Below are 115,343 nucleotides of genomic sequence, written 5' to 3' on the forward strand. Positions count from 1 at the left end.
ACCTGATGGAAGTCGAAGCCGGCGAAGGCCGCGCGGAAGTTTTCGCGTTTCCTGAGGATGGTCAGCCAGGAAAGGCCGGACTGGAAACCTTCGAGGCAGATCTTCTCGAACAGCCTGACATCGTCGGTGACGGGCTTTCCCCATTCCTCGTCGTGATAGAGGCGATAGTCTTCCAGCCCACCGTGCCAGAAGCAGCGATCCAGGCCGTCTTCTCCCCGGATCAGGCCTTCCGCGATCATGTCCATACGATTCTCTCCCGATGCGGACAGGCGTTTACCATTTGTTCACGATTTTTCCAAACCGGATGCTAACCCTGACAGAAGGTTTACGGCATCCATCGCATTTTCATGAACGGGTCTTTACCAATTGGCGGCGCTCGTTCTGGCACGATCCTGGTGAACCCGGCCGGCTTTTCGCCCGCCGCCGTCTTCGGTCCCATGTTGCGAGTTGTCCGATGTTGAAAAAATCAGTCCTGCTGGCCGTGATCGCCAGCCTGCCCCTTGCCTTTTCCGCCACGGCCAATGACCGTTACCAGAGCCGGCCGCCGGTCATGGTGAGCCCGGACCTCTCGGCCGCCTGGGTCCTGCAGCTCGGCGGTGTTCCGGCGCAGACACGGGGTTATGCGACACGGCCGGTCGCCAATGCCGGCCGCCAGATGGTGCCCGTCTATCGCCAGCAGGCCATGCAGCCACAGCCGGCCCGTCAGCGTCCGCTGGTTCAGCAGCAGCGCCGCGTTCTCTTCGGGCAGCAGCCGGCAGCGCAGCAGGTCGCCATGCGCCCCAACAAGCCGGTGCGCACGCAGATCGAGCCGCAGTTCCTGCCGCAGATGGTGGAGTACCAGACCAAGGAGAAGCCCGGCACGATCGTCATCGATACGCGCCAGCGCTTCCTGTATCTTGTCATGGCCGACGGAATGGCCAAACGTTACGGCGTTGGCGTCGGCAAGCCGGGCTTCGAATGGGCCGGCACGCACAAGGTCACCGCCAAGCGTGAATGGCCGTCGTGGAACCCGCCGCAGGAAATGATCGCCCGCGAAGCGGCAAAGGGTCACTATCTGCCAGCCAGCATGGAAGGTGGTCCGGAGAACCCGCTCGGGGCGCGCGCGATGTATCTCGGATCGACGCTTTACCGCATCCACGGCACCAATGCGCCCTGGTCGATCGGCAACGGTGTCTCCTCCGGCTGCATTCGCATGCGCAACGAGGATGTGACCGATCTTTATGAACGGGTCCCGGTCGGGACCAAGGTTATTGTGATCTAAGCCACACCATTCGTCACAATGGCGTTCTAGGCTCTTGCATTAGAAAAGGAAGCGGATAGGCTCCAACCCCAGTATTTCCAGGGGACAAACCATGCCTGATTCCATCACGACCCGCGTTGCCGCGACCTTGATCGCGGCGACTTTCCTTCTTCCCATGCCTGCAAGCGCGATCAGCCTCAACCGTGTCCAGACGACCAGTGACGTCACGTTGGTGGCCCAGCCGAAGCAGGTCGCCGAGAAGTTCAAGCGCAAGGTTGTCCGGCTGACGACCGACGAGAAGCCCGGCACGATCATCATCGATACCAACAACAAGTTCCTCTACTTCGTCGAAGGCAACAACCGCGCGACCCGTTATGGCGTCGGCGTCGGTCGCGACGGCTTCGGCTGGTCCGGCGTTGTGAAGATCGGCCGCAAGTCGGAATGGCCGGAATGGCGCCCGCCGGCGGAAATGCGCCGCCGCGAAGCCGCCAAGGGCCATATGCTGCCCGTCGTGCAGGAAGGCGGCCCGGACAATCCGCTCGGCGCGCGCGCGATGTATCTCTACAAGGGTGGCCGCGACACGATCTTCCGTATCCACGGCACCAACCAGCCCTGGACGATCGGCCTCAACATGTCGTCCGGCTGCATCCGCATGATGAACAAGGATGTCGAGCATCTCTACGAGCGTGCCGATATCGGCGCCAAGGTGATCGTGGTCGGCCCCGGCAACAAGCAGGGCGATGTTTCCTTCGACGACAAGGGCATCGACATCCTGCGCACGATCTTCGGCGGCTGAGATCAAGCCAAGGATCCGAGAAATGTTGCGACCGCGCCACAGGCGCGGTCGTTTTGCTGTCATCTTCCTGTCGCCTCGGCGATGCAGGCTTCGGTCCAGGGCGTGGCCGATCAACCTCGCCAGCCATCATTGCCGGGGACTTCTTGATGACATCGCGCATTTTCTCGCTGGCCTTCGCCGGCGCCCTTCTGACCGCCCTCACATCCACCGCCCATGCCGAGATGGCGATTTCGGTCTATAGCGGCTTCCAGACCGCTCCGCACAGCGACGTGCATGTGTCCGATGGTCCGGATATCCGCACCGGCTGGGAAGGGCGCTCCTTCGACACCCCACCCTATTACGGTGTCCGCGGCACCTGGTGGATGGACGGGATGGGCAAGCCCAATCTGGGTCTGGCGGTCGATTTCAGCCATGCCAAGGTCTATGCCGACGACGCGACGCTTGCCGCGTCCGGCTGGTCACATTTCGAATTTTCCGACGGGCTCAACCTTCTGACGCTGAACGCGCTTTATCGCATGCCGATCGAGGGCACCAAGTTCGTGCCTTATGTCGGCGCGGGTGCAGGCGTGAACATTCCGCATGTGGAAGTCACGCGCGGGTCGGGCAGGACCTTCGAATACCAGCTCGGCGGTGCGACCCTGCAGGCGCAGGCAGGCGTGGCCTACGAGTTCACCAAAAACTGGTCAGCCTTCCTGGAATACAAGGGCAACTATTCCTGGGTCGATGTCGACATCGATTCCGGTGCGACGCTGAAGACGAAGATCCTGACCAATGCGGTCAACCTGGGTGTAAGCTACAAGTTCTGAGCACCGACGCGGCTCAGCCCTTGATCGCGCAGAAGATCGGGGCTTCGTGGTCGAGGAGAATGTCGCCCTCGACCCGGCTTCCGGGGACGAGGTGTTGCACCGCCAGATGATAGGTGCCTTCGTAGCGCGGATACTTGTCCGTCTCGCGACTGGTCATGATCGACATCGTGACGCGGTAGACCGGCGATTTCGGCGGCGAGAAGGCCTGCATACTGAAGCGGAGATCATGTCCATCCGTCCAATGCTGGCGCAGCATGTCGGAATTCAATTCGAAACGGCGGAATTCCGGCGGCACGTCATTGTCCCTGACGCCCGCGATGCCACGGAAATGAATGAGTTGCTGCTCATCCTTCTTGCTGAACCCCGTTTCCAGCGAGGCGCTGACGACCGCATCGGAGGCGGCGCAATAGATGCGTTCGGCAGCCATGCCGGGCAGCGCCCACGAACAGAGCACAAGCAAGGCGATCGGCAGACGTTTGTTTCCCATGGCAGCCTCCCCGGACGAACCATCCTGGGACAGATATAACAGTTTTCGCTTAACAATTCACTCAGTCACCGGTGCTCTCGGCCCGCCACGCGGCTTTTCAGCGCCTTGGGGCACGGGCCACCATAGGCCCAATTGAGCAGTTCCACCGTGTGCACCACCGGAATACCGGTGGCCGAGCCGATCTGGGTCATGCAGCCGATATTGCCGGCGGCGATGACGTCCGGCTTGGTCTTCTCGATATTCTTGACCTTGCGGGCCTTCAGCCGCGCCGAAATCTCCGGCTGCATGATGTTGTAGGTTCCGGCCGAACCGCAGCAGAGATGGCCTTCCGGCGGATCTTTGACCGTGAAGCCCGCCGATTTCAGCAGCAGCTTCGGCGACATGGTGACCTTCTGGCCATGCTGCAAAGAGCAGGCCGAGTGATAGGCGACGGTGAGGCCCTTCGTCTCCGCAATCGGCAGGTCAAGCGTCGAGAGATATTCGGTGACATCCTTGGCGAGCGCCGAGACGCGCGCCGCCTTTTCCGCATAGGCCGGGTCCAGGCGCAGCATATGACCGTAGTCCTTGATCGTCGTGCCGCAGCCCGAGGTGGTGACGATGATGGCGTCGAGGCCACCATCTTCGATGGCGCGGGTCCAGACATCGACATTGCGGCGGGCGCTGTCCAGCGCCTGTTCTTCGCGGCCCATATGATGGACGAGCGCGCCGCAGCAGCCCTCCCCCTGGGGAACCACGACTTCGATGCCGAGTCGGGTCAGCAGCGAGATCGCGGCCTCGTTGATGCCGGGGTCGAGCACCGGCTGGGCGCAACCAGTGAGTATGGCGACACGGCCACGGCGGGTTGCCGCTGCGGCATGGGTTGCGGGCCTGGCGAAGTCGGACGGTGGCGCGACTGTCGAAGGCGCGAGGCGCAGCATGGCCGCCACCGGCTTTAGCGGCTTCACCTTGCCGAAGAGGCCGGCGAAGGGGCGCCCGAGGGCCGCGAGTTTGAGGGCCAGCCGGAAACGGCCGGGATAGGGCAGCACCATGGCCAGCATGTTGCGGGTCAGCCGGTTCATCAGCGGGCGGCGATAGGTCTTTTCGATATGGATGCGGGCATGGTCGACCAGATGCATGTAGTCGACGCCCGAAGGACAGGTCGTGGTGCAGGCCAGGCAGGAGAGACAGCGGTCGATATGGGTGACCACCTGCTCGTCGGCCGGACGGCCGTTTTCCAGCATGTCCTTGATCAGGTAGATGCGACCGCGCGGGCTGTCGAGCTCATTGCCGAGCGTCACATAGGTCGGACAGGTGGCCGTGCAGAAGCCGCAGTGCACACATTTACGCAGGATGCTTTCGGCCTCCGCGACATGGGGATCGGCGAGCTGATCGGCGGTGAAATTGGTCTGCACGCATGTCCTCCCGGGGGAGCGACGCAAACCGCCGCTCCGATCATGTCAGTTCAAATCCACCAGCTGGTGGGGCGGGCGATCGGTTCGCCGGCCGAGGCTTTCTGCAGGCCGATGACGCAGCGAACAACGATCCAGATGGCGACCGCAAAGACCAGGACGAAACCGATTGCCAGCAGCATCAGGATCGAGGCGATCAATGCGTAGAGAAGGCCGATCCAGAAGGTCCTGATGGCATAGGTGTAGTGTGTGTCGACCCAGGCCGGGCCCTTGCCGCGGTTCACATAGGCCATGATCAGCCCGACGATGCCGGTGAGGCCGACGACGAAGCTGACGAGATAGAGGACATAGACCAGCTGGGCATTCACGCGGCCGGGTGAAAACCAGCCTTCGCCACCCGACGTCGCCGGTGGCTGATAGTTCGGATCAGTCATGACAAAACTCCTTCACGTCATCAAACCAGGATTGAAGATCCCGTGCGGATCGAGTTTTGCCCTGATACGGGCGGAAAGCAACGCGACGGCCGGCACCTGAGGCTCGAAGGCTGCGACTTCGGCGCGGATCTGCGGTGCTGCCCTGACAAGGGTCGCATGGCCGCCGCCGAGTGTGCGGATACCATGGCGCAGCACTTCGGCCTCTGCGTCCGCTTCCATGCGCATCCAGACGAGCCCGCCCTGCCAATCGTAGTAGGCATCGATGCCGGCGCGGAGCCTGAGGCCGGCGACCAGCTTCCAGGCTTCGGACGGTGCCATGGAGACACGCCAGAGCGGGCGCGTCGTGCCATCGGCATAGGGCATGACGTCACGGATTTCGGCCCAGAGCGCTTGCGTGTCGTCCGCATCGAGGCGGCTGACCGGACCGATACCGTCCATCGCCGCCGTCAGCTTTTCGGCGCGCACCGCAACAGAGGCTTCAAGACCCTCGATGCGCATGACGGTTGCGGCACCGTCAGGGAGCTTGCCGCCGATGAAGCGAGCCCGCACGCTTTCCGGAAGGTGGGCGGCACCGGAGACCTCGACGGAGAGCGAGAGGGCGGCGGCGAGGGCCTTCATCGCCTGCTCGTCTTCCAGACCGGAGACAACGATGGTGGCGGCTGTCTTCGGCACGGAGAGCACCTTGAAGGTGACCTCGGTGAGGAAACCCAGCGTTCCATGCGAGCCGGCGAGCAGCTTGACGAGATCGAGACCGGTGACGTTCTTCATCACCTTGCCGCCGGCCTTCACGACATCGCCTGCCCCGTTGACGAAACGGAGGCCGAGCAGATGGTCGCGGGCAGCGCCCGCCGTGAACCGGCGCGGTCCCGAACTGTTGACGGCAAAGAGACCGCCGATGGTGGGCGTGCCGGACGTGCCCATGGCGCCGCGATGATCCATGGGTTCGAAGGCCATGCTCTGACCGTTTGCCGCAAGGGCCGCCTCAATCTCGGCGACCGGCGTTCCGGCGCGGGCCGTCATGACCATTTCGGCAGGGTTGTATTCGGTGATGCCTGTGAGCGCCGACGAGGACAGGATGGCGTCTGCGGCAACGGCGTTGCCGAACCCCACACGGGTGCCACCACCACGGATGTGGAGCGGGGTTTTGCTGGCAGCGTGCTCCCGGATGAGCGCGGCGGCTTCGGTTTCGGTTGCGGGGGTCAGCATGGGGTGGCTTTCGCGTTTACGGCGGCTTGCGGATGCATTGGCGCAAGCTCGCCCCCCTCTGCCCTGCCGGGCATCTCCCCCACGAGGGGGGAGAGTGGATCGGGCTGCCGCTCGGTCGTTCGGATACGATCCGACACAGGCTCACGAGAGGGCGCGAAACGGCGAGAGGCTTCAGCGGGCGAATGCTTGCCGAGCGCAGGGCGCTGGCGGGTTCCCACTCTCCCCCCTTGTGGGGGAGATGTCCGGCAGGACAGAGGGGGGTAACCCAAGGAGAAAAATGACATTGCCTTCATGCCCTCCCCTCCAGCGGAAAGACCTTGGAGGGATTGAGTAACCAGTCCGCATCAAAGGCCGAGCGCACGGCCATCTGCTGGTCGAGATCGACCTGGGTGAACTGGTGCAACATCAGGTCTCGCTTCTCGATGCCCACACCATGTTCGCCGGTGAGGCAACCGCCCGAATCCACGCAGAGTTTGAGGATTTCCATGCCGGCGGCTTCGGCGCGGGCGGCATCTTCGGTGTCGTTGATGTTGTAGAGGATCAGCGGATGCATATTGCCGTCGCCGGCGTGGAAGACATTGGCGACGCGCAACCCGTAGCGGTCGATGATCTCGGAGGTCTTGCGCAGGACGTAGGCCAGCTGGCTGAGCGGCACGGTGCCATCCATGCAGATGTAGTCGGCGATACGGCCGGTGGCGCCGAAGGCGGATTTGCGGCCTTTCCAGATGAGGGCCGCTTCCGTGGCCGACTGGCTTTCGCGCACGGTCTTGACACCATGACGTTTGGCGATCTCGACGATGGCAGCGAGCATGGCGTCCATCTCGGCCTCGGAGCCCTCGACCTCGACGATGAGCAGTGCCTCCACGTCGAGCGGATAACCGGCCTTGGCGAAGGCCTCGCAGATCTCGATCGCCGGCTTGTCCATGAACTCGATGGCAACCGGAATGATGCCGGCACCGATGACATCGGCCACACAGGAGCCGGCAGCCTCGGCACTGTCGAAACCAAAAAGCACGGGGCGGGCGCCCTCAGGCTTGGCGAGCAGACGGACGGTGGCTTCGGTGACGATGCCGAGCTGGCCCTCGGAGCCGCAAACGAGGCCAAGCAGGTCCAGCCCGTCTGCGTCCAGATGCTTGCCGCCGAGGTCGATGATCGTGCCATCGACCAACACAAGCTTCACGCCCAGCAGGTTGTTGGTGGTGACACCGTATTTCAGACAGTGGGCGCCGCCGGAGTTCATGGCGATGTTGCCGCCGATGGTGCAGGCAAGCTGCGAGCTCGGGTCGGGGGCGTAGAAATAGCCGTCGGCGCCGACGGCCTCCGAAATGGAAAGGTTGGTGACGCCGGCCTGGACGGTCGCGCAGCGATTGGCGTAATCGACTTCGAGGATGCGGGTCATGGCGGAGAGGCCGAGCACGACGGCATCTTCCTGCGGGATGGCGCCACCCGAAAGCGAGGTGCCGGCGCCGCGGGGGACGACGGGAATGCCGTAGCGGTGGCAGTATTTCATCACGGCCGCGACCTGCGCGGTCGTCTCGGGCAAGACGACGGCGAGCGGGCGGCGGCGATAGGCGATGAAGCCGTCGGTCTCAAAGGGAACGAGTGCGGTCTCTTCGGCAACGAGGCGGCCTGCCGGCACCAGTTCCTTCAGGTCGGCCAGGATCTCGGCACGACGCGACAGGACCCCGGGCCTTAGCGGCAAAAAGGCGATGGCCTCGCTCATGACTGTGTCCTCCCCCGTTTGCGGTGATCCTAGCCGTTTGGGACTCGCCACTCAACTGGTCCAATTTTCTTACCACTAGGACTTTTGCAGGGCAAATGCTATGCACTTATGTCTATTTTGGAAAAAGTGGCACGCCCCATGGCCAATCTCGGTGATCTCGAAGTCTTTGTGCGGGTGATCGCGGCCGGCAGCATGTCGACGGCGGCCCGCGATCTGGGGCTTTCGCCTGCGGTCGTTTCCAAGCGCATCAAGCGGTTGGAGGACAAGCTCGGCACGCGGCTCCTGCAACGCACGACGCGGCAGATCTCCCTGACGGAGGCGGGCCAGGGATTTCACGAGCGAGTGCTGACCGTGCTCGGCGGGCTGGAAGAGGCGGAAGCCTTCGCCTCTGGCCGCTCGTCGGAGGTCAACGGCACGCTGAAGATATCGGCCTCGACCTCCTTCGGGCGCATGCATGTGGCGCCGCATCTCAAACCCTTCATGGACAAGCACCCGGATCTCGCGATCCATCTGGTGCTCTCGGACGAATTCACCGACATCGTCGGCGGCGGCTTCGATCTGGCGATCCGCATTGCCGAACTCAACGATTCCTCGCTCGTGGCGCGCAAGCTCGCACCGGTGCGTCGCGTCCTGTGTGCGGCTCCGTCCTATCTCGCCGACCACGGGACGCCGGAAACGCTCGATGACCTCAGGAAGCACCGCTGCCTGCCGGCGCATAACCATGAATCCTGGCGCCTGGAGGGGCCGAACGGGCCTGTCGTTCTACGCCCCGAGGGCATGCTGATCACCAATTCCAGCGAAGTGATCCGCGAGGCCGTGATCGCCGGTCTCGGCATTGCCCTGCGCTCCACCTGGGATATCGGCGCGGAGCTGAAGAGCGGCAAGCTCGTGCAGGTGCTGCCGCAGTATGAAAGCTCGCGCAATGTGGCACTGTCCGCCGTCTATCCGAGCCGTCAGTTCCTGCCGGCCAAGGTGCGGCTGTTCATCGATTATCTGGCGGAGTTGTATGGGCCGGTGCCCTATTGGGAACGCTAGGTATGGCCCAAGAAATAAACTCCGCAACTTCTGAGGTTTCTCTGAACATATATGACGCGATAGGCACCTCAACCGTGAGGGGCTTTCGGCAGTCGTTAGCAAAACTGCTGTTTCACCTTGCTCTCTATCTCTCGTTCATAGGCGGGAGCATATGGCTGACATGGGAATTCTATGTCACTAACGATGCCAGATTTCTGGTCGTTCTTGCTTGCTTGGCTTTCTTTGCCGTCGCCCTCGGCGCGACCATACATAGAATTCTTGTGTTGAGCGGAGACGTGGTGATCCTCTCCCCAGAGGGCTTCCACGACCTGCGTTTGACGGCGAAGCTTGTACCTTGGAACCTCATCGAGGACGTCTCGGATTGGCGCTTGCGCGGCAAGTCTGCCTCTACAATCATTTTAAAGCTTCATGGCGATGCAGAAGACAGCCTCCCACTAACCCTCTATGGTCGATTGATGCGCCCCTATGAAAGGCTACTCGGGATCCGGGGCATCGCTGTGCATACCTGGACCCTCGACATCTCCCACGTCAGGCTCTTGCGGCTCGTCCACGCTTACGTGGCAGCGGCGAAAAAGTCAGATAGCGCGCTTAACAATCCCACACACTCAACCGCCTGAGAGCCCACCCGGCACCGAACTCCAGAAGCCATACTTCTTCGAATGATTGCGCCTGAGCTCAGCGAGAAAGGCGGCATGGGTCGATAGGCCGTGGCCTTCCGGCAGGTTCGGCATGAGGCGTGCGAGTTCGCCGACATAGCGGCCAGCATGGGGATAGGCCATGCCGATGCCGCGCCGCAGGATATCTTCGACGAGGACACGGTAGAGCACGACCGCAGCGAGCGGCTCTTTCGCGAACAGCGCTTCGGCGGCAGGGGCGAGGTCGTCGTAGTGGCGACCTTCCCAATCGTGGCTGTGGCGCAGCACATGGGCGGCGGCGAGATCGAGGCGCGGCCAGGCGAGGAAGAAGTCGAGCGCGAGATAGATATCCTCGTGCTCTTTCGCGAGCGCCAGCGCCCGGTCGAGTTCGTCGAATTCGGCGAAGTCGTCGAGTTTCGACAGGTAGAGCTTGAGGACGGCTGGATCGAGAGTTTCGCCGAATTCCCGCCAGCGCAGTTCCTGGGCATCCTCGCGGCGCTTCAGCCTTTCCAGGATCTCGGCTTCCAGCAGACGGCGTTCATGGGCGCCGTAATCGGGGCCGACGGAGGCGAGCACGCCGTTGACCGGAATGAGGCGCACACCGCGCGGGCGCTCCCGCACCCATTCCAGCGCATCCTCGAAGCGACCGGCCTGATGCAGCAAATCGGCGACGGCCAGCGTATCGCGGCGATTGTCTGGCTTCTGACGCTCCAGCGCCAGGAAGTCGTCAATGTCGCCCTGATGCAGAGCGAGCGATTGCAGGAGATCGAGGGCGCCGAGCTTGAGGGGTTCGGAAGGCAAGAGTTCGGCCAAGGCCTTGCGCCAGGCACTCGCCGCCGGTGACGAGATGATGCCGGTCAGGGCGCGCAGGAAACCGGTGTGTTCGCCGTAGCGATCGCGCAGCCGCAGTCGTTCCAGATGCGGCACCAACAGGGCCTGCTCCTCGGCGCCGACGGTCTTGATGAGCTCGATGGCCGCGAGTTCCGTATCCTCGAAGACTTTCCAGAGACGGGCATTGTCGGTTGCCATCCGGGCAGCGAGCGGGAAACGCAGGCCCAGGAAACGCAGGATGCGTTCGGCTGCGGCCTGGGGATCCACGGCGCCCAGTTCGGAAAGGATGTTGCGGGCCAGGGCGGCAAATTCCCCCGCCAGATCACGGGCGCGTGCCCGGTTGATGCGGGTCGTCGCCTGGTCGATCTGGTCGAGGCGCCTGTCGATCAGGCGGGCCATCTCGTCCGGGCCTGTCTCACCGGCGAGCGCCGTCTGCAACCGCGCCTTCAGCGCCTTGTTCGCAGCGGCCTCTTCCAGCAGGATGTCGACCAGTTTCTCGAGCCCGAGCCCGGACAGGCCCTTCTTGTCGAGCTTCGCCTTGGTCTGCTTTGCCATTCTGCCTGTTACCTGCCGCTGTCAGCGATCTTATATCGACCGGCACGGTGGGTCAGCAAGGGCAGATCAACCTTCCCGTACGTGGCTGCGGCGGATCCGCCGCACCACCCACCAGACGCCGAGAACGGCGAGCGGCACCGACAGGCCCGTGATGATCGCGGGATCGACCGGCAGAAGATCGTGCGGAATGGCCTTGGCGGCGTAACCGACGAGACCCACAACATAGTAGGAAATGGCGGCAACCGAGAGGCCTTCGACGGTCTGTTGCAGGCGAAGCTGCATTTCGGCGCGGCTGTTCATGGCGGCGAGCAGGTCTGAATTCTGGCGCTCCATCTCGACATCGATCCAGGAGCGGACGAGACCGGTCGCCCGCGACAACTTGCGCGACAGGTTGGCCTGACGTTCCTCGATGGACTGGCACGTGCGCATGGCGGGTGCCAGACGGCGTTCCAGGAAGGAGCCCAGCGTTTCATGGCCCGGGACCGGCGTCTCGTCGAGCGTCTTCACGCGTTCGCGCACGATGCCGTCATAGGCGCGACTGGCGCCGAAACGGTAGAGGCTCAGCGCCGCATTGGCTTCGAGTTCGGCGGCAAGGCGCGTGATCTCGGCCAGCATGGCATCGGCCTCTTCCCGGGCATGGGCTTTCATGCGCTGGGTGACCGCTGTCAGGCCATCCTCGATACGGCGGATCTCCGGCGACAGCGTCTGGGCGAGCGGCAGGCCGAGCATGGCCATGGTGCGATAGGTCTCGATATCGAGCAGGCGCTGGACGACGGCACCCCGGCCCGCCTCGGTCATGCCACGATCGATCACGAGGATCTGGGTGAGGCCATTGCCGTCCTGGCGGAAGTCGGTGAGCACGGCTGCCTGACCATTCTTCAACTCGCTGTAGCAGAGGCTCGCCGGATCGAAGGCGTTGCGGGCCTCCGCACTTTCCGGTCCGTCCGGGCGCAGCTCAAGGCGAATGCCCGAGATCAGGGGTCCGGGCGCAACAAAGCCATCGCCGAACGGATGGATCGGCACTTCGCCGCCAAAGGTATCCGGCAGCGGACCGTCCCAGAACCAGGTCGAAAATTCTGTGTGGCGCTCCCAGCGCAGCGTCCCCTGCCCCCATGGCAGCGCCTGGTAACGGGCCTGCTTGTCCGGCAGCGGCGCGCCGCGAGCCCGCGACATTTCGGCGATGGCCGCGTGATGAACCGCAGAACCGCCATCCATCATGAAGGCCAGCTGGAAGATGACACGGCTGGATTTCACCAGGGCATAGGGACGCGCGTGGATCTCACCGAGCGCCAATGCCCGCTCCGGCGCCATCGGAAATGCGAAATCACCCTTTGCCACGTTCACCTGTCTCCCTTGCCCTTCGTCAAACTAGCAGCGCGGTCGCATCGGAGCAAAGGCGCAATCGTCACAGGGCATAATCGCTCCGCAGTTTTTATCGTCAGACGGCGGCATCAGAACTGGCCAAATTATTTGACCAATCTGCGCGACGCTTGGTAAGTCTGGCGCCAAGGAGATCCATGTGAGCGACAGCGACGAGACACTCTTTTCCGGCGTTCCCCACAGCCGGACAGCGGACGAGGTGGTGCAGCAGATCGAACTGCTGATCCTCGACGGCGTGCTGCGCGACGGTGACCGTTTGCCGGGCGAACGGGATCTGGCGCAGTCGCTCGATGTGTCTCGGCCGATCCTGCGTGAAGCGCTGAAAGAGCTGGAAACGCGCGGGCTGCTGGTCAGCCATCACGGCGGCGGCACCTTCGTTGCCGACATCATCGGACAGGTTTTCTCCAAGCCGGTGACGGAACTGATCTCGCGGCATGCGCGGGCGACGCGAGACTATCTGGAGTATCGCCGCGAACTGGAGGGCCTGACCGCAGAACTTGCGGCCCAGCGCGCGACGGAGACTGACAAGGCGCTTCTGGCGCGGATCATCGACGACATGCGGCGCGCCCATGCCGACGCCGAGCCGGAGGCCGAACTTGCGGCCGATGTCGAGTTCCACAATGCGGTCGGCGAAGCGGCCCACAACATCATCCTGCTCCATACGATGCGGGCCTGTTATCGCCTGCTGTCGGAAGGCATCCTGTTCAATCGCAAGGCCGTGTTCTCGCTGCCGAGCGCCCGGGAGCGGCTGCTCGAGCAACATGTGGCCATCCAGGAGGCGATCCTTGAGGGTAATCCCACAGCCGCCAAGCAGGCGGCGCAGGCCCATATCGATTTCGTCATGCAGGCAGCAGCCGAAAGCGCGCGCTCCGACGAATGGGGCCGGATCTCGAAACTGAGGCTGATCCGCCGCGAGGGCACCCAGCCGGCGACACGGGCAACACGGTTGCCGCGGGACCCGGCTTCCGACTGAAGTCGTGGACGCGTCCGGTCGTCCGGAAGCGGCCGACATCCACGACCATCTGACCACCGTCGGGGATGGCATGACCATGCGACCGGTCTCGTCGATTTGCGACAAATCACGCCATTTCGGGAATTTTTATCCCTCAAGACGGAACAAAATTCGACTTTTCATGTTATCTTCCCGCTTCATACGAATGAATTTTCCAGAACGGGGGACCCATGGCACCGACATCGGACGCATTGGAGACACCGCGCATCGCGCTCATCTCCACACATGGATACGTTGCCGCACAGCCGCCGCTGGGGGCCGCCGACACCGGCGGACAGGTGGTCTATGTGCTGGAACTTGCAAAGAAACTCGCCCAGCTCGGCCACAAGGTGGACATCTATACTCGACGCTTCGAGGACCAGCCTGAGATCGACGAGGTGGACGAGACGGTGAGGGTGATCCGCATTCCCTGCGGCGGTCGCGACTTCATTCCGAAGGAATATCTGCACCGGCATCTCGGCGAATGGAATGAGAAGGCGCTGCGCTTCATCAAGCGCGAGGGATTGAAATACCTGTTCATCAACAGCCACTACTGGGATGCCGGAGTCGCCGGACAGCGGTTGTCGGAAGCGCTGGGCGTGCCGCATATCCACACACCGCATTCGCTCGGTCTGTGGAAGAAACGGCAGATGGAGACGGACTACCCCGAACGGGCGGACAGGTTCGAGCAGGAATTCAACTTCAAGGAACGCATCCAGCACGAACTGATCATCTATCGCAGCTGTCAGCTGGTGATCGCGACGACGCCGATCCAGCTCGACATGCTGACGGAGGATTACGGCCTGCCGCGCAACCGGGTCCATATGATCCCCCCGGGCTATGACGATAACCGCTTCTATCCCGTTTCGGAATCGTCGCGGCAGATGGTGCGGCAGCGGTTCGGTTTCGAGGGCAAGACGGTTCTGGCGCTTGGACGGCTTGCGACAAACAAGGGTTATGACCTGCTGATCGACGGTTTCGCCGTTCTGGCCGAGCGGGTGCCGGAAGCGCGGCTTCGTTTGGCGCTGGGCGGTGAAAATCTCGATGCGCAGGAGGAGCGCATTCTTGCGCAGTTGAAGCAGCAGGTGGTCGAGCTTTCGCTCACCGACAAGGTGGAATTCACCGGCTTTGTTGCCGACGAAGACCTGTCCGACATGTATCGGGCGGCCGACCTTTTCGTTCTTTCAAGTCGCTACGAACCCTTCGGCATGACCGCGATCGAGGCCATGGCGAGCGGCACGCCGACCATCGTCACCATCCATGGCGGGCTGTTCAGGGCCATCAGCTATGGGCGGCATGCACTCTTCGCCGATCCTTTCGACAGGCACGATCTCGGCATTACCATGATGAAACCGCTGAAACATCCCCGCCTTTACGGTCGCCTGTCGCGGATGGGTGCCCACAAGGCCCGCAGCCTGTTCACCTGGACCGGCATCGCACAACAGCTCGTGGCTCTTGTCGAAGGGCGTCCGGTGGCGCAAGCTCTGGAGGAAAGCGACTGGGCAGAACCATGGAACGACGGGGATTGAAACCGATCCGACTGTTTTCGTCTGATCTGGACGGGACACTTGCGGGAAACCGCGAGGGTACGGCTGAGTTTGCGCGGCTCTGGAAGGCCCTTCCCGACGCCGAGAGGCCATTGCTGGTCTACAACAGCGGGCGACTGATCGAGGATATGCTGGACTTCACCTTCGAGCAGGGCCTGCCTGCAGCCGACATCCTGATTGGTGGCGTCGGCACCATGGTCCATTCGCAAACCCATCCGCACCTGACTGCGGCCTATCGTGAGCAGATTGCCGAGGGGTTCGACGCCGATCTGATCGAGGCCGAACTTGTCATGCTCGAACGGCTGACGCGGCAACCGGCGCATTACCAGCACGACTACAAATCGAGCTGGTATATGCATGATGCGACGGCGGAGGAGATCGCGGAGCTGGAGCGCATGCTGGCAAGCTCCGGGCACCGGGCGCGGGTCGTCTATTCCAGCGCCCGTGATCTGGATGTGTTGCCGGAGATTGCCGACAAGGGTCAGGCGCTCGCCTGGCTTTGTCGCGAACTGGGCGTCAGCCTGGACGCGGTGGTGGTGGCGGGTGATACCGGAAACGACCGCGCCATGTTTGAGCTGGACGGTGTCCGTGGCATCCTGCCGGGCAATGCCCTGCCCGAACTCGCCAGCCTGGCGCAGGCGAAGAGCGGCATGATTGCAACCCAAGGCGAGGCAGCCTGGGGGGTCATCGAAGGGCTGAGGGCATTTGACGTGTTTGCGTCATCATGAGTCCCTAGAATGTCGGGGAAAGGCGAGGTCCGGGGACCGGATGTCGCATTGAAATGGAACCGACGTGCTAACACCTGATAGGCAGCCATAACCAAGCTGTGCAAAGCGACGCGGATTGTCGTGCTTCATTAGTATTTTGTCGTATTCTCATCTACGAATCGAGGTGAACGTTCATTGGGTATCATCGGCCGCATCACATCCAACCTCAAGCTCATGCTGCAGCGTCCGCCGCGGCAGCAATTTGCCGCGATCTGCCATCGCCGCAAGAAGAAGACGGGCGAACTGGAGGTTCTCGTGATCACCAGCCGGGATACGGGCCGGTGGGTCATCCCGAAGGGCTGGCATATGCCGGGCAAACAGCCGCATGCCATTGCCGAGCGCGAGGCCTATGAAGAGGCGGGCATCAAGGGCAAGGCGACCTCCGAGCCATTCGGCTATTACACCTACATGAAACGTATGCGTGGCGGCCACAAGGTGCTGACACGGGTGCAGGTGCATGCGCTTGATGTGAAGAGCCTTCTGAAGGAGTTTCCGGAAAAGGGGACGAGACGGCTCGAATGGGTGAGCTGCGAAGAGGCGGCGAAGCGGGTGGACGAGCCCGAACTGAAGACACTGTTCCTCGCTTTCGGCAAGCAGGCGGCCATTTCCCCGGATGCATCCGGCAAGATCACGGCAAACGTCGCCTGAACGCCCTTGCAACAATACTGTCATATTGAATGTCCGCCCCTTTGCCGCTAGGCGTTCGGGATCGAAGCGAAGCGGGAACCGATTTGGCCACCGCTTTCGTTTCACATCATTCTGACACCATGCCACCTACGAGGAACCGGAAGGGAACCTCTTCCGGAAAGCATCGCCATGGGTAAGACGACGCCAAAGCTCGTAAAGCCGACACTTGACAAGGATCTGGAGAAAATCGCCCAGGTCGAGGAAGCCTCGCAGCATGTTTCGCGCGGCCTGGCTCCCTATGGGCTCTCCCTGATATTCCTGATCCTGGCGGCCACCATGGCAGCGGGGGCCGCCATGGACCGCCCCGGCGTGACCATCATCATGGCGGCAGCGGCACTCGCCGCCTATATGGCCATGAACATCGGCGCCAATGATGTGACCAACAATGTCGGTCCAGCAGTCGGTGCCCGCGTGATCAGCATGGGCGCAGCACTTGCAATGGCGGTGGTCTTCGAGATCGCCGGAGCGATGATCGCGGGCAATCAGGTCGTCGCGACGATTTCACAAGGCATCATCTCGTCCTCGGCGGCCCCGACCGCCAGCATCTATGTCTGGGCGATGATGGCAGCCCTGCTCTCGGCCGGTCTCTGGGTCAATTTCGCCACCTGGATCAACGCCCCTGTTTCGACCACCCATTCCATCGTGGGGGGTGTGCTGGGCGCGGGCGTGGCGGCCGTCGGTCTCGGCTCGCTGAACTGGGGCATCGTTGCCGGGATCACCGCGAGCTGGGTGGTTTCACCGATTCTCGGTGGTGCAATTGCCGCGCTGGTGCTGGCCTTCATCAAGGAATTCATCATCTATCGCGACGACAAGATCGCCTCGGCACGACGCTGGGTTCCGGTGCTGGTCGCCGTCATGACCGCAACCTTCGTCACCTATCTCAGCCTGGAGGGCCTGAACCAGATCACGCCGATCTCGCTGCCGAACGCTCTTGCGATCGGTGCCGTCGTCGGGATTGTCGCGTGGTTCGTCGTCACGCCGCTGGTCCATCGGCAGGCCGAAGGGCTGGAGAACCGCAATCAGTCGCTGCGCAAGCTGTTCCGCCTGCCGCTGATCTTCGCTGCAGCACTCCTGTCCTTCGCGCATGGTGCCAACGACGTGGCAAATGCCATCGGCCCGCTGACCGGGATCGTCGAGGCGACCCGTGCGAACAACGGCAGTGTCGCCAGTGGCGACCCGCAGCTCTGGGTCGTTCTGATCGGCGCACTCGGGATCTCGCTCGGCATCCTGCTCTTCGGGCCAAGGCTGATCCGCATCGTCGGCCAGGAGATCACCAAGCTCAACCCGATGCGGGCCTATTGCGTGTCGCTGTCGACGGCAACGACGGTCATCCTCGCATCGGCGCTCGGCCTTCCCGTCAGTTCGACACATATCGCGGTCGGTGCCGTCTTCGGCGTCGGCTTCTTTCGCGAATGGTATACCCGCAACTCGAAACGCCGCGTGGAATATATGCGGGCCAAGGCCGAGCGGTGGGATGTGGAGCCGAAGCCGGAACGCAATCCGGAAGAGGTGCGTCGGCGCTATCTGGTCCGCCGCTCGCATTTCATGACGATCGTCGCGGCCTGGGTGATCACGGTTCCCGCCTCAGCCGGGCTTGCAGCCGCGCTCTATTGGGTTATGTCTCTCACCGTTCTTTGATCGCGGAGACAAGACTTCCATGCGTGCCAATTACCGGATGCAGCGGCTCTATGTGACCGCCGACCTCATCTTGAACCAGGGCTTTGAGGCGACGGCGGAGCAGTTCAACTATCTCGCCAATGTGCTTCGCTTCGAGGAGGGGGCAGAGCTGCTCGTCTTCAATGGGCGGCATGGCGAATGGAGAGCCAAGGTCCATTTCCCGTCGCGCAAGAAGATCCTGATCACGCCTGCCGAGGAAACCCGCCCCCAGCCTGAGGATTGCGACCTGCATTTCCTCTTTGCGCCCCTCAAGGTCGGGCGCATGGACTATCTCATCCAGAAGGCCGTGGAGATGGGCGCCGGCATCCTGCAGCCGGTGATGACCCAGCATGTGCAGGGCAAGATCGGCAGCATCGAACGGTTGCAGGCCAATGCTGTCGAAGCGTCGGAACAATGCGGCATCCTTGCCATTCCCAGGGTTGCCGAACCGGTGAAGCTGCGGGATCTTCTGGATGGGTGGCCGGCGAACCGGCGTATCATCTATTGCGACGAGGACAGCGCCACGCAAAATCCCCTTCCCGCCCTCTCCCGCATCGAAGAAACATCGCTCGCGCTGCTGGTCGGCCCCGAGGGTGGCTTCTCGGACGACGAGCGCACGCTTCTGCGCTCGCTGCCCTTCGTCACGGCCATTCCGCTCGGACCGCGCATCCTGAGGGCCGATACCGCAGCCGTTGCCGCGATGGCGGTCGTCCAGGCGGCCATTGGCGACTGGCGCTAGCCTTCCCTGCCCCCTTATCCTTGTTCCAGTTTTTTGAGTCGTGCTTGAGAGAATTTCACTTGCACGGCATATGAATCCGGTTCAATCAGCCTGTCGAACGGGCGCCCTTGCCCAGCGACGACGCCTCAAAAAGGTAGCTTTCATGGCCCGTGACACCACCGACCAGACGCCCCTCGGAACTCTCGACGACATGGCGGCCTACATGGACGCCGGTTCCAAGCCGAAGGAGCAGTTCCGGATCGGGACGGAGCACGAGAAATTTGCCTTCTTCAGAGCGGACAACAGTCCCGTCCCGTATTTCGGCGAGGCCAGCATTTCGGCCCTTTTGAAGGGCATGCAGGGAAAGCTCGGCTGGGAGCCGATCATGGACGGCGAGAACATCATCGGTCTCGGCGAACAGCATGGCATGGGCGCGATTTCGATCGAGCCGGGCGGGCAGTTCGAGCTGTCGGGGGCGCCGGTCGAGACGCTGCACCAGACGTGCAAGGAATCCAACCAGCATCTGGCCGTCCTGCGCGAGATTGCCGAACCCATGGGCATCCGCTTCCTCGGGCTCGGCGGCAGTCCGAAATGGACGCTGGCCGAGACGCCGCGCATGCCGAAATCCCGCTACGACATCATGACCCGCTACATGCCGAAGGTCGGCACCAAGGGCCTCGACATGATGTACCGGACCTGCACGATCCAGGTGAATCTCGACTTCTCATCCGAGGCTGACATGCGGCAGAAGATGCGGGTCTCGATGAAGCTGCAGTCGCTTGCGACCGCGCTGTTTGCCTCCTCGCCCTTCACGGAAGGCAAGCCGAACGGACTTCTCTCCTGGCGCGGCGATATCTGGCGCGACACCGACAACCAGCGCGCCGGCGTGCTGCCCTTCACCTTCTCCAAGGATTTCTCCTTCGGTGACTATGTGAACTGGGCCATCGATGCGCCGATGTATTTCGTCGTGCGCGACGGCCGTTACCACGACTGTACCCACGTTACCTTCCGCCAGTTCATGGATGGCGCGTTGAAGGGCGAGATCGCCGACTGGGAACCGCAGCTCGGCGACTGGACGAACCATCTGTCCACGCTCTTCCCGGATGTCAGGCTGAAACGCTTCCTCGAGATGCGGGGCGCCGATGGCGGCCCCTGGCGCCGGATCTGTGCGCTTCCTGCCTTCTGGGTCGGTCTTCTCTATGACGATGCCTCCCTCGCGGCCGCCGATGCAGCGACCGCCGACTGGACGGTCGAGGACGTGATCGCCATGCGCGACAGCGTGCCGGTCCAGGGCCTGAAAGCCAGCGTTGCCGGCCGCCCACTGCTGGACGTGGCGCGCGAGATGGTTGGAATCTCCCGTCAGGGCCTGAAAGCCCGCGCGCGGCTGAACGGCGACGGGCAGGACGAGAGCATTTTCCTCAACACACTGGACGAAGTGCTCGCCAAGGGCACGACCCTCGCGGACGACCTTCTCGGCCTCTATCACGGGCGCTGGAACGGCTCGGTGGAACCGGTCTTCGAAGAATACCAGTACTGATACGCGGCATCGCGATGCAGGCAAGCGACCCTGGGCAAAACCGTAGAAACCGGTTTGCGCAGGGTTTTTTCCGTCTATAGTGCACCGAACATCCGCACGCATTTCGGGAGAAGACGTCCATGCTGCCATTGTTCGACATGATGCTCCAGGCTCAGAACGGCAACGCGATGGACGCCATGGCGCGTCAGTTCGGGCTGGCGCAGGAACAGGCGGCAAAGGCGATCGCCGCCCTCACGCCCGCCTTTGCCTCGGGCTTCAAGCGCAACACGGCAAACCCTTACGACTTCTCCGCCCTGCTTTCGGCGATGAGTTCCGGCAACTATGCCAAATATTTCGAGGACATGAATTCGGCCTTCACACCCCAGGGCATTGCCGATGGCAACCAGGTGCTGCAGCAGTTGTTCGGCTCGAAGGAAGTGTCCCGAGCGATCGCTGCACAGGCAGCGCAGCTGACCGGCATCGGCCAGGACATCCTCAAGCAGATGATGCCTGTCATGGCCGATACGATGATGGGCGGGTTGTTTAAACAGGCGACCGGGCAATTTGCCGGTGCCAATGCGTTCGCCACGTCGCCAATGGCCACCATGATGCAGCAGTGGCTGGAAAGCACCGGCCTGCAGCCCAAGCCCCAGCCGCAGGCGGCCTCGATGTTCGACAATCCCTTCACCCGCGCGTTCCAGGACATGATGGGCGGGCAGAAGAAGCCGGAGCCGCAGGCCCCGGCCAATCCTTTCTTCGCAAACCCGTTCGCCAAGGCATTCCAGGACATGGCTGCGGCCTATACCGGCCAGAGCGCCGCCCAGCCGGAAGCGCCGAAGCCGGAGGCTGCCAAGGCGCCTGAGAAGGAGGCACAGGAAGGCTTTTCCGCCATGATCAACACCATGTTCGACAGCGGGCTCGAGGTGCAGAAGAGCTACCAGAAAAGCATGGAGCAGATCTTCGAGACCTATCTGACAGCATCAAAAGGCGAGACCGCGACCGCCGAGGAACCGCCGGAACCCAAAGACAAGGCCTGAGACAGGCTGCCCTGCCCCACACCAAACGAAAACGGCGCGGTTTCCCGCGCCGTTTTCGTTTGAAACAGTTGTCGCTCCTCAGAACTCTTCCCAATCGGAATTGGACTTGGTGTCCTTGGCCTGGTTGAGCTTGGCGCCAAGGCCGATCGAGATCTTGTCCATCAGCGACCGGGCCGGTGAGGCGACCGAACGGCTGCCGGCTTCAGCGGCGGCAACGCGCGGTTTGGCCGCGGGACGGACCGGTGCTGCGGGAGCTGGCGGTTGGCCAGCACTGCCGGTCGGCGTCTTGCGGCCGAAGCCGGTGTCGCGCTGATCGGCGAAGCGGTTCTGGATCGTTGCGGATCCCGCCTCGACGGTGAACTGGCCGACCAGATCCGACAGCATTTCGGCATCGCGCGTGAGACCGGCCATCTCGGCATTGGTCTGCTCGGCGGCGCGAGCATTGTGTTGCGTCACATCTTCCATGCGACCGACGGCGGCGTTGATTTCGTTGAGGCTTGCCGACTGCTGCTTGGACGTGGATGCGATCGAGTGGATGTGGTCACCGATCTGGACGACCTGTCCGGCGATCGAGGAAAGGACCGTGCCGGTCTGGCGCACGAGACCAACACCGTTCGAGACTTCCTCGCCGGACTTGGTGATGAGGGCCTTGATGTCCTTGGCCGCCGTTGCCGAGCGCTGGGCAAGTTCGCGGACTTCCTGGGCAACGACCGCAAATCCCTTGCCGGCTTCGCCCGCGCGGGCAGCCTCGACGCCGGCATTCAATGCCAGCAGGTTCGTCTGGAAGGCGATTTCGTCGATCACGTTGATGATCTTGGAGATTTCGCTGGATGCGTTTTCGATGCGTTGCATGGCATCGACCGCACCGCCGACGATCTCGCCGGAGCGATCCGAATTGGCGCGGGCCTCGAGCGCCAGGCGCGAGGCGTTCTCCGCCCGTTCCGACGAATGGCGGATGGCATCCATGATCTGGCGGATGGCGGCCGAGGTTTCGACCAGGGCTGCGGCCTGCTGTTCGGTGCGATGGCTGAGATCGGCCGTCGAGGAACTGACGGCACTGCTCTTGCGGTTGATCTCGGCGACATTGCCGTGAACGGCCGAGACGGTGCCGGACAGCCGTTCCAAGGAGGCATTGAAATCGAGGCGCAGACGGTCGAGGTTGCCCGTGAGTGGCTTGTGGATGGTGGCCGTGAGGTCGCCATTGGCCAGACGCTGCAGCGCAGTCCCCAGCACATCGATCGCCTCGGTCAGTTCCGCCTGAGCGGCCGCGCGCTCGGCTTCGCGGGCGTGACGTTCGTTTTCAGTTGCCGTCCGGCGGCTTTCGTTCTCGCTCTCAAGCTCGCGCTTGTCGATCTCGGCCTGGCGGAAGACGGCAACAGAGCGGACCATGTCGCCGATCTCGTCCGAGCGCTCGAGGCCCTTGAGTTCGATATTCGTGTCGCCATCGGCGAGACGGCCCATGGAGCCGACGAGTTCGGAAATGGGACGGGTGAGCGTCCGGGAGAACAGAAGGCCAATCAATGAACCAGCCAGAACCAGAATGGCGCCGAAACCAATCGACTTCATCCCGGCGGACACGAGCTCCGCCCAGACCTCTTCCTCACCGATCAGTGCAATCACCGACCAGCTGACATCGCCGAACTGGAGCGGGACGACCGCCGCATAGCTGTTGATGCCGCGATAACCCTCGATCGTGCCGGTGGCATCCTGGGCAGTTTGCGCCGCCGCCATAAGGGGCGAGGTGATGCTCACCTTCAGCGTGTCGTCTCCAGGGGTGCGGGTGCTATCGGAGACCAGCAGTCCGGCCTTGTCGACCATGAGCGTTTCGCCCGTCTTGCCGAGACCGCGTGTGTTCGAGAAGATCGCGTTGATCTGATCATTCGGCAGCTGGTACGCGAGAACGCCGAGCTTGCGGTCGTTCATGATGATGGGAACGGCGACGAAGGATGCGGGCGCGCCTGCCGACGGGGCGTAGGATTCGAAGTCCGAATTGGCAAAAACCTCGGGGTCATCGCTCTGAATGACCTTCTGGAACACCTTGGCAAGGCCGGTATCCTTGTAGGGACCCGTCAACAGGTTGGTGCCGAAATCGGTTTCCTTCATGACCGTATAGACGATGTTGCCTTCGGCATCGATCAGGAAGATGTCGTAGTAGCCCTGTGCCTGCTTGTGCTTGAGGAACGTGGTGTGACCCTGGCGGTGGGCACGGTCGTAATTGTCCTTCTTCGCGCTTTCGAGCTTGAATTTCTCCCCGACCGGATTGGGATTCTCGTCGATGTAACGCCGATGCAGCTCGGTTGCGGGATCGTCGCCGAGTTTGCTCCAGGCGCCGGTAATGCCGAAGAGAGCCTGCTGCGTCATCATGTTGGACGCCGTCTGCTGCGCATCGAGCCTGATTCCGTCGAGGAAGCGACGGGTTTCGTTCCGACGACCGTCCGCCGTTGCCTCAAGCTTCTGGAAAACCTGCTGGTCGAGAATGCGGCTCTGCTGGACCAGACCGATCGCAACGGATGCGCTCAGGATGACCAGGGCAAATAGGGTCGCAGCGACGGGCAATTTTGTCGAAATGCGCATGCAGGATCTCCACGAGAATTAACGCGCTCAAGCCAATTCATGGCTGACACATGGCCGTTAGCAAGTGGTTACTCCCGGCTCGTTTCCTTTCGCATTTCACAGCAGATTCGGTTATTTTAGCGTTTACAAAAAAGCCCGGTCCGGATTTTATCCGGGACCGGGCAAAGGGCAGGGCTATTGGCTGTCACCCTGCGGGGATTGGAATGGTCTCACTCGGCCTTTCGGCCGCGCAGCGCCTGTTCGGAACGGCGCTTGGCGAGCCGTGTCAACTGCTGCGAAGGATCGTCAGCCAGACCGGCCTCTTTCAGCACCTGGGCGACGTCGGAGCGGCTGAGGCCGACGTCGTTCAGCAGGCGATCATCGAGATCGGCGAGGTTGTTGGCAGCAAGACGATTGCGAAGCGACGTCCAGCGGGTCCGGATCCAGACGAGCGCATGGTCCAGATGCGCGGTCTGCGGCGGCTGGGAGATTGCGAGGTCGAGGTCGAGAATCCGTTCGGTCGTGCGCATGGCTTTCATCCTTTTGACAGGCACGAGGAGACCGGCCCCGGTCGCGGCGGCGACGAGGCGATGAAGGCTGGAGTGGAACGATTGGCCTTGGGCGGCCGGCGGGAATGCTTCGCCAGAATGTCGAAATGATATTGATCAGTCCAACGAATGTTTCTAATGATAAGTATCAACCTCTCTGATGGATGCTTTTCATGTCGGCTCCTCTCGATATCGACCAACTGCAGACCTTCATCGCCATCGTCGATACGGGCAGTTTCACCAAAGCTGCGGGTCGGGTGTTCAAGACGCAATCGGCCGTCTCGATGCAGATGCGACGGCTGGAAGAGCGCGTGGGCAAGCAGCTTTTCATCAAGGATGGACGCGGCAACCGGCTGACCGCCGATGGCGACAAGCTGCTGAACTATGCGCGGCGGATCATCCGGCTGAACTCAGAGGCGATTGCAGCCTTCGACGACAATCGGCTGGAGGGCACGCTCAGGATCGGCACGCCCGACGACTATGCCGACCGCTACATGCCCGAGATCATCGGCCGCTTTGCCAAGACGCATCCGAATGTCGAACTCTACATCGTCTGCGAGCCTTCCGTGGACCTGGCCGAGAAGATGGGACGGGGCGAGCTCGACATCGCGCTTGTGACCCACAATCCGCTCTTGCGGCAGTCGGACGTGGTGCGCACCGAGCCGCTCTGCTGGGTCGGTTCGGCAAACCATCCGCTGAAGGACGACGCACCCGTGCCGCTTGCTGTCGGGCGGCGTGACTGCCAGTGGCGGCAACTCGCCTGCTCGGCGCTCGACGCGGACGGACGCGACTATCAGGTCCTGTTCACGAGCTGGTCGTCGACCGTGGTTGCTGCGGCCGTGCTGGCCGGCATGGCCGTTTCGATCCTGCCGGAATCGGCGCTGAGGACGGGAATGAAGGTGCTGACGGCCAACGACGGCTTCCCGCCGCTGCCGCCGGTGCAGATCGGATTGATGAAGCGGCCGGGTTTCTCGGTCTCGCTGCTCAATGCGATTACCGATCATATCACCGCCTGCCTGGACAACATCACGCCGGCCCAGGTCGAAGATGACATGGATGGAGAGCCGAAGACCATTGCGCGGCACTACCCGCGGCTCAAGGCCGGCAACATGATCCCCGGCTGGTGATCCGTGACGTCAGTAGACGAAAAGCGACTTGCGGACGATCTGGTGCCAGCGGTCGAGATATAGTCTTGCGGCTTCCGGACCTTGGCTGGTGGCAAAACGGATCACATCGCCGCTCGTGATGATGAACAGCTTCAAGGTGACGCGAACCTTGCCCAGATCCTCGGCAGGGATCAGATGGGCGAGATCCTTGAGAAATATCCCCATCAGGTGTTCATGATAGTCGTTCGACAGGTGGTTGAGATCCTTATCCGACTGGATCGCGTGCCAGATCGACATGAAGATGGGCTGTTCGCGGAACAGGGTGTGGAGTTCGAACAAGGCATCTGCCCCGCGATCGGACGCCTCCTCCAGCGAATTCACTCCCGCAAAGATCTGGGTGACCCTGTCTTCGATCTGCATCGAGAGGCGGTCGTGCAGGGCCTTGAGCACGGCAGCCTTCTGCGGAAAGAACTGGTAGAGCGATCCGATAGGGATGCCAGCGCGCTGGGCGATCTCACTCATCGTGACGGTGGAGACATCCTTCTCCAGCACGAGGGCCATGGCCGAGTCCAAGATGGCTTCAAGCCTCTGGACGCTGCGCTCTTGCTGGGGCAACTTGCGCAATGCCAGGCGCACTACCGAAGTACGGTCTATCATCGACTTCCAACCGACATATCATGCGTCGGCTCCCTTGATCATCTGAAAGAGCAATAGGACGGCGCCGTCGCCAATTGGTTAACGGACTGTCAGTTATCCCCACCCGCACCCTTTAACACAAAAAAGGTCGGAAGAGACGGTCACGTGCCGACGTGCAGATGACGTTCGCGTGCCAGATCGAAGATCTGGATGCCATCCCGAGGCCGGCCGCGGCCGCGCCATTTCGGGTGCTTGAGCGTATAACTGGCGTCATCATATCCCGCCTTCCAGTGCTCCTCGATCGAGCGGCGGGAAAATTCGACATCCATCGCATGGGTCGTATAGGAGGCGCGGCGATGGATGAGGTGGACGATGGTGACGTCGTATTCCTGGCCGATCGAGCGCAAGATCTTGGCGTCTTCATCATCGCGAAACTCCGGCGGCAGCTTGTCCAGCAGGCGCTTGGCGGCGCGACGGACGATCTGGCGGCGGGCGAACTCGTCGGTATTCATGCGGGTACGGCTGGAGTAGCGAATTTCCTTCACCCGGCTTTCGACCTCGAACTGGTCTCGCGGCATGTCGCCCCGCGCATTGAACAGGTCGATCTGGAATATCTCCAGGTCGCGGGTCGCGTCACTGACGTTCAGGACATGCTGAAGCGGGGTATTGGAAACGAGACCGCCGTCCCAGTAGGAACGGCCATCGATCTCCACTGGCGCAAAGCCGGGCGGCAGGGCACCGGAGGCGGCGATGTGGCGAACATCCAGGCGGGTCTGGCGGTTGTCGAAATAGGCGAAGTTGCCCGAGCGGACCTCGACCGCGCCGAGGCTCAAGCGCGTCTGGCAATCGTTGAGCAGATCGAAATCGATCAGGCGTCCCAAGGTCTTCAGCAGAGGCTCGGTATCGTAATAGCTGACGCGGGTATCGGCATTTTCGAGCAGCTGCTGGGGCGTCAAGAGGCGCGGCGAGAAGAAACCGGGCACGCCGAACATCGTGGCGGCCATCGCGGCGGCATCGTTTTGCATCCGGCGCAAGCTATCGTTCGGCGCGGTCCAGCCGAAATCAAACCGGCTCGAGACCGTGTGCCAGAAGTCGCGCAGATGGGCGATGCGCTTTTCCCGCGGGCTGCCGGCAATGATCGCCGCATTCACCGCACCGATCGAGATGCCGGCGAGCCAGTCCGGTTCCAGTTCGTTTTCATGCAGGGCCTCATAGGCGCCCGCCTGATAGGCACCGAGTGCACCGCCACCCTGGAAAACGAAGATACGGTCGGTCTCGGAATTGGTGACGGCGTCTGACATGGCTTCATCCCGACAAATTGCTGCAACGCAATAGATAGATGGCGCGGGACCGCGAAACCAGTGCCTCCGCCGCAATGCTGTGTTCACTTTTCGAATTCCTTCCCGGGATGCCGTTCACCCCAAAAGTAATTCGACGGCCAGACGACTTCTGCCTTATGTTCGGGCGCGCCGATCTAACCAACAGAGGACCGACCACGCATGCCGCTGCCGACCTTTAGCCTTCGCCCTGCCCTGCTTGCGGTCCTTCTTCTGACGAGTTCCGTACCGAGCATCGGTATCGACGCGGCGCTCGCGAGCGAGGCCGAAACCGATCGCCAGATCGAGAACCTCCTCGGCGATCCCGCAGACTACAAGGAGCTCTTCTACGCGTTCCAGAGTGCCGTGGCCGAGGGCAAGGCCGAAATCGCCGTCAGCCTCGTGTCCTATCCGATCACCATCAGCATCGGCGGAGAAGACGCGACGTTCGAGACCGAGGAGCAATTGTTGGCGAGCTACAATGACGTTTTCACGGACAAGATCGTCACCATCATACGCAACCAGGACTACGGCCAAGCCTTCGTCAACAGCGAGGGCCTCATGTTCGGCGATGGTGAGGTTTGGATCAGTGGCGTTTGCGAAGACAACGCCTGCAGCAGCAGCCTGCCTCGCGTCATCACCATCCAGTCCGTCGACTGACCGCAGCCCAAACGCATGACGGCGCGGACAGGCCGCGCCGTTGATTGTGTTTTCAAGACTTGTGATCAGGCGGCAAGGTTGAGGACGATACGACCGTCGATCTTGCCTTCTTCCATGCGGTGGAAGATGGCGTTGATGTTTTCCAGCGTGTCCCAGCTGAAATGCGAGGCGACCTTGCCTTCGCCGGCAAATTGCAGGCTTTCCTCGAGATCCTGACGCGTGCCGACGATCGAACCGCGCACCGTGATACGCTTCAGCACGGTTTCGAAGACCGGAAGCGAGATGAAGCCGGGCGGCAGACCAACGAGCGACATCGTGCCCTTGGAGCGCAGGAAGCCATAGGCCTGCTCCATGGCCTTCGGCGAGACGGCCGTGACGAGCGCACCATGCGCTCCACCGGTTGCCTTCTGCACCTGCTCTATGGCGTCAGCTGACCTGCCGTTGACCACCACGTCGGCGCCGAGGTCCTTGGCGAGCTTCAGCTTGTCGTCGAAGATGTCGGCCGCGACCACATGCATGCCCATGGCCTTGGCATATTGCACGGCCATGTGGCCGAGGCCGCCGATGCCGGAGATGACCACCCATTCGCCGGGCTTCACTTCCGTTTCCTTCAAGCCCTTGTAGACGGTGACGCCGGCACACAGGATCGGGGCAGCCGGACCGAATTCAAGGTTGTCGGGCAGACGTCCAACAAAATCGGGGTCGGCGAGGCCGTACTGGGCGAAGGTGCCGTTGACCGAATAACCGGTGTTCTGCTGACTGCCGCAGAGCGTTTCCCAGCCGGTGCGGCAGGGCGAGCAGCAGCCGCATGCGGTGTGCAGCCATGGCACGCCGACGCGGTCGCCTTCCTTGATGCGGGTGACCCCGGCGCCGAGCTTTGCCACATATCCAACGCCCTCATGGCCGGGGATGAAGGGCGGCTTGGGCTTGACCGGCCAGTCCCCATTGGCGGCGTGCAGGTCGGTGTGGCAGACGCCTGTCGCTTCGTATTTGACCAGAATCTGGCCAGGACCCGGATCCGGGATCGTCCATTCCTCGATTACCAGCGGCTTGCCGAATTCGCGCACCACGGCGGCCTTCATCATCGATGCCATGTCAATCTCCCGTCGCTTTCTCGTGACCATTCCCCCAGCGTTCAACTGCGGGTATGGGCGAAGGTTATGCGCGGGAAGGCTGCGCCCAGTTGATCGGTGTCAAACGGACGCAGATTTCATCGGATTGTCATTTTTCAACTGTCACGGGAGCAGCGTGCATCCCAGACGGGTTGGCAAACACGGATGACAGCCGAACTCGGATGCGCTCAGCTGGTCGCCATCCAGAGCACCAGCCAGGACCAGAGGAGAAAAAGGATGGCAAAGCCCAGCATGAAGAACAGGCGGCGGAGCGGCAGATTTCCCGTGATGTGCATGGCGGCCTGTGCGTAACGCGCGGCGACGAACATCCAGGCGAGCACGACGGCGACGATGTTATCGGCTTCCGCGATGAAGAGCAGGACGGACACGGCATAGAAGAGGACCGGCAGCTCGAACTGGTTGGCGATTGCCCGATTGACCACCCTGCTCTCTTCCGGCTCCGCAAGATTCTCCCGGAATGCGATGCGTTCGACCTTACCTTCGCGCACCACGGCGGCACGACGGACAACCAACAGGGCATAGAGACAGAAGACGAGAAAAGCATGGGCCACGAGGGGCCAGAACATTTCAAAACCGGTCATGGGCAATCCATTCCTCAAAAGGCAATGCTGCTGAAAATCATTGTGCGCCTGTCGGCCTGGGGCCGATGCCGAGACGCAGGACGAGTATGCCCGAAATGACGAGCGCGGCAAATTTCAGACGCGTGAGCCAGACGATTGCGGTCGCCAAGAGGCTCGCCGTGGCATCTTCCGGCAGCGATGGTGGAAAGAGCAGGATGCTCGCGATGTTTTCGGCATAGTCGGCGGCGACGTACACGACGGGCATGGTGAGCAACGCGGGCAAAAGGCGCTCCGCCGGACGACCATAAAGCCTTGCACCCGGTGCGACCCTGCGCAGGAGGAGAGCAAGAACGAGGCCGAGAACGGCGGGGAGCAGCAGGTCGGGGCCGAGATGCATGTTGCGCAGCATGTCTGCGGCTTCCGGCCGGGCCTCGAGAAGTAACTTGAGATCGATCAGCGACTGCGCCGTGCTGTCGATGTCCAGATCAGGCATTGCCCTGCCGCCCGTCAGCTCGGCGAAGGCGCCGACAAAACCGAGGTTCATCCAGACAAGCAGCAAGGCTGACACGGCGCCGCTTGCCCAGAGCAGCGGCGCCTGTCGCGGGCCGGGCAAGCGCCCGAGGATCATGCGGCGCCCGGATAGTTGGGGCTTTCGCGGGTGATTGTCACGCCGTGTGGATGGCTTTCGCGCAGGCCCGCGCCGGAGATGCGGACGAAGGTGGCCTTTTCCTGGAATTCCGGAATGTCCTTGCCGCCGACATAACCCATGGCGGCCTTCAGGCCACCGGCGAGCTGATGCAGGACGGCGGACACCGGTCCCTTGTAGGGTACCTGGCCCTCGATGCCTTCGGGCACGAGCTTCAGCGTGTCGCGCACTTCCGCCTGGAAGTAGCGGTCTGCCGAGCCCCGCGCCATGGCGCCAACGGAACCCATGCCGCGATAGGCTTTGAAGGAGCGGCCCTGATACAGATAAACCTCGCCTGGGCTTTCGTCCGTGCCGGCGAGCAGCGAGCCAACCATGACGGCGGAGGCGCCGGCCGCAATTGCCTTGGCGACGTCACCGGAGAACTTGATGCCGCCATCGGCGATGACGGGAATGCCGTGCTTGTTGCCTTCCTCGACGGCTGCCATGACCGCTGCGAGCTGCGGCACACCGACGCCCGCGACGACACGCGTGGTGCAGATCGAACCCGGACCGATGCCGACCTTGATGCAGTCAGCGCCTGCATCGATCAGGGCGCGCGTGCCCTCACCGGTTGCCACGTTGCCGGCGATGATGCGAATGGCATTCGACATCTTCTTCACATGGGCAACGGCATCGAGAACCTTCTGGCTATGGCCGTGAGCCGTATCGACGACGATCACGTCGCAGCCTGCATCGATCAGGCGCTCGGCGCGCTCGACACCGTCGTCACCCGTAGAAATCGCGGCGGCGACGCGCAGACGCCCCTGGGCGTCCTTGGCGGCATTCGGGTTGAGCTGCGACTTCTCGATATCCTTGACCGTGATCAGGCCGACGCAGCGCCCTTCGTTGTCGATCACCAACAGCTTTTCGATGCGGTGCGCGTGCAGAAGGCGCTTGGCTTCCTGCTGATCGACCCCGTCCTTGACCGTGATCAGGTTCTCGCGGGTCATCAACTCATAGATCTTCTGGTTCGGATCGGAGGCGAAGCGCACGTCGCGGTTCGTCAGAATGCCGACGAGGCGGCCGGGGCGGCTGGCGCCTTCGACGACCGGGATGCCGGAAATGCCGTGGGCACCCATCAGGGCCTTGGCTTCCGCAAGCGTTGCGTCCGGGCCGATGGTGACCGGATTGACGACCATGCCGCTTTCGAACTTCTTCACCTGGCGAACCTCTTCGGCCTGCTCGACCGGGGTGAGATTGCGATGAATGACGCCGATGCCGCCGGACTGGGCCATGGCGATCGCGAGCCGGCTTTCGGTCACGGTGTCCATGGCGGAGGAGAGAATCGGCAGGGAAAGTTCGATATCCTTTGCGATCCGGGTCGCGATATTCGTCTGACCCGGCATGACGACCGAGTGTCCCGGCTGCAGGAGGACGTCGTCAAAGGTAAGCGCTTCTGCGCCGGTTGCCGACATTACGATGCGTGCCATTGCCAATTCCTTCGTTTGAATAGGCAGAATCCGCCCGGAAAACGGGAATCCCCGTTCGGTCGCTTCTGCATGAAATGCTTGGAAGTTGGCGAGGGCTGGTAACACGTTCATGACAGGAAGGGAATAGCAAAACCGGCACGCCCTGGTTCGTGATGGAACCTTTCACCCAAGGAACTGGTCGAAGCAATGAAAATTCAATCTTACTAATAAACGGATCATCAAAGCCGGCATGGTATGACACGCCCGCCCCTCGGAGGAGCGCGGGGCACATTCCGGAGGTACACCGATGTCGATCGGTCACAACATGAGCAGGGCGCGTGAGCATGCCGACGCGCATGAAGACGTCCTTTTCGGCAGAATATGCGCGCGACGCAACGCGCTTTTGGCGCAGTGGGCCACCACCGTGCTCGATCTTCAGGATATGCAGGCCTATGCCGAAGAACTGGCCCGGGCCGCAGCGTCCGGCGACGAGGAATTGCTGAACCGTATCCGCGAGGATTTCCGTGCAGCGGGCATCGAGGTCATGGACGCGGTGCTGCAGGACCGCATGGTGGCCTTGCTGCGCAGCGCCACTGCCGAGTTGCGCCGCGGCGAGCCTGGCCACGGGGCTCGCGAGAGACGGGACTGATCCGCCTTGCCTGCCATCGGCAAGAAGCCCGCGCGAGGCAGCTCACGCGGGCTTCGAGGTCACGTGGGTCGATATCAGATATCGAACTGATAGGCCTTGGGGACGAAGCGATAGCCCTCTTCGATCTTCTCCGCATATCCCACCGCCGGGAACGGCATGTGATAGCCCAGGAAGGCAAGCTTGTCGGTCGCGATCATGTCGAAGACCTTCTTGCGCGTGGCGGCCGCGGCAGCCTTGTCCATGTCGAAGCGGACTTCCCAGTCCGGGCGCTGCAGCGACAGCACGAAATGGTTTGCCGTGTCGGCGGTCAAGACGAGTTGTCGGCCGTCTGATTCCAGCCGGTAGATCATGTGGCCCGGGGAATGGCCGAAGGCCGCCATGCCGGTAATGCCGGAGACAACTTCACCACCATCCCCGATAAAGGTCATCTTCTCGGCCAGCGGCTTAACATTGGCGAGCACGCCCTTCTGGCCATTCTCGGCCGGTGTGCCGGCGCGGGCCGGATCGACCCAGAAATCATATTCGGCCTGACCGGTGACATAGCGCGCGTTCGGAAATGCCGGCTTGCCGCCTTCCATCAGGCCACCAATGTGGTCGCCATGCATGTGGGTGAGAACGACGATGGTCACATCCTCCCGGGTGTAGCCGGCTGCAGTCAGACCTTCGGCCAGGCGGCCAAGGCCATTTGCCCGGCCGGCTTCCCCCATGCCGGTATCAAACAGGATGACGTCGGACCCCGTGTTGACCAGCACCGGAGCGAAGCTGTTGACGAAGGCATCGGCCGGCAGGAAATTTGCCTCAAGCAGGGCACCCACCACTTCGGGCGACTGGTTGGTGCCAAACGTCTCCTGTGGCTTGCCGGAGGGACGCGCGCCATCCTTGACGACGAGCACTTCGAACTTGCCCACATTGAAGCGGTGCGTTTCTGGCGGCATGGCGTGATCGATGCTCATGGATGTATCGGCGTTCGTCTGTTGCGCTACGGCAGCGCGGGTCATGATCATCGGGGATGCGAGCGCGAAACCCGCTCCGCCCAGAACCATTCGTCTCTTCATCGAAATCATGGAAATCTCCTCAACGACATGTCCTTTCCCCCGAATGAGGGCTTGTACGCGAAATAGGCAGGGGGCGCCGTACGGGAAGTTTCCTCACACCATCGTGATGCAACGGCGCACCGTCGTGGTCGCCCCGTCCTCCCTATCTCTTCTGCTTCTCGAACGCGGCGGCCGGCAAAATGGTTTCGCCGACGCGTTGAATGGGTTATGAGGCCACACCTGCCGTTAGCCTTCGACGGTCCCCCCGGAATGCCGATGAACCGCATCACGCCCCTGATCCTCGCCTTTGCCCTGTTCATGGAGCAGATGGACTCAACGGTCATTGCCACCGCACTTCCGACCATCGCCGCCGACCTCGGCGTCGGGCCGATCACGCTGAAACTGGCGCTGACGGCCTATATGGTGGCGCTCGCCATCTTCATCCCCGTCAGCGGCTGGATGGCCGACCGGTTCGGCGCCAAGCGGATCTTCCGCGCGGCGATCATGGTGTTCATGATCGGCTCCCTGCTTTGCGCCATTGCCGATTCCCTGTTCTTCTTCGTCGCATCGCGTTTCCTGCAGGGCATGGGCGGGGCGATGATGACACCGGTCGGGCGTCTCGTGCTCCTGCGTACGACGAAGAAAAGCGAGCTGGTGTCTGCGATGGCCTTGCTCACCATTCCCGGCCTGCTTGGACCGATCACCGGGCCGCCGGTGGGTGGTTTCATCACCACCTTCTTCAGCTGGCACTGGATTTTTCTGATCAACATCCCGATCGGACTTCTGGGCCTTGTCATGTCCAGTCGTTATCTGCCGGAAATCGAACCGATCGAGACGGCAGCGATCGACTGGCGCGGTTTCGCGCTGAGTTCCGGGGCGGCGTCCGGCCTCGTCTTCGGCCTTTCCGTGATGAGCCTGCCGGCGCTGCCGATTTACGTCGGCGCGATTGCCACAATGGCGGGCATCGTCTGCCTCGGGCTCTATGTACAGCATGCACGGCGCCACCCTTCCCCGCTGCTCAACCTGTCGCTCTTTGCCAACAAGAGTTTTCGCGCGGCGATCATCGGTGGCACCGTGTTCCGAATTGCCGCGGGGGCCACGCCCTTCCTCCTGCCGCTGATGCTGCAGCTCGGCTTCGGCATGAGCGCCTTCCAGTCGGGCATGACCACCTTTATCGCCGCCGTGGGCGCGATCTCGACCAAGTTCATCGCAAGGCGTGCCTTTGCGGCGGCCGGATTTCGCAACCTCTTGATCGCGGCCGGGATCGGTGGTGCGATCACGACGGCGGCCAACAGCCTCTTCACGCCGGCAACGCCGATCGCGCTCATCATGACCGTGCTCTTGATCGGCGGCTTCTGCCGCTCGTTCTTCTTCACCGGCGTGAACACGCTCGGCTATGCCGAGATCGAAGACATCCAGGCGTCGCAAGCAACCTCGCTCACATCGGTCCTGCAACAAGTGAGCCTAGCGCTCGGCGTGGCAACCGCTGCCGCAATCCTCGAAGCCAGCACACGGATGACCGGCGAGACACTGTCGCTGGGCGATTTCCACCTGGCCTTTGCCATCGTTGCCGGACTGTCGATCTTTGCGGTCCTTCCCTTCTTCAGCCTGTCGCGCGATGTGGGGTCGGCCGTATCAGGTTATCGCCGGGGCGGGGAAGACGAGACGATCAGCGTGAAATAATCACTCGGGCCTTTCGCAGAGCGCAGACAGCTTGTTGCCGTCGGGATCGCGCACATAGCAGGCATAGAAGTTCGGATGGAAGGTACGGATGCCCGGTGCACCGTCATCGGTGCCGCCATGGGCGAGCGCTGCGGCATGGAAGGCATCGACCTCAGCACGCGAGGCGGCTTCGAAGGCCGGCATGGAGCCGTTACCGACCGTTGCCGGGCGCCGGTCGAAGGGATGCGTGATCCAGAACCGGCAGCGACTGTCGCCGGGCGCCGCATAGCCGGCCTCGCTTTCATCGATGGACCGCCGCTCGATGCCGAGCGTCGCCAGCACGGCATCGTAGAAGCCGATGGCACGGGGCAGATCGTTGATGCCGATGGTGATGTAGGTGAACATGACCGTGCCCGACCTCAATCCAGATCCAGATCCTCGGTCGCCGGGACATCCTCGCGCGGGTCACGGACGAAGCCCTCCTCGTCGAGTTCGACAACGGCCCCGCCCCGGCGGCCCTTGAAGCCCTTGGCAAGCAGGAACATCTCGACCGATTCCTGGCGCGACGAGGCGGGCTTGATATGCATGACCTGACGGAAGTTCTGCTTCAGCATGTTGAGCAGCTCCTTCTCCGTGCCGCCCTGGAAGGTCTTGGCGAGGAAATGCCCGCCTTCGGAGAGAACCTCCACGGCAAAATGAGCGGCAACCTCGCACAGATGCATGGTGCGGATATGGTCTGTCTTCTGGTGGCCGGTGGTGGGCGCCGCCATGTCCGAAATCACCAGGTTCGGCGTGCCGCCGACGGCCTCGACCAGTTGGCGCGGCGCGTCGGGATCGAGGAAGTCGAGCTGCAGGATTTTCACGCCCGGGATCTGTGCCATTTCCAGAAAATCGATCGCTGCGACGCGGATGTCGTCATCGGTCGAATCGGTGACCTTGGCGGCGATCTGCGACCAGCTGCCGGGGGCGGCCCCCAGATCGATGATGCGGGTGGCCCCTTTCAGGATCTGATGCTTCTCGTCGATCTCCAGCAGCTTGAAGGCCGCACGGGCGCGGTAACCTTCAAGCTTGGCGCGCTGGACATAGGGGTCGTTGATATGGCGCTCGAGCCAGCGTCTGGAGGACGCTTTCAGCTTGCCCTTCTTGACCTTCTGGCCGAGCTTGCGGCCGGTTCTGTTGCCGGCAATGGGTGGCTTTGCCATGGTCAGCGCTCCCTCGAAGTCTGTGGCGTCGGCTGTGACGCCGAATGCGGCCGACGGCTGCGGCCACGTCGCCAGACGCCGTCATCGGCCATCATGTCGGTCAATAGTCCTTCGCGCAGGCCCCGGTCGGCGACCCGCATGCGGCTCGACGGCCAACGCCGGCGGATCGCTTCCAGAATGGCGCAGCCGGCCAGCACCAGATCGGCGCGATCCGGCCCGATACAGGGATTGGCGGCGCGACCGGCATAATCCCAGGACAGGAGTTTCGCCTGCATCGCCGAGACTTCGGCATCGGTCAGCCAGAGGCCATCGACCTTGCGGCGATCATAACGCGGCAGATCGAGATGCACGCCGGCGAGCGTGGTGACGGTGCCCGACGTGCCGATCAGGTGGAAATCTTCCGGCATGCCATCCGGCCCCAGAGCCAGATCCGGGCAATCGAAGCGATCGAGCATGCCGCCCACTTCCGCTGTCATCGCCTCGAATATCTCGGGCGTCACATCGCGCCCCCCATGCCGCTCGGAAAGCGTGACCACACCGACGGGCAGCGAGGTCCAGTGGGTGATGTGATTGGCCAACCGGCTGGAGCGGTTGTCGGCGATGCGGATGACGGCGATTTCCGAGGAGCCGCCGCCGATATCGAACAGCACCACCGAACGCGCCTCACGGCCGACCAGCGAGGAGCAGCCGGACACGGCAAGGCGCGCCTCGGTCTCGCGGTTGATGATCTCAAGCTTCAGGCCGGTTTCTGCCGTGACCCTTTCGAGGAAAAGCTCACCGTTTTCCGCCGCGCGGCAGGCTTCGGTTGCGATCAGGCGCATGCGGCGGATATCCCGGCCGGCGAGCTTGGAGGCGCAGATGCGAAGGGCTTCGACGGCACGATCCATGGCATCCTGAGAGAGGCGTCCGGTGGCGCCGAGGCCTTCCCCGAGCCGGACGATGCGGGAAAAGGCATCGACGACGCGGAACTGGCCGGGCCGTGTCGGCTGGGCAATCAGGAGGCGGCAGTTGTTGGTGCCGAGATCGAGTGCCGCATAGAGATCGTCGGAGGCGAATTCCCAGGTGCTGCGCGGCCGGTCGACCTGCGGCGGTTGCGACGGGCGGTGGGCATGCGGCTTTAACGGAGCCGGTTTCGCTGGCGCTGGCGATTCAGCCGACCGCGCCCTCTGGGCTGCGGAGGGTGGTTCAGATCCCGCCAGCGGACGCACATGGCCGGGCTTTGCGGCCGATCCGCGCCGGTTGCGATTGCGGCGGCCCTTGCGGCCCTCCGGCTGATCGCCACGCGTCGAGGATGGCTCGCCGGCTGGCGGCGCTGCGCCATGGTGCGTGCGATCGCCCTCACGTTGGAAGGGACGCGACTGCGCCGGTCGCGCGGATGCGCCGGACGACGCTTCGCCGGCTGCGCTGCGCTCAGACTGACCCGTGGCACGCGGGGCCGTTTCGCCCGACGCGGTGTCGGCTGGCCTCTTGTCGCCATGACCATGGGGAGATGGGGCGGACGCTCCGGCACCCTTGCCGCGCCTGCGCCGCTTTCGCTTGCGGATGGGTCCATCCGCAATCATCGTTTCGGAACGTCGCTCAGGGACCGGCGCTGCCGCCGATCCTGCCGAAGCAGAAACATCGAGACCGCTCGTGACCGGCCCCGCCTTCTTGCCCTTGCCGCGCCTGCGGTGGGAACCGCTCTTGCGCCTGCCTGTCGACGCCCCCTCGCTTTTCGGCTGTCCGCCGCGACTGGGGTCTGTCACTGAAGTTATCCACTGAACCGCGCAAGGCGCCAAGACCGACGCATGCCGCTGGTATCATCATTCGTTTCGTTGGGCAGAGCATACCAGCGCAAACCCGTTGCGCCAAACGGTTTTTCTGCCGCGCCCGCAGAGGCCCTTCGGCAGCGCCGCCCAGCGCCAAAAGCCGGGATCCAGGGCCATTCCGACCCAGCGCGAACATTCGATGATTTTTTTCCGATTTGGGTCTTTGCAATGTCAAAGCTTTTGTCTATAAGCCCGCTCACCGATCGCGCAAGCGATACCCTGGTGGGGAATAGTTCAACGGTAGAACGACGGACTCTGACTCCGTTAATCTTGGTTCGAATCCAGGTTCCCCAGCCAATTCTCCCAAAAAAGCCGTGATTTCTACGTTTTTCCGTCGTGCGGCATCTGTGCTGAATCGCGGCCTGCAAAAAATTCGCTGGGGACCCGACAGCGTCCCGCATGACGGCGCGATATGGCTGCGTCACATGCGTCCAGGTGCGAATTGTGCATTTTTATGGCCGGAGGTTCCGCCTATCGGTGCTGCTCTGTCTTTGCCGTTCTGGGCTATTTGACACGCCGCATTTGGACAGACTATCTGTTCTGAGCACATTACCGCTCGACCCATGATTTGTCGTGCGCCTCAGCGCAACCTGAGCTGTTTTGCCTGAGGGGTGCCTCCTATCAGTGGCGGCGGTTGGGAATTGCCCGGTTCGATATTTCAATGAAAATTGTCAGAGGAAACTATGGGACCAGTCAATGGCAGAGCTTGATCCTTTGCAAGCGCATGAGAAGGGCGTGTTTCTCTTCGGCGATTTCGCCTTCGATACGCGGACGCGAAACTTGAGCCGCCGCGGCAAACAGTTGCCGCTGGGCGGACGAGCCGCTGATATATTGCAAGTCTTGCTCGAGATGGCCGGCCAGACCGTGCCCCGCGCGTTGATTGTCGACAGGGTCTGGGGTGCCCCCAATATCACCGACAGCGCATTGCGATTTCAAATCAATGTTCTGAGGAAACATTTGTCCCCTGAAGCCGAGGCCCGACCCTTTATCAGGAACGTTTCACGCGTCGGCTATGTGTTTACGGAGAAAGTCGAGTTCCTTCCGGAGAAGGGGGCAATTGCAGCTCGCAACTCCATCAAGGATGATGCGCTGGAACAGGCAAATCGGACCAGACCGAAAACACTCATCGGCCGCCAGCACGATCTTGAAGCCACCGTCAAAGCGGCCCGTCGCCATCGGTTTGTGACAATCCTCGCGCCTGGTGGCTTTGGGAAGACCACACTCGCACTCGCGGTTCTGGAAACCCTGCGCACGGAAGCGACGGTCTTCTGGATCGATGCATCGAATGTCCGCCAGAATGCTGACATTTGGGCTTGTCTTGCCGCGCAACTACCGGTCTCTGGCACGCTCCAGGCGCCCGTGGACCTGGTCCGCGAGGTCTTAAGATCCTCCAGAGGTTTCGTATTCTTTGACTGCGTCGACCGATGTACCGACGTGTTGTCGGCCTTCGACCAAGATGAACTTTGGGACCTTGAAAATCTCACTGTCATCACGACTTCGCGACAGCCGGTCAACGTGCGCGATGAACATATCGTTCGGCTCGATGCACTGACCGTGCCCCCTTCGGGTCTGGCGCTCACGGCGGACGACATTGTTGCGTATAGTGCGATTGCGCTTTTCTTCGATCGCGGGGCCGCGCATCTGCAGGGTCTTTTGCTCAGTGAAAAACTGTTGGCCAGCGTCGCCGAGATCTGCAGGCGGCTCGATGGCATACCGTTGGCGATCGAGATTGCCTGTGCGCATCTTTCCATTTTCGGCGTTCACGATCTCGACCTGCTTTTGCGGGAAAACTTCGAGATGATCGATCTCATGCCGACCGATTGGCCGGAGCGTCACCGCACGTTGAGCAAGATGATCGGCTGGAGCTTCGACTTGCTGACCAGAAGCCAAAAGCGTGTCTTGCTCGAGATGTCTGTCTTTCTGGGTGCCGCCAGCGTCGAGGCGTGCCTGCGGGTGATCTCCCGCGAAGATCTGCCGGAACGCGACGTCATCCACGCGATCGCCGTGCTCGTTGGCAAAAATCTGATCGTCAAGGAAGATCGAGACGGAAGAGCGTCTTTCCGGCTCCTCGATACGACACGCGCCTTCTGCGTTGATCAGATGATCAAAACCGGTGAATGGCATCAGGTTCAGGCCAAACTGGGCGAATTCTTCATCCTGGAAATTCAAGGGCAAGGCTTGCTCGAGGGCGACAAGGAAAAGGCGATAAACTGGTTTGGGTCGGCGTGCCCAAATCTGACCAATCTTTCGGCCTGCCTCGACTGGCAATTCGAGATGGCGGAAAGCCCCGCACTGGCCGTGCGCCTCGCTGCGGAAGCCGCGCCGCTTTACATGCAGCTCTCGCTGCTCAGGGACTGCGAGACGATCGCCGCGCGGGCGCTGACCTATCAGGGACGTGTCGAGCAGAGCGAGGCTTTGTGGGCTGCTCTGAACGCTTATTATGGCGCCGCATTGTTGGCAACGAACGGCCCGGTGGACGCATCGAAAGCCGCCATGGACGTTGCGATCCAGAAAACACCGGATGCTCGGCTGGCCCCCACCACAATCCTCGCCTATTCCGGCCTCTACTGGCTCCATATCTATCGGTCAGAGCCTGATTTGGCGGATGCTTGCGCGGAGAAGTTGAGGCCATCGAGCAAAAGCGATCTGCAGGACGATGATGATCTGATCGCCGACAACTACAACGCCATGGCATTGCAGATGCGGGGCGATCAGTTCCGAGCCGAAAGGGAGCTGGAGGATGTCGTCAAGCGCCAGGCACTCATTTCGCTCGGCCGTCTCATGCGGATCGGTACGGATCCCGGACTTCTGTCGCGCATTTTTCTTATCAAGGCACAATGGTTGCGCGGAAAGGTGAGCACGGCACTGGACCACTACGAGGCGATCCGCGGCCCCCTGGAGGAGCCGGAACATGGATTGTATCACTGTTGGGCGTTGAACGAGGTCATCATTCCCCTCTATTGCTCGCTGCGTGACTATGACAATGCGCGCCACGCCTGCGAGACGTTGCGAAAGGCCGTGCACCAACAGTCGATGACAATCAGGGAGGTCTCCAGCGAAGCGGCGCTGCAAGCTGTCAATGCGTTGAGCGGTAACCCGAATTACCCGGCGCTCACGGCCCTGCGTGACAAGATGGACCGGAACAAGTTCCGGATGCTCATCCCCTGGATCGATGGCATTCGTGCACAAATGCTTGGTGAACTCGGCCGCCACAACGACGCGTTACAAGTCATCGATCAGGCAATATCTTTCTGCAGGGCGAACAACAGCCGATGGTGGATGCCGGAACTGCAGTCCATCCGTTGCACTCTGCTCTGGCATGACCAAAGCCCGGAAGGACAGGCGAGCGCGGCAATCGCCTTTCAAGAGAGCCATGATTGCGCGGAAGAGCTGGGAGCCTCTGCTCTGGCCATTCGCAATGTACTTCGAGTTCTGGAGCGGAAGGCATCCGACAGGCTTCACAGCGTGGCCACCGAAGCCGGACGCGGAATACTGGCCTCTTACCCAGACGACGGCGATCCACTGGCAGAGATGGTCAGAAACCAGATCTGATCCTGACCAGCAAGAATAGCGTCAGGTTTGACGAACACCGTCGACAACAGCGGGAGACCTCTCCGCCGCAAGCCCCAGGAACGCAGGACAGGTCCGCGTCTGATGCCAGTCTACGCGTCCGCACGCGCGCTCAACGGAATGACAAAGCTGAAACTGGTTCCGATGGGCTCGGCAACGGCGGTCAGGACGCCCTGATGGGCCTCGATGATTGACTTGCAGATCGCAAGGCCCATGCCCATGCCCGTGGTTTTCGTGGTGAACATCGGCTCAAAGATCTGTGATGCGATCTCTGGCGCGATCCCTTTGCCGAAGTCCCGTACAGTGACCAATATCTCGGATGAGGTGCATTTCGAGACAATATCGATCGTCCGTCTTCGTTCGGGAATGTCGTTCATCGCCTCCATGCCGTTGTGGAGGAGATTCAAGACGACCTGCTTCAACTGAGTGGCGTCGCCCCAAACCACCGCACCTCCTGCTGCAAGGTCAAGGCGAACCTCGGTGCCGTGGTTTGAAATCTCGGAGCGCGCAATGCGCAGCACTTCCTGAATGACGTCGTCGATATCAACGGGCTGTTCGACCTTTGGGGCCTGCTTCGAAAGGGCGCGCAGTGCACGAATGATGTCGTGGGCGCGCGTCACGCTGGTCTCGATTTCGGTCAGGACGCTCAGCGTTTCCGGGATGTCCGGTTCGGCGCGGCTGAGCCAGCGAAGGCCGGCGCCTGCGTTCGACGCTATGGCAGACAAGGGCTGGCCGAGTTCATGCGTGACCGAGGCGGCGATCCCGCCCAGCAGGGTCAGACGCGCATTCTTTTCAAGCTCAGCTCTCGCACCCGCGAGCGCCTGTTCGCTGCGAGAGCGGAGCTCGTTTTCCTGCAGCAGCCGCGTGTAGAGCCGGGCGTTCTCGAGCGAAATTGCGGCCTGAGAGGCCAGGAGCTTGAGGAGTGCCACGGTGTCAGCGGCAAATACGCCCTCCAGATAGTCGTTCTGGAGGCAGAGAAGGCCGGTGAGTTCCCCCCGCCGCAAAAGGGGCACGCAGAGGATCGAGCGCCCCGTTCCGGGGACCTTGTCGGCAGCCCAGGCTGCGAAATCGGACCCGGAAATGACGAAGGGGGTTCGCGTCTGAAGGGCTCGATCGATCACCGAATAGGGTGGGCTTATGCCATAGCGGTCCGGATCTATCGTGCTGACGCGCACGCTGTCGCCTTCGGTCCAGGCGGACGCCTCTGCCTCCAGTTTGCCATCGGCAATCTTCAGCAGTAGCCCGCGATTGGCGCCAGCGTGAACGAGCATCCGGGTCATCAGCGTTTCGATCACCCGGTCGAGAACAATTTCCTCCGACAGAGCAAGCGAAGTCCCGAGCACTGTGTCGAGGTCACCGGCAGCGGAGGTCAGACCTTGCGCAGCAGACGGACGCCGGGTCAAATCCAGGGTCAAGGCTGTCCTGAGGCTTCTTGCCTTGTGTCCGGCACCCCAGCGTTCATAGGCTTCTGATGCGAGCGACAGATAGGCATTGGCACTGATCCGGTTGCCCATCTCAAGGCAGCAGGCCCCAGCGCGCTCCAGCGCCAAGGCATGCTCGTGCTCGAAGCGCGAGGATCGGGCAGCGGCGGCGGCTTTTTCGTAGAGAACAAGAGCCTCGGCGTAACTCCGCTTGCTGCGGGCAATCTCCGCATCGAGGAGCAGCAGCTTGTCGGCGAAATTCAACGGGTTCAGGTCTGCCCAAAGCGCCAGGCGGGCGCGGACTTCAGCGAGACGATGATCATCACGGTTCTCCGCCGACCTGCCTTGTTCCAGGGCGGCGAGCGCGAGGCCGAGATAGAACTTGCAGAAGCCGGTATCGACATGGGCCAGCAGGAAGATGCTGAGGGCGTCGGCGGCACGGAGTTTCTCGACTGCCGCAGCGTAGGCGCCGTTATAGTAGAGCGAGGTCCCGTCATAGAAGGCCACCCAGAATGCGGTTGTCGCTGAAACAACGGGGGCACTCTGCGTGAGGCTTGCTGATGACCGGCTTTCTCCTGGGCCTTCGGCAAGGTCGACGACCAGTCGGAGCTGGGCTGCCAGAATATGCTCGATATCCGTGTAACCAAAGCGCCGGGTGACAGCGATCGACTCTTCCGCCTCGCGCCTGATGTTGGGTATCTCGTCTCCCATGGCGATGAGATCGGAAACCAGATGGTTACGCGCATAACACATCCAGCCGACATCGCCGGCCGCATGGGCGGCGTCGAGGGCTTCGCGGACGCGTTCCAGGGCGTAAGGCAGGGACTGGGTCCAGGGTGCCACCTGATCGACCGCCAGAAGGACCGAAGTGCGGTGCTCCTCGAAGCCGTATTTGTCGACGAGCGCCCGCGCGGCGAGGCAAAATTCCAGACCGTCCGCATAGGCATCGTATTTGTCGGAGATGATGGCGCCGAACCACGCAAGGCCATGCGGGGATTCAGGGCTTGCCCCATGATCGAGCGTAAGCTCCACCATTTTGGCGAGATGGAGGAAGCGGAGGCCATCCGTCGTGAAGACCGACGAGATGAGCGGCGCGAGTAGCGACATGGCGGCCCTGATACGCGGGTCGTCCATGACGGGCATGTGTTCCAGATCGGAAATCCGTCTCCCGGCCAACCCTCGCCGGATGGCACGATAGGCCTCTTCCTGCTCCGCTTCTGTCGACCCGCGCGCGAGCTTGACGCCAAGCTCGTCCAACCCTAGCAGCGCCTCATCGATTGAGCCTTCATAGTCAGATTTCAGCGTCAGCAGATTGGCGCGCAGACGGAAGACGGCGCTCCTGTCGAGGGCCGATCGCGCATACTGCAAGAGATCGTTGAGCCGGCTCTCGGCAGCTTCGAGCGAGGCGGCTCCCAGCAGCGCCTCGCACAGGAGGATATGGGCACGGAAGCACAGTGCGTAGTCTTCCGCCCAAAGGTCGTCCTTGATCAGGCTAACCGCAGTCTCCCCATAGCGGACCGCCTGGCCGAAGGCGGCAGAGCGCCTGGCATGGACAAGTGCGACCAGAAGGGCATCGACAAACAGCTTCTGCTTTTCAATCTGCAGATGTTCGTCTCTGCATTGCTCGATCTGATTGGCCACAGCAAAGGCCGAGGCATTGGTTGAGCCGTCCGACAGCGACATCATCACATCGACCAGATGCAGATGGCGAGCGCGCCGTTCTTCCGCGTCCATCAGCGAATAGGCTGCCTCCTGGATGCGGTCATGGGCAAAACTCAGTTTTGCAGGCGAGAGGACCACAAAACCGGAGCGCGCCAGAGGTGCTGCAAGCTGGGCAAGACTTTCAGGTGATAGGCTGAGGGCACTGGCAAGAACTGCCTGTTCTGCTTCGGGGCCGATGCAGGCCATCGTCTGCAACAGCCGAAGTGCTTGCGCCCCCTCCTTCTCGAGACGGGCGGTGACGAAGGAGATGATGTTCTCGCTCGCGGGATAACGCGATACGTCCTCAACTCGGCACAGCCACGCCCTTTGGTCCGGGGAGAAATAGACGACGCCGTCCTGAACGAGAGCCTGCAGCAGTCTTCGCAGATAGAAGGGGTTTCCCCCTGTCTTCTCGTGCAAGGTTTCGGCCAGATCCGCGAGACCGTCCGGTGCATCCGAAAAGATCGTATCGAGCATCTGACGGGTCGATTGCAGAGAGAGTGGGCTCAGATAAAGCTCGGCCAGTTCGGTCATGGAAATGCGGGCATCCGCGAGGAGCCGTTCCGACAGGGCTTGCGCCTCTCCGGACTGGTCACGCCGGGCGACGATCAAAAGGAGCCCCGTAACCGGCTCGCTCACAAGAACCGACAGGAAGGAGCGTGTGGCTTCGTCGGCCCATTGTATGTCATCGAGAAACAGGACGAGGGGTTTGATGGTCGCTGCCGCGACCGACAGCACCGCGCGCAATGCCCTCTGCAAGCGAAGCTGGACCAGTTGGCCGGTTATTTCCGTTCGTGTCGACTGCGGCCCGGTAAGGATTTCCATTGAAGGCAGGAGGTCAACCAGCAGTGCCGCGTTGCCCTGCAACTCGCGGGCTAGAGCCTTACGAACCGATGCCAGCGTCAGGTGATCGGCACGCATTGCCTCATCGATGAAGGCGCTGATCGCCTGCACGATCGGGGCATAGGGCAGTTCCGACTGATGCTGGTCACTCTTGCCCTGCAGGAATAGTGCCTGTTCGGCCGCCCCCTTGCCAAGGCTTTGGATGAGGCTGGACTTGCCGACGCCGGGCTGACCGTGCACCGAGATCATCGATGGCTTGCCGTGATCCATAAAGCGGTCCAGCACGTTGGCGAGGATCTGTTCTTCCTCGCCACGACCGAAGAGCGCTGAGGTTCCGAGCTGCGCAAAGGGTGTATCGACGCGACCGATTTCGAAATCGCCGATGGTGCGATTTTCCCGCCACTCCTGTTCGCAGCGCGCAAGATCGACCTCCAGCGCAAGGGCCGTCTGGTATCGAGCGGTCGGTTCCTTGGCGAGCAGCCGCTTGAGAATCTGCCCAATCACCGGCGGCAGATCTGCGAACATGCTGCTGGCATCCATGGGTGCCAGTGCCAGATGAGCATGACGCCATTCGACCGGCGAGTTGGCTGCCAGCGGGAAGATGCCTGTCAGATGCCTGAAGAGGGTCATGCCGAGCGCGTAAAGGTCGCTTCGACCGTCATATTGCGGGGCGACAGGTCTCAATTGCTCGGGTGCGCGATAGATGATCTCATCAATCACGCCGAGCGTCTGCGCGGAGGCCGTCGCCGGCATTGTCCTTAACCGGAGGCCGCCATGGCCATCGACCGCAAAGTCGATTGGATGCAGAGATCCCAGCGGCGCGCCTGCGGCATGGGCCGCCGAGAGCGTCCTGGCCATGGAAAGCGCAAGAGGTAGAAAATCGGCAAGCGGAGCAGGCGAAGGCGACTGCAGCTTGAGAACAAGACTTGCGGTGTCGAACACCAGGACGCGATGCTCCGCCTCCTCCAATATCGCCACCGGCGTGTCGAGCCAGCCATCGGCATTCGGATAGCGACGCATGCGTGCATCGGCCTGGGAGGATCGCACCCCGTCTCTGTCGCGCGGCAGAATGAGTGCATCCCAGGCGGCGGAACCCTGGGAGAGGCGATACAGATTCACCGAAGCGGCCTGCCAAACAGCGACACGCGTGCTGCCCCGCAGCCAGGCTTCGTCCAGCGTTTCCATTGTCGCGGCGGTTGAGGGCACCGTTGTCTCCGAATGGACAAAACATCACTTTTGTCAAAGTAGCAGTTTCACCCCGGACCATGTCCATGGCCCAACCGCTAATAAGTGCCCGGAACTCGATCAAAAACCGGTAGTTTTTGTTAGATGGCACGTTCGACGCCTGATCCAACGGATAGAGCACAGGCTATGTCGTCTCGAAGTCAATGGTGATTGCGCTGTCAGAAATGCGACCGTGATTCTCATCGGCTAACAGACGGTTAGGGCTGCGGCCCTTCCAATGGGCAGCACCAGTCCTCACGGTTCCGCTCACTCAGCACGATCAGCGAAACGTCCAAAACGGCTGCGTAACCGACAAGAGACCGGCAGCACTCCAAGGCATTCTCTCCTCGTCACTGCTTCTCCCAAGCACCGAGGAAACGAAAATGACCATTCAAGCCAAAGCCGCCCCTGGCGCCCGCCTTCTGAACGCCGCCGATCACACGCTGATCATGATCGACTTTCAGTCCCAGATGGCCTTTGCCACGAAGAGCATCGATGCGGTCAACCTGCGCACCAATGCAGCGCTTGTCGCCAATGCTGCCAAGACCTTCAACGTCTCGACCATCCTGACCACCGTTGCCGAGAAGAGCTTTTCCGGCCCGATGTTCGACGAGATCACCAGCACATTCCCCGGTCAGGCGATGCTCGACCGTACGTCGATGAACACCTGGGAAGATGCGGCCGTGATTGCCGACGTCAACCGCATCGCCAAGAAGCGCATCGTGCTCTGCGGCCTCTGGACAAGCGTGTGCATCGTCGGCCCTGCCCTGTCAGCGCTCGACCAGGGCTTCGAGGTCTATGTGATCGCCGATGCCTGCGGCGATGTCAGCACGGAAGCGCATGACCGCGCCATGGACCGCATGGTGCAGGCCGGTGCCCAGCCGATGACCTCGCTTCAGTATCTGCTCGAACTGCAGCGCGACTGGGCGCGTGGTGAGACCTACGAGGCGACCACCGGTATCGCGAAGAAGCTCGGCGGCGCTTACGGCCTCGGCGTGACCTACGCCAAGACGATGTTCAACGCGGCCGAAGGCCACTGACCCTGTCCCCGCCGGTCGTTCCGGGTGCCGCCTCCCCACCGGAACGACCACCTGAGCCTGGCGCGGTCTCCCCTCCCGCGCCAGGCGTAGGTGGACGACACGTTCATGAGCTCCACCGCATGCATTCGATCTCACGCCGAAAGGAAACGGTGATGAAACTCTATCTCATCTCACTCGCAGCAGGGCTGCTCGTCGGCGTGATCTACGGCGTCCTCAACGTGCGCTCCCCTGCCCCGCCGGTCATCGCGCTGGTCGGCCTGCTTGGCATCCTCATCGGCGAACAGATCGTGCCGCTCGCCAGAGGCGCTCTCGTCCGGCAGCCGATCACGACATCGCTCCCGAAGCACAGTGAAACGCGGACGACGACTGACCTCAGCGAGACCCGCAGGCCGCAGGACCGCGCGGGCTGAGCTCCTCGCCCGCGTATCGATGCCTCCCAATTCAGAAGGAACACTGTGATGAATGCCGACCTCATCCTCTACCACGGACACGTGACCACGCTTGACCGCTCCAATCCGTCGGCGACGGCGATTGCGATCAAGGACGGCAAGTTTCTCGCTGTCGGCAGCGACGCCGAGATCATGAAACATGCGGGTCCACAGACCAAGACCGTCGACTTGCGCGGCAAACGCGTCCTGCCCGGACTGAACGACAATCACACCCATGTCGTCCGCGGCGGGTTGAACTTCAACATGGAACTACGCTGGGACGGCATCCGCTCACTGGCCGATGCCATGGACATGCTGCGACGCCAGGTGGCGGTGACGCCTGCGCCCCAATGGGTGCGGGTGATCGGCGGTTTCACCGAGCATCAGTTCGTCGAGAAGCGCCTGCCGACCATCGACGAAATCAATGCGATTGCGCCAGACACGCCCGTCTTCCTGCTACACCTCTATGATCGCGCGCTGCTGAATGCCGCTGCCGTTCGCGCTGTCGGCTTCACCAAGGACACCCAGGATCCGCCAGGCGGCGAGATCACGCGCGACGCGGCCGGCAATCCGACCGGGCTGCTGCTCGCCAAACCCAATGCCGGCATTCTCTATGCGACGCTCGCCAAGGGACCGAAGCTTCCCTTCGACTATCAGGTGAATTCGACGCGTCATTTCATGCGTGAGCTCAACCGGCTGGGCGTCACGGCCGTCATCGATGCAGGCGGTGGTTTCCAGAACTATCCGGATGACTATGCCGTCATCCAGAAGCTGGCGGACGAGGACCTGCTGACGGTTCGGCTCGCCTACAACCTCTTCACCCAGAAGCCGAAGGAGGAAAAGGAAGACTTTCTCCGCTGGACCTCCTCGGTCACCTACAAGCAGGGCACCGACTACTTCCGCCACAACGGTGCCGGCGAGATGCTGGTTTTCTCCGCCGCCGATTTCGAGGACTTCCGCCAACCGCGCCCGGACATGCCGCCGGAGATGGAAGGCGATCTCGAAGAGGTGGTCCGGGTCCTTGCCCAGAACCGCTGGCCCTGGCGTATGCATGCGACCTATGACGAGACCATCTCGCGGGCCCTCGATGTCTTCGAAAAGGTGAACCGCGATACGCCGCTCGATGGAATCAACTGGTTCTTCGACCATGCGGAAACCATTTCCGATCGTTCGATCGACCGCGTGGCAGCGCTTGGCGGCGGCATCGCAGTGCAGCACCGCATGGCCTATCAGGGCGAATATTTTGTCGAGCGTTACGGCCATGGTGCCGCCGAAGCAACGCCGCCGATTGCCAAGATGCTCGATCGCGGCGTGCATGTTTCGGCGGGCACCGACGCGACCCGTGTTGCCTCCTATAATCCCTGGGTCTCGCTCTCCTGGATGATCACAGGCAAGACCGTGGGCGGCATGAGCCTTTATCCGCGGCAGCACTGCCTGGACCGGGAAACGGCGCTCAGGATGTGGACCGAAAAGGTCCAGTGGTTCAGCAATGAAGAGGGGCGCAAGGGTCGCATCGAGGTCGGTCAGTTCGCCGACCTGATCGTGCCAAGCAAGGACTACTTCTCCTGCCCGGAGGACGAGATCTCCTTCCTGACCTCCGACCTCACCATCGTCGGCGGCAAGGTCGTCTACGGCACCGGTGACTTCAGCGGCATTGATGCGCCGCCCCTTCCGCCTGCCATGCCTGAGTGGTCACCGGTCAGAACCTTCGGCGGCTATGCCGGCTGGGGTGAACCGCAAGGGGCTGGCAAAAACTCGCTGCGCCGCCATGCGATCTCATCCTGTAGCTGCGCCAATGACTGCGGCGTGCATGGTCACGACCATGCGGGCGCCTGGACCTCCAGCCTGCCCATCAGCGATCTCAAGGGCTTTTTCGGTGCGCTCGGCTGCTCCTGCTGGGCCGTTTAGGGAACAAGACGATGACAACAATCACACGTTTTGAACAGACCACTCCGCCGACGCGCTGCAATGCGCTGAACGGGTCGACGGCAAAGGTCCTGATGCTGGGCGCGCTTTGCTCGGCCTATATCCAGGGGGCGCTGACGAAGCTCTTCGACTTCGACGGCGCCATTCAGGAGATGACCCATTTCGGCCTCCTGCCTGCGCCCCTCTTCGCAGCCGGCGTGATTGGCTTCGAGCTCGTGACTTCCGCCATGGTCATCACGGGCTTTCATCGCCGCGCCGGGGCCCTGGCGCTCGCGGCCTTCACGCTCGCGGCGACCTTCATTGCGCTGCAGTTCTGGACGATGCCGGCGGGACCTGCACGCAGCGGCGCCACCAATGCCCTCTTCGAGCATCTCGGCCTGGTTGCCGCCTTCCTTCTCGTCGCCGGGATGGATGCGAGCGGTGAAACGTCCAAAAAACCGGCCTAGGCGACAAGAGCGCACGGCAGCCAGTCCCTAGTCTCCGATCATCCAATCAGCAGGAACCAAGCGATGGATCAGAAACACGAATTCCTCTTGTCCCGGCGGCAGGCACTGCTCGCGGGCGCCACCCTTTCGCTGGCAACGACACTCCCGGTCTTTGCCTCGGAAACCCTCAACGCACTTCAACAGGAAGGAACGATACCAATGACCGAGACCTATGTGACCACCAAGGACGGCGTCGACATCTTCTACAAGGACTGGGGTCCGAAGGATGCGCAGCCGATCGTCTTCCATCACGGCTGGCCGCTGTCGTCCGATGACTGGGACGCGCAGATGCTGTTTTTCCTCCTCAACGGCTACCGCGTGATCGCCCATGACCGCCGTGGCCATGGCCGCTCGCAGCAGGTGAGCGAAGGTCACGATCTCGACCACTATGCTGCCGATGCTTCGGCTGTTTTCGAGAAGCTCGACCTGCGCAATGCCGTCCATATCGGCCACTCCACCGGTGGCGGCGAAGTGGCGCGTTATGTCGCGAACTTCGGTGAGCCGCAGGGCCGTGTGGCCAAGGCCGTCCTGGTCGCCGCCATCCCGCCGATCATGGTGAAGACGGAAGCCTATCCGGGCGGTCTGCCGATCGAAGTGTTCGACGGTTTCCGTTCGGCTCTCGCCGCCAACCGTGCGCAGTTCTTCCGCGATGTGCCGGCTGGCCCCTTCTACGGTTTCAACCGTGATGGTGCCACCGTACATGAAGGCGTGATCCAGAATTGGTGGCGCCAGGGCATGATGGGCGGTGCCAAGGCTCATTACGACGGCATCAAGGCCTTCTCGGAAACCGACCAGACCGAGGACCTGAAGAACATCTCCGTGCCGACGCTCGTCATGCATGGCGACGACGACCAGATCGTTCCGATCGCCGCTTCTGCCGAGATCTCCGTCAAGCTTCTGAAGAACGGCACGCTCAAGGTCTACAAGGGCTTCTCTCACGGCATGCTGACCGTCAATGCCGACGTCATCAATCCGGATCTGCTGGCCTTCGTGAAGAGCTGAGCCGGGCTTGCCCCTCCCAGGCCGCCGCCTGACCCGCGGCGGCCTTCGTGTGTCTACACCCTGCCCGTTTTGCAGCAGGGCGCTCCGTCGCACCGAACCTTCGAGAGGTGATCGTCATGACCCAATTGCAGCCTGACAAAGCGGAGGCAGGCAGTGCGCTTGCTCCGTTTCACCACACAGCCTTTGCCGTCCTCTGGACCGCAACCGTCATCGGCAATACCGGCACCTATATGCGAGACGTCGCGAGTGCCTGGCTCGTCGCTGATCTTTCTGCCTCTCCGGGTGCCGTCGGCCTCATCCAGGCGGCGGGGACCCTGCCGATCTTCCTGCTGGCGCTGCCGGCGGGTGTGCTCGCCGACATTCTCGACCGGCGCAAGCTGCTGATGGCGATGCAGGTGGTGCTGCTGGCGGTCAGCCTAACCCTGACGCTGCTTGCCTGGCGCGGGCTGATCACCGTCGAGCTCCTGATCGGCCTCACCCTTGTTGGCGGAACGGCCGCAGCCATTGCGGGTCCCGCGTGGCAATCCACGGTGCCGGATCTCGTTCCGAGACTCCAGTTGCGCAATGCGATCGCGCTCAACTCCGTCGGGATCAATGTATCACGGTCGATCGGCCCTGCGGTCGGCGGCATCCTGCTCGGCGCCTTCGGTGCGGCCATTGCCTACGCAGCGGATCTGGCCACCTATCTCTTCGTAATCGGCGCGCTTCTCTGGTGGCAAAGCCCACGGGCCGAGGGCAGCCATATCCCCGAGCACTTTTTCGGCGCCTTTCGCGCGGGGCTGCGATATGCCCGTTCAAGCCGCAAGCTGCATGTCGTGCTGTTGAGGGCTGGCGTCTATTTTATCTTCGCCAGCGCCACCTGGGCGCTTCTCCCCCTCGTCGCCAAGGATCTGCTTGGAGGCGGAGCAAGCTTCTTCGGCCTGCTGCTCGGCGCGGTCGGTGCCGGGGCCATCGGCGGGGCAACCATCCTGCCGAGACTGCGCAGTCGGCTGAGTTCCGATGCCATTCTCCTGGGATCTGCGATCCTCAGCGCCGGCGTCATGGTCGTTCTCACGTTCGCGCCCCCGCAAGGGGCAGCCTTCATCTGCCTGTTCTTGCTGGGCAGCGCGTGGATCGCGGCGCTCACCGTGCTCAATGGTGTTGCCCAGGCCGTGCTACCAAACTGGGTGCGCGGGCGGGCACTTGCGGTCTACCTCACTGTCTTCAACGGAGCGATGACGGCGGGCAGCATCGCCTGGGGCATCACGGCCGAGACCCTGGGGCTAACGACGACACTGCTGATTGCGGCCGCCGGCTTGACCTTAAGCGCAGTCCTGATGCACCTGATCAAGCTGCCGCTGGGCGAGGACGACCTCACAGCCTCCCACCACTGGCCGGAGCCCATCGTGGCGGACAGCGTTGCCCATGATCAGGGTCCCGTCATGGTGCAGGTCGAGTACTCGGTTACCGCAGACGACCGCCCCGCATTTCTCCGGGCACTCAACCTCCATGCCGAAGCGCGGCGCAGAGACGGCGCCTATCTCTGGGGCGTCAGTGAAGATGCGGCAAATCCCGAGCAGATTATCGAATGGTTCTTCGTCGAATCCTGGGCCGAGCATCTGCGCCAGCATGAACGCGCATCACAGGCGGACGCCGAGATCCACGGCCAGATCATCAACTATCACCAAGGGGAGAAGCGACCGGTTGTGCGGCACCTTATCGCCATTTCGGCGAGAAATCGGGATGTAAAATAGGCCGAAGGCGAGGCGCTTCGGCGCCTCGTCATGTCTCGGGCTGGACGCTGATTGCACGCTCGATGCAGGCGATCAGGGCTTCTGCCTGGTAAGGCTTCTGCAGCACGCAGACAGGGGCCTCGATATGCTGGCGCACCGGGGCTTCGGCGAAGGCCGTGATGAAGATGACAGGGACAGGATCCTGGCGGGCCCTGAGCGCGGCAAAAAGCTCGATGCCGCTCATGCCGGGCATCTGGACATCGGAAATCAGACAGGCCGAGCGACCATTGCTGGGCGAATGGAGGAAATCTTCAGCGGAGGTGAAGGTCGCAACGTCGAACCCGCAGGATCGCAAGAGGCTGCTGGTGCCGCGAAGGACTTCGACCTCATCGTCGATCACTGAAATCAGCCTGGGAGCATGCACCTTGATCTGCCAATCTCCGGTCGGAACCGGGTTCACTGCATGCCTTAATAGCCGTATTTCATAACTTTATCGACTATACCTGAGTTTATCGGCCCACCGGTGTACCCTGGTGTCGCGCGATGGCTTCCGACATCTTCACCAGGTCGGCAAAGGTTTTCGCCATCATCTTGCGCATGATCTTGCCGCGATGGATCTTGACGGTGATCTCGCTCAGATCGAGTTCACCGGCTATCTGCTTGTTCATCAGGCCGCTCGTTGCCATTTCCATGATCTGGCGCTCGCGCGCGGTGAGCGAGGAAAACCGCTCCTTCAATTCGGCCTCGAGCTTGGTCTCGCCCTTGGCCGCAGCCCGCGTCAAGCAGGCGGCTGCGACAGCATCGAGCATGTCCTGGTCTCGGAAGGGTTTCGGCAGAAAGTCTGCGGCTCCGGCCTTCATGGCCCTCACCGACATCGGTATATCGCCATGGCCCGTCACGAAAACTATCGGTATCTCGACGCCCATTTCAGAGAGCTTCTGCTGGAAATCAAGGCCACTTGTGAAGGGCAGACGGACATCGAGGATCAGGCAATCGGCCTCTTCCAGGCATTGCACGTCGCGGCACAGATCAAGTGGCGTGGCATAACACTTCACCCGATAGCCAACCGAGCGCAGCAGGCTATCGACAGAACTGCGGACGAGTTGCTCGTCATCGACGACCAGAACGAGAGGGCTCACGGACATCCTTTGCCTTCCAGGGCTTGTGAGTGTTCAGCTTGTTTAAGACCCGCACCGATGCTCCGGCAACTATACGTGGGTATGCGAGGCTAGCACTGCAGTCTGACGCTGATCAATTCCCGTACAATTTCTTTGAACCGCCATTCGCATGAAGATCTCTCCATACATCAGAACCAACGGGGATCGTCATGTCAGCACTTCCTTTCCAGATCGACGACAGCCTTCACCGGGCGCCTATCAGCGCTATCTCACTGACGTCGCAACACCACCAGCTCAGCCGCCTGCTTGCCCATGCCATGTCCCTCGTCGAGCAAAACGAGGACACCGCAATGGACCTTATCCGGAAAGCGTCGGCCCTTGTTGGCAGTCCTGACTTGTTAGAGACCCCAGAGCCCTCCACGCGCGGCGGGTTGGCTCCATGGCAGGTCGGCCGGGTCAAGCGGCATATCGACAAGGAGCTTGCCGGACGCATCAATATCGATGAGCTGGCCCAGATCACACGGCTCAGCACCAGCTATTTCTCTGCCGCCTTTCGTGCCAGCTTCGGGACATCACCGCACGATTATATCTGCCGGCGGCGCATTGGTCATGCCAAGCAGTTGATGCTCACCACCGATACGCCGCTGTGCGAAATCGCGCTTGATTGCGGCTTTGCCGACCAGTCGCATCTCTGCCGCGTCTTTCGTCGCGTCACAGGCCAGACGCCCGCCGCCTGGCGGCGCAGCAGGCGGATCGCCTAAACACAGCTTCCGCTCTGCCGGTATCGCTTATCCTGTTGCACGCGGTCCCGCGTGCGACGACGCCATGATCCTTCAGTGTGACGAGGGCGCCTTCCGCCCCGATCGCGCGCTTTGTGCGCGATGCCGCGAGCCGGCAAAACCTCACCATCCAAAAATCTCCAAGCCTTGCCCGCAGTGGAGCTTGCCGCAGTGTCTGGCTGCGGTCTCTGCTGTTCGGCGTGATGATGCTGATCGGCGCATAGAACAACGGGACCGAAGCCGTTCCTGGCCCGGTCCCGTTCTTGATCGCTGGCTGTGAGCCTGAACGCACTCGGTTCCGATGCGCTCCTTACGTGTTGCGGCAGATCTCGAAGAGGAACCAGACACGCTGCTCGCCCTCGTCGATCCACTGTTCAAGCAGGCTGGTTGAGGCAACATCGCCATGCTCGGCACAGAGACCATGCGTCTGGCGGGCAAAGGACACGAAACGCTCGTTGTCGTCTCGGAGCTCGGCCAGCATATCCTGCGGTGTCACATAGGCCGCATCGTTGTCGAGCAACCGCTGGAGCCTGGCGATATGGCCGCTGGAGCGGATTGTCGTGCCGCCGAGTTTGCGGACCCGCTCGGCGATCGCATCGGTCATCGCGAAGATCTGGCCCGCCTGCTCATCGAGAAGCAGGTGATAATCGCGGAAGGACGGCCCACTCATGTGCCAGTGGAAGTTCTTGGTCTTGAAATAGAGGGCGAAGGTATCGGCAAGCAGGCCGGTGAGCGCTGCGGATATATCCTTCACCGCTTCGGGCGGGAATCGGGACGGTGTGGTGAGTGCGGCCTTGCGGCGCGCCTCGACTGCGAGAGGCTCCATGGGTCATCTCCTGTTGGCCATGCGGTGGATGCTGGCTCTCCGACAGACGCCTCCGGCGTCGGCCCGGCCCGCACGGCAAGTCTACGCTTCCACCTGAAACCCGCCCATCAGCCGCTGGTATGCTCGCCCCTATACATCCGGATAACGCGGGATGGCTGGCACGTGCCGCCCGCTGGCAATCGCAATTGGGCAGCGCTCGGGATCCGAGCTGATTTTACCAACGTTTCGGTATGCGGCCCTGCCCGATCAATGCCTTGACCCAAACCTTCGGTCATGTCCGGCCATGCCTTCGGCACGGCTGCGGCATACCAATGTTGGTGGCGAACGAACTCAGGTTCAATGGAACCTCATCCCCCTCACTGTCACTCTGAACTGGCTGATCAACAACGCAGTCCTCTCTCCCGGATGCGAGATCAGCGCCCTACCAGGCCTCCCGCCAGAGACCTGTCTTGAAGCAGCAGTCCGATGAAACCGGCCGAAGATCGGCCCTCACTCAACCCTTGAAGGAACACGACCATGAAGACCATTCTTACCGCCCTCTCCGCCGCCCTGATCTCGTTCGCAGCCGGCACGGCCGCTTTCGCCAGCGTCCAGCCGATCCCGGGCTCGATCACCTACGACAACAGCGATGTCATGCTCGAAAAGGCCCCCGCCGGCTCGACCTTCTTCCACACCTTCTCCAACGGTGACGGTCGCGATGTCCGCGAGATCTACAAGGTGAACGCCGACAAGTCGGTAACCCTCGTCAACCGCACGATCTCGAACGCTTCCTGACACCAAGCGCACCACAGACCAGGTCGGCCGAGAGCAAGCTCGGCCGATCCGGCTGACCTCAGTTCATCCCAATTGGCTGCCGGCTTGGCGCCGCAGCAAAAAGCCATGCAAAGGAGCGAAACGATGCGAACCATAGTTCTGGCAGTTGCAGCAGCATGCGTTAGTGTGATCGGTGCGCTGGCAAGCCTACCGCCGGCCGAACAGCTGCGCCGGGGCGAACTGCTATGGTCAGAGGAAGGCGATGCAGAGAAAGGCTCCGCGCCACTGTGCTCCCTACCAAAGCCCGCACCCAACATCGCTATGCCGACTATCGACATATACAAGTCCAGCAGGCTGCAGCCGACGCATGGCCCAAATTGGCAGGCGTTCTAGCCACATCAATGGAAAGTATCCACTTACGCCTGCCGTTGCCGTCGAAGGAAACAATGTCCAAGCAGCAGTTCCAGGAGCTCTTCGAACATGCGCGCGAGAAGGAAGTCGATCGGCTGAAAAAGATCGGCAACTCTGCGGCCTCACCTATCGGCTGAAAAACGGCGTGCCAGCGTCCCACGTCAAAACCAAGGGAACTCACCACCGCCCGTAGCGCAGGTTTGAAGCCGGCATCCATGGACTGATCTACCAGTTCGAGATCGAATATACGGCTGTTCAACGCCAATGCGCAGCGTCCAAGCTCTTCGAGGGCCGCGCGGCGGCTTCGGCTCGATGCCGTTGAGCGGAGCCGGCCCCGGCCCCGCTTCAATCCGCGCAGGGCCGAGTTCACGTTCTCACGGATATGCGCGCGCGGGTCCGCAATTTGTCATCGGGACCTTGGTCCCGTCACAGATTGCTCATGTGAAGCTGTAGGAGTTCGTCATAGCAAGACGGGTTCGCCGCAAGCACCGGGTGCCCGTTGAGGAATTCGGCTCCCGCTCCCGGGAAGTGAAGGTTCTTGCCGCCAGCCTCGCGGACCAGGCAGAAACCCGCCATGCAGTCCCAGGCACGCATATGCGGCTCGTAGTACCCAACCAGGCGGCCAGCCGCGACATAGGCCAGCATCAACGCCCCTGAACCATTGCGGATAAAATTTCCGCCCTGCGCCATGAGGCCGGCGATGATCGCACCGACGCGTTCGGGGGTGACGTAGTTGTTGCAGCCGATCCCGGTCATCGCGTTCTGGAGATTGCGGCTGGGATCGAGGCGCAGGGGCTTGTCGTTCAGCGTCGCACCGAAGCCATGGGCAGAGGCATAGAGCTCATCCGAGCAGGGCACATGGATCACGCCAACAACCGGTTCGCCACCGCGCACGATTGCGACCGAGACACACCAGGTCGGCATGCCGTTGACAAAGGGCGCCGTGCCGTCGATCGGATCCACGACCCAGGTGAAACCCGAGCTGCCCTCGTCATGGCCGAACTCCTCGCCCAGGAAACCGTCATTCGCATAGATTTCGGCGACCCGCTCCTTCAGGAAGGTCTCGACATTGCGATCGGCGATCGAGACCACATCCTGCAGGTCGCGCTTCGTCTCGATCACCAGGGTGTCGCGCCGATTGAAATAGTCGAGCGCCATGGCGCCCGCTTCGGCGGCAAGTGTCTTGGCAAGCGCAAAACGTGCGGCGATGGACGTATCGTTGACTGTCATTCTCTTCTTCCTTGATCTTTCTGTGCAGGCTCTCAGCCGCTGATGACGGCAATGCCACGGTTCTTGAACGCCAGTGTGACGTCGCTTGCGGCGGCATGGGCATGATCGACATCATGGTCGATGACGAAGAGCGTCCCGACATCGGTCTCGACTTCATATTCGACATGACCGCCGAGGTAGGCGGAGTGCAGGACGCGGCCTTTCAATCCCTCCGCGCCCGCAGCACCGATCCGGATGGCACCGGGTCTGACAGCCAGCTTGGCGGGACCCCGCCCTGCCCCGGAGCGCAGGCGATGTTCGACATTGCTGACCCGGACCAGCACCTCGCCGGCATCCGATTGCAGCACCTCGCAAGGCAGTACGTTCGCCTCCCCCATGAAGTCTGCGATGAATGGCGAGGCCGGCGCCTCGTAGATCTCGCGCGGCGCACCCGACTGGGCAATCTCGCCGTCCTTCATCACGATGATCCGGTCGGAGACGGCCAGAGCCTCATCTTGGTCATGGGTGACATAGACGGCGGTAAAGCCCAGACGCTGCTGGAGATCACGGATTTCCGTGCGGACGCGGCGACGCAAGCGCGCATCGAGGTTCGAAAGCGGTTCGTCGAGAAGCAGGACCTGCGGCTCGAGCACCAGCGCCCGCGCCACGGCAACGCGTTGCTGCTGCCCGCCGGAGAGTTCAGCCGGCAAGCGGTGTCCCATGCCGGCGAGACCGACGAGCTTCAGACCCTCTTCTGCCTTCTCGCGCGCGTCCTTTTTACCCAGCCCGGAAGATTGCAGGCCGTAGGCGACATTCTCGAGAGACGTCATATGCGGAAAAAGCGCGTAGGACTGGAAGACCATCGAGACGTCGCGTTCGTTGGCCGGCAGCATGGTCACATCCTTGCCACCGATCAGGATCTTTCCCGACGTCGGATGTTCGAGCCCGGCCAGCATGCGCAGTGTCGTCGTCTTGCCGCAGCCGGAAGGCCCAAGCAGGGTCACCAAGGTGCCGGGTTCAATGGTGAGCGAAAGATCATGGATGGCGGTGAAGGCGCCGAAGGTCTTGCGGACATTCTGGAAAGTAACGGATCCGGCTTTGACGGTGATCATGCGGTTTTCTCCTGACCGAGAGGAACGGGACTGTTGCTGCCGAGACCGGCAACACGATTTTCGCGGCGCAGCTTGCGTTCGCCGACAAGGAGCTGGAAGCCGGCGATGACGGTGATCATCACGAGGATCAGCATCGAGGAGTAGGCGATCGCCACGCCGTATTCGCCGTTTTCGACAAGGCCGACGATGTAGGAGGTCGCCATGTTGTGTTCGGCGCTGACGAGGAAGATGACGGCGCTGATGGAGGTGATGGCGCGGACGAAGGAGTAGACCAGCGCCGCCGTAATCGCCGGCCGCAGCAGCGGCAGGATGATCTTGCGCACCGTTCGGAAGCTGTCCGCTCTGAGCGTCAGCGAGGCTTCGTCGAGGCTCTTGTCGAGCTGGCTCATCGCCGCGATCCCACCACGCACGCCGACCGGCATGTTGCGGAAGACGAAGCAGGCAATGAGGATCAGGGCCGAGCCGGTCATTTCGAGCGGTGGCAGGTTGAAGGCCATGATGTAGCTGACGCCGATGACCGTGCCGGGAATGGCGAAGCTCATCATCAGGGCGAACTCGAACAGGTTCCGACCGGCAAACTTCTGCCTGACAATGATGTAGGCGGTGAGCAAGCCGACGGCAGCGGTGAGCGGCGCGGAGATGAGCGAGATCTCCATCGTCGTCCAGAAGGAATTCCAGGCGACACCCGTCCAGGCGATCGAGCCGTTCTCAAAGCTCACGGAGAAGGCGCGTGCGTAGTGGCTGAGCGTCAGCGTGTTGTCGAGGCCCCAGGTGGTGACGAAGCCGCCCACGAGGATCATGCCGTAAACGACGACGGTGAAGATCATCCACGGAATGACGATGGCATGCACGCCGATGGAGATGCCGCGCGGCAAGGCGATATGCGCACCACTGTCACCCTTGCCGGTAACGGTCGCAAAGTTCTTGCCGGAGAGCCAGACGCGCTGGGCAAGGAAGGCCGACAGCGTGAAGAAGAGCAGCACAAGCGCGAGCACGGCGGCCCGCGAAGGATCGTTCTGCGAGCCGACGACGGCGAAGAAGATTTCGGTCGAGAGCACGCCATTGCTGCCGCCGAGCACCAGCGGATTGCCGAAATCGGCCATGCTTTCGATGAAACCGATGAGGAATGCATTGGCAAGACCCGGCTTCATCAGCGGCAGCGACACGCGCCAGAAGGTGCGCCAGCGATCGGCGCGCAGCGTCTGTGACGCCTCTTCCATCGATGGACTGACGCCCTCGACGACGCCGATCAGCACGAGGAAGGAGATGGGTGTGAAGGACAGGACCTGCGCAATCCAGATGCCGGTCAGGCCATATAGCCAGCGACCGGGCTCGATGCCGAACAGGCTGGACAGTGTCTCGGTGACGACGCCGGCGCGACCGAACAGCAGAACGAGCGCGAGACCGATGACGAAAGGCGGCGTGATGATCGGCAGGACAGTGAGAAGGCGCAGGCCCTTCTTGAAGGGGAAGCGGGTGCGGGTGGCGACCAGCGCGAAGGCGAGACCCAGCAGAGTGGAGGCGGATGCCGTCATGATGGCAAGCGTGAACGTGCGCCAGGCAACGCCGCAGCGGCCGTCGCCGATCACGCAGCTCAGGCTCCAGATGCTCGGATCCTGAAGATTGCGGATGAAGCCATCGGGCTTGAACGAACCGTCGAAATCCTGCACCGCAGCGACAAGCATGCTGCCGATCGGGTAGAACACAAAAACGAAGACGAGGAAGACCAGCATCGAAATCGAGCCGACCACGAATGCATCGCCCTTCATCACACCGCGCTCGACGAGGCCAAAGGCGAACATCAGAACGAAGGAGATCGCCAGGCAGATGGCGCCGGCGCCCATGGCGGGCTGTCCGTCGGAGAGCGCTCCGAAGAGGCTCTCACTGAGCCCCCAGGTCCAGCCCGAAAACCCGATCGCCACCCCCTGCAGGCAGAGATAGACGAGACCCGCCGCGCCAGACGCCGCAAAAAACGCGCCGCGCCGCATCGGGTCCGCCATGAACCGCGCGGCGACGCCGAGGCCGAAGAAGACGACAACACCGAGCAGCCAGAGGCGACCATGGGCGAAGAGCTGCAAGATCCCTGGCGCGGGTTCCGCGGAAAACGGAAACTCGCCCAGCCAGTTCAGACCGAAAAAGCCGGACTCCTGCCGATACCAGGGGAGCAGAAGGAAGGAGGCTGCGCCAAACGCCAGCAACAGGTCCAGTCTGCGGTTGCCATGTCTCATGGTCGACCTCATTGGGAATGCAAAGATGAGAGGAGGCCGGCAGTCTCAGACCGCCGGCCGGAAGGAAGCAGCGTCAGTTCGCGACGGCGCCGATTTCACGATCCCAGCGCTCGAGCAGCGCCTTGCGCTTTTCCGGATCGCCATAGGTCTTGAAGTCGTAGTCGATCAGCTTGATGTCCTCGAACCGCGGCGCTTCCTTCGGAATTTCGGCGCTCTTGTTGGAGGGCAGCTGGAAGGACTTGGCATCCTTCATGCGAGACTGGACTTCCGGCTTCAAGGACCAGTCGTACCAGGTCTTGGCGTTCTCCATGTTGCGGGCGCCCTTGACGATCGACATGGAGCCGATCTCGTAGCCTGTCCCTTCGCAGGGGGCGATCGACTTGACGGGGAAGCCTTCGGCGGTCTGGGCGACGGCATCATGCATGAAGACGATGCCGAGGCCGGTCTCGCCGCGGGCGGCGGCCTTCACCGGTGCGGAACCGGACTTGGTGTATTGCGAGACGTTGGCATTGAGTGCCTTCAGATACTCGAATGCCTTGTCTTCGCCCATGATCTGCACCAGCGAGGCAAGCGCCGTATAGGCGGTACCAGAGGAATTCGGGTTGGCGATCTGGATTTCGCCCTTCAGTTCCGGTGCCAGAAGGTCGGCCCAGCAGACCGGCTCCTTGTAACCCTTCTGCTTGAAGATATCGGTGTTGTAACCCCAGCCGAGTGCACCGGCATAGACGCCAACGGTTCTGAAGCCTGAGCTTTCGGCCTGGTTCTTCGCCCAATCCTGCAACTGCTCCAGCATCGGCGATTTGTATTCTTCCGTCAGCCCCTCGGACGCGGCCTGAAGATGGGGGTCGCCGGTGCCTGCCCACCAAAGGTCAGTCTTCGGATTGCGGGCTTCGGCGCGGATCTTGGCATAAGCCTCGCCCGACGACATGCGCACCATGTTGACCTTGATATCATGGTCCTTCTCGAAGTCGCTCTTCATCTGCTCGCAGATGACGACGTCTGCCGCGCAGATGAGATTGAGGTCGCCGGCGGCGAGCGCCGAGCCTGCACCAAGGCTCGTCGTGGCGAGAAAAAGGGTGGAAAGCACTGTCAGTCGCATGGGTATCCTCCTGTTGATTGCGTCTGATGGATCGGGGAATCTGGACAAGCCTTCGGCGGCAGCGCCGGTGAGACGCAGTGTCAGGCAAGGTCCGGTCGTGAAAGATCAGTTCGTCGGGTTGATCTCGCTGTCGAAGCGGCTCAAGAGCCGACTTCGCTGTTCGGGTGAACCGAAGGTGGCGAAATCATAGTCCACCATCTTGATCATCGAGATGTCGGGAGCGGCTGTCGGCAGCATGGCTCTGGCGTTGGATGGCACCTGATTCTGGCCTGCCGCTGCGCCGGTTGCCTGTCCTTCGGGGCTCAGCGCAAAATCGACGAACCGACGCGCTTCCTCCAGATTGCGGCTGCCCTTAACGATGCTTACCGCTCCGATTTCATAACCGGTGCCCTCGCAAGGCGCGACGATCACGAGAGGAGCTCCCGCCTCCTTCTGGGTGACGGCGTCGTGCATGAAAGAGATGCCGATGGTGATCTCTCCCCGGCCCGCGGCCTTGACCGGCTCGGCACCGGCCTTGGTGTATTCGGTGATATTCCGGCCGAGCTCCCGCATATAGGCAAAAGCCTCGTCTTCGCCGAGGAGCTGCACCAGTGTGACAAGGGTCGTGAACGCCGTGCCGGAGGAATGCGGATTACCGGACAGGATATGGCCGCGGTAGATCGGCTTGGCGAGATCCTTCCAGCAATTGGGCGCGGGCAACCCTGCAGCCGAGAGAAGCTCCTCGTTATACGCGAACCCGAGCGCGCCAGCATAGAGGCCGACCGACTTGCCGCCGGACAAAGAGAAGAAGTTTCGTGCCCACGGCAGGAGGTCTGCTTCGAGTTTCGGCCGGTAAGGCTCGAGCAACCCTTCATAGGCCGCCTGAAGATGCGTGACGCCAGTCCCTCCCCACCAGACATCAACTGTCGGCGCATTCTTTTCAGCCCGGACACGGTCGAGGATTTCGCCGGTGCTCATGCGGGGCATGTCGACCTCGAGGCCGGTCTTTGCCTCATAGGTCTTCTCCATGGCGGCGCACCAGACTTCGTCAACGCCGCAGAGAATGTTCAGCGCGACAGCTGCCCGGGACCCCGTAGCCGTGGCGAAGGTCACGAGTACCCCTACTCCGATGGCGGTCAATAACTTCACTGCGTCCTCCCTTGGAACCTCCCCGTTCCAATAGATGAAGCATGTCCGTATCGAGCAGGGCTGGCAACCGGAGAATGGTTACCGATCTTTCACGATGGTGAGCCCGTCAATTGCAGAGATTTCAATTATTACAATTGTGACTTTGGCGATAACCAGCAAGTCTTTGGTGATTTTGCCTTGCACGGTTATGATCCGGCCGGGAGGACTGCAACGTGTTGAACCAGAAGGTGAAAATTCTGATCGTCGAAGACGATCCGGATATGGCGGAGCTTATCTGTGACCTGATCGAGGCAGAGGGCTGGATACCGGTAACAGCCGTCTCGGCAGAATCGGCACAGGAGCGCTTGCAGCATGAGACGGTTCAACTGGTTCTGGTCGACCACAATCTGCCGGGGCTCTCAGGCCGGGCCTTCGCGCAGCGTTTGAGGGCGCAGACCGATGTCGGCATCGTCATGGTGACGGCCGCAGGGAGCGCGACCGATCGGGTGCTGGGGCTGGAGACGGCGGCCGACGACTATGTGGTCAAACCGTTCGAACCGAACGAGCTCACCGCACGGATCAAGGCGGTTCTCCGACGCACCCACCCGCAGCTGCGCCACGACAGGGAGAGCGAGCGCGAACAGACGCCGACGGCACTCAGGCTCGGCGAATGGGCCGTCGATCTCGCGCAGCGACGTGCCGTCTGCCTGGCCGATCCGACGAAGACGCTGACGGCAGCCGAATTCGCCTTGCTGGAAATCCTTGCGGAAACCCCGAACACGCCTGTCAGCCGCGCCCAAATTCTCGACCGGATGGGGGCCGACTCCGACCGTTTCGTCGATCGCAACGTCGATGTTCTGGTGCTGCGACTGAGACGCAAGATCGAGCGAAACCCGGACCTTCCCCGCCATATCCAGACCCGACGAGGCAAGGGATATGTGCTGCACACCGACGATGCTGGATCGTTGCCGTGATCAACCGCGCGTTCCTCTCTTCCATTGCCTTTCGATTGCCCTTCGCAATCGCCTTCATCTGCGTCTCCGTCCTGCTCCTCTCTACGGTCGCGATCTATGGTTTGCAGAGAGCACGCAGCGAAATGTCGGCCTACAGCGTCCAGGCCTTTTCGAGCCTCGCGAAAGCCTCGCTCGTGTCGAGACAAGTCTCCGATCTCGTTTCCAGCGCGCCGTTCCTGATGAATGCCACGTCTCCCTACCGTGTTTCGAGCGAAAGCCGCGCCGTCGTCGCGCAGGTGGAGACACTGCTGGAGACGATGGCACCGGATCAGCAGGGCGGGGCCATGCAAGGCGCTGGTGCACGCAGGATCATCGAACTCCTGGAAGATATCGAGGCGCAGACATTGGCCCTTGCGGCCAATGCTGATGCCGCCCAAGAACACAAGGCGGAAGCGGCCGTCGCGCTCGGAGAAATAGCCACGGCGCGCGCGATCCAGGATCAGGATCTTCGGCAGCGCCTGAATGGCATCGCGCAATCTGCATCGACATCGGACAGCCTCTTTCAGCTTGGCGAACTCCAACGCCGCTTCGTCGCCGAGACGACTGTGCGAATGCTGGTGCCAGGCCCCAACCTGCGGGTTTCTCCCGAACAGCTCGATCCATATCGAAGGATCTTCGAGGCACAGACACGTTACCTCTTGGAGATGTTCACCATCCGCGCTTCCGTCTCGCGCCTGCACACCGTGTCGCGCGACCTCTCACATGCAACAGAAACCCAGAGCGCCTTCGTTGCCAGCGCGCTCAATCAGAATCTCGAAGCCACCTCAAGCGCGCTGCGCCAGTTGCTTGTCATGATCGCGCTTGCGACCTTCGTCGTCGTCATCTTGGCGGTTCTATCCATCCGTTCCGTCATGCGCGTCTCCCACGGCATCGGCGACCTCTCGCGCGGCATGAATGCTCTGGCGCGCGGAGAGGAAAATGTAGGGCCGCCGGTCTATGGGGGGACTGAAACGGAACTGATCCGTTTGCTCGACGCCTTCCGCGCTTTCAAGGAGAGCGTAGATCGTGTGTCCCGCCTCAGACGCACGGCCGAAGCGGCTGCACGGACAATCCGGTCGACGTTCCGGACGATGAACGAAGGCATCGCCCTCTTCGATCCCGCAGGCCGGCCGATCACCATGAACCGCCGCATCATCGAATTGATGCGGCAGACAGGATCGTCTCGAAAAATGTCGCTGCGCCGTTTCGTCGGAACAGTTCCGGAGATCGATCCTCTGATCATGCCAACGGAAAACGAGAGAGGCTCGTTAGTTGAGCGTCAGGTGCTGCGCCACCGGTTTGTCGACGACCAGGTGGTCGAGATATCTGCATCACGGCAACCCGACGGCGGTGTGGTCCTGCTTGCCCGTGACGTGACAGCCATGGATCGCCAGGAGATGGAAGCGGCCCGCGCCCAGCGCCTGGACGTGGTGATGCGCATGACGCATCAGGTCAGCCACGAGGTCGGCAACATGATCGGCATCATCACCGGCAGCCTGGGTTTGCTTGAGCGCGAACCTGGTTTCACAGAACGGCAGAAGCGCCACCTCGGGCGGATCCGCAAGGCCGCAGAGCGTGGGCGGGCGCTCGCCTCCAGCATGCTGTCCGTCGGCAGCCAGCAGCAGATTCGCCCGGCATCGATCGAGGTTGCGACGATTCTTCAAGGCATGGCTGATGTCCTGGAAATGGCGATAGGCGCGCGCAATCGACTGGACCTTTACCTTGCAGCCAGTCTGCCAACCGTCAGCCTCGATCCTGCGCTGTTGGAGCAATCGATACTCAACCTTTGCCTCAACGCATCGGCGGCCATGCCGGACGGCGGAGTGGTGCGCGTTGAGGCGCGCGGGGAGGCCGACACGGTGACCATTGCGGTGATCGACCACGGTGTCGGCATGTCGCCTGAGGTCCTTGACCAGGCGATGGAACCCTATTTCACCACACGGTCGAAAACCGGAGGGTCCGGCCTCGGGCTCGCGATGGTCTACGGGTTCGTCCGCCAGTCTGGCGGCGAAGTCAGGATCACCTCCAGGCTGGGGGAAGGAACGCGCGTGGAGCTTTGTTTCCCTGCGGTGGAAGCTGCATATGAGGCCGCAACGGGCTGAACGGGGGCGGATCCGAGCGACCTTTCGAACGCCTGTCGCCCGCGCCATTCAACTCAGCATCACACAAATTGCACAACCACCAGCGGGCATCATTGCCGCTGACTTCCGGCCCGGACTGGCGATCTTCGCCATGGCCTTGTTCGTGGACGACAAGGACGATTGGCGAAGGTCTTCAAACGGAGAGCTGGCGCGACGCCGGCCATCTGCGACCGGCGCAGGCAGCACTCGGCATCCCATGCCCGAGACGGCGTCCGGCCTTTTGTCTGTTTTGGCCGAAGATTCCGGAAGCGTCAGCGTGTTGCGAACGCTGGGCGCATCACGACATGATCAGTCCGCCATCGACATTGATGGTCTGCCCGGTGATGTAGGCTGCATCGGACGAGGCCAGGAAGGCGACGAGAGCTGCGACTTCGGCGGGCGTCCCGGCGCGGCCCATCGGGATGCCTTCGACCCATTCGGCCATCAGCTCACCTGGGCCATAGTCACCCAGCATCTTGCCCCAGACGCGGTCGTTGTAGTCCCACATTTCGGTGTGGATGATGCCCGGGCAAATGGCGTTGACCGTGATGCCTTCCTTGGCCAGCTCCTTGGCAAGGCTCTGGGTCAGGCCGACGACGCCGAATTTGGATGCCGCATAGTGGGGCGTATAGACGAAGCCCTGGCGGGCCTGGCCGGATGCCGTGTTGATGAGGCGCCCCTTCGTGCCACTGGCCCGAAACCGCGCGATCGCCTCCTGGCAGCACAAGAAGACGCCCTTCGTGTTGACGTCGAGATTCAGATCCCATTCGCGTTCGCTCAGATCCTCGACCTTGGCGATAGTGATGACGCCGGCATTCTGGACAGAGACGCTGATCGAACCGAGGCGCGCTTCCGCCTCCCTGTAAGCCTCGCGGACGGCGGAGGCGTTCGTGACGTCGAGCTGCAGTCCGAGCACGTCTGCGCCCGTATCCTCAGCGAGCCGCCGGCCCACCTCGCCGGTATCGGCCTCGATTGCGGCAATCGCAACCTTGGCTCCCTCTTCGGCAAAACGGCGGGCAATTCCGAGGCCGATCCCCTTGTTGCCGCCCGTGACGAATACGGTCTGTCCGGAAAAACGCTGCATGGTCTACTCCTCCAATAGGCAGCCGATCCGACAGTCCGCTCCGCAATGGAGATCAGGCCGTCAGTCGCGCTGCGGTAAATTTGTCCGTGACGAGCACGTCGATGATGCCCATCCTGAGAGCGCCGGCAATGGCCTCCGTCTTCGATTCGCCACCCGCGAGGGCGATCACCCGGTCCGCCTTGCGCAGATCCTCGAGCGAAATTCCAATGACGCGCTCGTTGAGCGGGGTTTCCACCGGCTTGCCGTCTCGGTCGTAGAAGCGGAACGAGATTTCGCCGACGGCCCCCGCATCATGCAGCATCGCCATTTCCTGGCGCGAAAAGACGTTGCCGGAGCGGGCCAGGAGTTCGGACGGTTCGACGGCACCGATGCCGATGATCGCGAGCGTCAGGCGTCCGAAGAGATCCATGGTGCCGCGGACCACGGGGTCTGCGAGCATCACGAGCTTGGCTTCGCGTGAGGAGGTGATGCCCTGGACGAGCAGCAGGCGCGGCTCGCCGCCGGTCAGCTTGGCCAGTCGCGCGGTCAGCTGGGTGGCATGCGTCTGCACCGAAGCCTCGCCCATGCCGCCCAGGATCTGCACGATGTATTTGGCACGGCCGGTCTTCAGCGGATGAATGTTGTCGACCATGCGCAGGAGCGTCTGGCTCCAGCTGGACACACCGATGATCTCGTCCTGCTGCAGGGTCACTTCGACGAAATGGGCCGCCGCTTCGCCGATGCGCGCCATGATCGCGCCGTCGCGATCTTCCGAACAGTCGATGACGATCGCCTCGGTCAGGCCGTAACGTTCGCGAAGTGCGGTTTCGAGATCGGCGAAGGTCCCCGGCGGCGGAATGATCGTGGTGCGCACGATCCCCTCCATCTCGGCGCGTTTCAACATCCGGGACACGGTGGCCTGCGACATGTGCATGATCTCGGCGATCTCTGCCTGGCGCTTGCCCTCCGCGTGGTACATCTGCGCGACGCGGGCGATAAGTCGAAGCTCGTTGAGGCGTCCCATGGTCCCTCCGGTGGGTGAATTTTTATTCACCCATAGATGAAGTCACGGGAACGGTCGAGCGGAAGATTGCGTCCTGCCATGTGGCGAGACGCGATGCGGTATCGGATGAGCCGGGTTTCAAAACAGCGGTCTTACGCGGCAGGGCCCGGATGGCCTCCAGATCCGGCCACAGGCCAAGCGTCAGACCGGCGAGATAGGCGGCACCGAGGGCCGAGGCTTCTGCCGCGTCGCACTGGATGACAGGATGCGCAAGCATGTCGGCCACACACTGCATCAGGAACGCGTTCTTGCTTGGACCACCGTCGACGAAGAGCCGGCCGAGCGCGGTCGGCGACTGGGCGGCCATGGCCTTGAACACGTCGTGTACCTGGAAGGCAATCGAATCCGTGACGGCCCGGGCCATCTGTGCCCGCGTCGTGTTGAAGGTGATACCGGAGAAAAGCGCACGCGCATCCGCCTGCCAATAGGGCGCGCCGAGGCCGACAAAAGCCGGGACGAAGCCGGGCCCTTGCGGCTCGGCTGTCTCGGCGAGATCGATCAGGGCCTGGACGTCGGGCAGGCCGAGGATGTCCACCATCCAGGGCAACGAGGCGGCGGAGACGAGGATATTGCCCTCGAAGGCATAAGTCGGTTTCCCACCGAGCGACCAGGCAATCGTCGTGGTGATGCCGTTTTGCGGCGCAATGAAATGCGGCAGGGTCGTCATGATCGACGAGCCGGTCCCGAAGGTTACCTTGCCGTCGCCGGGAGCAAAGGCACCGTGGCCAAAGAGGGCCGCGTGGCTGTCGCCGATCGCGGCCGCTATCGGGATGCCGTCGGGCAAGCCGGGTACGCCCAGCGTCTCTCCGAAGCGGGAGGCACTGTCGCGGACCTCGGGGAGAAAGGCCTTCGGCACGCCGAAGAGATCGCAGAGTTCGTCGCTCCAGACCCTGGCATTCAAATCGAGAAGCTGGCTTCGTGCGGCGTTTGAGGCGTCGCAGGCATGCACCTTGCCGCCGGTGAAGCAATGAATGAGCCAGGAATCGATCGTGCCGAGGCGCAGCGGACGGCCGGACGGCGCACGGTCGAGCAGCCATTTCATCTTGGGTCCGGGGAACATCGGATCGATGGGCAGACCCGTCAATGCCTCGACCCGGCCGGAGTGACCTGATGCATTGAGCTCGGCGCAGACCGGCGCGCTACGACGGCATTGCCAGCTGACGACGGGTCCGAGCGGTTCTCCGGTCTCGCCATCCCAGATCGTCACGGATTCACGCTGGTTGGATATGGCGATCCCGGCGATGGTCACGGTCGGTGCGGCGGCCAGGCATGCTGCGATCGCCTCCAGCACGGACTGCCAGACACGCCTGGGATCCTGCTCGACCCAGCCCGGCTGCGGGTGCGAAATGCCGACGGGTGACGAGCCACGGGCAAGGATCTCACCGTCGGCCGAGACAAGCACGGCCTTCGAATTCGTGGTTCCCTGGTCAATGGCGAGGATGGCGGTGGTCATATCGGCTCCGGATGCTGAAAGATGCCGCCGCGACGTGATCGGCGGCATCCAGATGTGGGTTCTACAGCCGCTAGCTGCGGCCGCCCTTGCGCGCCAGCAGTTCCTCTGCCGCATTCGCCATGGCCTCCGGTGCCATGCCGAATTCGTCGAGCAGGAACTCGGCCGAGCCTGTTGGCGCGAAGATACCGGGCACACCGAGGATCTTCATCGGCACGGGCGCTTCCGCGACGACGACTTCCGCCACAGCGGAGCCCAGACCACCATAAACCGAATGCTCTTCGGCCGTCAGGATGGCACCTGTGTCACGTGCGGCGGCCACGATGCTGTCCACATCGATGGGACGCACGGTCGCCATGTTGAGGACGCGTGCTTCGATGCCGCGAGCGGACAGGATGGCAGCCGCCTTCATGGCACGATGCGTCAAGGTGCCGTTGGCGATCAGCGTCACGGCATCGCCGTCGCGCAGGAGATTGGCCTTGCCCGGTTCGAAGACATGGCCCGATGGCAGCAGGTCCGGCACGCCGACGCGCGACAGGCGGAGGAATACAGGGCCTTCGTAGCGGGCGGCCCATTCGACCGCGGCAGCCGTTTCAATGGAGTCGCAGGGTGCAATCACCGGCAGGTTGGGCAGCACCCGCATCCAGGCAAAATCCTCGATCGAGTGATGGGTCGGGCCGAGCTCGCCATAGGCCATGCCCGAGGAAATGCCGACGAGCTTCACATTGGCGTTCGAATAGGCGATGTCGGCCTTGACCTGTTCGAGCGAACGCCCGGTCAGGAAGCAGGATGCGCCGCAGACGAAGGGCAAGAGGCCGCCATTCGCAAGACCGGCACCGACGCCGACCATGTTCTGTTCGGCAATGCCGACATTGACCAGCCGCTCGGGCCATTTGGACTTGAAGCCGCCGAGCTTGGAGGAGCCGACGGAGTCGTTGCAGACGGCGACGATCTTGGAATTTTCGGCGCCCAGGCGCTCAAGCACCGAGACGAAGGCGTCGCGGCAGTCATGCAGTTTTTCGCTCATGGTCACGGCATTCATCACAGCACCTCCGAGAGTTCGGCCAGGGCGATCTTGTATTGTTCGGCATTCGGCACCTTGTGATGCCAATCCACCTTGTCCTGCATGAAGGAAATGCCATGGCCCTTGTTGGTGTGGGCGACGATGCAATGGGGGCGATCGGAACGATGCTGCAGGGCCGGAACGATTTCGGCCATGACGTTGCCGTTGATCTCCGTGACATCCCAGCCGAAGGCCTTCAGCTTGGAGCCGAAGGGCGCCAGGTTGTTCGTATCGCTGAGCGCCGCACCCTGCTGGAACCGGTTGTGATCGATGATCAGGGTCAGGTTGTCGAGACCAAACTGCGCGGCCGATGAAATCGCTTCCCAGTTGGAGCCTTCCTGCATCTCGCCGTCTCCGGTGAGCACATAGGTGTGATAGGCGGCGCCGGTCAACTTCGCAGCCTTCGCCATGCCGACCGAGACGGGCAGACCATGGCCGAGAGGTCCCGTGTTGGTTTCAACACCGGGGACCTTGTTGCAGTTCGGATGCCCGTTGAGGCGCGAATGGGGCTTCAGGAAGGTGGAGATCTCCTCTTCCGGGAAGAAGCCACGCTTGGCCAGCGTCACGTAGAAGGCCAGAGCCACATGGCCCTTCGACAGCACGAAACGGTCGCGTTCGGGATGCTTCGGCTGATCGGGCCAGATCCTCAGAACCTGAAAATACAGCGCCGTCAGGATGTCGATCGCCGACATCTCGCCACCAATGTGGCCAGCGCCCGCTTCGTAAACCGCCTGTACATCGCGAAGGCGTATCTGCCTCGCAATGCGGTCGAGATCATTCGGCTGCATGGAAACCTCGTTGTGAATAAATATACCGTCACTTATATAATTGCACGAGCGAAGCATGTGTCAAGCCATCTGTCGGGAATTAAATCTATCCGATGCGGCCATCTCGGCAGTTGACAGCCCCCAGAAGCCTGCGGTACGAATTTACACACAGCAATGAATATTTATGCCAACTCGACAGAGATGGTCAGAATGGGAGGATTGGATGTCGGTTTCTGCGACAGACCAGGAGCGAAGTGCGGGAGCGAGCGCTTTGTCGGCTTTGAAGGGGACGACCGGTCCATTGATCGGGCTCATCCTCTTGTGCATCTTCCTTTCGTTTGCCACCGACAAGTTCATGTCGGCGCGCAACCTGCTCAACATTCTCGACCAGATCACCGTCCTCGGGATCATGGCGGTCGGCATGACGATGGTGATCCTGATCGGCGGGATTGATCTTGCCGTCGGCTCGGTGCTGGCGCTCACGATGATGGTGATGGGCTATCTGGCCAATCAGGTGGGTCTGCCGCTGCCGGTTGGCATCCTGCTTGCGCTATGCGTTGCGGCCGCGACGGGGGCGATTTCCGGCCTGCTGATCACGGCGCTCGGCGTGCCCGCCTTCATTGCCACGCTTGCGATGATGTCGGTGGCGCGTGGCCTTGCGAACATGATCACGGACGGCCAGCAGATCGTCGGGTTCCCCTCCTGGTTCAGCCTGCTCGCCTACACGCGCTTCGGCGGGTTCCTGACGCTCACGGTGGCGGTCATGCTCGTGGTCTTCGTGCTCGGCTGGATCTATCTGCGCTACACCTCCGGCGGCCGCACGCTCTATGCAATCGGTGGTAACCAGGAGGTTGCCCGTCTCGCCGGGATCCAGGTCAATCTCTACACCGTCGGCGTCTATGTCATGTCCGGCCTGCTCGCCGGTCTTGCCGGCGTCGTGCTCGCCATGCGGCTGGACTCGGTCCAGCCGACCGCCGGTGTCTCCTATGAACTCGACACGATTGCGGCCGTCGTCATTGGCGGGACGAGTCTCAGCGGTGGCAAGGGCGGCATTCTCGGAACCATCATCGGCGTCCTCATCATCGGCGTCTTGCGCAACGGCCTGAACCTTCTCGGTGTCTCGCCCTTCACGCAGGCCGTCGTCATCGGCGTCGTCATTGCACTCGCAGTCGCCGCCGAAGCCATCAAACGGAAGTGACGCTTCGGGAGCGGATCAGTTTGGCGGCCTAGCCGCCAGTTCACCGCCGGGCGAATGCCAGGCAAAACTTCGGTCCTGCGATGGTAGCGGGGTCCCGAAACAACGGAGGAGATCTACCATGAAATTCAAGAGCATGCTTCTGGTCGCAGCAGCCCTGGCGACGACTGCCCTCAATCCGCTCGGCGCATCCGCCGAAGAAGTGAAGAAGATCGGGCTCGCCGTCTCGAACCTGCAGGCCGACTACTTCAACCAGATCAAGATCGGCGTTGAAGCCTATGCCAAGGAGAAGGGCATCGAGGTCATCACCGTCGACGCCAAGAACGACAGCGCGACCCAGGTCAGCCAGGTGCAGGACCTCTTGACGCAGGATATCGACGCCTTCATCTACATCCCGGCTGGTGCGGCCGCCGCCGCCGTTCCGACGCGTCTTGCCAAGGAAGCCGGCATCCCGGTCGTCAACGTTGACCGCAATGCCGACGAAGCGCCGGGCGACACCTTCATCGCCACCGACAATGCGACCTCGGCCTATGAAGTCTGCAAGCACATCATCGGCCTTGCCGGCGGCAAGGGCAAGATGATCATGATCCACGGCCAGAAGGGCACGACCCCGGAAGTCGAGCGCACCAAGGGCTGCATGAAGGCGATCGGTGAAAACTCGGGCGTCGAACTGGTCGCAGAACAGTGGAGCGAGCAGTGGTCGCAGGCCGAAGGCCTGAACATCGGCCAGAACCTGCTGCAGGCAAACCCTGATGTTTCGCTGATCTTCGCCCAGGCCGATGGTCTGGCCCTCGGCGCCGCTCAGGCGGTCAAGGTCTCCGGCGTTTCGCAGCGCGTTTACGTCGGCGGCTTCGACGGCGACACGACTGCGCTGCCGATCCTCGCAGAAGGCGGCTTCGACGCCACCGCAACCCAGCAGGTGCGCGGCATCGGCCGTCTGGCCGTGGACAGCGCGATCAAGCTTGCTGCCGGCGAAAAGCTCCCGGCCGAACAGCTGCTTCCGGGCTTCCTGACGACGCCGGAGAATGCTGCGAAGTTCGTCGCCGAGCATCCCTGATCCCATCCGGAAGACAGCGCCATGACTGCCAATGACCTCCCTCCCATCCTCTCGCTCCGGCAGATCCGCAAGGTCTACGGATCGCTCGAGGTCCTGCACGGCATCGACCTTGATGTGAGAGCAGGTGAAGTCGTGGCGCTGCTGGGTGAAAACGGCGCCGGGAAATCGACCCTGTCCAGGATCATTTCCGGCGCCGTGCAGCAGACCTCCGGCACCATGACATGGCTCGGCGAGCCTTACGCGCCGGCCACCCCACGCGACGCCATGGACGCAGGCGTCGGGATGATCCATCAGGAGCTGAAGCTTCTGCCGCAGTTGTCGATCGCCGAGAATGTCTTCGTCGGCCGATATCTCAAGAAGGGTGGGCGCATCGATCGGCAGGCCATGGAAGAGCGCGCGTATGCCGGCCTGCAGAGGCTCGGTCTCGACGTCTCCCCTCGCCGTCTGGTCGAAGGTCTTTCGACTGCCAAGCAGCAGCTGATCGAAATCGCCAAGGCGATGACGCTGAATGCGCGACTGCTGATCCTCGACGAACCGACGGCCGCGCTGGGCGGCGAGGAAACTCAGCTCCTGTTCCGGCAGATCGAGAGGCTGAAGGCCGACGGCGTCGGCATCATCTACATCTCCCACCGTCTTGAGGAAATCCGCCAGATCGCCGACCGCATCGTGGTCATGCGCGACGGCGCCAAGGTGCAGGAATTCGACAGCGGCGACGTGCCGGTCCGCACGATCGTCGAGGCCATGGTCGGCCGCTCGCTCGACCGCATGTTCCCTGCCGTTCCTGTGCCGGCCGACGCGGTGATGCTCGAAGTCCGAGGGCTTTCCTCGCCATCGGGCACGTTCCGCAACATCGATTTCGCGGTGAAGCGCGGCGAAGTGTTCGGGATTGCGGGCCTCGTGGGTGCAGGCCGCACCGAACTCGTGCGGGCGATCACCGGCGCGGACCCCATCGCGTCCGGCGACGTGGTGCTCGACGGCAAGGTGATCACACCGCGCTCCCCCCGGGATGCGATCCGCAACGGCGTCGTCCTGGTGCCGGAAGATCGAAAGCTTCAGGGCCTCGTCCTCGAGCATTCGATCACGGAAAACATCGGCTACGCCAACTTCGACGCCGTTTCGAAGACCGGATGGATCACATCGAAACGTCTCCGGGCGTTTGCCGACAGCTCTATCAAGAAATTCGGTGTCAAAGGCCGCGGCGAGCAGAATGCCGGCGAGCTTTCGGGCGGCAACCAGCAGAAGGTGGTTCTCGCCAAGTGGCTGGCACGCAACCCGAAGGTCGTAGTGCTCGACGAGCCGACCCGCGGGATCGATGTCGGCGCGCGCTCGTCGATCTACGACACCATCATGGACCTCGCCCGCCAGGGCATCGCCGTCATCGTCGTCAGTTCCGATCTGGAAGAGGTGCTCGGCGTCTCCAACCGGATCATGGTAATGGCGCAGGGAAAACAGGCCGGGATCCTCGACCGCGCCGATGCGAACGACGTGTCGGTCATGGAACTCGCCACCATCTGATTTCTAGGAGAACGACCCATGTCGGACATGACTTTGAACGCCCCGAAACTCTTCGATCTCTCGGGCAATGTAGCCCTGGTGACCGGTGCCGGCAGCGGCATTGGCCAGCGGATCGCGGTCGGGCTTGCTCAGTGCGGAGCGGATGTCGCACTTCTCGACCGGCGCACCGATGACGGACTGGCGACGACCGCGCGGCACGTGCAGGCGGCCGGTCGCCGCAGCATCGAGATCGCGGCAGACGTCACCCAGTCCTCTGCCCTGAACGAGGCGGTCGCCCGGACCGAAGCCGAACTCGGACCGCTGACGCTCGCCGTCAACGCCGCCGGCATCGCCAATGCCAATCCGGCCGAGGAGATGGAGGAGAGCCAGTTCCAGACGATGATGGACATCAATCTGAAGGGTGTCTTCCTCTCCTGCCAGGCGGAAGCACGTGCCATGCTGAAAAACGGCCGCGGCTCGATCGTCAACATCGCCTCGATGTCGGGCGTCATCGTCAATCGCGGTCTGAACCAGTGCCACTACAACGCCTCCAAGGCCGGCGTCATCCACATGACGAAGTCCATGGCGATGGAGTGGGTCGGACGCGGCATTCGGGTGAATACGATCAGCCCCGGCTACACGGCAACGCCGATGAACACGCGGCCTGAAATGGTGCATCAGACGAAACTGTTCGAGGAGCAGACGCCGATGCAGCGCATGGCAAATGTCGATGAAATGGTCGGCCCGGCTGTCTTTCTGCTCTCTGACGCCTCCAGCTTCGTCACGGGCGTCGACCTTTTGGTCGATGGCGGCTTCTGCTGCTGGTGACCATCCATCGATACTAGGCCTCCCAAGCCTGCACGGTGCGCGAGCACCGTGCTTTTTTGTTTCGCGACGCCCTGTGATCACCGGGCGACAAGATTGCCAATTTTGCCGCCGTTGCGCAGTTTGGGCTTGAAAAGCGGGCGTCCGATCCCCTACCTTAGACGGGTTCTCAGGGCGGGGTGAAATTCCCCACCGGCGGTATCCGGCTTTGCCGGGAGCCCGCGAGCGCTTTCACCTCGGTGAAAGGCAGCAGATCCGGTGCGATGCCGGAGCCGACGGTTAGAGTCCGGATGAAAGAGAGCATCGGCTGTTGCGGCTCCCCTCCTGGGGAGGCGTGCGTGCTGTGTTCGCCCAAGGGATGGATGGCGACCGCGAGGTCGTTTTTTGACCGCAGATGCGGTTACCCTTGAAAGGCAATGGAATGACACTTTCGAAAATTGAAGACGCATTGGAGACCCTCGCGCGTGGGGGCATGGTCGTGGTCGTTGACGACGAGGACCGCGAAAACGAAGGCGACATCATCGTTGCCTCCGATCACGTGACGCCCGAAAGCATCGCCTTCATGATGAAGCATGCCCGAGGGCTGGTCTGCATCGCCATGGAAGGCGAACGACTGGATGCACTCGACATCCCGCTGATGGTCCCGAACAATACCGAATATCTGAAAACAGCCTTCACCGTTTCGGTCGACTACATTCATGGAACAACGACGGGGATCTCTGCGGCCGATCGCGCGGCGACCGTGCGCGCCTTGATGGACGAGACTTCAAAGCCGGCGGACTTCGCACGGCCGGGGCATATCTTCCCGTTGCGTGCCCATCCGGAGGGTGTCCTGGGCCGTCCAGGCCATACGGAAGCTGCCGTCGATCTGGCCCGCCTGATCGGCGCCAACCCCTCCGGCGTCATCTGCGAAGTCGCAAACGACGACGGCACCATGGCGCGCCTGCCCGACCTGATCGAGTTCAGCAAGCTGCACGGACTGCCGTTGATCTCGATCGAGGATCTCATCCATTACAGGGCGAGCGGCAGGGATGCGTCTCGCACTTCTGTTGCGGCCTGAACAGGTGTCCGCCGACGAGGTTCAGCCAAGTCGAGAGATCGACTGCTGGCTGCAACTCGTCGGCGGGCCGGATCAGGCCTCGTTGCTTGCCGCCTTCTGCCGCCCATGACGGCGGCCAAACCGTGCGACGACGACGTAGAAGACCGGGACGAACACCACGGCCAGAATCGTGCCGGAGATCATTCCGCCAAAGAGCCCGGTTCCAATGGCATTTTGGGTTTCGGAGCTTGCGCCTCTTGCGATCACCAAGGGCACCACGCCCAAGGTGAACGCGAGCGATGTCATCACGATGGGACGCAGGCGCAGTCTGGCGGCTTCGACGATGGCGTCGGCAAGGCTCTGGCCATCCATCTGGCGTTTGCGGGCAAATTCCACGATGAGGACTGCATTCTTCGCGGACAGGCCAATCAGCGTGATCAGGCCGACCTTGAAGAAGACATCGTTCTCCAGGCCTCGCAGATGAACCGCGATCACGGCACCGATGATGCCGAGCGGCACGACGAGCATGACCGCAAGCGGCACGGTCCAGCTTTCGTAAAGGGCTGCCAGCACCAGGAAGACGACGAAGAAGGACAGGACCATCAGCATTGGGGCCTGCGCGCCGGATTGGCGTTCCTGCAGCGACTGACCCGTCCATTCGACGGCGAAGCCCTCGGGAAGAGAGGCTGCCAGCCGCTCGATTTCATCCATCGCCTTGCCGCTGGAGACACCCTGTGCAGCGGAACCTGAGATGCTTGCCGAGAGGTAGCCGTTGTAGCGGGTGACCTGAAGCGGAATCGTCGACCACTCCGGCGTGACGATTTCCGACAGACGGACCATCCTGCCCGTCTCACCTCGGACGTGTAGCGCCAGGATGTCGTCGACCTGCATCCGGCTTGCCGGTTCCGCCTGGACGATGACCTGCTGCAGCCGTCCGTCGCGCGGGAAGTCGTTCACATAGGTCGAGCCCACGGCGCCGCTCAGCGTGTCGCTGATCGTGGAATAGGAGACGCCGAGCGCACTTGCCTTCTGGCGATCGACGTTCAGGGTGACGCTCGGACCACTGGGAAGGCCATCGACACGGACGTCGTTCAGCAAGCTGTTTGCCGCCGCCATCTGTGTCAACTGCTCGGCAGCCGCTGCCAATGCCTTCTCTCCATGATTGGAGCGATCCTGAAGCCTCAGCGAAAACCCTGATGTCGTGCCGAGCTCATCGATCGCCGGTGGCTTCAGACTGAAGATCTGGCCCTCACGCGCAGCGCCCATGGCTGACGACACCGCAGTCAGTTCCTCATCCACCGTGGTCTTGCGCTGGTGCCAGTCGGCCAGGGTCGTGAAAGACATGGCCGTGTTCGGTCCGGAGCCCGAAAAACCGAACCCCATGATGGTGAGATTGTTGGCAATATCCGGACGGCTGCGCACATGCTCCTCAAAGAGGTTCACCACCGCACGGGTGCGCTCCGCCGTCGCCTCGGCCGGCAAGGTGAAGGAGGTCATGAATGACCCCTGGTCTTCCTCCGGCACGAAGGTGGTCGCCAAAGTGCTGTATCCGAAAGCGACTGCGCCGAGAATCGCCAGATAGACCAACATCGTTCGGCCGGTCTTTCGCACCAGGACAGCCACCCAGTCGGCATAGCCCAGTGTCAGCCGGTCGAAGCCGCGATTGAACGCTGCGAAAAAGCCCTTTCGCGAATGGTGATCCGGGCTGAGAGGCTTCAGCAGGCTTGCGCAGAGCGCTGGCGTCAGGGTCAGTGCCAGGAAGGCCGAAAACAGGATCGATACCGCCATCGAGACCGTGAACTGACGGTAGATCGCGCCGACTGAGCCGGATGCCAGCCCCATGGGAAGGAACACGGCGGTCAGGACGAGCGTGATGCCGATCACCGCGCCGCTGATCTCCCGCATGGCCTTGCGTGTCGCCTCTTTCGGCGACAGGCCTTCGGTGCTCATCAGCCGTTCCACATTCTCGACGACCACGATGGCATCGTCGACAATGATGCCGATCGCGAGGACCATGCCAAACATGGTCAAGGCATTGATCGAGTAACCGATCGCCAGCATTACGGAAAATGTGCCGAGCAGCGCGATCGGCGCGACAATGGCGGGAATGAGGGTGTAGCGAATGTTCTGCAGGAACAGCAGCATGATCAGAAAGACGAGGATCATGGCCTCGCCCAGGGTCTGTGCCACCTTCTGGATCGAAATCTTCACGAAAGGTGCCGTGTCATAGGAGATGGCATAGTCAAGCCCGGCCGGCATGGAGCGGGCAAGTTCGGCCAGACGCGCCCGCACCCCGCTCGATGTGGTGACGGCGTTTGCACCGGGTGCCAGCTGGATGGCTGCCGCAGTCGCCGGCTTGCCGCCGTCGAGAATGGAAAAGCTCGACGCCTGTGACCCGATCTCGATCTTTGCGACATCGCCCAAGGTCAGGCGGGAGCCGTCCGGGCTCGACCGGAGAATGACCTGTGCGAATTCCTCAGGGGTCTGCAACTGACCTTTCACATTCAACGGCACGCTGACTTTTTGTCCGGGAACCGCCGGGGCATCGCCCACGCGTCCGGCCGCAACCTGGATGTTCTGCGCCTGGATCGCCTGTGTGACTTCGGAGAGCGAAATCGAATGATCCAGCAGCCGGGCGGGATCGATCCAGATACGCATCGCCGCTTCCGAACCGAAGGACTGGACACGCCCCACGCCAGAAATACGCTTGAGTTCCGGCGCGATGTTGCGAGCGAGGTAGTCATCCAGCGACAGGGCGTTGATGGAACCGTCCTTCGACTTCAAGGACACGATCATCAGGAAGCCGGAGGATGCGGACTCAACACTCAGCCCGGCGCGGCGCACCTGCTCGGGCAAACGGGGTTCCACCGCCTTCAGCTGGTTCTGAATATCCACCTGCGCCAGTTCCGGATCGGTTCCCGGCTTGAAGGTCACGGTTATGCTGGCCGATCCGGACGAGTCGGCGGACGAGTCGAAATAGAGGACATTCTTGACGCTGGAGATCTCGCGCTCGATCACGCTGGTGACGCTGTCGTTGATCACCTGGGGCGTGGCACCGGTATAGGTGGCGGTAATCGATACGCTGGGCGGCGCGATGACGGGGAACCGCGACACCGGAAGCTGTGGAATGGAAAAAAGCCCCGCGACCACGATCAAGATCGCGATGACCCAGGCGAAAACCGGTCTGTCGATAAAAAACTGCGGCATCGTCAATCCTCAGCTGTGCTCTTCGGGCGTGCTTTGCGAAGGCGACGGCTCCAGGGGTTGCCCCTCCTGGACCCGGTCCTGACCCAGCACCACGACGGTCTCGCCTGCTGAAAGGCCGCTCTCGACGATGTATCTGCCATTGACCAGCGAACCCAAGACGACCGTGCGTTTCACGCCGGTCTTGTCTGCACCGACAAGGATGAGCTGGGGCTGTCCGGCAAGGTCACGCGTGACCGCCTCCTGCGGCACGAGAAGCGCTGCGCTGTACACTTCGCGCGGAACCTGCGCACGAATGAACATGCCGGGAAGCAGCTGTCCTTCCGGATTGGGAACGAGGATCCTGATGCCGAGGCTACCCGTGGCAGCATCGACGGAGATATCGGAGAACACGACTTTGCCGGGATGGCCGTGCGGTTTTCCGGTAATTGTCCTGATGATCACCGGCAGCACGTCCGGATCGCTGATCCCCACGCCTGACGCTGTCTCCCGCAACCGTTCCAGGGTCATGGCAGACTGACGAACGTCCAGATAGACCTCATCGATCTGCTGGACCACGGCGAGAGGCGAGGTCGCGGACGAGGACGCGAGCCCGCCCTCGCTCATGAAAGACTGGCCGATGATGCCGCTGATCGGGCTGCGAATGGTTGCATAGGACAATTCAAGCTTTCGCCGCGCCAAATTGGCCTTCGCTTCGGCAACGCTTGCCTTGGCCTGCGCCAAAGCGGCTGTCGCATTGTTGAACGCTTCGTCGCTGGTGACCTTTTGCGCAGACAGCACTCGGGCCCGCTCAAACTTCAGGTTGGCGTTCAGCGCTTCGGCTTCCGTCCGGGCCAAGACAGCGGCCGCGGCATCGGCGTCGGCCGAAAAGGGGGCCGGATCGATCTGGAAGAGCGGTGTGCCCGCCTGGACGAACGCGCCCTCGACAAAGAGCTTCTGCTGGATGATGCCGTTCACCTGCGAGCGGATTTCAGCCGTCCGCAAGGCGGACACGCGGCCTGGCAGTTCGTCGTAGACGGTCACGGCCTCCGGATGGACGGTGATGACGCTGACGCGCGCCGGCTCCGTATCGGCCTGCGCATTCGCCCCGGCATCCGACCTGTCACTACAGGCGCTCAGAAGCGCCAGTGGCAAGCACAGGATGCCGACACTCCAAAAACGAAATCTCCGCCGCATCGGTTTCCACCACCCATTTCTTCGAGAAGATGCCTAGACAGCCTTCCTCTAGAAGAGCTGCATTGGCGCTTTGTGGAGGTTTTGTTGCGATGGTGTGGAGGCGGCACCTGCCCACTCGACCCTGCCCCGTTTCGATGGCATTGAATCCGCAAGGAGCTCGATGGCCATGGCAGAACTTGTGTTGATCGCAGAAGACGATCTGGAAATCGCCGGAATTCTCGAAGCCTATTTCACACGTGAGGGATTCCGAACGGTGCATGCCCGAGACGGACATGTCGCGCTGGAACTCCACCGGTCACTCAAGCCGGATATCGTTCTCGCCGACATCACGATGCCGAGGCTGGATGGCTGGGAGCTTCTGGCCGAGATCCAGCGAAGGGGCCGCACCCCGGTCATCATGATCACCGCCCTCGATGAAGATGTCGATCGTTTGCAAGGTCTGCGGATCGGTGCCGACGACTATATCGTCAAGCCGTTCAATCCCATCGAGGTCGTGGCACGGGCAAAGGCCGTCCTGCGTCGCGCGGGCCTCAGCCAAGAAGGGCCGATGATCCGGACCGGAGCTCTGTCGATTGATCTCGACAGCTATCAGGCAAAGATCGAAAAGGACGGGAAGACGATACCCCTCTCGCTGACCCTGACCGAGTTCCGGCTTCTGGCGCATCTGGCGCGGACGCCCACCAAGGTCTTCTCACGAAGTGAACTTGTCGATGCGTGTCTGCCGGGTTCGGACGCGCTGGATCGAACCATCGACAGTCATCTCAGCAAGCTGCGCAAGAAACTCGACCAGGCGGGTGGCGAGGGACTGCTGGCAAGCATCAGAGGCGTCGGCTATCGCCTGGCGGTGGATCGTTGATGCTGAAGAGGGGGCTCAGCCGGCAAATTCTGCTCGCCATGTCGTTCATGACAGTGGCGGCCGGAGTGCTCGTCTTTTTCGGTACCTACCTCGCTTTCACGATCCTGTTCTACTTCTCGCCGTGGTCTGACGAGACCGACAGCTGGTTGACCGCATTCGACTTCATGGTTTTGTCCGGGCTGATCCTGGTTGCCCTCGTGGTTGCGGCATTCACATCCATCCGGCTCGCGCGCCGCATTCTTGCACCCCTGGAATCGCTGGCGATCAGCGCGAGGCGCATCAAGGATGGCGACTTGTCGGCCCGCGCCAATCCCGGTGACCACTCGCTGGGGGAGACCGCCCTTCTCGTCGATGACTTCAATGCGATGGCCCAGCGCCTGCAGGACATGGCGGCCGATATGACGCTGTGGAACGCCACGATCGCCCATGAGCTGCGCACCCCGCTGACCATCCTCAAGGGCCGCCTGCAGGGGATGATCGACGGTCTCTTCGAACCCGATGAGCGATCCCTGAATGCGCTGGTCCTGCAGGTGGATTCGCTCGCGCGCCTGGTGGAAGACCTGCGCACAGTGACGCTGGCGGACAGCGGACACCTTGATCTTCGCATCGAACCGGTCCGCTTGAAGGACGAGATCGAGCGGCTGGCGAGGGTTATTGAACCCGAGCTTCAAGCAGAAGGCTTCGAGCTGCGGCTTCGGCTTGCCGATATCCATGTCCCTGTTGATGCGATGCGGATTCGGCAGGTCCTGCTGGCACTCATCACCAATGCCCGTCGCTACGCACGTCGCGGGCTCATAGAGGTGAGCCTGAAGGTCGAGCGGGACATGACGATATTGCAGGTGGCGGACGAAGGACCTGGGCTCGACAGCGACCTTGCGGCTTCGGCTTTCGAACCATTTAGAAGAGGCAGTCAATCCGGCTCGCTGGAAAAGGGCGGAAACGGTCTCGGCCTGTCCGTGGTGCGGGCAATCGTCGAGGCGCATGGCGGCAAGGTCCGCTACGCACCCTCGGCAAAGGGCGGCGCGCTGTTCGAGATCTCGCTCGGAAAGCCGGCTGCCTGATCCCGAACGGCATAGACATGGGCCTTCCCTGCAGCCCGCTGCGTCCTGAGAGTGCCCAGGGCCGCTTCCACACGATCTCCACGAAGCTTCCACTCAGTCTCAATCGTCTCGCGCTATCGGCCTTGAGTACGATCGAGGACGGCGGAGTGTCCGCCGGCCCTCGATCATGTTCGACCCTACCTTGAAGAATGACGTGAGAAACAGATGTCCAGTTACAGTGTGAGCCTGACCACCGCCGATCCGAGCGATCTTGCGGACTTCAAGCGGGAACTTCAGGACGCGTTTGCCATCGCCGTCATTGAGGAGTTCGAGGCTCTGCCGGACGGACCCATTCCCTCCGACGAGGATCTGGACACATCATTCAACAACCCGGGTGCCGAGGTGCTGCGCATCGTCTGCGACGGCCGGAAGGTCGGCGGCGCCGTGGTGACCATTGACGAAAAAACCCATCACAATTCGCTGGACCTGTTTTTCCTAAAAGTGGGCGAGCACGGGCTTGGCCTGGGCCACAAGGCCTGGCTTGCCATCGAAGCACGTTATCCGCAGACCATCGTCTGGACGACGCATACGCCCTATTTCGAAAGACGAAACATCCACTTCTACGTCAACAAGTGCGGTTTCAAGATTACCGCCTTCTTCCATGCACACTACCCCGATCCGAACCATCCCGAACCGGACAATCTGCCGGACAGTGCGGGATTTCAGTTCGAAAAGGTCATGTGACAGCCACCGGCATTGAAAAGGCTGCCGGGGGAAGAGGCAGCCTGCCATGGGCAAAGGCGTTCAATCAGACCACCGGCGCCTGAACCAGGATGGCACGGAAGTCGTTGACATTGGTCAGCGTCGGACCTGTGACCACCTGCGCGTCGAGCGTTGCGAAGAAGGAATGGGCATCGTTTCGATGAAGAGCGAGCCGGGGATCGGCCCCCTGTTTGTCTGCGGTCGTCAGCGTCTGCGGTCCGATAACGGCACCCGCAACTTCGGCCGCGCCGTCGACGCCATCCGTGTCGCAGGCCAAGGCATGGATGCCGGACGCACCGTCGAGGGCCAGTGCCAGCGCCAGACAGAATTCGGCATTGGGACCGCCGATGCCATCACCGCGCCGGGTAACGGTCAGTTCGCCGCCGGACAGAAGCAGGATCGGCGGATCGCCTGCCTTCATGGCTGCCTGCAATGCCAGCGCCTCTTTCGCCTGCATCTCGGCAACCTCTCGCGCCTCACCTTCGAGCGCGTCGCCGAGCAGGCGCACATGGCAACCATGCTGGCGGGCGAGGCTTGACGCTGCCTCCAGCGACTGCCGTGGCGCGGCATAGATGACATTGCGGGTCCGCGCGAGCCGAGGATCGTCGGGCCCCACGACGCCGGATGCCCCCGCCAGTGCCTGCCGGACCGAGGCGGGGACATCAACCTGCCAGCGATCGATTACGGCTAGTGCATCCTGCGGTGCCGAGGGATCACCGACCGTCGGGCCGGAGCCGATAAAGGCCGGATCGTCGCCGGGCACATCCGAAATCATCAGCGCGAGCAGATCCGCCGGCCAGGTGGCGGCGGCCAGTTGCCCGCCCTTGACCTGGCTCAGATGCTTGCGGACCGTGTTCATCCGGTCGATGGGCGCGCCGGAGGCCAGGAGCGCCTGATTGACCGCCTGCTTTTCCGCAAGCGACACACCGGGAACCGGCTGGACCAGCAACGCAGACGCGCCGCCGGAAATCAGCGCAAGAACGAAATCCCCCTCACGCGGCCCCTCGACCAGAGACAACATGCGTGCGGTTGCATCCAGGCCAGCCTGATCCGGTACCGGGTGGGCGGCCTCGACGATCTCGATCCCGCGACATGGACGGCCATAGCCGTAGCGGGTGATGACCAGGCCCTCGCAGGGACCCCAGGCGGCTTCGACAGCTTCGGCCATGCGGGCGCTTGCCTTGCCGGCGCCGATGACGATCACGCGTCCCTTCGGCTTTTCGGGCAGGAAATCCTTCAGCGATCGCATGGGGTCTGCCACTTCGACGGCGCGGTCGAAGAGTGTTCGCAAAAACTGTTCCGGGTGGTCGATCATGCGTTTCGTCTTTCACCGCTCGTGTTCCGCACGACCAGTTCCACCCCTGTCAGGGTCTCCGGCTGCGGACGCTGGCCCTCTTCCAGCCAGGCGAGCACGGTTGCCGCGATGCTGCGGCCAAATTCGGCGACCCCGCAATGGACCGTCGACAAGGCGGGAAACACCTGGCTGCATTCCTCGATGTCGTCAAAGCCGACGATCTGGAAATCTCGCCCGACCTTGCGATCACGCTCGGCAAAGCCCGAGAGCATGCCGAGTGCCACCAGATCGTTGAAACAGATCGCCGCATCGATCTCCGGATGCGTCCGCACGAGTTGTCCTGCGGCCTCCCGGCCGAAGGCGCGGCTCGCCCGGCCGGAGAGAACGAACGGCTCCATCCCGACTTCGGCCAGGGCTTCGAAATAGCCTGACATGCGCTCACGCGTGACGGCGCGGTCCGCCAGTCCACCGACGAACGCGATTCGGCTCGGCTTGAACGTGAGGAGGTGCCGCGCCGCGAGAAGGCTGCCGAGACGGTAGTCCGGGGCGGCAAAGGGAAACTGCTCGACGCGCGGATCGACCTTGCGCAGCACCTGCATGGTGGGAATGCCGCCACGCGCAATGGCGTCAAAGGTGCCGCCCTCATCGCCATAGGCGGGAGACAGAACTAGGGCAGAGACGCCGTGCTCGATCATGGCGCCGACGACCTGCGCCTGGACCGCCGGATCCTCGTCGGTATTGGCTACCACCGTGGCATAACCCCGCGCGGACAGAGCCATCTGCAGGGAGGTCGCAAATTCCGTGAAAAACGGGTTGCGCAGGTCGTTGATGACCAGGCCGATGAGGCCGACATTCGAGGAGCGCAGGTTGGCGGCGGCGCGGTTGTAGACATAACCGACCTTGTCCATCGCTTCGCGCACGAGGCGACGCGTCTCATCCTTGACCAGCGGGCTGTTCTGCAGGACGAGGCTGACGGTGGATTTGGAGATCCCCGCCACACGCGCCACATCGATGATCGTCGGCCGACGCTCCATGCCTCTCAATATACCCCGTGCAATTCCAGCAAGACCCGCATCCTTCTCACGGCAAGCTCAGGATCGGCAAGCAGATTTGCCTGGTCGGCCAGCCGGAAGACCTCTGCATAGTGGACGATGTCGCGGCTCGACTGGAAGCCCGCCGGCATGATGAAGTGCCGCTGGTGGCCATTCAGCCAGGCGAGGAAGGCAATGCCAGCCTTGTAGAAACGCGTCGGCGCGCGGAAGATCTCGCGGCTGAGCGGCACGGTCGGTTTCAGCAGGCGGTGATAGGTCTCCAAGTCACCGGCCGCGAGCGCATCCAGCGCCTGCGAGGCAGCCGGCGCGATGGCGGCGAAGATGCCGAGCAGCGCATGGGAATAATGCTTGCCATCGCCGGCGATCAGGTCGGCATAGTTGAAGTCGTCGCCCGTGTAGAGACGAACACCCTCCGGCAGGCGGGCGCGAAACGCCTCTTCATGCGCCTGGTCGAGCAGCGAGATCTTGATGCCGTCGACCTTGCCGGGGTTCTCGCCGATCAGGTCGAGCACGAAGTCGCTGGCGACGGCGACGTTCTCGCTGCCCCAATAGCCCTTCAGCGCCGGATCGAACATGTCGCCCAACCAATGCAGGATGACGGGTTCGCGGGCGCCATCGATCAGGCGACGATAGACGGAACGATAGACGTCAGGACCTGCGCCGATGGCGGGGAAGGCACGCGAGGCCATGAGGATCAGCTGTCCGCCAGCCGCCTCGATGGCCTCGGCCTGGGTCTGATAGGCACCGGCGATCTTGTCGGCGGTCGTGAGGTCGGCAAGCGCCACGTGGTCGGTGCCGGCCCCGCAGGCGACGCGCGGCTTCATCGGATGCGCCTTCGCCGCCACCATCGTGCGCTGGATCAGTTCAAGCGCCGTCGGCCAGTCGACGCCCATGCCGCGCTGGGCGGTGTCCATGGCTTCGGCAAGACCGAGGCCCTGATCCCAGAGCGAGGTGCGGAAGGCAAGTGTGCCCTCCCAATCGACCGCCGGTCGCGTGTCCCAGGGATTGCGTTCGCTGAGCGGGTCGGAGACGACATGGGCGGCGGCAAAGGCGGTGCGGGTCAGCGGACGGGTCGGGGCGCGCGGTGTGAGCGGCGTCCCGGTGAGGCGGTAGTCTTCGATGCGGCCATCGGGGGTGGGTAATGCAATCATGTTGGAGATCCCTCAGTTTGGACGGGCAGGTCGAAGACGAGGATGCCGTCGAGACCACCCTCGGCATGGGCAACCAGACGGGCGCCGAAGCGTTTGTGATCCGGGTGCTGCTGATAGGCTTCGAGTGCTTCCCAGTTGCTGAAATCGGCAACGAAGCCGTGCAGATAGCCGCGTTCGATGCGCTCCGGGCTTTCGCTGCGCCCTGACGTGATCGAGAGCAGGCCCGGCAGCTTGCCTTCGATCTGATGCAGCTCTGCGAAGAGGTCGTCGATGACAGCGGATGAAACCGCCGGCTGGAAACGAACGAGCACGATGTGACGGATCATGGCGCTGCTCCGTGATCCGCCTTGATCATGTCGGCTGCCTTTTCGGCGATCATGATGGTTGGTGCGTTGGTGTTGGACGAAACGACCGTCGGCATGATCGAGGCATCGATGACGCGCAGTCCTTCGATGCCGTTGAAACGCAGGCGCGGATCAACGACCGCTGACGGATCTGACCCCATCCGGCAGGTGCCGGCCGGATGGTGGTCGGTCTTCGAGTGACGGCAGGCATAGTCGAAATAGTCCTGGTCGCTTTGCACGTCCGGGCCAGGAAGGCGCTCGGCCAGAACAAAAGGCTTCAGCGCATCCTGGCGCATGATGTCTCTGGCGATCTTCAAACCCCGGATCGACATCTCGCGATCATAGGGATCCTCCCAGTAGTTGGGATCGATCAAGGGGGCTGCAAGCGGATCGGCCGAGCCGAGACGGACGGTGCCGCGCGACCGGGGACGGAGATAGGCGGAGTTCAGCGTCACGCCACCATTCGGCATGGCGGCGACACCGGCCTCGATGCCGGACCCGAGGCCGAGATGGAACTGAATATCCGGCGAGCGGGCCTCGGGATCGGCATACCAGAAGCCGCCGGTTTCGAAGAGGCTGGAGGCGACGGGACCGCTCTTGGTCAGCAGGTATTGAAGGCCGGCGAGCACCGAGAGATGCGGCTTGGCATAGCGGTCATAGGTATGCGGTCCGGTGCATTCGGCGATGACGAAGAGATCGAGATGATCCTGCAGATTGGAGCCGACGCCCGGCTGGTCGAAAACGACGGGCAGACCGACCGAGGTCAGATGGTCGGCAGGACCGATGCCCGACAGCATCAAGAGGCGCGGGCTGCCGATCGCGCCCGATGAGAGCAGCACTTCCCGTTCGGCCCTGATCACGCCTTCGCCGGCAAGCTCGACGCCAACAGCGCGTCCGTTCTCGACCACGAGCTTCAGCACCTGTGCGTCGGTGCGGATGGTGAGATTGGGCCGTTTGCGCGCGGGGTTGAGATAGGCAATCGACGCCGAGGAGCGGCGGACATTGCGCTGGGTCAGCTGGTAGTATCCGACGCCATCCTGTTTCTCGCCGGTCATGTCGCCGTTGAAGGGGATGCCGAGTTCGGCTGCGGCCTTGAAATAGGCCTCGCAGATCGGCAGCGGCGCCGACGGCTTGCTGACGCCGAGCGGACCGCCCTTGCCGTGATAGCGGTTGTCGAAGCTGTCATTGTCCTCGGCCTTGCGGAAATAAGGCAGGACGTCCTCGTAGGACCAGCCTTCACAGCCCATCTGGCGCCAGTCGTCATAGTCGAGCGCGTTGCCGCGCGTGTAGATCTGCGCGTTGATGCTGGAGCCGCCGCCGATCACCTTCGCCTGTGTGTAGCGGATCACCATGTTGTTCATGTGCCGCTGCGGAACCGTATTCCAGCCCCAACTGCCGATGCCCTTGGTCATCTTCGCGAAGCCTGCCGGCAGATGGTAGAAGGGATGCCAGTCGCGGCCTCCCGCTTCGAGCAGGAGCACGTTAAAATCGGGATTTTCCGACAGCCGGGCCGCCAGCACCGAGCCTGCCGAACCGCCACCCACAATGATGAAATCAAAAGCTTGCCGCATGAAAATCTCCTAGAGGCGCGCGAGCGACAGACCGCCGTCGACCGGAATGACGGCCCCATTTGCGAAGGCAAACCGTCCTTCCGCAAGCGGCACGACCACGCTGCCGATATCGGCCGGCTGGCCCCAGCGCTCTGCCGGAACAAGCCCACCCTCGATCCGCGCCGTGTATTTGTCTTTCACGCCCGCCGTCATCTCGGTTTCGATGATGCCAGGTCTGAGCTCGAAAACGCCGATGCCATGGGGGGCGAGGCGCAGCGCGAAAAGTTCTGCCATCATGCCGGCACCGGCCTTCGATATGCAGTATTCCGCCCGTTCGATCGAGGCCATGCTGGCACTGACAGAGGTCACGAAGACGATCGAGCGATAGGTGTCTGACGGGGCTGCCAGCATGCGCCGCGCGACCTCCTGGGTGAGGAAGAAGGCGCCGCGCAGATTGACGCCGAGCACGAAGTCGAAGCTGTCTGGCGTCAGCGCGAGCATGTCGCCGCGCACCTTGGCGGGCACGCCGGCATTGGAGACCAAGGTCGTGACAGGGCCGAGACTGGCCTCGACCGTATCCAGAACCGATGCAACGTTGTCGATGTCCTGCAGGTCATGGCGAACATAGATGGCGGCAGCGCCCAGTTCATTGAGCGCTGCCTGTACCTGCGGCGCGTCTTCGCCCGACCTCGACGCCAAGGCAACCTTGAAGCCGGCGCTTACGAGTTCGCGGGCGATGCCGAGGCCGATGCCCTGCTGGCCTCCGGTGATGAGTGCGACCTTGCTCACGGCTTGAACTCCGTTTCGATGATGTGCTGGCCCGACCGCAGAGCGAGTGCTGCGATGGTCAGTGCCGGATTGACGGCGGCCGAGGTCGGCAGGATCGACGCGTCGACGATGAAGAGATTGCGATGATCATGGCTGCGGCCGAAGCTGTCGACCACACTCGTTGCCGGGTCGGACCCCATGCGGGCTGTACCGCATTGATGCGAGGGTGTGCGCCGGTCAAAGGGACGCGAGAGCACGACTGGGTAACCGGCCTTGCGCAGAAGGCGCTTGAGCTTGTCGACCAAAGCGAGATGCCCTTCCCAGTTCGACCGCTTCCAGTCGAGCACGATCCTGCCGTCTCTCACCGTCACGCGGCTTTCCGGGTTGGGCAGATCCTCCGACATGGCATAGAGATCGATCGAACGATCCGCGATCCAGTGGGCGAGCGGTCGCGGCAACGGCGAGCTTGCTGAAAGAATCGGCCCGGTGATCTTGCCGAGCAGCTGGATGTTGCCGAGCGGTTCGCCATTCGGTCCGCCGGTCAGGTAGAAGTCGTTGACGAGCAGGGTCTTCTGGTAGACCGACGGATTGCGCCGGAAGGGATGAAGCGCCAGCACCGCCGAGCAGTTGTGGTTCATGAAGTTGCGACCGACCTGATCGGAGCGATTTGCGAGACCCTGGGGATGCCGTTCGTCGGCCGATGACAGCAGGATGGCAGCGCTTCGGACGGCGCCGGCCGAGAGAATGACCAGCGGTGCGGTCAGCGCCTTTGTCTCGCCCCGTTCCAAGACCTCGACACCGGTGATCTGACCAGCCTCACCCGCCAAAAGGCGTGTGACTTCACATCCCGTCGCAAGCGACACGTTGGGATGACGCAGTGCTGCGGCGAGGCTCACCGTCTCCGCATCCTTCTTGCCGCCGCAGGTGTCTGGATAGGCGTCCCAGGTCGTGCGCCCATGCTTGAGCCATTTGTCGATGTCGACACCGAGCGGCAGGGATGCCGGGCGCAGCCCGACAGATTTCAGCCGGCGGCGAAGATCTGATATCACCGGCTCGTCCGGCACGGGCGTGTGGTCGTAACTTCCAGAATGCGGTGGCTCGGTCGGGTCTTCGCCGAGTATTCCCCGAACCTCGAACATCCGCTCAGCCTGCTGGTACCACGGTTCCAGGCTGTCGTAAGCGATCGGCCAGCCGGGCGTCGTTCCGCCCATGTGGCGCAGGGGCGAAAAGTCCTCGCGGCGATAGCGCAGCAGCACCGCACCGTAGAATTTCGAATTGCCGCCGACATTGTAATAATTGCCGGGGTTGAAGAGCTGGCCGTCGCCATCCAGCCACTCCTCCTTGGGCCTGAAATGCGCTTTGGCGAAAATCGCGTCCGCGTCCCGGTCTGCGGGGGAAGGCTTCAACCTTTCGCCCTTCTCGACGATCAGAATACGTCGACCGGTCGGCGCAAGCTGGGCCGCGAGCGTCGCGCCGCCCATGCCCGAACCGATGATGATGACGTCTGCGTCGCTCATGGCCGGATGCGCTCTTCCGTCTTGGGGTCGAAGGCCACGGCCTTTTCCATGTTGACCGCGAATTCGAAGTCATCACCGCCTGTGATATCGACATCGGCGCGCATGCGCGCGATCACGTCCTTGCCCCCGAGCCCCATGGTGACGAAGGTGTCGGAGCCTGCGGGTTCTGTGACAATGACCCGGTTTTTCAGGCTGACGATGTTCTGCGACTTGCGGTCGGCGCCTTCGGGATCGGTGATTGCCTCCGGCCGGATGCCGAGCAGAATGTCGCGCCCGTCCCAGGTGGCAAGGCTCGGCTGACTGAAGGCCAGCAGGCTCTTCGACCCATCGCCCAGCACGACTTCGGCATGGGGCGTGCCATCACGAACGACGATCCGCGCGGGCACGACATTCATCGCCGGACTTCCCATGAAGGTGGCGACGAAGACGTTGGCCGGCGTGTCGTAGATCTCCTTCGGCGTGCCGAGCTGCTGGATGTAGCCCTTGTTCATGACGGCGATCCGGGTGGAAAGCGTCATCGCCTCGATCTGGTCGTGCGTGACGTAGACGATGGTGCGCTTGAGCTTGGCATGCAGTTTCTTGATTTCGGTGCGCATGTCGACGCGCAGCTTTGCGTCAAGGTTCGACAGCGGCTCATCGAAGAGGAAGACATCGGGATCGCGCACCAGCGCACGGCCCATGGCGACGCGCTGGCGCTGACCGCCAGACAGCTGGCCCGGCTTGCGGTCGGTGAGGTGGTCGATCTGCAGGAGCTTGGCGACATCGAGCAGTGCCTTGTCGCGCTCGGGCTTTGGCACGCCGTGCATTTCGAGGCCGAAGGTGATGTTTTGGCCCACGGTCATATTGGGATAGAGCGCATAGGACTGGAAAACCATCGCGATATTGCGCTTCGACGGATGGACCCCGTTGATGACACGGTCCTTGATCGCGATCTCGCCGGAGGAGATGCCTTCAAGCCCCGCGATCATGCCGAGAAGGGTCGACTTGCCGCAGCCGGAGGGGCCGACGAGAACAAGGAACTCGCCCTCCTCCACCGAGATGTCGACACGGTGCAGAACTTCCAACTGTCCGTAGGATTTGGTGACGTTCCGGATGTCGAGAAAGCCCATGATCTTATCCTTTGACTGAACCGGCCATCAATCCGCGCACGAAATAGCGCCCGGCGACGACGTAAACGAGAAGGGTGGGAAGGGCGGCGATGATCGCACCCGCGAAGTGGACGTTGTATTCCTTCACGCCCGTGGAGGACTGAACGAGGTTGTTGAGGGCCGCCGTCATCGGCTGGCTCGTGCCGCCGAAGGAGACGCCGAACAGGAAGTCGTTCCAGATATTGGTGAACTGCCAGATGACGGAGACGACGGTGATCGGGCCGGAGACCGGCAGCAGGATGCGCCAGAAGATGCGGAAGAAGCCGGCGCCGTCGATCTGGGCCGCCTTGACCAGCTCTGTCGGGAAGGTCGCATAGTAGTTGCGATAATAGAGCGTGGTGAAGCCGATACCGTAGACCACATGCACCAGGACCAGTCCGGGAACCGTGCCGGCAAGCCCGAGCTTGCCGAGCACCAGCGCCATCGGGATGAGCACGATCTGGAACGGGATGAAGCAGGAAAACAGCATCAGACCGAAGACGATGGTGTCGCCGCGGAAACGCCATTTGGTGAGCACATAGCCGTTGAGCGCGCCGACAATGGTCGAGATGGCGACTGCCGGCACGACCATCAGGATCGAGTTGAGGAAGTAGGGCTTGAGGCCTGTCGGCGACACGCCGATCTGGGCGGTCGACCAGGCGGAGCGCCAGGCGTCCAGCGTCCAGGTTTGCGGCAACGCCATCATGTTACCGCCGGTGATTTCGGCAAGCGGCTTCAGCGAATTGATGCCCATCACATAGAGCGGCAGCAGATAGAAGAGCGCAAAAAGGAGAAGCACCAGATAGATGAAGGCGCGGGTGACGCGACCGGTGCTGACGGCGGTGTCCTGGCTGACGGCGGACATCAGTTCTTCTCCTTCAGTTCGGCATAGAGATAGGGAACCATGATGGCCGCGATGGTCATCAGCATGATCACAGCGGAGGCGGAGCCGACGCCCATCTGGTTACGGGTAAAGGTGTAGGAATACATGAAGGTCGCCGGCATTTCGGTGGCGCGGCCCGGGCCACCGCCGGTCAGCGCGATGACAAGGTCATAGGACTTGATCGCGAGGTGGCTGAGGATGACGAAAGCGGAAAGGAAGGCCGGGCGCAGCATGGGGATGACGATCCGGCGGTAGAGCTGGAAGCTCGAGGCGCCGTCGATCTGGGCGGCCTTCAGGATCTCGTTGTCGATACCGCGCAGGCCGGCCAGGAACATCGCCATGACAAAGCCGCTGGTCTGCCAGACCGCCGCGATGACAATGGTGTAGACCGCCATGTCATTGTCCTTGATCCAGGTGAAGGAGAAGCTCTCCCAGCCCCAGAGATGCATGATGCGCTCAAGACCAATGCCCGGATCGAGGAACCACTTCCAGGCCGTGCCGGTGACGATGAAGGACAGTGCCATCGGATAGAGATAGATCGGGCGCAGCAGTCCCTCACCCCTGATCTTCTGATCGAGGAAGATTGCCAGCGTCAGGCCAAGCGCCGTGCAGATGACGATGTAGAGGCTTGCAAAGATCGCGATGTTGCTGATCGCGATGTGCCAGTTCTCCTGGGCCCAGAGCCGGCTGTAATTGGTGAAGCCGACAAAGGTGTAGAGCGGCAGCATCTTCGAACCGGTAAAGGACAGGAAGATGGTGAACAGGATGAACCCGTAAACGAACAGCAGAATGACGGCGAAAGACGGTGCCAGCACCACCTTCGGCAGCCAATCCTGAATGCGCGTGCGCAAGTCAGCCCCGGTCGAGCTTGTCATGAGGGTTCTCCTTTACGGAATGGAAAGACCGGCGCCATCTTCCTTGATGCAGATGGCGCCGGAAACCGTAGTCGACGAGGAGCGTCGCCTGCGGTGGGGGAGGTTACTTGGCTGCAGCGACGGCTTCGCCGAGCGCCTTGGCGGCCTCTGCACCATCCTTGAAGCCACCATTGAAGGCCTTGGTCACGACGTCATAGACAGCGTTCTTGACGGCAGCCGGTGCTGCGTGGCCATGGGCCATGGAGCCGAAGAGGGAACCTGCAGAACTTGCCTCGGCCAGATCCTGCATGCCCTTCTTGCCGCAATCATCAAAATCGGTGTTCGGCACGTCGGTGCGAGCCGGAACCGATCCCTTGACGACGTTGAAGGCCGACTGGAACTTCGGGCTTTCGATCGACGAGGCCATGGCCATCTGCGCCTTGATCTTGTCGTCGCCCGAAACGTTGAACATGGCGAACTGGTCGGAGTTGAACGTCACCGAGCCCTGCGTTCCGGGGAAGCGGATGCAGACGAAATCTTCGCCCGGCTTCTTGCCGGCTTTCAGGAATTCGCCCTTGGCCCAGTCGCCCATCATCTGCATGCCGGCCTTGCCCTCGATGACCATGGCCGAGGCCAGGTTCCAGTCGCGACCGGAGAAGTTGTCGTCGGCATAGCTGCGCAGCTTGATCAGACGGTCGAAAGCGTCCGCCATGTCAGGACCGGTGAGCGTCGCCTCGTCGAGGTCGATGAAGGCCTTCTTGTAGAAGTCGTTGCCCTTGGAGAGAACGACGCCATCAAAGACGGTCGCGTCCTGCCAGGGCTGGCCACCATGGGCGAGCGGCGTGATGCCGTTTGCCTTCATCTTGTCGAGAACGGCAACCAGTTCGTCCCAGCTTTCGGGCGCCTTGCCACCGGCTGCATCGAGGGCTGCCTTGTTGATCCAGACCCAGTTGGTCGAGTGAACGTTGACGGGTGCAGCGATCCAGTGGCCGTCATATTTCGAGAATTTCTGCAGTGCTTCCGGAACGACCTTGTCCCAGCCTTCGGCAGTTGCGACTTCGTCGAGATTGCCGAGAGCACCCTGCTCCGCCCAGTCGAGAATGTCGAAGCCGAGCATCTGGACGGCCGTCGGCGGATCGCCTGCGGTGACACGGGCACGCAGCGCGGTCATCGCCGCTTCACCGCCGCCACCGGCGACCGGCATGTCGACCCAGCCGATGCCCTTGGTGCTCAGATCCTCCTTCAGAACGTTCAGGGCTGCGGCTTCACCGCCCGAGGTCCACCAGTGGAGCACCTCGACGTCGGTGGCATGCGAGATGCCGGCGGTGCCCGCCAGCATGGTACCTGTGATCAGCATGGTCTTGAAAAGGCTACGCATGTTATTCCTCCTGTTTGATGCGTTGCTTTCATTCGTTCCGGAAGTCAGTCGCGTACCCAGTTCGGCCTGGTCTTGCCGATGCGCATCACGACGGATTTGATCTCCAGGAATTCATCGAGGCCATAGCGGCCATTCTCGCGGCCCTGGCCGCTCTGCTTGAAGCCGCCAAAGGCGACTTCGGGGAAGCCATCCATCCAGGTGTTGGTCCAGACGGTGCCGGCTTCTGCGCGGCGCGCGAAGGCCAGGCAGGTGTGCATGTTTTCGCTCCAGACGCCGGCGGACAAGCCATAGGATGCGTCGTTGACGAGTGAGATCGCCTCTTCGAGCGTCCTGAAGGTCAGGACCGAGAGCACCGGGCCGAAGACCTCTTCGCGAGCGATCGGCATGTCGGCGGTGACATGGGTCACCACTGTCGGTCCAAAGAACTCGCCAGGCAGTCCTGGGTGGCGCACGGCTTCACCGCCGAGGGCGAGCTTTGCGCCTGCGGCCACCGCATCGCGCACATAGGCCGCGATCTTCTGCTGATGCGCCTCAGAGATGATCGCACCGACCTGGGTCTCGGGATTGAGCGGATCGCCGAAGGCGACCTTGCGGGAGAGCGCCACGACCTTGTCGACCAGGGCTTCCGCGATGTCTTCATGCACGATGATGCGGCTGCCAGAATTGCAGCATTCGCCGGCGTTGAAATAGACACCGAAGGTGATGGCGTCGGCCGCCGCATCGAGGTCTGCATCCGGGAAGACGACCTGCGGGTTCTTGCCACCCAGTTCGAGCGCCACCTTCTTCAGCGTCTTGGACGCTGCCGCGCTGATCGCCTTGCCGACGGCGGTGGAGCCGGTGAAGCTCACCATGTCGACTTGCGGATGCTCCGCCATCAGCGCACCGACCGGCTGTCCGAAACCGAGCACGATATTGACCACACCTGATGGCAATCCCGCCTCGATCAGCAGTTCTCCGAGCATCACCGTGGTCGACGGCGTCATTTCCGAGGGCTTGATGACGCAGGTGCAGCCGGCTGCGAGCGCGAAGGGAAGTTTCTGGCTGAGGATCCAGAAAGGGAAATTCCAGGGCGTGATGATCGAGACGACACCGATCGGCTCCTTCAGCACGACGGCGAGCATGTCTTCGCCCAGCGAATTGTGACTGTCGCCATGCAGCGTGCGGGCAAGGGCTGCCGCATAACGCCAGAGATCGGCGGCGCCGGCGACTTCGCCGCGTGCCTGGGAGATCGGCTTGCCGCTTTCGAGCGTTTCGAGAAGCGCCATGCGTTCGACATTGGCCTCGATGAGATCAGCGACCTTGAGCAGGAACGTCGAGCGCTCCTTGCCGGTTGCGCGGCTCCATGTGCCCAGGTCGAAGGCCCGCCGGGCGGCGGTAATCGCAGCTTCCGTCTCCGCCACGCCCCCGCGTGCGCAACGACTGACGACGATGCCGTGCGAAGGGGATATCCGGTCAAAGGTCGCACCATCGGCACTGCCCTGCCACGTCCCATTGATCAGGTGGCGGCCTTCGAAGGGGACCTTTGGCAGCGGATGGGCGACGGCAGCGGTCATGGTCATGTCGTTCATGTCATTCTCCCGAAAATGCGGGTTTGCGTTTCGCCCTGAAGGCGGCGACACCTTCGTCGCGATCGGCGCTGGCAGCAATTGCAGAGCTTCCAAGCGCCTCGATCATCGCATCGCGATCCTCGCCCCGTCCCGCATGGATCATGAATTTGGAAACTTCGACGGCGCGCGGAGACAGGCCGAGAACGGCCTGGGCGATGCTCCGAGCAGCCTCCTCCGGCGTTGCCGAAACCTCGGCCACGAAGCCGAAAGCATGAGCGCGCTCGGCGGAAATCCGGCGCCCGAACAGCGCCATCTCTTTCACGATCGGCTCCGGTAGCAGCCGCGCCAGACGTTGCGTGCCCGACCATCCCGGCACGATGCCGACATGGGCTTCCGGAAGGGCGATCGTGGCGGATGGTGCCATGACCCTGATATCGCAGGCAGCGGCAAGCTCCAGGCCGCCACCGAAGGCATGGCCTGCCATCGCGGCAATCACGGGCTTCGACAGGCGTGCGAGACGATCGAAGATGCGGTGGCCGTCGCGCACCCAATGGCGGGCGAATTCGGCGGGCGTCAGATCACCCCAGGCGTTGATGTCGGCCCCGGCGCAGAAGGCACGTTCGCCTTCGGCCGTGACGATGACGCAGCGCACATCCTGCAGGCGGTCCAGTCGGTCGAGATGGCTGGAAAGTTGCTGCAGCATCTCGACTGTGAAGGCATTGAGTTTCGCCAGGTTGTCCAGTCGGATCTCGGCTATGCCATCGGCGATATGGAGGTGAACGGCACTCATGGCGCCCACCCCATCGGATCCTTCGACAGAAGCGAGGTCGAAATGACCCGCGCATTCTCCGCCACCCTCACCCGACCCTGCGATGCCGCAACGATATCCCGTTCTGGCTCTATGCCCGGCATGATCTCGGTCGCGACGAGACCGCTCTCCGTCAGCCGCATCACGCAGCGTTCGGTGATGTAGAGCACGTCCTGCCCCTGTTCGCGGGCTCTTTTGCCGGAGAAGGTGACGTGCTCGACCTTGTCCACCATCTTCGTAAACTTGCCAGGGCTGCGGACGTGAATGCCGTTTTCCGTCAGGTCTACAACGGCGCCCGCCTCGAACCAGCCGGAGAAGACGATCTTCTTTGCGTGCGCCGTGATATCGACGAAGCCACCGCAGCCAGCGGTCAGATAGGGCTTCTTGCCGAGCTTCGACACATTGACATTGCCCTCGACGTCCACCTCGAGGAAGGACAGGAAGGAGACGTCGAAGCCGCCGCCCTGGAAATAGATGAACTGCTGCGGCGACGGCACGAAAGCGTCGGCATTCGAGGCACAGCCGAAGGCGAAATCGGTAAGCGGCATGCCACCAACGGCGCCCTGCTCAATCGCCCAGGTGACGGCCTCGGGATGCCCCTCCTCCAGCAGGATGCGCGGCACCTGCGCGCTGATGCCGAAGCCGAGATTGGCGGTCATGCCGGCCTTCAGCTCAAGGGCTGCGCGTCGAGCGATGACCTTTTCGACGCCATGTTCGGCCAGCTTGAAGCTTGACCAGGGCCGCATGATCTGGCCGGAGATCGCCGGATCATAGGGCGTCTCGCAGGTCTGCTTCTGCTCGGGATCAAGGACAACGAGGTCGACGAGATGACCGGGTACCCGCACATCATGCGGACGAAGACTGCCTGATGCCGTCATGCGGCTGACCTGGGCGATGACGAGGCCGCTATTGTTGCGCGCCGCAATCGCCTGTTCGAGCCCCCCGAGATAGGCGCCCTCATGTTCATAGGTGAGGTTGCCGCGCTCATCGGCTGTCGTGGCCCTGAGGATGCAGACATCCGGATAGATGTTGGGAAAGTGCAGCCAGGTTTCGCCCGCAAATTCGACTCGGCTGACGATCGGATGCGCGGACGCGCGCTCATTCATTGCACAGCCTTCGCGAAGCGGATCGACGAAGGTGTCGAGACCGATGCGCGTCAGCACGCCGGGACGTCGGGCAGCCGCTTCGCGGTGCATGTCGAACATGATGCCAGAGGGCACATTGTAAGCCTCGACCCTGTCCTCGACGACCATTTTCCAGATCTCGGGCATCGGCAGGCTGGATGGGCCGGACGGATAGGAGCCGGCGAGCACGCGGCGGATCAATCCGTCTTTGGCGATATGGTCGATGCCCTTGACACCATACATGTCACCGGCAGCGATCGGATGCAGCATGGTAAGATTGCGCGGATGCCCATCGGCGTCGAAGCGCTTGCCGAGTGCGGCCAGGACGAAATCCGGGCAGCCGAGCGCCGAGGACGACGACACGGTCACGACGGCGCCATCCGGAATGCGCGAGACGGCCTCGGCGGGGGTGACGAGCTTGCTCAATGGAGATCTCCATAATTGACGTCGACCCGAACGCCTTTCCTTGCGGCATCCCGAACGGCCAGCGCGACGGCCAGCGACTTCACCCCATCGACACCGGTTGCGGCCGGCTCCCCATCGCCGGCAACTGCCGCATGGAAACGGCGCACGCTCTCCCGATAGAGGTCATGATTGTCGAAACCGATTGCCTCGCGTCCCGCCGCCGTCACCAGCTCGATTGAGCCGATCGGGTTCTGCGTCATGACGTCCTTCGCAAAAATCGATCCTTCGGTGCCATGCACCTCAAGCCCCGAACCGGCAAAGGGATGGGTAAAACTCTCGTGGCTCATCACCATCGCACCCGATGGCATCGTCCAGACGGACATGGCCGAATCCTCGACACCATCGCCGAGGCCCGAACTTGCCATCTGCGCGACAACGGAGACCGGGTCTTCGCCGAGCAGGAAGCGGGCGACATCGGCATCGTGAACGGTGATATCGGGAATGACGCCACCGCCGGCATCGGGCGAATTGATCCGCCAACCCTGCAGATGCGGCGGCAGGAAGACGGCATGGTGCAGGCGCAGCGACAGCACGCGGCCGATCCGGCCGGAGGTGATCAGCGCGCGAACAGCGCGATGGCTTCCAGAGCAACGCAAATGGTGGTTGGTGGCGAAGACGAGCCCCGCCTCTTTCGCGGCGCGGACCATGGCGGTCGCATCATCCAGCGTCAGCGCCAGCGGCTTTTCGCACAGCACATGCTTTCCGGCCTTCACGGCGGCGAGCGCTTGAGGCAGGTGCTTTTCATTGGTGGTCGAAATGTAGACGGCATCGACGTCGCTGTCCGCCAGAAGCTCCTGCAGGTCGGCGCCGGATTTCGGGATCTTGTGTTCAGCCGCGAAGTCGCGGGCGCGCTCAGCCGATGAACTCAGGACGCGAACGATGTCGCCCCGCTCCGCGCGGATCGCACCGATCATGTACTGACGAGCAATCGTACTGGCTCCGATCAGGGCCCAACGCATCCGTGCCTCCTCCAGACATTCCTAAAATTGGATCGTTCCAATTCATATGGAACGATCCAAATTCGGAGTCAACAAATTTTTTCGAGAATGGATGAACGCAGTGAGGTTCTTTCACGCAAGGGGAAGGATGGGGCTAGCGATGCCGGACCGCAGACGTCACCGAGGTGCGAGGGGCGATCACCGTCAGCCGCCCGCCCCGAAGGGCCCGTCCTTGGCCATTTCCGGATATTGGATGGTTTCGCGTGCATCGGTGTCGGGAGAAGTGGATGCGGCAGCGGAGAGGCGGACGCCCACACCGCCCGCGGCGCTCGTCACCCGCTCATCGATGAAGGTTATTCCACGCTCTTCTAGCACGGCCCGGAGAGCGTCGACCTCGCTTCGACCGTTCTGGAGTTCGCCAGAGACGGATTCGAGCGTCTCAACCGTTGAAACGGACACCCCTGCCTGCTCGGCAAGTTCGCCCTGCCCCATCCCCAGAAGCGCGCGGGCGGCTGCAATCTGTTTTCCGGTGAACAAAGGCAAGTCCTTTCGGCCCGGTCGATGCGCGGATGGCCATCGATCCCGCCACTCTACCTAGAAGCCCCTGCCAGCCGATCAAGGCCTCGGCCCCGGCGAAACGCTCGGGGAAATCCCGCGGGTTGTCTGACCAAGAGTGCCCCGGCCCCGCCATCACGAAAGACGATGACTGGATCAGCTTTTTTCATACAGGCGTAACGGCCTTAAAGATTGACAGTTTCGGATTCATGGCTTCAACTGCAATTGTCAGACATCTTACATATATGGGGAACACCGTCTGTTCGCTTCACAGGAGGAATGCCATGAAGAAATTCATCACCGGCCTCGCCCTCGGGGCCGCCGTTCTTGCGATGACGACCGCAGCACATGCAGGCACCACGCTCGACCGCGTCATGCAAAAGAAAGCCATGGTCGTCGCCACCAACAGCGGCTGGCCGCCGCAGAGCTATCTCGATGACAACAACGAGATGGTCGGCTTCGACATCGACGTGTCGAAAGAGATCGCCAAACGGCTTGGCGTCGAGGTGAGCTTCGAAACGCCGGAATGGGCGACGCTGACGGGCGGCCGCTGGCAGGGCCGCTACGATCTCGGCGTCGGTTCGGTCACCCCCACCAAGGCCCGTGCGCAGGTCATCGATTTCGTCGGCATCTACTACTTCAGCCCTTACGTCTACGTCCTGCACAAGGACAGCACGGCCAAAACGGTCGAGGACCTCAACGGCAAGGTGATCGGCGTGGAGACCGCGACGACATCGGAAGACTTCATCAATCGCAAGCTTGAGATCGATGCCCCCGGCCTGCCACCGATCGAATACAAGCTCGAGCCCGGCGAAGTGCGCACCTTCGCCGATTCCATGCTGCCCTTCGACGATCTCCGTCTCGGTGACGGCGTTCGCCTCGATGCGGTGATCGCGCCGGAGCAGACCGCGCTCAACGCGATCAAGAACGGCTACCCGTTGCGCATCCTGGAAGGTGAATATGCCTTCCGCGAACCGCTCGTGGTGATCGCCGAGAAGGTCGATCCGGAATGGACCGCCAAGGTGGGCGGGATCATCGAAGACATGAAGAAAGACGGCACTTTGTCTGCCCTGACCACGAAGTGGTACGGCAAGGATTATAGCGCCAACTGATCCGAAGGGCGTGGAGACCCGGTCTCCGCGCCCCAACCACCCGGTGCCTCATGAATTATCCCGATACCTATTATTCCCGCACGATCGTCGACCGAACAGAGCGGCCAGCACTTTCAGGCCCTGTCGAGTGCGACACGGTCGTGATCGGCGGTGGTCTCGCCGGCCTCACGACAGCTCTGCAACTGGCCCGTGGCGGGCAGAAGGTCGTCGTGCTCGAGGCGCAGTCGATCGGCTTCGGCGCATCCGGCCGCAATGGCGGCTTCGTCAGCGCGGGCTATGCGACGGACGTGGAGCACATCGCGCGGATCGGTGGCGCCGAGCGCGCGCATCAACTCTACCTGATGTCGATCGAAGGCGCCGAGTTCGTCCGGGAGACCATTGCGGCCCTCGGCATCGCGGGTGCGGACCCGATCGACGGCGTCACGAGCGTCATGCGCTACGACGATGGGGCCGGCCTTAAGGCCTATGCGGCCGAGGCTCGCAAGAAATACGGCCAGGAACTCACCTATCTCGATACAGCCAGCGTCAGGCAGTCGCTGAAATCGACGCGCTACTTCCATGGCGTTCGCGATGGCAAGGCGTTTCACATCCACCCGCTCAACTACCTACGCGGCATCGCAGCCGAGATTGAACGGCTGGGCGGCGTGATCTGCGAGAATTCTCGAGCGCTGTCCACAGATCTTGCTGGCGCCAAAAAGCAGGTGCGCACAGAAAGTGGAGCGGTCACCGCGCGAAGCGTGGTCTTCTCGACCGGCGGATATACGGATCACCTGAACCCGCAGCTAAGACGGGCCATGCTGCCGATCGCGACCTATGTCATGGTCAGCGAAGAGGCGCCGGACCTGATCGCCTCCGCGATCACCACCCGTGACGGCATTGGCGACAACCGCCGGGCCGGCGACTACTATCGCCTGGTCGACGATGGCAGGCGGCTTCTCTGGGGCGGCCGGATCACCACGCGGGCGGCTTCTACCGCCGGCCTCGTCCAGGAACTGCGACGCGAGATGACCGGCACCTATCCGCAACTGCGGGACCTGAAGACGGAGCTCGCCTGGTCCGGGCTCATGGCCTATGCCCGCCATCTCATGCCCCAGATCGGCGAGATGCAGCCCGGCGTCTGGCATTGCACGGCTTTCGGCGGCCATGGCCTGAATACAACGGCAATCGGCGGCAAGGTGGTGGCGGAGGCGATCCTCAAGCAGAGCGACCGCCACACGCTCTTTGCCCCCTTCGGATTGGCCTGGGCAGGCGGGATCGCCGGGCTCACTGTCGCACAACTGACCTATTGGAAGCTGCAGGCACAGGACTGGTGGCGCGAGCGGGCGGCCTGAAAGGAATAGAGAATGATCGGTCGTCTGATTTTAAGCTACCCCGAGGCCTCGCGCCGGATCGGCGGGTTGCTGATCCTGCTCGTGATTGCTGTGGCGCTCTACAGCCTCGGGATCAGTGGTGCCTGGATTGGCAGGCTCGTCCCCCCGGCAGAGACCTATCTCGTCGACTACCCGTCCGCAGGTCGGGCGATGTCTGCGGCCTTGATCGCCATCATCATGGCCATCAACTGGAAGCTTCTGCACCTGTTCAACAGGCGCTATCAGATCATTGCGGTCTGGCTCGAGCTCTTCGGGCTGCTGATGGTCTTCTTCTATTCCTTCGATCTCTCCTTCGCCTTCATCGCCAAGAAGATCGGCTTTCTGATCACCCAGGGCGTGACCACCACGCTGTTCATCTCGGCGATCTCGATCGTGATCGCCACCGCGATTGCGCTTGCCGGCGCCATCGCCAAACTCTCGCGCAATGGAGTGATCTACGGGCTTGCGACCTTCTACACCTCGCTCTTCCGCGGGCTTCCCCTGCTGATGCAGATCTACATCATCTATCTCGGTCTGCCCCAGGTGGGTTATGTCATCGGGGCCATCCCCGCCGGCATCCTTGCCCTGTCGCTGTGTTACGGTGCCTACATGACGGAGATCTTCCGGGCTGGCATCGAGAGCATCTCGCGGGGACAGACGGAAGGCGCCACGGCACTCGGCCTTTCCCCGAGCCAGACCATGGGCCTCGTGATCCTGCCGCAGGCAATGCGGGTGATCATCCCGCCGACGGGCAACCAGTTCATTGCGATGCTGAAGGACTCGTCCCTCGTGTCGGTCGTCGGCGTCTGGGAAATCATGTATCTCGCCCGCACGCAGGGACAGACCGAGTTCCGCCACATCGAGATGCTGATCACCGCGTCGATGATCTACTGGCTTCTGTCGATCGGGCTCGAATTCATGCAGTCGCGCATCGAGGAACGCTTTGGGCGGTTCAATGTCCGCTGACGTCAGATTGGACGCCGGTGCGTCACGGTCCCTGGACAACCGGCGCGGCGTGGTGCTGACGCTTTTGGCCTTCGCCGTCTTCTCAGGAACCGATGCGATCGTGAAACTGACTGCGGTGCGCTTGCCTGCACCGCAGATCACGCTTCTCGTCACCCTGGCCGCCTTCGTCGTCCTGTGCGGCTATGCGGCGGTAACGGGCCATATGCGACGGCTCATCCCCCGCCAGCCGGCGGTTGCATTTCTGCGGGCCCTGCTGCTTGCCGGCGACACGCTGTTGATCCACTACGCCTTCGCGCTGCTGCCCCTCTCGGAAGCCTATCTTCTGGCGTTTCTCACGCCCATCCTGGTGGCGGTGATGTCATGGCCACTGCTGGGGGAGAGGCTGTCACTCACCGGCTGGGCGGGTGTGCTCCTCGGCTTTGTTGGCGTGGCGGTGGCTCTGAAACCCGGAACCGCGGGCGTCAATCTGGGCCACCTCGCCGCGCTCGGTTCGGCCGTATTCTTTGCGCTCTCGCTCATCCTGTTGCGCCGGACAAAGGTCGAGGAAAATGACGAGGCCCTGCTGTCGACCTTGTTCGTGGTACTGATCCCCCTCGCACTCGGCGTCGCCCTGGCGCATGACGGCCTTTTGCCCTTGCGGCCGTTCGAAGCCGTGCTGGTGGTGGCGGGCGGCATCCTGCTTCTTGCCGGCCATGGGCTGCTGATCCGCGCATTCCGGATCGCGGAAGCCTCGTTCATCGCCCCGTTCCAATACAGTCAGATCATCTGGGGCTGCCTTTATGGAGCGCTTCTGTTCTCAGCGCCGATCGAGTTCCACACCCTGGCGGGCGCGGCCATCATCATCGTCTCCGGCTGGCTGGTGCTCAAATAAAGCGCCAACAATGGCGCTTTCCCCAGCTCTCACTTCCTGACCAGACTGAATGTGAAATGGCTGCCGCGATGATAGTCGAGCGCATAGTTGACCGGTTTGCCCGCGACATCGAAACAGGTCTCGGCAATCAGCAGCGCCGGCCCGAAATCGCGGAGATCATGTCGTTCCACGACATCTGAGGGCAACAGGACGGAGGAGACGGTCGCCGCGGACATGCGGGGCCGATGACGGTATTGCTCCAGCAGGTTGAGCAATGACCCGCTCCAGTCGATATCATAAACCTTGGCCGGAATGATCGCGCGCGGGATGTAGTCGATGCAGTAGAGGATCGGCTCTTCGTCATGCAGGCGCAGTCGTTCGATCCGGATGACGCGTGCCTTGTCTTCGAGCGCGAGTTTTTCCGCCACCGTCGCGGGTGCGTCTTCCTCGCTGATCGAGAGAACCTTGTTCACCGGCTTGTAGCCATAGTGCCGCGCCATGTCGGTGACGCTCTCGAAGACGGTGATCGGTCTGTCGACCTGGACGGCCGACATGGCAGAGATGAAGCGCCCGCGCCCGTGCTCCACGTAAATGATGTCATCCTGCTCAAGGAGCTTCAAAGCCTCGCGAAGAGCCGGACGGGAAATGCGGAACCGCTGCGTCAACTGCGCCTCGGTCGGCAGCTTGTCACCGGGCTTGAGCCCCTCCGCGCGAATGAGCTCTGCTATCCGGTCCCGAAGCTGGATCGCCAGGGTTCTGGAATCACGGATGGGATCTTCCACGGTTACCTCGCAGTTTGTCTCCACCCGTTCTTGTCTGACAAAGGTCGGAAGGTCAAGCACGGGGCGAGACCGTTGCCTCTGCGACGATCCCGCGCAAAAATGCCGGGCATACGCATGCTTCCTTCTCTTGACGACGCCTGGCAATGATGTCAGTTGTCTTACAACATTGTCTTGTTTGACCTGTGCCGCACCGCGACGGATTGGAGAACCGAATGCTGAATTTCGACGAAGAACGCTTCCTCAAGATCCAGGCTGGCGCAGTCGCCTTGCGCCAGCGTCTCGACGACGTCATATCGGAGTGCCTTTCAGCGGGCGCCGAGAACATCTACTTTCTTGGAACCGGCGGCGCGGCGATCCTGATGCAGCCGGCGGCCCAGTTGCTGCAACGCCGCTCCCGCTTCCCTGCCTTCATCGACATGCCGGCAGAGCTGATCCTTGCAGGCTCGGCGAACCTGACGCCCAAGTCCATCGTCGTCATGCCGTCGCTTTCCGGCACGACCAAGGAGAGTGTCGCCTTGCTCGCGCGTCTGAAGGAGATCGGCGCGACCGTGATCACGCTGGTCGGCCACGCGGATACGCCGCTCGGTCAAGGTGGCGACCATGTCTTCGTCAATTTCGCAGAAGACGATACGTCCTGCGAATCCTTCTATCTGCAATCCCTGTTCATTGCCCTTTCGGTCATGCGCCACCGGGGCGAGATCTCCAACTATGGGGAGATCGCGGGCGAACTGGAGCGGCTTCCGTCACTGCTGCTTGAGGTGAAACGCGCCTTTGAACCGAAAGCGGAAGCATTTGCCCGGAAGCTTGCGGCGGCCGACTATCACATCATCACCGGCGCTGGAAACGTCTGGCCGGAAGCCTTCTATTACGGGATGTGCATCCTGGAAGAGATGCAGTGGATCCGCACCCGTCCTGTGCACGCCTCCGATTTCTTTCACGGCACGCTCGAACTGATCGACAAGGGCGTGAGCCTCATCCTGTTCAAGGGTGAGGACGAGCTGCGGCCTTTGGCAGAACGGGTGGAAAACTTCGCTCCGGCTTACACCGAGGCGATGACGGTGCTTGATACGGCGGAGTTCGACCTGCCCGGCATCTCGCCCAACGTCCGCGCGTTGATTTCGCCGGTTCTGCTGGCCACCGTGCTCGAGCGGATCAGCGCGCACCTGGAGGTGATGCGCAATCATCCGCTTACCACGCGCCGCTACTACAAACGCGTTGCCTATTGAGGCTGACGAGGCATCAAGGATCGCGCGGCTTGTCTTGCGCGATCCCGTTGCGCACGGCAAGAAGGGGGAATGACCATGCTCAGATTTGCCGCTGTCGGCGACAATTGCATCGACCGCTTCCGCCCCTCGGGCCTGTCCTTGATTGGCGGCAATGCAGTCAACGTGGCCGTGCAACTGGCACGCCTGGGTCATGAAGCCCACTATTTCGGCGCCGTCGGCGACGACGCGGACGGTCGCCGCACACTCGACGAACTGGCCTCTCATGGCGTGCATGTCGACAACGTCCAGCGCCAACCCGGGCAAACGGCCTTCACCGAAATCGACATCCTTCCCTCCGGCGAACGGGTTTTCGCCTACGAGGATTTCGGCGCCTGCGCCGGTTACCGGCCAACTGCGGCACAAATCGAAACGCTGAAGACCATGGACCACGTACATATCGGGTGGATGGACGATCAAGGGGCGCTGCGCGAAACACTTTGCGATGCAGGCGTGAGCGTGTCGCAGGATATCTCTGTCAATGCGGACGCGCGAAATCTTGCCGTTTCAGGCCTCTCCATCGCCTTCGGCTCGGCCGGCGAAGACGCGACCGTGGCTGACGCCATGTTGCGACGGTTGATCCTGGAAGGCGCCGGTCTGGCGGTCGTCACGCGCGGCGCGAAAGGGGCCTCCGTCAGCGATGGCGTCCGCACTGTGACGGCAGGCACCGAGCCCGTGGATGTCGTCGATACCACGGGTGCCGGCGACAGTTTCATCGCCGGGTTTCTTTCGGCCCGCATCGCAGGCTCCGACTGGAATATATGCCTGGAGAGCGGTCGCAGGCTCGCCGCCCAAACCTGTGGCCATCTGGGCGGGTTCCCGCAGCACCACCTCGTCCAACACGCCAGCGATTGAACGCAAGCAGTTTGCCGATCAAGCCGGAACAGGGTTGCGCATCTGTCCGGGTGTCTTGCCGTGAATGCTCTTGAAGACCCGGTTGAAATGGGAGGTGTTCTCGAAGCCGACCTGCAGGGCGATGTCGATCAGCGAGGCATCCGTCTGGGCAACCAGCATCTTCGCACGCTCCATACGCAGCCGCATATAGACCTTGGCGGGGGATGCCTTCAGTTCCTGGGCAAACAGCCGTTCGAGCTGCCGCCGCGACAGGCCAACCGAGCGGGCGAGCTGATCGATGCTGAGTTCGCTTTCAAGCGTTTGCTCCATCAGGATCAGCACGGCCTTGATGCGCGGATCCTCGCATTCGATGGTGAGAGGCCGGCGCACCTGGATATCCCGGTTCGACCGCGCGCGTTCGATCTGCAAAACCTCCAATGCATTTCGCTCCGCGTCGTGGCCGAGATATTGGCGGACGATGAAAGCCGCGAGATCGGCCGAGCTGCTGCCACCGGCACAGGAACCGCGCCGCCGGTCGAGGTTGAAAAGCCGGTCCGAGCGAACATCGAGATCCGGGAAACGTTCGCGGAAGGCCTGATAGTGCAGCCAGCTGACGCAGCTCTGATGACCCTTCATCAGGCCGGCTTCCGCCAAGATGAAGGTGCCGGTACACAGCCCGATCAGCGGCACTTTCTGAGCGTCGGCGCGCTTGAGGAACTGCACCGTGTCCGCATCGACCGCAGCGTGCTGACCGAGCAGGCCGCCGACCACGACGATATAGTCGAAACGGCCCGGATCGACGAAATCACTGGTGGGAGCAACCTGAACGCCGCAGCTGGAGGTGATCAGATGACGTGTGCTGCCCAGCACCTGCCAATCGGCATTGACCCGGCCGGAGCGATCGAACTCGTCGCTGGCGAGCCGGATGGTGTCGATGAACAGGGCGAATGCCGACAACGTGAAGGCGCGCGACAGCACGAAGGCGATCTTCAGCTGTGGTTTGGTGGTGCGCTGCGCCATACCCATGGGTTTACAAGATCCCGGCCTGTTCTGTTCGTCCCGTCTTAGCTGATCCGAGCGTTCGATCCTAGGTGAGCCCGCGTCCCGTCTTTGAGTTTCTTTCCGTCATGTACAGGTGGCCGACCGTATTGCCGGCCGATGGCGACACCTTGCTCCGCAGACCTTGAAATTTACGATCCAGGCCCCATATCTGAGAGTAGTTACCGAGATGAAACGGGCCGTTTCGAGGCGACGACCTTGACCATCTGCCCGGACCGACACGTGTCGACGTCTTTTTCCCGATCCTGCTTCCGGATCTTACTCCAGCACCGCGAGGAATTATCATGTCGATCCACCGATTTACCGTCGGCCAAGCCGTCCGTCTGACCAATCTTGCAGTCCTGTCGCCCAAGGCGGCATCGACCTACACCGTCCAGGCTCCCCTGCCCGCACGCGACAACAGCCCGCAATATCGCCTCTACAACGAGGAGTTCAAACAGGGACGTGTCGCGATGGAACGGGATCTGGAGCCTGTGTTGCTCGCCTGACGCTCACGACCTGCACACCATAAGAAAACACCGGCCGGGAGACCTCGGCCGGTGTTTTTGTTTGCGGACGAGACGCTGAACGCGGCTCGAATCAGGCGTTTCCGCCGGCCAGATAGGCCGCAATGACAGCGGCGACCTGATCGGAGTTCATCACGCCCATCTGATGATCCATCAGAGCTCCGAGCTGGTTGCTCGACAGATGCGAGATATCGTCCGTCGACAGGCCAGAGATACCGCTGGCGCTGAAGGCGGCGATGTCCTCGGCCGAGAATGTCGCAAGATCTTCCCGCTCCAACGCTGCAACCTGTGCCGAGGTGAGTGCCGCAACCTGGCCCGGCTTCAGCACTTCCGCCTGAGCGGTGTTCAAAGCGGCAATTACCTGCGTGCTCAGCCCGGCAATGGCGCTGGAGCTGAGAGCCGCGATCTTCTCCGTGGACAGCAAGGCGATGTCATCCGTGCCGAGACCTGCGGCCTGGACGGCTCCCATGGCACCAATCTGCGCCAGGGAGAGTGCCGCAACCTGGGCCGTGCTCAACGCTGCAACCTGGTTATAGGTCAGACCGGCGATCTGGCCGGTCGACAGTCCGGCGATGTCACCGGTGGACAGCGCTGCAATGACCGCTGTCGACAGCCCCTTGATGGCCGAGACGCCGATCACTGCAAGATCGGCCGACGACAGGGCCGCAATATCCTGCGTTCCGAGACCTGCCAGGCCGTTGGCGCTCAAGGCTGCAATCTGCGTGGTCGAGAAGGCGGCGATCTGGTCGACGCTGAGTGCCGCGACCTGGGCGCTCGACAGACCCGAAACACTGGCTGTGCCCAAAGCTGCGACCGCGCTGGTGGTGAGGCCGGCGATGAAGTCCGTCGACAGGCCGGCAATTCCCGACGAACTGATGGCGGCAATCTCGGCGGCGGTAAAGCCTTCGAGATCGGAAATGCTCAATCCCGACAGTGCGCCCGAACTCAGCGCCGCGATCTGGGGGATCGACAAGGCGCCGATCTGCTCGACACTGAGCGCTGCCATCTGCGTGCCGGTCAGGCCGGCAATGCCGGCTGCACTGATGGCTGCGATCTGCGCCGTCGAGAACGAACCCAGGTCGTCCGTGCCCAGAGATTCGATCTGCCTCGATGTCAGGGCTGCGATCTGCGCTGTGCTGAGGGAATCGATCTGCTCCGACGTCAGCGTGGCCAACTGCGTGGTGCTGAGGCCAGCAACGGCTGCCGTGCTCAGCGCGCCGACCTGCGCCGGCGTCAGGCTGGCGATCTGGGCGGTCGAAAAACCTTCCATTGCGCCGGCGCTGATCGCGGCAATGTCCGCTGACGAGAAGACGCCGAGATCATCCGTCCCCAGGGCCGCGATCTGCCGTGAGGTCAGGGCCGCTACCTGTTTCGGCGTCAGAGCCTCCACCTGGTCGATGCTCATGGCGTTGATCTGGGCGGTCGACAGACCCGCGATGCCGGTCGCCCCAAGGGCTGCGATCTGGTTTGTCGAGAAGGCTGCGATCATGCCCGTCGACAGGCCGGAAATGGCGGACGAACTGATGGCTGCCATATCGGCCGTCGAGAAGGTCTCGATGGCGTTGATGGTCAGCACCGCGATCTGCGCGGAGGTCAGAACCGCCACCTGGTTCGAGGTGAAGGCTTCGATCTGGTCGATGTTCAGGGCCGCGACCTGCGCGGTGGATAGCGCCGCCACCCCGGCGGTGCTCAGGGCCGCGATCTTGGCGGTCGACAGTATCGCAAGATCGTCCGTGCCAAGTGCCGCGATCTGCCGCGACCCGAGAGCTGCGACCTGCAGCGTGGTCAGCGCCTCGACCTGGAGGGTGCTGAGTGCTGCAATCTGGGCGGTCGACAGGCCGCTGATGCCACCGGTCCCGAGGGCCGCAATCTGTTCGGTGGACAGAGACGCAATGGTGTCCGTGGAGAAGCCGGTCACGGCGCTCGAGCTGATCGCCGCGATGTCGGCGATCGAGAACATGTCCAGGTCATCGGTACCGAGAACGGCAATCTGGCCAGACGTCAGGGCGGCAACCTGGGCCGTGGTCAAGGCCTCCACCTGTCCGGCGCTGAGGGCGACGAACTGCGTGGTGCTCAGCGCGCTCACGGCGGCCGTACCGAGGGCCGCGATCTGCATCGTCGTAAGCGCGGCAAGGTCAGCGGAGTCGAACACCGCAATCTGGCGGGTGGTCAGCGCCGCAATCTGGTCGGTCTTCATGGCCTCGATCTGCTGCGTACCGAGAGCATTGATTTGCAGTGTCGAAAGCCCGGAGATACTGCCCGCGCTGAACGCGGAAATCTGGTCAGGCGTCAGGGCTGCAAGCACGGCGGTCGGGATGCCCGAAATGGCACCGGATGCAATCGCGGCAAGATCAGCGCTCGAGAAGACGCGGTAGTCCTCGCTGCCAAGGGCTGAGATCTGCATCGAGCTCAAGGCGCCAATCTGGGCCGGGGTCAGGGCTTCGACCTGATCCGACAGCAAGGCCTGGATCTGAGTTTGAGTGAGACCTGCCACGCCCGTGCCACTGATGGCGGCGATCTGCTCGGTCGAGAGCACTGCGATATCATCGGTGCCGAGGGCAGAGATCTGGCGCGAACCGAATGCGGCGATCTGAGCCGTCGTCAGGGTATCGACCTGCGCGACACTCAGTGCTGCGATCTGGGCGGTGGACAGGCCCGCGATCACGCCGGTGCTCAGCGCCATGACCTGCTCGGCGGAAAGGGCCGCTATCTGTCCGTTCGCCAGACCGGCAACGGCTGCCGTGTTGATGGCGGCGATATCCGCCGTCGACAAGACCGCGATGTCATCCGTGCCAAGAGCCGAGAGCTGGCGCGAGCTGAGCGCGCCGATCTGGCCCGTGGTGAGGGCCTCGATCTGCCCGGTGCTCAGGACACTGATCAAAGAGGTGGAGAGACCGGCAATGCCCTGCGCACTGATGGCGGCTATCTGGGTGGTGGAGAAGGCTGCGATGCTGGTGGTGGTGATGGCGGCAATCTGGCTTGAGCTCAGTGCCGCGATCTGCGCCGTGGTGAGTTCCGCCACCTGGGCCGGGGTCAGGCCGCTCAGCTGCGTGGTCGACAGGCCGCCGACGCCACCGGCGCTGAAGGCCGCGAGCTGGTCGGCAGAGAGAGCCCCAATCAACTGCGACGTCATTCCCGTGACGGCGCTAGAGCTGATTGCGGCGATATCGGCCGTCGAGAACACGGCAATATCGTCTGTGCCGAGGGCCGCAATCTGCTTGGAACTCAGAGCGGCCACCTGGGCCGGCGTCAAGGCCTCAACCTGCGCCGTGCTCAAGGCCACGATCTGCGCGGTGGAGAGGCCACTGATGCCGCCGGCTGTGAGTGCCGTCACCTGGCCCGTGGAAAGAAGCGCGATCTTGTCGGTGCTGAGCACCGCGATCTGAGACGACGAGAGGGCTGCAATCTGCGATGAGGTCAGGGCAGCAATCTGGCCGGAGGTCAAAGCCGCAACCTGCTGGGTTCGAAGCCCGCCGATGCCTGTCGCCGTCAGTGCGGCCACCTGTGCGCTCGACAGCGACGCGATGACGCTCGGAGACAAACCACCGATCGCGACGGATCCGAGGGCCGCGATATCCGCGGTCGAGAAGGTCGCAATGTCCTGGCTGGTCAGCATGGCCAGCTGTCCAGAACTCAGCGAACCCACCTGGCTGCTGGTCAGCGCTTCCACCTGGCTGGAGCTCAGCGCATCGATCTGACTTGAGGACAGGCC

Annotated in this window: 98 protein-coding genes, 1 tRNA gene and 1 riboswitch (2 of these 100 only partly in view); of the genes, 44 read left to right on the forward strand and 55 right to left on the reverse strand. The window is 62.3% G+C overall.

Features of this window, described 5'->3' with window-relative positions:
* Window positions 1-239: the 5' end (the start) of a DNA-3-methyladenine glycosylase I gene (locus DFO46_RS13960; RefSeq protein ID WP_120278258.1), read on the reverse strand. The gene continues 391 nt to the left of window position 1, outside the view; only the first 239 of its 630 coding nucleotides appear in the window; the start codon lies at window positions 237-239; its stop codon lies beyond the left edge, outside the window.
* A 215-nt stretch (window positions 240-454) separates the two neighbouring features.
* Between DFO46_RS13960 and DFO46_RS13965 the strand changes: the two genes are divergently transcribed.
* The 3 genes from DFO46_RS13965 to DFO46_RS13975 all read left to right on the forward strand — a co-directional run bounded on the left by DFO46_RS13965 (window position 455) and on the right by DFO46_RS13975 (window position 2,842).
* Complete coding sequence (locus DFO46_RS13965; protein ID WP_120277705.1) at window positions 455-1,261, forward strand: L,D-transpeptidase; 807 nt, start codon at window positions 455-457, stop codon at window positions 1,259-1,261.
* Between the two features lie 154 nt (window positions 1,262-1,415).
* Complete coding sequence (locus DFO46_RS13970; RefSeq protein ID WP_245422617.1) at window positions 1,416-2,036, forward strand: L,D-transpeptidase; 621 nt, start codon at window positions 1,416-1,418, stop codon at window positions 2,034-2,036.
* A 146-nt stretch (window positions 2,037-2,182) separates the two neighbouring features.
* Complete coding sequence (locus DFO46_RS13975; RefSeq protein ID WP_120278259.1) at window positions 2,183-2,842, forward strand: outer membrane beta-barrel protein; 660 nt, start codon at window positions 2,183-2,185, stop codon at window positions 2,840-2,842.
* Window positions 2,843-2,855: 13 nt separating this feature from the next.
* On the opposite strand, the gene DFO46_RS13980 is transcribed toward DFO46_RS13975, so the two are convergent.
* The 5 genes from DFO46_RS13980 to DFO46_RS14005 all read right to left on the reverse strand — a co-directional run bounded on the left by DFO46_RS13980 (window position 2,856) and on the right by DFO46_RS14005 (window position 8,080).
* A complete protein-coding gene (locus DFO46_RS13980) occupies window positions 2,856-3,329 on the reverse strand; it encodes a hypothetical protein (protein ID WP_120277707.1) in 474 nt (157 codons plus the stop codon).
* 65 nt (window positions 3,330-3,394) lie between these two features.
* Window positions 3,395-4,720 carry a glycolate oxidase subunit GlcF gene (glcF, locus tag DFO46_RS13985; protein ID WP_120277708.1) on the reverse strand — a complete coding sequence of 442 codons (1,326 nt, stop codon included), beginning with the start codon at window positions 4,718-4,720 and terminating at the stop codon, window positions 3,395-3,397.
* 50 nt (window positions 4,721-4,770) lie between these two features.
* Window positions 4,771-5,151, reverse strand: a complete 381-nt coding sequence (locus DFO46_RS13990) for a DUF4870 domain-containing protein (protein ID WP_110789794.1) — start codon at window positions 5,149-5,151, stop codon at window positions 4,771-4,773.
* A gap of 12 nt (window positions 5,152-5,163) precedes the next feature.
* Window positions 5,164-6,357, reverse strand: a complete 1,194-nt coding sequence (locus DFO46_RS13995) for an FAD-binding protein (RefSeq protein WP_120277709.1) — start codon at window positions 6,355-6,357, stop codon at window positions 5,164-5,166.
* Window positions 6,358-6,646: 289 nt separating this feature from the next.
* Window positions 6,647-8,080 carry an FAD-linked oxidase C-terminal domain-containing protein gene (locus DFO46_RS14005; protein ID WP_120277711.1) on the reverse strand — a complete coding sequence of 478 codons (1,434 nt, stop codon included), beginning with the start codon at window positions 8,078-8,080 and terminating at the stop codon, window positions 6,647-6,649.
* A 138-nt stretch (window positions 8,081-8,218) separates the two neighbouring features.
* On the opposite strand from DFO46_RS14005, the gene DFO46_RS14010 reads away from it, so the two are divergent.
* A complete protein-coding gene (locus tag DFO46_RS14010) occupies window positions 8,219-9,115 on the forward strand; it encodes a LysR family transcriptional regulator (RefSeq protein WP_110789798.1) in 897 nt (298 codons plus the stop codon).
* Window positions 9,116-9,117: 2 nt separating this feature from the next.
* Window positions 9,118-9,732, forward strand: coding sequence for a hypothetical protein (locus DFO46_RS14015; protein WP_120277712.1), 615 nt, complete (start codon window positions 9,118-9,120; stop codon window positions 9,730-9,732).
* Here the strand turns inward: DFO46_RS14015 and DFO46_RS14020 are convergent.
* Entirely contained in the window at window positions 9,721-11,136 is a 1,416-nt protein-coding gene (locus DFO46_RS14020; RefSeq protein WP_120277713.1) for a DUF6880 family protein, read from the reverse strand. The two genes, DFO46_RS14015 and DFO46_RS14020, sit on opposite strands and share 12 nt — an antisense overlap.
* Before the next feature lie 66 nt (window positions 11,137-11,202).
* A complete protein-coding gene (locus tag DFO46_RS14025; protein WP_120278260.1) occupies window positions 11,203-12,474 on the reverse strand; it encodes a DUF3422 family protein in 1,272 nt (423 codons plus the stop codon).
* Between the two features lie 181 nt (window positions 12,475-12,655).
* Here DFO46_RS14025 and DFO46_RS14030 point away from each other — a divergent pair, with 181 nt between their 5' ends.
* The 8 genes from DFO46_RS14030 (at window position 12,656) to DFO46_RS14065 (ending at window position 21,435) form a co-directional block, all read left to right on the forward strand.
* Complete coding sequence (locus DFO46_RS14030; protein ID WP_120277714.1) at window positions 12,656-13,489, forward strand: FadR/GntR family transcriptional regulator; 834 nt, start codon at window positions 12,656-12,658, stop codon at window positions 13,487-13,489.
* Window positions 13,490-13,698: 209 nt separating this feature from the next.
* Window positions 13,699-15,036, forward strand: coding sequence for a glycosyltransferase family 1 protein (locus DFO46_RS14035; protein ID WP_120277715.1), 1,338 nt, complete (start codon window positions 13,699-13,701; stop codon window positions 15,034-15,036).
* A complete protein-coding gene (locus DFO46_RS14040; RefSeq protein ID WP_120277716.1) occupies window positions 15,033-15,782 on the forward strand; it encodes an HAD-IIB family hydrolase in 750 nt (249 codons plus the stop codon). The genes DFO46_RS14035 and DFO46_RS14040 overlap by 4 nt, the downstream gene beginning before the upstream one ends.
* Window positions 15,783-15,956: 174 nt before the next feature.
* Window positions 15,957-16,469, forward strand: coding sequence for an NUDIX hydrolase (locus tag DFO46_RS14045; RefSeq protein ID WP_183041899.1), 513 nt, complete (start codon window positions 15,957-15,959; stop codon window positions 16,467-16,469).
* Between the two features lie 168 nt (window positions 16,470-16,637).
* A complete protein-coding gene (locus tag DFO46_RS14050; protein WP_120277717.1) occupies window positions 16,638-18,146 on the forward strand; it encodes an inorganic phosphate transporter in 1,509 nt (502 codons plus the stop codon).
* Between the two features lie 19 nt (window positions 18,147-18,165).
* Entirely contained in the window at window positions 18,166-18,903 is a 738-nt protein-coding gene (locus tag DFO46_RS14055) for a 16S rRNA (uracil(1498)-N(3))-methyltransferase (RefSeq protein ID WP_120277718.1), read from the forward strand.
* Window positions 18,904-19,045: 142 nt separating this feature from the next.
* Window positions 19,046-20,419: a glutamate--cysteine ligase gene (locus DFO46_RS14060; protein WP_120277719.1), complete on the forward strand. Its 1,374-nt coding sequence runs from the start codon at window positions 19,046-19,048 to the stop codon at window positions 20,417-20,419.
* A 119-nt stretch (window positions 20,420-20,538) separates the two neighbouring features.
* Window positions 20,539-21,435: a DUF937 domain-containing protein gene (locus tag DFO46_RS14065; protein WP_120277720.1), complete on the forward strand. Its 897-nt coding sequence runs from the start codon at window positions 20,539-20,541 to the stop codon at window positions 21,433-21,435.
* Window positions 21,436-21,513: 78 nt separating this feature from the next.
* Here DFO46_RS14065 and DFO46_RS14070 read toward each other — a convergent pair whose 3' ends face one another.
* Both DFO46_RS14070 and DFO46_RS14075 read right to left on the reverse strand, forming a co-directional pair.
* A complete protein-coding gene (locus tag DFO46_RS14070) occupies window positions 21,514-24,009 on the reverse strand; it encodes a methyl-accepting chemotaxis protein (protein ID WP_120277721.1) in 2,496 nt (831 codons plus the stop codon).
* Window positions 24,010-24,218: 209 nt separating this feature from the next.
* Window positions 24,219-24,518, reverse strand: coding sequence for a DUF1127 domain-containing protein (locus DFO46_RS14075; protein ID WP_120277722.1), 300 nt, complete (start codon window positions 24,516-24,518; stop codon window positions 24,219-24,221).
* A gap of 191 nt (window positions 24,519-24,709) precedes the next feature.
* Between DFO46_RS14075 and DFO46_RS14080 the strand changes: the two genes are divergently transcribed.
* Complete coding sequence (locus DFO46_RS14080; RefSeq protein WP_110790356.1) at window positions 24,710-25,663, forward strand: LysR substrate-binding domain-containing protein; 954 nt, start codon at window positions 24,710-24,712, stop codon at window positions 25,661-25,663.
* 9 nt (window positions 25,664-25,672) lie between these two features.
* Here the strand turns inward: DFO46_RS14080 and DFO46_RS14085 are convergent, their stop codons facing one another.
* Complete coding sequence (locus tag DFO46_RS14085) at window positions 25,673-26,299, reverse strand: TetR/AcrR family transcriptional regulator (protein WP_120277723.1); 627 nt, start codon at window positions 26,297-26,299, stop codon at window positions 25,673-25,675.
* Between the two features lie 140 nt (window positions 26,300-26,439).
* The gene (locus DFO46_RS14090; RefSeq protein ID WP_120277724.1) at window positions 26,440-27,579 is read right to left on the reverse strand and encodes a patatin-like phospholipase family protein; all 1,140 of its coding nucleotides are present in this window, start codon (window positions 27,577-27,579) and stop codon (window positions 26,440-26,442) included.
* Window positions 27,580-27,777: 198 nt separating this feature from the next.
* On the opposite strand from DFO46_RS14090, the gene DFO46_RS14095 reads away from it, so the two are divergent.
* Window positions 27,778-28,254: a hypothetical protein gene (locus tag DFO46_RS14095; RefSeq protein ID WP_120277725.1), complete on the forward strand. Its 477-nt coding sequence runs from the start codon at window positions 27,778-27,780 to the stop codon at window positions 28,252-28,254.
* Between the two features lie 65 nt (window positions 28,255-28,319).
* Here the strand turns inward: DFO46_RS14095 and adhP are convergent, their stop codons facing one another.
* From adhP to guaB, 4 genes are all read right to left on the reverse strand, one after another.
* Window positions 28,320-29,348 carry an alcohol dehydrogenase AdhP gene (gene adhP, locus DFO46_RS14100; protein ID WP_120277726.1) on the reverse strand — a complete coding sequence of 343 codons (1,029 nt, stop codon included), beginning with the start codon at window positions 29,346-29,348 and terminating at the stop codon, window positions 28,320-28,322.
* A 206-nt stretch (window positions 29,349-29,554) separates the two neighbouring features.
* Entirely contained in the window at window positions 29,555-29,968 is a 414-nt protein-coding gene (locus DFO46_RS14105; protein ID WP_110789814.1) for an MAPEG family protein, read from the reverse strand.
* A gap of 37 nt (window positions 29,969-30,005) precedes the next feature.
* A complete protein-coding gene (locus DFO46_RS14110; protein WP_120277727.1) occupies window positions 30,006-30,575 on the reverse strand; it encodes a hypothetical protein in 570 nt (189 codons plus the stop codon).
* Complete coding sequence (guaB, locus tag DFO46_RS14115) at window positions 30,572-32,062, reverse strand: IMP dehydrogenase (protein ID WP_110789816.1); 1,491 nt, start codon at window positions 32,060-32,062, stop codon at window positions 30,572-30,574. The genes DFO46_RS14110 and guaB overlap by 4 nt, the downstream gene beginning before the upstream one ends.
* Window positions 32,063-32,348: 286 nt before the next feature.
* Between guaB and DFO46_RS14120 the strand changes: the two genes are divergently transcribed.
* The gene (locus DFO46_RS14120; RefSeq protein WP_120277728.1) at window positions 32,349-32,690 is read left to right on the forward strand and encodes an ATPase inhibitor subunit zeta; all 342 of its coding nucleotides are present in this window, start codon (window positions 32,349-32,351) and stop codon (window positions 32,688-32,690) included.
* A 74-nt stretch (window positions 32,691-32,764) separates the two neighbouring features.
* Here DFO46_RS14120 and DFO46_RS14125 read toward each other — a convergent pair whose 3' ends face one another.
* Entirely contained in the window at window positions 32,765-33,754 is a 990-nt protein-coding gene (locus DFO46_RS14125; protein WP_245408810.1) for an MBL fold metallo-hydrolase, read from the reverse strand.
* A gap of 246 nt (window positions 33,755-34,000) precedes the next feature.
* On the opposite strand from DFO46_RS14125, the gene DFO46_RS14130 reads away from it, so the two are divergent.
* Window positions 34,001-35,407 (forward strand): DHA2 family efflux MFS transporter permease subunit, encoded by a 1,407-nt coding sequence (locus DFO46_RS14130; RefSeq protein ID WP_120277729.1) that lies wholly within the window; start codon window positions 34,001-34,003, stop codon window positions 35,405-35,407.
* Here the strand turns inward: DFO46_RS14130 and DFO46_RS14135 are convergent, their stop codons facing one another.
* From DFO46_RS14135 to DFO46_RS14145, 3 genes are read right to left on the reverse strand one after another with little or no spacing between them, the layout of a single operon-like run.
* The gene (locus tag DFO46_RS14135) at window positions 35,408-35,791 is read right to left on the reverse strand and encodes a VOC family protein (RefSeq protein ID WP_120277730.1); all 384 of its coding nucleotides are present in this window, start codon (window positions 35,789-35,791) and stop codon (window positions 35,408-35,410) included. It lies immediately after the preceding gene.
* Window positions 35,792-35,805: 14 nt separating this feature from the next.
* Complete coding sequence (locus DFO46_RS14140) at window positions 35,806-36,588, reverse strand: RlmE family RNA methyltransferase (RefSeq protein ID WP_110789820.1); 783 nt, start codon at window positions 36,586-36,588, stop codon at window positions 35,806-35,808.
* A gap of 2 nt (window positions 36,589-36,590) precedes the next feature.
* A complete protein-coding gene (locus DFO46_RS14145) occupies window positions 36,591-38,333 on the reverse strand; it encodes a Ppx/GppA phosphatase family protein (RefSeq protein WP_120277731.1) in 1,743 nt (580 codons plus the stop codon).
* A 286-nt stretch (window positions 38,334-38,619) separates the two neighbouring features.
* Between DFO46_RS14145 and DFO46_RS14150 the strand changes: the two genes are divergently transcribed.
* Window positions 38,620-38,693, forward strand: a tRNA-Gln gene (locus tag DFO46_RS14150).
* Between the two features lie 399 nt (window positions 38,694-39,092).
* A complete protein-coding gene (locus DFO46_RS14155) occupies window positions 39,093-41,948 on the forward strand; it encodes a winged helix-turn-helix domain-containing protein (protein WP_120277732.1) in 2,856 nt (951 codons plus the stop codon).
* 110 nt (window positions 41,949-42,058) lie between these two features.
* Here the strand turns inward: DFO46_RS14155 and DFO46_RS14160 are convergent, their stop codons facing one another.
* Complete coding sequence (locus tag DFO46_RS14160) at window positions 42,059-47,137, reverse strand: AAA family ATPase (RefSeq protein ID WP_147412771.1); 5,079 nt, start codon at window positions 47,135-47,137, stop codon at window positions 42,059-42,061.
* A gap of 401 nt (window positions 47,138-47,538) precedes the next feature.
* On the opposite strand from DFO46_RS14160, the gene DFO46_RS14165 reads away from it, so the two are divergent.
* The 6 genes from DFO46_RS14165 to DFO46_RS14190 all read left to right on the forward strand — a co-directional run bounded on the left by DFO46_RS14165 (window position 47,539) and on the right by DFO46_RS14190 (window position 53,769).
* Window positions 47,539-48,195: a hydrolase gene (locus DFO46_RS14165; RefSeq protein WP_110789824.1), complete on the forward strand. Its 657-nt coding sequence runs from the start codon at window positions 47,539-47,541 to the stop codon at window positions 48,193-48,195.
* 152 nt (window positions 48,196-48,347) lie between these two features.
* Window positions 48,348-48,605, forward strand: a complete 258-nt coding sequence (locus DFO46_RS14170; protein WP_120278261.1) for a XapX domain-containing protein — start codon at window positions 48,348-48,350, stop codon at window positions 48,603-48,605.
* A 48-nt stretch (window positions 48,606-48,653) separates the two neighbouring features.
* Window positions 48,654-50,531, forward strand: a complete 1,878-nt coding sequence (locus tag DFO46_RS14175; protein ID WP_120277734.1) for an amidohydrolase — start codon at window positions 48,654-48,656, stop codon at window positions 50,529-50,531.
* Between the two features lie 11 nt (window positions 50,532-50,542).
* On the forward strand, window positions 50,543-50,995 hold the full coding sequence (locus DFO46_RS14180) for a DoxX family protein (protein WP_120277735.1): 453 nt from the start codon (window positions 50,543-50,545) through the stop codon (window positions 50,993-50,995).
* A 63-nt stretch (window positions 50,996-51,058) separates the two neighbouring features.
* Window positions 51,059-52,036, forward strand: a complete 978-nt coding sequence (locus DFO46_RS14185) for an alpha/beta hydrolase (RefSeq protein WP_110789827.1) — start codon at window positions 51,059-51,061, stop codon at window positions 52,034-52,036.
* Between the two features lie 116 nt (window positions 52,037-52,152).
* The gene (locus DFO46_RS14190; RefSeq protein ID WP_120277736.1) at window positions 52,153-53,769 is read left to right on the forward strand and encodes an MFS transporter; all 1,617 of its coding nucleotides are present in this window, start codon (window positions 52,153-52,155) and stop codon (window positions 53,767-53,769) included.
* A gap of 28 nt (window positions 53,770-53,797) precedes the next feature.
* On the opposite strand, the gene DFO46_RS14195 is transcribed toward DFO46_RS14190, so the two are convergent.
* The gene (locus DFO46_RS14195) at window positions 53,798-54,208 is read right to left on the reverse strand and encodes a response regulator (protein WP_245422575.1); all 411 of its coding nucleotides are present in this window, start codon (window positions 54,206-54,208) and stop codon (window positions 53,798-53,800) included.
* A 49-nt stretch (window positions 54,209-54,257) separates the two neighbouring features.
* Window positions 54,258-54,893, reverse strand: coding sequence for a response regulator (locus DFO46_RS14200; RefSeq protein WP_110789829.1), 636 nt, complete (start codon window positions 54,891-54,893; stop codon window positions 54,258-54,260).
* A 182-nt stretch (window positions 54,894-55,075) separates the two neighbouring features.
* On the opposite strand from DFO46_RS14200, the gene DFO46_RS14205 reads away from it, so the two are divergent.
* Window positions 55,076-55,627: an AraC family transcriptional regulator gene (locus DFO46_RS14205; RefSeq protein ID WP_120277737.1), complete on the forward strand. Its 552-nt coding sequence runs from the start codon at window positions 55,076-55,078 to the stop codon at window positions 55,625-55,627.
* Between the two features lie 328 nt (window positions 55,628-55,955).
* On the opposite strand, the gene DFO46_RS14210 is transcribed toward DFO46_RS14205, so the two are convergent.
* Window positions 55,956-56,471: a DNA starvation/stationary phase protection protein gene (locus DFO46_RS14210; protein WP_120277738.1), complete on the reverse strand. Its 516-nt coding sequence runs from the start codon at window positions 56,469-56,471 to the stop codon at window positions 55,956-55,958.
* A gap of 516 nt (window positions 56,472-56,987) precedes the next feature.
* On the opposite strand from DFO46_RS14210, the gene DFO46_RS14215 reads away from it, so the two are divergent.
* Window positions 56,988-57,245, forward strand: a complete 258-nt coding sequence (locus DFO46_RS14215; RefSeq protein ID WP_054158746.1) for a hypothetical protein — start codon at window positions 56,988-56,990, stop codon at window positions 57,243-57,245.
* Between the two features lie 816 nt (window positions 57,246-58,061).
* On the opposite strand, the gene DFO46_RS14220 is transcribed toward DFO46_RS14215, so the two are convergent.
* The 5 genes from DFO46_RS14220 to DFO46_RS14240 form a co-directional block, all read right to left on the reverse strand.
* The gene (locus tag DFO46_RS14220; RefSeq protein ID WP_110789833.1) at window positions 58,062-58,865 is read right to left on the reverse strand and encodes an inositol monophosphatase family protein; all 804 of its coding nucleotides are present in this window, start codon (window positions 58,863-58,865) and stop codon (window positions 58,062-58,064) included.
* Between the two features lie 32 nt (window positions 58,866-58,897).
* Complete coding sequence (locus DFO46_RS14225) at window positions 58,898-59,956, reverse strand: ABC transporter ATP-binding protein (RefSeq protein ID WP_120277739.1); 1,059 nt, start codon at window positions 59,954-59,956, stop codon at window positions 58,898-58,900.
* Window positions 59,953-62,184: an iron ABC transporter permease gene (locus tag DFO46_RS14230; RefSeq protein WP_120277740.1), complete on the reverse strand. Its 2,232-nt coding sequence runs from the start codon at window positions 62,182-62,184 to the stop codon at window positions 59,953-59,955. Before DFO46_RS14230 ends, DFO46_RS14225 begins: the two co-directional genes overlap by 4 nt.
* Before the next feature lie 73 nt (window positions 62,185-62,257).
* On the reverse strand, window positions 62,258-63,283 hold the full coding sequence (locus tag DFO46_RS14235; RefSeq protein WP_120277741.1) for an ABC transporter substrate-binding protein: 1,026 nt from the start codon (window positions 63,281-63,283) through the stop codon (window positions 62,258-62,260).
* A gap of 105 nt (window positions 63,284-63,388) precedes the next feature.
* Entirely contained in the window at window positions 63,389-64,375 is a 987-nt protein-coding gene (locus tag DFO46_RS14240) for an ABC transporter substrate-binding protein (RefSeq protein ID WP_183041939.1), read from the reverse strand.
* 248 nt (window positions 64,376-64,623) lie between these two features.
* Here DFO46_RS14240 and DFO46_RS14245 point away from each other — a divergent pair, with 248 nt between their 5' ends.
* Both DFO46_RS14245 and DFO46_RS14250 read left to right on the forward strand, forming a co-directional pair.
* Entirely contained in the window at window positions 64,624-65,364 is a 741-nt protein-coding gene (locus DFO46_RS14245) for a response regulator transcription factor (RefSeq protein ID WP_120277743.1), read from the forward strand.
* A complete protein-coding gene (locus tag DFO46_RS14250; RefSeq protein WP_120277744.1) occupies window positions 65,361-67,484 on the forward strand; it encodes an ATP-binding protein in 2,124 nt (707 codons plus the stop codon). The genes DFO46_RS14245 and DFO46_RS14250 overlap by 4 nt, the downstream gene beginning before the upstream one ends.
* 316 nt (window positions 67,485-67,800) lie before the next feature.
* On the opposite strand, the gene DFO46_RS14255 is transcribed toward DFO46_RS14250, so the two are convergent.
* From DFO46_RS14255 to DFO46_RS14275, 5 genes are all read right to left on the reverse strand, one after another.
* The gene (locus tag DFO46_RS14255; RefSeq protein ID WP_120277745.1) at window positions 67,801-68,586 is read right to left on the reverse strand and encodes an SDR family oxidoreductase; all 786 of its coding nucleotides are present in this window, start codon (window positions 68,584-68,586) and stop codon (window positions 67,801-67,803) included.
* Between the two features lie 52 nt (window positions 68,587-68,638).
* A complete protein-coding gene (locus tag DFO46_RS14260) occupies window positions 68,639-69,589 on the reverse strand; it encodes a sugar-binding transcriptional regulator (RefSeq protein ID WP_110789840.1) in 951 nt (316 codons plus the stop codon).
* A gap of 22 nt (window positions 69,590-69,611) precedes the next feature.
* Window positions 69,612-71,081, reverse strand: coding sequence for an FGGY-family carbohydrate kinase (locus DFO46_RS14265; RefSeq protein WP_120277746.1), 1,470 nt, complete (start codon window positions 71,079-71,081; stop codon window positions 69,612-69,614).
* A 70-nt stretch (window positions 71,082-71,151) separates the two neighbouring features.
* Window positions 71,152-72,120, reverse strand: a complete 969-nt coding sequence (locus DFO46_RS14270; protein WP_120277747.1) for a transketolase family protein — start codon at window positions 72,118-72,120, stop codon at window positions 71,152-71,154.
* Window positions 72,120-72,929 (reverse strand): transketolase, encoded by an 810-nt coding sequence (locus DFO46_RS14275; RefSeq protein ID WP_183041900.1) that lies wholly within the window; start codon window positions 72,927-72,929, stop codon window positions 72,120-72,122. Before DFO46_RS14275 ends, DFO46_RS14270 begins: the two co-directional genes overlap by 1 nt.
* 202 nt (window positions 72,930-73,131) lie before the next feature.
* Between DFO46_RS14275 and DFO46_RS14280 the strand changes: the two genes are divergently transcribed.
* From DFO46_RS14280 to ribB, 5 genes are all read left to right on the forward strand, one after another.
* Window positions 73,132-74,106 carry an ABC transporter permease gene (locus tag DFO46_RS14280; protein ID WP_110789843.1) on the forward strand — a complete coding sequence of 325 codons (975 nt, stop codon included), beginning with the start codon at window positions 73,132-73,134 and terminating at the stop codon, window positions 74,104-74,106.
* Between the two features lie 118 nt (window positions 74,107-74,224).
* On the forward strand, window positions 74,225-75,160 hold the full coding sequence (locus DFO46_RS14285) for a substrate-binding domain-containing protein (RefSeq protein WP_110789844.1): 936 nt from the start codon (window positions 74,225-74,227) through the stop codon (window positions 75,158-75,160).
* A gap of 21 nt (window positions 75,161-75,181) precedes the next feature.
* Window positions 75,182-76,675: a sugar ABC transporter ATP-binding protein gene (locus DFO46_RS14290; protein ID WP_120277748.1), complete on the forward strand. Its 1,494-nt coding sequence runs from the start codon at window positions 75,182-75,184 to the stop codon at window positions 76,673-76,675.
* A gap of 18 nt (window positions 76,676-76,693) precedes the next feature.
* On the forward strand, window positions 76,694-77,482 hold the full coding sequence (locus DFO46_RS14295) for an SDR family oxidoreductase (protein WP_120277749.1): 789 nt from the start codon (window positions 76,694-76,696) through the stop codon (window positions 77,480-77,482).
* Between the two features lie 158 nt (window positions 77,483-77,640).
* A riboswitch (FMN riboswitch) is annotated at window positions 77,641-77,785 on the forward strand.
* A 115-nt stretch (window positions 77,786-77,900) separates the two neighbouring features.
* Complete coding sequence (gene ribB / locus DFO46_RS14300) at window positions 77,901-78,539, forward strand: 3,4-dihydroxy-2-butanone-4-phosphate synthase (protein WP_120277750.1); 639 nt, start codon at window positions 77,901-77,903, stop codon at window positions 78,537-78,539.
* 72 nt (window positions 78,540-78,611) lie between these two features.
* On the opposite strand, the gene DFO46_RS14305 is transcribed toward ribB, so the two are convergent.
* Together DFO46_RS14305 and DFO46_RS14310 are read right to left on the reverse strand one after the other, a co-directional pair.
* Window positions 78,612-81,725, reverse strand: coding sequence for a multidrug efflux RND transporter permease subunit (locus DFO46_RS14305; protein WP_120277751.1), 3,114 nt, complete (start codon window positions 81,723-81,725; stop codon window positions 78,612-78,614).
* A gap of 9 nt (window positions 81,726-81,734) precedes the next feature.
* Window positions 81,735-82,898, reverse strand: a complete 1,164-nt coding sequence (locus tag DFO46_RS14310; protein WP_120277752.1) for an efflux RND transporter periplasmic adaptor subunit — start codon at window positions 82,896-82,898, stop codon at window positions 81,735-81,737.
* Between the two features lie 166 nt (window positions 82,899-83,064).
* Between DFO46_RS14310 and DFO46_RS14315 the strand changes: the two genes are divergently transcribed.
* The 3 genes from DFO46_RS14315 to DFO46_RS14325 all read left to right on the forward strand — a co-directional run bounded on the left by DFO46_RS14315 (window position 83,065) and on the right by DFO46_RS14325 (window position 85,538).
* On the forward strand, window positions 83,065-83,754 hold the full coding sequence (locus DFO46_RS14315; protein WP_110790362.1) for a response regulator: 690 nt from the start codon (window positions 83,065-83,067) through the stop codon (window positions 83,752-83,754).
* Window positions 83,754-84,815: an ATP-binding protein gene (locus DFO46_RS14320; RefSeq protein WP_183041901.1), complete on the forward strand. Its 1,062-nt coding sequence runs from the start codon at window positions 83,754-83,756 to the stop codon at window positions 84,813-84,815. The genes DFO46_RS14315 and DFO46_RS14320 overlap by 1 nt, the downstream gene beginning before the upstream one ends.
* A 204-nt stretch (window positions 84,816-85,019) precedes the next feature.
* Entirely contained in the window at window positions 85,020-85,538 is a 519-nt protein-coding gene (locus DFO46_RS14325) for a GNAT family N-acetyltransferase (protein ID WP_120277754.1), read from the forward strand.
* Window positions 85,539-85,602: 64 nt separating this feature from the next.
* Here the strand turns inward: DFO46_RS14325 and DFO46_RS14330 are convergent, their stop codons facing one another.
* The 16 genes from DFO46_RS14330 to DFO46_RS14405 all read right to left on the reverse strand — a co-directional run bounded on the left by DFO46_RS14330 (window position 85,603) and on the right by DFO46_RS14405 (window position 102,893).
* Window positions 85,603-86,871, reverse strand: coding sequence for a glycerate kinase (locus DFO46_RS14330; RefSeq protein ID WP_120277755.1), 1,269 nt, complete (start codon window positions 86,869-86,871; stop codon window positions 85,603-85,605).
* Window positions 86,868-87,884, reverse strand: a complete 1,017-nt coding sequence (locus tag DFO46_RS14335; protein WP_120277756.1) for a LacI family DNA-binding transcriptional regulator — start codon at window positions 87,882-87,884, stop codon at window positions 86,868-86,870. The genes DFO46_RS14330 and DFO46_RS14335 overlap by 4 nt, the downstream gene beginning before the upstream one ends.
* A gap of 5 nt (window positions 87,885-87,889) precedes the next feature.
* Window positions 87,890-89,053: a dihydrodipicolinate synthase family protein gene (locus DFO46_RS14340; protein ID WP_120277757.1), complete on the reverse strand. Its 1,164-nt coding sequence runs from the start codon at window positions 89,051-89,053 to the stop codon at window positions 87,890-87,892.
* Window positions 89,050-89,379, reverse strand: coding sequence for a Dabb family protein (locus DFO46_RS14345; RefSeq protein WP_120277758.1), 330 nt, complete (start codon window positions 89,377-89,379; stop codon window positions 89,050-89,052). Before DFO46_RS14345 ends, DFO46_RS14340 begins: the two co-directional genes overlap by 4 nt.
* Window positions 89,376-90,968, reverse strand: coding sequence for a GMC family oxidoreductase N-terminal domain-containing protein (locus DFO46_RS14350; RefSeq protein WP_120277759.1), 1,593 nt, complete (start codon window positions 90,966-90,968; stop codon window positions 89,376-89,378). Before DFO46_RS14350 ends, DFO46_RS14345 begins: the two co-directional genes overlap by 4 nt.
* Window positions 90,969-90,977: 9 nt before the next feature.
* Window positions 90,978-91,736 (reverse strand): 3-ketoacyl-ACP reductase, encoded by a 759-nt coding sequence (locus DFO46_RS14355; RefSeq protein WP_120277760.1) that lies wholly within the window; start codon window positions 91,734-91,736, stop codon window positions 90,978-90,980.
* Complete coding sequence (locus DFO46_RS14360; RefSeq protein ID WP_120277761.1) at window positions 91,733-93,232, reverse strand: GMC family oxidoreductase; 1,500 nt, start codon at window positions 93,230-93,232, stop codon at window positions 91,733-91,735. Before DFO46_RS14360 ends, DFO46_RS14355 begins: the two co-directional genes overlap by 4 nt.
* Complete coding sequence (gene ugpC, locus DFO46_RS14365) at window positions 93,229-94,341, reverse strand: sn-glycerol-3-phosphate ABC transporter ATP-binding protein UgpC (protein ID WP_120277762.1); 1,113 nt, start codon at window positions 94,339-94,341, stop codon at window positions 93,229-93,231. Before ugpC ends, DFO46_RS14360 begins: the two co-directional genes overlap by 4 nt.
* A 4-nt stretch (window positions 94,342-94,345) precedes the next feature.
* Window positions 94,346-95,224, reverse strand: coding sequence for a carbohydrate ABC transporter permease (locus DFO46_RS14370; RefSeq protein WP_110789860.1), 879 nt, complete (start codon window positions 95,222-95,224; stop codon window positions 94,346-94,348).
* Entirely contained in the window at window positions 95,224-96,117 is an 894-nt protein-coding gene (locus DFO46_RS14375) for a sugar ABC transporter permease (RefSeq protein WP_120277763.1), read from the reverse strand. Before DFO46_RS14375 ends, DFO46_RS14370 begins: the two co-directional genes overlap by 1 nt.
* A gap of 103 nt (window positions 96,118-96,220) precedes the next feature.
* Complete coding sequence (locus DFO46_RS14380; RefSeq protein ID WP_110789862.1) at window positions 96,221-97,474, reverse strand: ABC transporter substrate-binding protein; 1,254 nt, start codon at window positions 97,472-97,474, stop codon at window positions 96,221-96,223.
* A 44-nt stretch (window positions 97,475-97,518) separates the two neighbouring features.
* Window positions 97,519-99,033 carry an aldehyde dehydrogenase family protein gene (locus tag DFO46_RS14385; protein ID WP_245422618.1) on the reverse strand — a complete coding sequence of 505 codons (1,515 nt, stop codon included), beginning with the start codon at window positions 99,031-99,033 and terminating at the stop codon, window positions 97,519-97,521.
* A gap of 10 nt (window positions 99,034-99,043) precedes the next feature.
* Window positions 99,044-99,811, reverse strand: coding sequence for an enoyl-CoA hydratase/isomerase family protein (locus DFO46_RS14390; RefSeq protein ID WP_120278264.1), 768 nt, complete (start codon window positions 99,809-99,811; stop codon window positions 99,044-99,046).
* Window positions 99,808-101,379, reverse strand: a complete 1,572-nt coding sequence (locus DFO46_RS14395) for a CoA-transferase (protein ID WP_120277765.1) — start codon at window positions 101,377-101,379, stop codon at window positions 99,808-99,810. Before DFO46_RS14395 ends, DFO46_RS14390 begins: the two co-directional genes overlap by 4 nt.
* Complete coding sequence (locus tag DFO46_RS14400; RefSeq protein WP_120277766.1) at window positions 101,376-102,377, reverse strand: Gfo/Idh/MocA family oxidoreductase; 1,002 nt, start codon at window positions 102,375-102,377, stop codon at window positions 101,376-101,378. The genes DFO46_RS14395 and DFO46_RS14400 overlap by 4 nt, the downstream gene beginning before the upstream one ends.
* Window positions 102,378-102,560: 183 nt before the next feature.
* Window positions 102,561-102,893, reverse strand: a complete 333-nt coding sequence (locus DFO46_RS14405; protein ID WP_183041902.1) for a helix-turn-helix transcriptional regulator — start codon at window positions 102,891-102,893, stop codon at window positions 102,561-102,563.
* A 302-nt stretch (window positions 102,894-103,195) separates the two neighbouring features.
* Here DFO46_RS14405 and DFO46_RS14410 point away from each other — a divergent pair, with 302 nt between their 5' ends.
* The 4 genes from DFO46_RS14410 to DFO46_RS14425 are packed head-to-tail and all read left to right on the forward strand — an operon-like array spanning window position 103,196 to window position 107,209.
* Complete coding sequence (locus DFO46_RS14410; RefSeq protein WP_110789867.1) at window positions 103,196-104,023, forward strand: transporter substrate-binding domain-containing protein; 828 nt, start codon at window positions 103,196-103,198, stop codon at window positions 104,021-104,023.
* A gap of 50 nt (window positions 104,024-104,073) precedes the next feature.
* Window positions 104,074-105,354, forward strand: a complete 1,281-nt coding sequence (locus DFO46_RS14415) for an FAD-binding oxidoreductase (RefSeq protein WP_120277767.1) — start codon at window positions 104,074-104,076, stop codon at window positions 105,352-105,354.
* A gap of 12 nt (window positions 105,355-105,366) precedes the next feature.
* Complete coding sequence (locus tag DFO46_RS14420; protein WP_120277768.1) at window positions 105,367-106,338, forward strand: amino acid ABC transporter permease; 972 nt, start codon at window positions 105,367-105,369, stop codon at window positions 106,336-106,338.
* Entirely contained in the window at window positions 106,328-107,209 is an 882-nt protein-coding gene (locus DFO46_RS14425) for a DMT family transporter (protein WP_120277769.1), read from the forward strand. Before DFO46_RS14420 ends, DFO46_RS14425 begins: the two co-directional genes overlap by 11 nt.
* A gap of 29 nt (window positions 107,210-107,238) precedes the next feature.
* On the opposite strand, the gene DFO46_RS14430 is transcribed toward DFO46_RS14425, so the two are convergent.
* Complete coding sequence (locus DFO46_RS14430; protein WP_110789871.1) at window positions 107,239-107,970, reverse strand: GntR family transcriptional regulator; 732 nt, start codon at window positions 107,968-107,970, stop codon at window positions 107,239-107,241.
* 212 nt (window positions 107,971-108,182) lie between these two features.
* Between DFO46_RS14430 and DFO46_RS14435 the strand changes: the two genes are divergently transcribed.
* Together DFO46_RS14435 and DFO46_RS14440 are read left to right on the forward strand one after the other, a co-directional pair.
* On the forward strand, window positions 108,183-109,196 hold the full coding sequence (locus DFO46_RS14435) for an SIS domain-containing protein (RefSeq protein WP_120277770.1): 1,014 nt from the start codon (window positions 108,183-108,185) through the stop codon (window positions 109,194-109,196).
* A gap of 69 nt (window positions 109,197-109,265) precedes the next feature.
* Entirely contained in the window at window positions 109,266-110,087 is an 822-nt protein-coding gene (locus DFO46_RS14440) for a PfkB family carbohydrate kinase (RefSeq protein WP_120277771.1), read from the forward strand.
* An 18-nt stretch (window positions 110,088-110,105) separates the two neighbouring features.
* On the opposite strand, the gene DFO46_RS14445 is transcribed toward DFO46_RS14440, so the two are convergent.
* Window positions 110,106-111,092 (reverse strand): GlxA family transcriptional regulator, encoded by a 987-nt coding sequence (locus DFO46_RS14445; protein WP_120277772.1) that lies wholly within the window; start codon window positions 111,090-111,092, stop codon window positions 110,106-110,108.
* Between the two features lie 317 nt (window positions 111,093-111,409).
* Here DFO46_RS14445 and DFO46_RS14450 point away from each other — a divergent pair, with 317 nt between their 5' ends.
* A complete protein-coding gene (locus tag DFO46_RS14450; protein ID WP_110789875.1) occupies window positions 111,410-111,613 on the forward strand; it encodes a hypothetical protein in 204 nt (67 codons plus the stop codon).
* A 91-nt stretch (window positions 111,614-111,704) separates the two neighbouring features.
* Here the strand turns inward: DFO46_RS14450 and DFO46_RS14455 are convergent, their stop codons facing one another.
* Window positions 111,705-115,343, reverse strand: the final stretch of a protein-coding gene (locus DFO46_RS14455; protein ID WP_120277773.1) for a hypothetical protein. Its footprint extends 3,858 nt past the window's final position; 3,639 of the gene's 7,497 nt are visible here — the last part of the coding sequence; its start codon lies off the right edge, out of view; it ends in the stop codon at window positions 111,705-111,707.

It is taken from the genome of Rhizobium sp. AG855 (genome assembly GCF_003610655.1).
GTDB lineage: Bacteria > Pseudomonadota > Alphaproteobacteria > Rhizobiales > Rhizobiaceae > Allorhizobium > Allorhizobium wuzhouense.

Excerpts from the sequence above, each read along its gene's own strand:
- DFO46_RS14180 (WP_120277735.1), top strand. The coding sequence starts at position 50,543 with ATGACAACAATCACACGTTTTGAACAGACCACTCCGCCGACGCGCTGC.
- DFO46_RS14205 (WP_120277737.1), top strand. The coding sequence starts at position 55,076 with ATGTCAGCACTTCCTTTCCAGATCGACGACAGCCTTCACCGGGCGCCT.
- DFO46_RS14225 (WP_120277739.1), bottom strand. The coding sequence starts at position 59,956 with ATGATCACCGTCAAAGCCGGATCCGTTACTTTCCAGAATGTCCGCAAG.
- DFO46_RS14075 (WP_120277722.1), bottom strand. The coding sequence starts at position 24,518 with ATGCGCACGACCGAACGGATTCTCGACCTCGACCTCGCAATCTCCCAG.
- DFO46_RS14175 (WP_120277734.1), top strand. The coding sequence starts at position 48,654 with ATGAATGCCGACCTCATCCTCTACCACGGACACGTGACCACGCTTGAC.
- DFO46_RS14265 (WP_120277746.1), bottom strand. The coding sequence starts at position 71,081 with ATGACCACCGCCATCCTCGCCATTGACCAGGGAACCACGAATTCGAAG.
- DFO46_RS14330 (WP_120277755.1), bottom strand. The coding sequence starts at position 86,871 with ATGATCGACCACCCGGAACAGTTTTTGCGAACACTCTTCGACCGCGCC.
- DFO46_RS14200 (WP_110789829.1), bottom strand. The coding sequence starts at position 54,893 with ATGTCCGTGAGCCCTCTCGTTCTGGTCGTCGATGACGAGCAACTCGTC.
- DFO46_RS14335 (WP_120277756.1), bottom strand. The coding sequence starts at position 87,884 with ATGGAGCGTCGGCCGACGATCATCGATGTGGCGCGTGTGGCGGGGATC.
- DFO46_RS14315 (WP_110790362.1), top strand. The coding sequence starts at position 83,065 with ATGGCAGAACTTGTGTTGATCGCAGAAGACGATCTGGAAATCGCCGGA.
- DFO46_RS14450 (WP_110789875.1), top strand. The coding sequence starts at position 111,410 with ATGTCGATCCACCGATTTACCGTCGGCCAAGCCGTCCGTCTGACCAAT.
- DFO46_RS14110 (WP_120277727.1), bottom strand. The coding sequence starts at position 30,575 with ATGATCCTCGGGCGCTTGCCCGGCCCGCGACAGGCGCCGCTGCTCTGG.
- DFO46_RS14135 (WP_120277730.1), bottom strand. The coding sequence starts at position 35,791 with ATGTTCACCTACATCACCATCGGCATCAACGATCTGCCCCGTGCCATC.
- DFO46_RS14125 (WP_245408810.1), bottom strand. The coding sequence starts at position 33,754 with ATGATTTCGATGAAGAGACGAATGGTTCTGGGCGGAGCGGGTTTCGCG.
- DFO46_RS14235 (WP_120277741.1), bottom strand. The coding sequence starts at position 63,283 with ATGCGACTGACAGTGCTTTCCACCCTTTTTCTCGCCACGACGAGCCTT.
- DFO46_RS14360 (WP_120277761.1), bottom strand. The coding sequence starts at position 93,232 with ATGAGCGACGCAGACGTCATCATCATCGGTTCGGGCATGGGCGGCGCG.
- DFO46_RS14415 (WP_120277767.1), top strand. The coding sequence starts at position 104,074 with ATGAATTATCCCGATACCTATTATTCCCGCACGATCGTCGACCGAACA.
- DFO46_RS14020 (WP_120277713.1), bottom strand. The coding sequence starts at position 11,136 with ATGGCAAAGCAGACCAAGGCGAAGCTCGACAAGAAGGGCCTGTCCGGG.
- DFO46_RS14400 (WP_120277766.1), bottom strand. The coding sequence starts at position 102,377 with ATGCGTTGGGCCCTGATCGGAGCCAGTACGATTGCTCGTCAGTACATG.
- adhP (WP_120277726.1), bottom strand. The coding sequence starts at position 29,348 with ATGGCATCGATGATGAAGGCCGCCGTGGTGCGCGAATTCGGCAAGCCG.
- DFO46_RS14015 (WP_120277712.1), top strand. The coding sequence starts at position 9,118 with ATGGCCCAAGAAATAAACTCCGCAACTTCTGAGGTTTCTCTGAACATA.
- DFO46_RS14375 (WP_120277763.1), bottom strand. The coding sequence starts at position 96,117 with ATGACAAGCTCGACCGGGGCTGACTTGCGCACGCGCATTCAGGATTGG.
- DFO46_RS14155 (WP_120277732.1), top strand. The coding sequence starts at position 39,093 with ATGGCAGAGCTTGATCCTTTGCAAGCGCATGAGAAGGGCGTGTTTCTC.
- DFO46_RS14130 (WP_120277729.1), top strand. The coding sequence starts at position 34,001 with ATGAACCGCATCACGCCCCTGATCCTCGCCTTTGCCCTGTTCATGGAG.
- DFO46_RS14290 (WP_120277748.1), top strand. The coding sequence starts at position 75,182 with ATGACTGCCAATGACCTCCCTCCCATCCTCTCGCTCCGGCAGATCCGC.
- DFO46_RS14410 (WP_110789867.1), top strand. The coding sequence starts at position 103,196 with ATGAAGAAATTCATCACCGGCCTCGCCCTCGGGGCCGCCGTTCTTGCG.
- DFO46_RS14260 (WP_110789840.1), bottom strand. The coding sequence starts at position 69,589 with ATGGGACGCCTCAACGAGCTTCGACTTATCGCCCGCGTCGCGCAGATG.
- DFO46_RS14435 (WP_120277770.1), top strand. The coding sequence starts at position 108,183 with ATGCTGAATTTCGACGAAGAACGCTTCCTCAAGATCCAGGCTGGCGCA.
- DFO46_RS14440 (WP_120277771.1), top strand. The coding sequence starts at position 109,266 with ATGACCATGCTCAGATTTGCCGCTGTCGGCGACAATTGCATCGACCGC.
- DFO46_RS14090 (WP_120277724.1), bottom strand. The coding sequence starts at position 27,579 with ATGTCAGACGCCGTCACCAATTCCGAGACCGACCGTATCTTCGTTTTC.
- DFO46_RS13975 (WP_120278259.1), top strand. The coding sequence starts at position 2,183 with ATGACATCGCGCATTTTCTCGCTGGCCTTCGCCGGCGCCCTTCTGACC.
- DFO46_RS14255 (WP_120277745.1), bottom strand. The coding sequence starts at position 68,586 with ATGCAGCGTTTTTCCGGACAGACCGTATTCGTCACGGGCGGCAACAAG.
- DFO46_RS14230 (WP_120277740.1), bottom strand. The coding sequence starts at position 62,184 with ATGAGACATGGCAACCGCAGACTGGACCTGTTGCTGGCGTTTGGCGCA.
- DFO46_RS14070 (WP_120277721.1), bottom strand. The coding sequence starts at position 24,009 with ATGCGCATTTCGACAAAATTGCCCGTCGCTGCGACCCTATTTGCCCTG.
- DFO46_RS14390 (WP_120278264.1), bottom strand. The coding sequence starts at position 99,811 with ATGAGTGCCGTTCACCTCCATATCGCCGATGGCATAGCCGAGATCCGA.
- DFO46_RS14305 (WP_120277751.1), bottom strand. The coding sequence starts at position 81,725 with ATGCCGCAGTTTTTTATCGACAGACCGGTTTTCGCCTGGGTCATCGCG.
- DFO46_RS14310 (WP_120277752.1), bottom strand. The coding sequence starts at position 82,898 with ATGCGGCGGAGATTTCGTTTTTGGAGTGTCGGCATCCTGTGCTTGCCA.
- DFO46_RS14385 (WP_245422618.1), bottom strand. The coding sequence starts at position 99,033 with ATGACCATGACCGCTGCCGTCGCCCATCCGCTGCCAAAGGTCCCCTTC.
- DFO46_RS14120 (WP_120277728.1), top strand. The coding sequence starts at position 32,349 with ATGTCGATCGGTCACAACATGAGCAGGGCGCGTGAGCATGCCGACGCG.
- DFO46_RS13980 (WP_120277707.1), bottom strand. The coding sequence starts at position 3,329 with ATGGGAAACAAACGTCTGCCGATCGCCTTGCTTGTGCTCTGTTCGTGG.
- ugpC (WP_120277762.1), bottom strand. The coding sequence starts at position 94,341 with ATGGGCTTTCTCGACATCCGGAACGTCACCAAATCCTACGGACAGTTG.
- DFO46_RS14220 (WP_110789833.1), bottom strand. The coding sequence starts at position 58,865 with ATGACAGTCAACGATACGTCCATCGCCGCACGTTTTGCGCTTGCCAAG.
- DFO46_RS14280 (WP_110789843.1), top strand. The coding sequence starts at position 73,132 with ATGTCGGTTTCTGCGACAGACCAGGAGCGAAGTGCGGGAGCGAGCGCT.
- DFO46_RS14275 (WP_183041900.1), bottom strand. The coding sequence starts at position 72,929 with ATGCAGCCGAATGATCTCGACCGCATTGCGAGGCAGATACGCCTTCGC.
- DFO46_RS14320 (WP_183041901.1), top strand. The coding sequence starts at position 83,754 with ATGCTGAAGAGGGGGCTCAGCCGGCAAATTCTGCTCGCCATGTCGTTC.
- DFO46_RS14285 (WP_110789844.1), top strand. The coding sequence starts at position 74,225 with ATGAAATTCAAGAGCATGCTTCTGGTCGCAGCAGCCCTGGCGACGACT.
- DFO46_RS13970 (WP_245422617.1), top strand. The coding sequence starts at position 1,416 with ATGCCTGCAAGCGCGATCAGCCTCAACCGTGTCCAGACGACCAGTGAC.
- DFO46_RS14165 (WP_110789824.1), top strand. The coding sequence starts at position 47,539 with ATGACCATTCAAGCCAAAGCCGCCCCTGGCGCCCGCCTTCTGAACGCC.
- DFO46_RS14010 (WP_110789798.1), top strand. The coding sequence starts at position 8,219 with ATGGCCAATCTCGGTGATCTCGAAGTCTTTGTGCGGGTGATCGCGGCC.
- ribB (WP_120277750.1), top strand. The coding sequence starts at position 77,901 with ATGACACTTTCGAAAATTGAAGACGCATTGGAGACCCTCGCGCGTGGG.
- DFO46_RS14050 (WP_120277717.1), top strand. The coding sequence starts at position 16,638 with ATGGGTAAGACGACGCCAAAGCTCGTAAAGCCGACACTTGACAAGGAT.
- DFO46_RS14270 (WP_120277747.1), bottom strand. The coding sequence starts at position 72,120 with ATGAATGCCGTGACCATGAGCGAAAAACTGCATGACTGCCGCGACGCC.
- DFO46_RS14380 (WP_110789862.1), bottom strand. The coding sequence starts at position 97,474 with ATGCGTAGCCTTTTCAAGACCATGCTGATCACAGGTACCATGCTGGCG.
- DFO46_RS13995 (WP_120277709.1), bottom strand. The coding sequence starts at position 6,357 with ATGCTGACCCCCGCAACCGAAACCGAAGCCGCCGCGCTCATCCGGGAG.
- DFO46_RS14005 (WP_120277711.1), bottom strand. The coding sequence starts at position 8,080 with ATGAGCGAGGCCATCGCCTTTTTGCCGCTAAGGCCCGGGGTCCTGTCG.
- DFO46_RS14345 (WP_120277758.1), bottom strand. The coding sequence starts at position 89,379 with ATGATCCGTCACATCGTGCTCGTTCGTTTCCAGCCGGCGGTTTCATCC.
- DFO46_RS14210 (WP_120277738.1), bottom strand. The coding sequence starts at position 56,471 with ATGGAGCCTCTCGCAGTCGAGGCGCGCCGCAAGGCCGCACTCACCACA.
- DFO46_RS13990 (WP_110789794.1), bottom strand. The coding sequence starts at position 5,151 with ATGACTGATCCGAACTATCAGCCACCGGCGACGTCGGGTGGCGAAGGC.
- DFO46_RS14325 (WP_120277754.1), top strand. The coding sequence starts at position 85,020 with ATGTCCAGTTACAGTGTGAGCCTGACCACCGCCGATCCGAGCGATCTT.
- DFO46_RS14420 (WP_120277768.1), top strand. The coding sequence starts at position 105,367 with ATGATCGGTCGTCTGATTTTAAGCTACCCCGAGGCCTCGCGCCGGATC.
- DFO46_RS14105 (WP_110789814.1), bottom strand. The coding sequence starts at position 29,968 with ATGACCGGTTTTGAAATGTTCTGGCCCCTCGTGGCCCATGCTTTTCTC.
- DFO46_RS14350 (WP_120277759.1), bottom strand. The coding sequence starts at position 90,968 with ATGCGGCAAGCTTTTGATTTCATCATTGTGGGTGGCGGTTCGGCAGGC.
- DFO46_RS14185 (WP_110789827.1), top strand. The coding sequence starts at position 51,059 with ATGGATCAGAAACACGAATTCCTCTTGTCCCGGCGGCAGGCACTGCTC.
- DFO46_RS14035 (WP_120277715.1), top strand. The coding sequence starts at position 13,699 with ATGGCACCGACATCGGACGCATTGGAGACACCGCGCATCGCGCTCATC.
- DFO46_RS14060 (WP_120277719.1), top strand. The coding sequence starts at position 19,046 with ATGGCCCGTGACACCACCGACCAGACGCCCCTCGGAACTCTCGACGAC.
- DFO46_RS13965 (WP_120277705.1), top strand. The coding sequence starts at position 455 with ATGTTGAAAAAATCAGTCCTGCTGGCCGTGATCGCCAGCCTGCCCCTT.
- DFO46_RS14095 (WP_120277725.1), top strand. The coding sequence starts at position 27,778 with ATGCCGCTGCCGACCTTTAGCCTTCGCCCTGCCCTGCTTGCGGTCCTT.
- guaB (WP_110789816.1), bottom strand. The coding sequence starts at position 32,062 with ATGGCACGCATCGTAATGTCGGCAACCGGCGCAGAAGCGCTTACCTTT.
- DFO46_RS14065 (WP_120277720.1), top strand. The coding sequence starts at position 20,539 with ATGCTGCCATTGTTCGACATGATGCTCCAGGCTCAGAACGGCAACGCG.
- DFO46_RS14370 (WP_110789860.1), bottom strand. The coding sequence starts at position 95,224 with ATGTCCGCCGTCAGCCAGGACACCGCCGTCAGCACCGGTCGCGTCACC.
- DFO46_RS14080 (WP_110790356.1), top strand. The coding sequence starts at position 24,710 with ATGTCGGCTCCTCTCGATATCGACCAACTGCAGACCTTCATCGCCATC.
- DFO46_RS14055 (WP_120277718.1), top strand. The coding sequence starts at position 18,166 with ATGCGTGCCAATTACCGGATGCAGCGGCTCTATGTGACCGCCGACCTC.
- DFO46_RS14140 (WP_110789820.1), bottom strand. The coding sequence starts at position 36,588 with ATGGCAAAGCCACCCATTGCCGGCAACAGAACCGGCCGCAAGCTCGGC.
- DFO46_RS14170 (WP_120278261.1), top strand. The coding sequence starts at position 48,348 with ATGAAACTCTATCTCATCTCACTCGCAGCAGGGCTGCTCGTCGGCGTG.
- DFO46_RS14215 (WP_054158746.1), top strand. The coding sequence starts at position 56,988 with ATGAAGACCATTCTTACCGCCCTCTCCGCCGCCCTGATCTCGTTCGCA.
- DFO46_RS14085 (WP_120277723.1), bottom strand. The coding sequence starts at position 26,299 with ATGATAGACCGTACTTCGGTAGTGCGCCTGGCATTGCGCAAGTTGCCC.
- DFO46_RS14425 (WP_120277769.1), top strand. The coding sequence starts at position 106,328 with ATGTCCGCTGACGTCAGATTGGACGCCGGTGCGTCACGGTCCCTGGAC.
- DFO46_RS14190 (WP_120277736.1), top strand. The coding sequence starts at position 52,153 with ATGACCCAATTGCAGCCTGACAAAGCGGAGGCAGGCAGTGCGCTTGCT.
- DFO46_RS14445 (WP_120277772.1), bottom strand. The coding sequence starts at position 111,092 with ATGGGTATGGCGCAGCGCACCACCAAACCACAGCTGAAGATCGCCTTC.
- DFO46_RS14295 (WP_120277749.1), top strand. The coding sequence starts at position 76,694 with ATGTCGGACATGACTTTGAACGCCCCGAAACTCTTCGATCTCTCGGGC.
- DFO46_RS14340 (WP_120277757.1), bottom strand. The coding sequence starts at position 89,053 with ATGATTGCATTACCCACCCCCGATGGCCGCATCGAAGACTACCGCCTC.